The sequence below is a fragment of the Ochrobactrum sp. Q0168 genome (assembly GCF_016427605.1).
Taxonomy (GTDB): Bacteria; Pseudomonadota; Alphaproteobacteria; order Rhizobiales; family Rhizobiaceae; genus Brucella.
Map to the genome: position 1 here is coordinate 1 of NZ_JAELXQ010000005.1, position 115,343 is coordinate 115,343.

Below are 115,343 nucleotides of genomic sequence, written 5' to 3' on the forward strand. Positions count from 1 at the left end.
CGCCTTGCGACAGAACAAACACCGTATCGCGCATGATGAGGGGCGGCTCAGCAGGGTTGAGAATGATCAGCGCCTTGCCGCGTTCAGCACCACCCAGCTCGCGGATCGCCTTCGACGTGGTTTCGGTGAACTCATCGATATTGGCGCGGGTGCCGGGACCAGCGGAACGCGACGAGATCGAAGCGACGATTTCGCCATAGACCACGCGGTCGGTCGCGCGCTTGACGGCATAGACCATCGGGATCGTCGCCTGACCGCCGCATGTCACCATATTGACGTTCGGCTCATCGATATTGGCGTCGCCATTGATGGCGGGAATGGTGAAGGGGCCGATGGCGGCTGGCGTCAGGTCGATGACCTTCTTGCCGTCCTTCTGCAACAGCGCGTCATTATGCAGATGCGCCTTGGCCGAGGTGGCATCGAACACGATATCGATATCGCGATATTCCGGCATGCGCATCAAACCGTCGATGCCTTCATGGGTGACCGGCACGCCAAGCCGTGCGGCGCGCGCCAGACCATCCGAATTCGGGTCGATGCCGACCATTGCGCCCATCTCGATATTCTTCGACGTGCGCATCACCTTGATCATCAAATCCGTGCCAATATTGCCGGAACCAATGATCGCGCATTTCTTCTTGGACATAGCGGGTCCTTTCTGATCTTCCTCAGGTCGCCACACCAGACGCCAAATGGGAGGCTTGACCGGCGCGGATACGCGCACTGCACGCCTTGAAGCGGTGGTGTGGTGAGTCAGCTTGAAAGGACGCTGGATGGCTGGGTCGTGGCTGAACGGATGCCAGAACCTGGCCCATCAGTTCGCACGTATCGCTCCTCCGGCAAATCCTCCCCATTTGCTTGACAGGGGGATAATAGGACGGAGGATGCGGTCTAGATATTGGGGTTAACCCCTACCGATTTTCGACTTGTGTATTAGCCGAATGGCGGTTGCGCCACATATGGGCGGCCTTCTGGTGAAAGGCATCGTAGCTGTCATTGTCGGCGGCGGCTGCCGTCATCATGGCCATGGCTGCTGTGGCAATAACCGTGCTTTCAGCGCGCTTGTCGTTCGCCGTACCGGTCCACACGCCATGCCAATATTCAAACGAACTGAGGCTGGAATGCTTGTCGCTGCTTTCCTTCGAAAGCGTCGGCAACTGCAACGCGCTCGATTGCCCTTGCACGTAACGGTATATTGTGTGCCTGCGGTGCGGAACGAGTTCCGCTACATCGCGGCTGGTCGAGACGACCGAGGCCGACTGCATGTCGAGCAGCACGGCGGCATCGCGGTGAAGCTCACGATAGGCTGGCTGGGATACGCCGAGAAACGACGATTTCAGGCCCAGCGGGTTGATCAAGTGGACAAGACTGTTCATCGGCGAGCGGGATTCAAACAGCGGATAAAGCGCCAGCAGCGCCTGCACTTGTGGTGCAAAACCCGCCAGCGGCATGAAGCATATGCCATGCGCTCGCAATGCGCTTTCTGCCAGTTCATGCGACGCGGCAATCGGCAGATTGAGTGATTCCGCCGCAATCTCCAGCTTGCCCGCCAATTCACCCACACCGCAACTACCATGCATGAGCACCGGATAACCGGCGCGCGCGACAAGCAATGCAGCCAGCATGAACCATGGTGACTGCGCAGAATTCGGAGACAGATAAGCGGGCCAGTCCAGCGCTGGTTTATTGATGCTGGCATCGGCGGCATAGAACCGCCCGGACGCCCGCGCCATGCCCGCAAGCTCCGGCGCGGTCAGGCCGCGATAGTGGATCAGGCGCAACAACGCGCTGATCTGCATCGGGTCGGCTTCGCCTGCAAAGATCGTCGTGAAGGCATCTTCCGCCTCGTGCATTTCCAGCGGGCGGGTATGTCCCGCCTTGCGGCCAATGACGGCAATATATTTGGCCAGCCGCCGCGTTGGATCGTTTTCGCTCTGAATATCGGCGAACTGTGCGGCGGTATATTCCGCCGACGGATAGTTCTCCAAATCCGTCACCTTGCGGATGGTCAATGGCGGCGGGCTCGCGATGGCGCTGCGGTTCCAACCATGGTGGCCAGGATGGCGGGTCTTGCAGGCCGACACATGCGCGGTTTCAGAACCGGGCTTCATCAAGGCATCGGCTTCATGGGCCAGGCGTCGCAAGCGCCCGCGCAACGCTTCGGCCTTTGGCGTCGCGATCATCGCGCGACCGGAGCGAACAAGGATCGGATCATCGAAGTGGTCGCGGATTTGCCCCAGCAGACGGCTCATGGCCGGAATGCTCAAACCCATCTGTTTGGCCGCGCCACCCACACTGCCCTCCACAAGAAGAGCATCGAGGGCAATCAGCAGCCGCAATTGGCCAAGGCGAAGATTTGCACCGTCGCTTTCAGCGCTTTCCGCCGGTTCTGCGCTCTTCGCCCGCTTACTCGCCATATCCGCTGCCTGCCTCGTCAGTTGCGTTTTTTGAAACTTGGAAAGTTTCTAAAACATGATGATTGACGTCATCTTATAGCCATACATAAGGAGAGTAGAAAACTCAACTTTAGACGGTGGTGAAAATGACCAGCTTGTTTTGGGGCTTGTGTGCCATTGGCGCGCAAGGCAGGCACATGACCAATGGAACGCTTACAGCAAAAGCGATTCTCGCAGGGACATGTCTTTCGACCGTCCTTCTGGCAAGCCAAACCAGCGCCTTCGCGCAAGCTGCATCCGACAGCACGATTAAGCTGAACCAGATCGTGGTGACAGCGACTGGCTTTGAGCAGAACATCACCGATGCCCCTGCCAGCATCACCGTCGTACCGGGCGAAGAGCTTGAAAAGGGCGCGTATCGCGACCTGACCGACGCCTTGAAGGACGTGCAGGGCGTGGCTGTGACAGGCCCTGCCGCCGAGCGCGACATTTATATTCGCGGTCTTCCCGGCTCCTATACGCTGCTGCTCGTCGATGGCAAGCGCCAGAGCACCCGTGATGCCCGCACCAACGGCAATTCCGGCTTTGAACAGAGCTTCCTTCCGCCTGCAAACGCCATTGAACGCATCGAAGTCATCCGTGGCCCGATGTCTTCGCTCTATGGTTCGGATGCGATGGGCGGCGTCATCAATATCATCACCAAGAAAGTGTCGGACAAGTGGAGCGGCTCGTTCACGGTGGACGGCATTGCCCAGCAGCACTCCAAATACGGTAATTCCCTTCAGGGTTCCTATTATATTACGGGCCCACTGGTGCCGGACCTTATCGGTGTGCAGCTCTGGGGACGTGGCCTGAAGCGCCAGGAAGACAAGATCGTCAGCGGCACGCCTGAGCAGCAGGATGTCGACATCACAGGGCGTATCACATGGACGCCGAATAAGGATCACGACGTTCAGCTCGAACTGGGCAAGACGCGTCTGCGCCGCGACAGCACAGTCGGTAATACGACGGAGAAGACCGCCTCGGCTGTCGATTCCTACAACTATAATGACCGTGACCATTGGTCGATCAGCCATACCGGCCGCTGGGGTCCGACGACGTCGGAATTCTCCTTCATGCAGGAATGGTCTGAGCGGACCAACTTCAACTGGAGCAACAAGTCCCAGAGCTACGAGGAAAATCTCCGCTCACCCCATGTGAAGAATTCGATTCTGGACGGCAAGTTCACCACGCCGTTCGAACTCTACGGCAATCACACGCTCGTCACTGGCGGCCAGTTCATGGATACGGTCTTGACTGACCAAAATCCGGGACGCCGTACGGGTCTGGATGAAGAATTCAGCGTGCGCCAATGGGCGCTCTTCGCCGAAGACGAATGGTGGCTGACGCCCGACTTCTCGCTGACCGGCGGTCTGCGCATGGATGATCACGAGGTCTATGGCTCGCATCTGAGCCCCCGCGGCTATGCCGTGTGGCACGCGACCGATCAGATCACCTTCAAGGGCGGCATTTCAACGGGCTTCAAGGCGCCCGATATCCGCACCATCGCTCCGGGCTATGCCTATACGACGGGCGGCGGCGGCTGCTCTTATGGCCCGACCGGCACCTGCGGCGTCATCATCGGCGATCCGAATCTGGAGCCGGAAAAGAGCACCAGCTACGAAGCCAGCGTGTTGTGGGACAATCAGGAAGGGCTGCGTCTCGGCGCGACTTATTTCTACACCAACTTCAAGGACAAGATTTCCAACGCGCTTGTTACCGACAGCAATGGCGATCCGGTTCGCTGGAGCGAAGATCCGAACTACCGTCTGTGGTATGCCTTCAACATTGATGAAGCCGTGCTTCAGGGTGTGGAACTGACATTCAACTGGGAAGCGACCGACACGATCACCCTTCGCGGTAACTACACCTATACGGATTCGGAACAGAAGACCGGCACCTATGCAGGTCTGCCGCTCGCCCGCACGCCAAAGCACATGGCAAGCCTGCGCGGCGACTGGATTACCCCGGTCGACGGGCTGAAGGCATGGGCCGCCGCCAACTATCATGGCGAGGAAACCAATGCCGGCGCACGTATCGGTACGGCTGGAACGCCGATCTATGCCGCGGACGGGAAGACGGTTCTGGCGCGCAAGTACAAGCCCTATGCGACGGTCGATCTCGGCGGTTCTTATGACTTCAGCGAGAACGTGACGTTCAACGCAGCCATCTACAACATCTTCGACAAGCAGATCGATGTCGATGAGTTCAACACCGTTGTCGACGGTCGTCGCCTTTGGGTCAGCATGACCTCGCGCTTCTGATCTGACGCCATATGACGCCGGTTTATGCCGGCGTCATTTTTTTCGATTGAATGGATGCTCGATGAGCGCTCTGAAAAACATAAAGAAGGTGTGCCTGATGCTCGGCAGCATTCTTTTTGCCTCCACGGTTCAGGCAGCGGAACCCGTGCGTGCTTTCTTCGACATGGAAGCCAATGGCATTTCCTATCGCATTTTTACCGCAGCGCCTGCCGAGGCCGCTCCCGAAGGCGGCTATCCGGTCGTCTATATGGTTGACGGCAACCGCATGTTGCCGCTCGCCGCCGCTGAAATGGCCAAGAATACAGCGCTGAATGCTGTTCTGGTCGGCATTGGTTATCCGACCGACGATGCGGACGAAATCGTGCGCCTGCGCTATTTTGATCTGACATCGCTAACCACCGATCAGCTGACGCCTGATCCCGCCGACCAGCCAAAGACCGGCGGTCGCGATGCCTTCCTTGCCTTCATCGAAGGACAGGTGAAGCCTGAAATCGAAAAGCGTTTCGCCATCGATAAAAGCAAGCAGGCGCTGTTCGGCCATTCGCTGGGCGGGCTGTTCACACTCTATGCGCTGTTCAACCACACGGGCACCTTCCAGACATACGCCGCCGCCGATCCGTCGATATGGTGGGACGGTCATTCGATCCTGTCGGACAAGGACCGCTTCATCGCGGCCTTCAAATCGGCTCCGCACCCGCTGCGCCTGCTGATGGAAACTTCCGGCAAGCGCGGTTCCCGTCCCGGCCAATCGGCTGACGACATTCAGCGCATGCGAAAGCTGCGCGGCGGACCTTCGGGCGCGGATGTCTACAAGGAACTGGAACAGCTGCCGCAGCTGGAGACAGCGTTCCACCGCTTTGCCGATGAGGGACACGGCTCGATGATCCCGCTGACGGTGAAGGACAGTCTGGATTTTATTCTGCTCGGCAAGAAGCCAGAACACACAGACAATTGAGACTTTTTTGTCCGCCGGGGTTGGACCTGCGGAAAACTGGACTATAAAGCACAGGATTGACGAAAGGATTGTGCATCATGCTGAATTTCGGCCAACATGTCGCCCGCCTCTGTGGCGCAGCCGTCATGGCGCTTTCTCTGGCCTCTGCCGCCAGCGCTGCCGACATCACCGTCAAGCATGCGCAGGGTGAAACGGCCGTGCCTGCTTCGCCTGCCAAGGTGATCGTGCTCGATCTCGCAACGCTCGACAATCTCGACCGCCTCGGCGTCAAGGTTGCGGGCGTGCCGACACTGGTCACCGCCCCAGATTTTCTCAAGAAATATCAGTCCGACGATTATCCGAAAGTCGGCACGCTGTTCGAGCCGGACTATGAAGCCATCAATGCCGCCGAACCGGACCTCATCATTGTGGGCGGTCGTTCGGCAGCCAAATATCCGGAACTCGCAAAGATCGCGCCCACCATCGATCTGACGGTTTCCTCAAAAGACCTCATCGGCGGCACCGAAGCGAATGTTGAAAAGCTTGGCCAGATCTTCGGCAAGGAAGCGGAAGCCAAGGCTGAGATCGAAAAGCTCAACGCCGATGTGGCCGCGCTGAAGCAGAAGACGGCGGGCAAGGGCACAGGTCTTCTGATCCTCACCACTGGCGGCAAGATGAGCGCCTATGGCCCCGGCTCGCGCTTTGGCATGCTGCATGACGCCTATGGTGTGACGCCTGCCGCGACTGACCTCACCACCAAGGGCAATCACGGCCAGCCGATCAGCCAGGAATTTATTCTGAAGACCAATCCTGACTGGCTGTTCGTGATCGACCGCGACGCTGCCATCGGTCGCGAAGGCAATTCCGCCAAGCAGGTTCTCGACAATGATCTCGTTCGCCAGACCACGGCAGCGAAGAAAGACCAGATCGTCTATCTGAAGTCGCAGAACTGGTATCTCGTCGGCGGCGGCCTCAACGGCCTGCACGGCACCATCGACCAATTGTCGGAAGTGTTCGACAAGGCAAAGTAAACGTTAGGCACTTTCTGACCCAGTCACCCGGGCTGTCCGCCATGCCGGACAGCCCGATGCATGACAAGGCAAGAGAACAGGACAAAGCGTGAAGGGACTAGCTGCAGCTATAGTTGTTGTCGCCGTGCTTGCTGTCATCAGCCTGTTTATCGGGGTCGGCGACGTCTCACTACATGCACTGATTTACCCCGGTGAAAGCGCGAGCGACAGTCCCGGCAGCGCGCTTGAACTGCTGCTCGTCAGCCGTATTCCGCGCACTATCGCCATCGTTCTGGCGGGCATGTCGATGGCCGTTGCGGGCATGATCATGCAGATGCTGACCCGCAACCGTTTCGTCGAACCGTCAACAGCAGGAACGGTCGAATCCGCCAGCCTTGGCATCCTTCTGGTTATTCTTTTCGCACCGGAAGCGCCCGTCTTCGTCAAGATGCTGGTCGCCTCCGTCACCGCAGTGGCGGGAACGGCGCTGTTTCTGCGTATCCTGCGCAGCATCCGGTTGCGCTCCGTGCTGGTTGTTCCGCTGGTTGGCATCATGCTCGGCGGGGTTGTCAGCGCCATCACCACTTTCCTCGCCTATCGCTTCGATCTGCTGCAATCGCTGAATTCATGGACGACCGGCGATTTTTCCGGCGTGCTGCGCGGACGTTATGAATTGCTGTGGATCGCCTTTGCGCTTACCGTCGTCGCCTATATCGCCGCCGACCGCTTCACGGTCGCGGGGCTGGGTGAAGATTTCACCACCAATCTCGGCCTCAATTATCGCCGTGTGGTGACGCTCGGCCTCATCATCGTATCGATGGTCAGCGCGTCGGTCGTCGTCACGGTCGGCATGATCCCGTTTCTCGGCCTGATTGTGCCCAATGTCGTCAGCATGTTCATCGGCGACAATATGCGCCGCGCATTGCCTTGGATCGCCGTTCTCGGTGCGGGTCTCGTGCTCGCCTGCGATATTGCCGGTCGCCTGATCCGCTTTCCCTATGAAATCCCCATCGGCACGATGATGGGTGTCGTGGGCAGCGTCATCTTCCTCTATCTCCTGTTGCGGCGGGGTTCGCGCCTTGCTTAGACGCCCCGCGATCCTCATCCCCGTTCTCGGCGTGATTGCCCTTCTTGCCGCCGTCGCCTTTATGACGATTGGCGCCAAGGGCAGTTGGTCATTCATCCTGTCCTTCCGCGGCACAAAACTGGCCGCCATGGTACTGGTGGCCTATGCAATCGCCGTTTCGACCGTGCTGTTTCAAACCGTCACCAATAATCGCATCCTGACACCATCCATCATGGGCTTTGATGCGCTCTATATTCTGATCCAGACCGTCATCGTCTTTTTCTTCGGCGCGGTGCATGTCGACTGGATCGGACCGAACATACGCTTCATCACCGAAACCGTGGTGATGGTGCTGTTTGCGGGTTCGCTCTATTACTGGCTGTTTTCGGGCGCGGCGCGTAGCCTGCATCTGGTGATGCTGGTCGGCATTATATGCGGCGTATTCTTCCGCAGCCTGTCCAATCTCTTGCAGCGCATGCTCGATCCGGACCTGTTCGCGGTTTTGCAGGACCGCTTCTTTGCCAGTTTCAACACGATCAACGCTGATATTCTGACACTCTCGGCGATTATCGTCGCTGCCGTGTCGCTCTATGGCTGGCGGCTGTTGCATGTGTTCGACGTGCTGGCGCTTGGACGCGAGCCTGCCATCAATCTCGGCGTCGATCATCGTCGCGTGGTGCGGCTCATCCTGCTGATGGTCACGGTGCTGGTCGCCGTTTCGACCGCCCTCGTTGGACCGATCACCTTCTTCGGCCTTTTGGTCGCCAATCTCGCTTACATTCTGGCAGGCTCTGGGAAACATCGCGTCGTTCTGCCGATTGCCGTTCTTCTGGCCATCATCTGCATTGTCGGTGGCCAGACCATTCTCGAACGAGCCTTTGCCTTCAATACCGCGCTCAGCGTCATCATCGAATTTCTGGGCGGTCTCGTCTTCATTATCCTTCTTGTCAGGGGAAATGCGCGTTGATCGAAATAAGCCAAGTCAGCAAATCCTATAGCGGCGCCCTTGTCGTCGAAGACGTGACCCTGCGCCTGGCCGCGGGCGGCGTAACGTCGATCATCGGCCCCAACGGCGCGGGCAAATCAACGCTGCTTTCGATGATCAGCCGCCTTTTGCCGATGGACAAAGGCCGCGTGACCGTTGACGGTCTGGATGTCACCACCACATCAGGCGATGTGCTGGCAAAGCGCCTCTCCATTCTCCGGCAGGAAAACGCCATCAATTCACGACTGACCGTGCGCGACCTCGTAACCTTCGGGCGCTATCCCTATTCCAAGGGCCGACCGAACAGCGAAGACCGCAAGCATGTCGAACAGGCGATCCATTACCTTGGCCTTGAAAGTTTAAGCGAGCGCTTTCTCGATGAATTGTCCGGCGGTCAGCGCCAGCGCGCCTTCGTTGCGATGGTGCTCTGTCAGGATACGGACTATGTGCTTCTCGATGAACCGCTGAACAATCTGGATATGAAACACGCGGCGTCGATGATGAAGCTTTTACGCCGCGCTGCCGATGAGCTTGGCAAGACGGTGGTGCTGGTGCTGCACGACATCAACTTCGCGTCGTGCTATTCCAACCACATCGTTGCCATGCGCAATGGCAAAGTCGCGCATCAGGGCACGCCGGACGAACTGATCCATCCGGAAATCCTGAGCGACATTTACGACATGGATATCGCGGTCGAGATCATCGGCGGCAAGCGGATCGGGGTCTATTACCTGTAAATAGACTATCTATTCGCTCGATTTCGTGCAAAAGCATGCGCAACCAACCATTGGCGATTATCGGTGGAGTGTCCATGCTGACGAAGAAGGGCAAATATGGTTTGAAAGCATTGGCACATCTTGCCTTGCTTGAACCCGGCGAAAGCGCGTTCGTCGCCGATATTGCTTCCAAGAACAATATCTCCAAGAAATTTCTCGACGCGATTCTTCTGGAACTGCGCAATGACGGCATCTTGCGTTCCAAGAAAGGTCCCGGCGGCGGCTACAGCCTTTCCAAACCGGCAGCCGATATCACGATTGGCCAGGTGGTTCGCGTTCTCGACGGCCCGTTGGCACCCATCCGCTGCGCAAGCCGCATGGCCTATCAGCCATGCGAAGATTGCGAGGATCACCGCGCCTGTCAGGTGCGCCGTTCGATGCTGCTCGTGCGCGAAGCCATCGCCGGCGTTCTCGATTCCATGACGCTGGAACAATTTGCCCGCAACGGTGGCCTCGAAGACGACAGCGCCGCGCCCGAATGGGCCAAGCTAAGCGCCTGACAACAGGTCCAGCAGCCGATAGCCGCCATTGTGATAGACAAGCGGCTCGCCGCCGCCCGCCACGATTTTCAAAACACGACCGATGATGATGGCATGGGTGTGCCGTTCGATGACGTCTTCCACGGCGCAATCGACAGCGGCCAGTGCGCCCGTCAGCGCCAGCGCGCCGCTTTCCAGCGTATACCATTCGGCGTCTGCGTAACGCGCGACGCCCTTGATACCGTCCTTGCCGGCAAAGCGGTCCGCAATCGGCTGCTGGGCAGCCGACAGCACATTGACGCAGAAATGGTTATGGCGGCTAATGGCGGGCCAGACCGACGAACCGCGATTGATGTTGACGATGATCGTTGGCGGGTCGACCGAAAGTGCCGTCGCCGAGGTGACGGTCGCGCCGGTGCGCCCATCGCCGAAGCCCGCAGTCACAACGCTGACGCCGCCAGCCAATTGCCGCATAGCAGCCTTCAACTCATCTGGTGAAACAGCGATATCCGCCGTATCTTCCACCAGTCTCAACGCTTTTTCGCCCATGCTTGCCACCATCATTTCATTGCCGTCATCGCTTTCTCCGGTCGACCGGATCAAACGCAACGGAATGGTGTCACGCCACGCACCGACGTTCAAAGGTGCTGACTGCCTTCTGATCACCAATAGGGAAAGCATTTTCTATTTTCTACAAAATGAATGGAATTAATCCGCTCGCAGCGCCATCAGCGCTGCGTTCTTTTTATATGGTGTTCGGCCAGATAGACCCGATCGTCCTGCGTTGAAAACAACACGGAAAAGACAATGCCGATAGCAGCGCCGAGCAATGTGTCAAGCACCCGTTCCGACACCATATCGACCCCGTTCAGACCAGGCGCGGCGATATAGGTCATCAGTAGCGCCATCGGCGTTACGAGGATTTGTCCCAGCGCATAATTGGAGCCGATGATGACTTCGGTTGCAAATTGCAGGAACCCCAGTATCGCAACCAACGTCCATATGGACGGAGCATGTGTCAGGATCATCCAGGCAACGACCGCGCCCAGAAGCGTGCCGACCATGCGCTGCAAGGCGCGGTTCATGTTGATATGCAGATGCGCGCCCTGCATTACGGCAACAGCGCCCATTGCCGCCCAGGCGGGGTGCGCGGCCTCCATGGCATAAGCGGCAAACGCCGCCACGCCCGCGCCAAAGGCAACACGCACTGCTGCGATCAGCCGGTGGCTGACCGGTCGCAACGGTTCCGACGGGAAAGGCTTTTCCACACTGGCCTTATGACGGAAATATTCCGTCAGCACACAGATCAGAAAGGCCAGTATTGCGACCAGCGCGGTAGCGGCGGTGCGCTCCAGCGTCTGCTGTAAACTAACCGACTGGCTCATCGATGCGCCGGCAGCGAAGATGAAAATCAACGCGCCGGGAGGACCGAATTTTCCAGTTGCGGTCACAAAGCAGAATACACCGCACAGAACGGCCAGCAGCAGAAGCTGCAAAGCCAGCGGCGCACCCGCTGCGGCGACAAGCGACATGACGAGCACGGCCAGCGTCTGGCAGATGGCGCACAGAAGCACGACGCGGTTGCGGCTTGCCTGCGGTGCAAAACGCCCGAATAAAGCAACCAGAGCGCCAAGCGAAGCAAAGCCGATCAGATGCGACCAGGGCGAAAGATAGATGAGCGGCAAGGCGATGACCGCAGTGGCTGCGGACTGAAGGCCTGCAAGCGACGAGTTGCGAATGGAAGGCTGCTGCGAAAGCGCAACGCTTTCCTGAAACTGCTGCGGTTTCAAAAGCTGGCGCGCGGCGTCGAGCCTGCGGGCCGACGATATCATGGAGGTTTCGGTCCTCATTCTCCAGTTTCCTGTGAGCGTCTCAACTGATTGGCCGCGAGGCGCCGCTCGATAGCGTCGAAATGGTCAAGCATGGCGGCCAGATCCGCATCGGAAATATCCGCCAGCATGTCTTCCTCCCCCTTGGCCAGTTCACGCCGGATTTCTGTCACGCGCTGCTCACCCTTCGGCGTGAGGAAGATCAGCCGCGCGCGGTTGTCGTTTTCATCGACCCGGCGCTCGACCAGCTCCTGACGGGAAAGAATATCCAGAAGCCGCACAAGGCTCGACCCGTCGATACCGACCAGCGCGGCGAGTTCTTTCTGCGTCACGCCGCCGCCGGTGGTCTGAAGATGGATCAGCGGAACCCATGTGGCATCGGACAGCCCCGCTTCGGCAAGGCGCGCATCAAGCGCGCGCCGCCAACGCCGGGCAAGCAACGAAAAGCGAATCCCAAACTGGGAGCGAGGAGAAGACGAATTGGACTGCATGACGGCAATAAAGCACGAATTAATTTGATTTGCAATTCAAATTAATTCAGTTGAAACGAATTTTACATTTGGAATTCGCCTGCCGAGATTTTCCAGATAGCGCTTTCTGAACGAGCCGCTTATCATCAAGCAATACTTCGCCCGAAGGCGCGAAAAATCTGACCGAATAACTGTAATCCCAAAACATCCCGCTCCACGAAGGAAACAAGACAGCAACCATGGCAGCTCTCGTGTCGTCGGAAAATGGAGTCGGCCAGAAGGCAGCACGCTTTCTCGGCCTGATACTGATCGCTATCCTCGGCTATAGTTTCTGGCTCAATGAAAGCTGGCTGACACTCTGCGCCGGACTGGCGATTTTCCTGTTCGGCATGCAGTGCCTTGAAGAAGGCTTGCGCAATCTGGCGGGTAGTGCCCTGGAGCGGATGCTGGCGCGCGGCACCTCCACCTCGTGGAAAAGTCTGCTGGTCGGGCTGGTCGGTGCGACAGTAATGCAATCGAGCACGCTTGTCTCGCTGATGACCATTGCCTTCATCACAACTGGCCTTATATCCCTGGCCGCTGGCATATCCATCATTTTCGGTGCAAATCTGGGCTCGGCAACCGGCATATGGCTGCTGTCGCTGGCCGGACAGAATTTCAGCCTCTCTTCGCTGGCCCTGCCGCTGATGGTGTTTGGCGTATTGGCGAGTTTCTTCGGGCCGAAGATCAAAGCCATCGGGCGCATTCTGCTTGGCATCGCCTTCATCTTCCTTGGCATTGACGGCATCAAGCAGGGCTTTTCCGTCGTCACCGAGAATTTCGATCTCGCCCAATACAGGATCGACGGCTGGCTCGGTCAGGTCATTTTCGCTGGCATCGGCCTCGTGCTGACCCTGCTGCTGCAATCGACCCATGCGACCTTGATGCTGACACTTGCAGCGCTGGGTCTCGGACAGGTCGATCTCTGGCAATCGGCGGCAATCGCCATCGGAGCCAATGTCGGCAGCAGCATCACCACCGGCATTGCCGGTGCGCTCGGCGGCAATCGCAGCGGCCAACGACTGGCGCTGGCGCACGTGATTTTCAATGTCGCCACCGCCTGCATTTCGCTGGTTCTGATGGGAATGCTGGTTCGCCTTGCGGTGTGGCTCTCGCAGGCAATGGACGTTGGTGACAATCAGTTGATCCAGCTCGCGATCTTCAACAGCGAGTTCAACATTTTAGGCGTGCTGATCTTCTGGCCCGCTCTGGTCCCGTTCACACGCTTTCTGGAACGCGTGCTACCGGGCAGGCCAGAGCCTCGCGTCCTCATTCCAGCAGGCACGCCCGACCTGCCGGAAAATGCACTGCGCGCCCGTTATCTTGACAAGTCGGCGCTCAGTTCCCCCGAGACGGCTGCGCAGGCACTGGTGCATGAATTGCAGCATCTGGGACGTCTCAGCGTCGAGGTTATCTGCCACGCGCTTTATCTGCCGGTCAGCGAAATCAACCGCTCCAAGCATGACGAGGCCATCATGCGCGCCGCACCCGACGTCGATTATGTCGATGCCGACCTGCTCTACCGCCTCTATATCAAGGGTGTCTACGGAGACATATTGAGCTTCATCGGCAAGGTCGATCCCGGGAACAACACGGATCAGCAGAATTTCTGGATGACTGGACAGGTGATCGCACTGCAAATGGCGGAAATCGTCAAGGACGCCAAGCATCTCCAGAAAAATCTCGGTTTCTATCTGCGGCAGACCAATTCCCCCGTCCGCGACGCCTATGTTGAACTGCGCGAACATCTGGTCAATGTGCTGCACGAAGTGCGTGTGCTGAGCCGCGCCGATGCCGCCAGCGACAAATGGGACGCCCACCAGCAAGCTTTCATCGAGAAGGTCAAAGATTTCGAACGCGCCTTCGGCGCAAAGCTGTTCGAGGCGAACCGGCAGGAGAAAGTCAGCGGCTTACAGCTCAGCTCGCTTCTCAACGATCTTGGCTATGCCAGACGCATCGCAAACGGGCTCAACACGCTTCTGACCATTCGCAAGCGGTCGCTCAATGACCCGCTGCACAATCTCTCCGGCCTTTTCGAGGAAGGCACGCCGCTGGTTCAGATATAACGAAACGCCGTCTTTTTCAGGCGGCGCGGACCTCCAGACCGCCATTTTCGACGATGAAGTCAATCACCGCCTGTACGCCCTGACCGCGATGGAGGTCGGTGAAGCCGAACGGGCGTTTGCCACGCATGCGCGCTGCATCGCTTTCCATTACCTCAAGGTCCACCCGCACATAGGGCGCAAGATCGCTCTTGTTGATGACCAGAAAGTCCGACCGCGTGATACCCGGCCCGCCCTTGCGCGGAATTTCCTCGCCCTGACAGACGGAGATGACGTAAAGCGTCAAATCGGCCAGATCGGGGGAGAAAGTGGCGGCAAGATTATCGCCACCAGATTCGATGAAAACGATATCCAGATCGGGAAAGCGCCGGTTCATTTCCGCGATGGCCTGCAGGTTGATCGATGCATCCTCGCGGATTGCCGTATGCGGGCAGCCGCCGGTTTCCACGCCCATGATGCGATCCTCGGACAGCGCCTGATGGCGCGCCAGAATATAAGCGTCTTCCTGCGTATAGATATCGTTGGTGATGACGGCGACCGAATATGTGTCGCGCAGCGCCTTGCAGAGCTTTTCGGTCGGCGTCGTCTTGCGGGAGCCGCCCGGCCCGCCAATACCAATCCTGAGCGGTCCATTCTTCTGTGTCATGAGCGAAAAAGCCTCGAATGCTGTGTTTCATGTTTCATGGCCATGATGTCGGCGATGAAAGTCGCCGAACCAAGGTCATCCAGACCGGACTGTCCGGCACGCATGGCGGTTTCTGCCAGTGTGTTTTCCAGCGCGGCCATGGTGGTGGTCACGCCGCTTTGCCCCGTGACCGAGAGGCGGATGGACGCCTGCAACAGGTTGATGCAGAAAGCCTGCAAAAAAGCCGCCAGTGTTGAGACGAGTGGAACGCCATGCGCCCCTGCCACTGCGCCGACGGCCACCGGATAAGCGCAGTTGCCCGGCAGCTGATCGGAGACAGGAGACGGCCAGCTGCGCGCTGCCGACAGGAAAGCGCCGCCTTGCAGCATGGTTTCCATATGCCGCTCGCGAGAGCCTGCCAGCGCCTCCGCCAGCTGGGCAAGCTCGCCCAAATCCTCACCCGCCATCGCCCGCCGCCAGCTTTCAGCGCAAAGAACGGCATCGTTCCAGCCCGAACCGCGTGTAACGAGCCAGTGCAGCCAGTCCTTCAACTCTGCCGCATCGGTGACGAAGCCATCATGCACCGCCCGCTCCAGCCCGTGGCTATAGCTGAAGGAGCCGACCGGAAAGACCGGAGACAGCCACGCCATCAGCCGCAGAAGAGCGGTGTTGGGATCAGTCGTGATGGTGGTGGTGATGGTCATGGTCGTGGCCGTGCCCGTGGTCATGATGCGAATGGCCACCTGAATAAGCGCCACGCAACGGGCTGAAAACCGCCACCACATCGGTCACGGTTGCGCCCAGCCCTTCCAGCATCGCCTTGATGACGTGATCCCGCAGAATGAAGATACGGTCCGCCTCAATCTGCGCCGCCAGATGGCGATTGCCGATATGCCAGGCAAGCTCGGCAATATGCAGCTGGTCGCGCCCGTGGATTTCGTAAAGCTCTTCGCTGGCGGCGCGGATTTCAATCTCGCGCCCATCGTCCAGAACAATCCGGTCGCCATGGTCCAGCACCACCGGATCGGCAAAATCGGCAAGTACCTTCTCGCCGTTGTCGAGCGTGATTGCCTTGCGGCGCAGATGGCGTTCGTCACGCTCCAGCACGGCATGGGCCGCTGGAACCGCGTCGATCACTTCATGCGCGCGGATGATGTCTACTGCACGGAACATTTTCTACCTCAATTCTCAGAACAGGAAATAACGCTGCGCCATCGGCACCACATCCACCGGTTCGCATGTCAAAAGCTCGCCATCAGCGCGCACTTCATAGGTTTCCGGATCGACTTCCATTTGCGGCATGGCATTGTTGAGGATCATCGAGCGCTTGCCGATGCCGCCGCGCGTATTGACGACAGCCGCCATCTGCTTGTCCACGCCGAGCCTCTCACGCAAACCGCCATCGATTGCTGCCTGCGAAACGAAGGTGATCGAGGTGTTGGTGCGCGCCTTGCCGAAGGAGCCGAACATGGGCCGGTAATGCATCGGCTGCGGCGTCGGGATAGACCCGTTCGGATCGCCCATCGGCGCCGTAGCGATCCATCCGCCCAGCAAAACCATATCCGGTTTGACGCCAAAGAAAGCCGGGTTCCATAAGACCAGATCGGCGCGTTTTCCAACCTCAATCGAGCCGATCTCATGCGACATGCCATGGGCGATGGCCGGATTGATGGTATATTTCGCCACATAGCGGCGGGCGCGGTAATTGTCATTGCCCGGTCTGTCGTCCGGCAGGTTGCCGCGCTGGCGCTTCATCTTGTCCGCCGTTTGCCAGCAGCGAATGATCATTTCACCGACCCGGCCCATGGCCTGACTGTCGGACGAAATGATCGAGAAAGCACCCATATCATGCAAAATGTCTTCGGCGGCGATGGTTTCCTTGCGGATACGGCTTTCTGCAAAGGCAATGTCTTCGGGGATGGCCGGTGACAGGTGATGGCAGACCATCAGCATGTCGAGATGCTCTGCGACGGTATTGATCGTATAGGGCCGCGTCGGGTTGGTCGAAGCAGGCAGAACATTCGGGTACTGGCAGACGCGGATAATATCCGGCGCGTGACCGCCGCCCGCACCTTCCGTATGGAAAGAGTGGATCGTACGGCCCTTGAAGGCATTGAGCGTATCCTCCACGAAGCCGCTTTCGTTGAGCGTATCGGTGTGGATCGCCACCTGCACGTCGAAATGGTCAGCGACAGACAGGCAGTTGTCGATAGCCGCAGGCGTCGTGCCCCAATCTTCATGCAGCTTGAGACCGCAAGCCCCTGCCAGAACCATTTCCTCCAGCGCACCCGGCAAGGAGGCATTGCCCTTGCCGAACACGCCGAAATTCATCGCCATGCCGTCAAAGGATTCGATCAGCCGCGCAATATGCCAAGGCCCCGGCGTGCAGGTGGTGGCCAGCGTGCCATGCGCGGGGCCGGTGCCGCCGCCCACCATGCAGGTAATACCCGCATTCAGCGCCTCATCCACCTGTTGCGGCGAGATGAAGTGAATATGCGAGTCGATGCCACCCGCCGTCACGATCTTGCCCTCGCCCGCGATGATTTCCGTGCCCGGGCCGATGATGATCGTAACACCCGGCTGCGTGTCGGGATTACCCGCTTTGCCGATGCCAGCAATGCGCCCGTCGCGTAGCCCGATATCGGCCTTGTAGATGCCGGTATGATCCAGAATGAGCGCATTGGTGATGACGGTATCGACCGCGCCTTGCGCCCGCGAAAGCTGGCTCTGGCCCATGCCATCGCGGATAACCTTGCCGCCCCCGAACTTGACCTCCTCACCATAGGTGGTGAGATCGTGCTCGACCTCGATGACGAGTTCCGTATCGGCAAGGCGCACCTTGTCGCCGGTGGTGGGGCCGAACATCTGCGCATAGGTGGCGCGACTGATCTTGGCTGGCATGAAATTCTCCGTCGACACTGGCGACTTGTTTTTACGCATTATCCTGCGCAAAACGGTTTCGCACTTTTGCTGGAAATGCTTAGAGCTTACCCATGATTTTCTGGCGGAACCCGTAGACCTCGCGCTTGCCGCCGAGCGGAACCAGCGTCACATCGCGTTCCTGCCCCGGCTCGAAGCGCACCGCAGTGCCTGCGGCAATATCAAGCCTGCAACCGCGCGCTTTTTCACGGTCGAATGACAGCGCCGCATTTGCCTCATGGAAATGATAATGGCTACCAACCTGGATCGGGCGGTCGCCGGTATTGGCGACCTTGATCGTGACCGTGGGTTGCCCCTCATTAAGCTCGATTTCGCCCTCAAGCGTGAATATTTCGCCAGGTATCATGCTGCACCTCAACCAGCGATAAGCATCAGACCGCCAAGCGCGGTCGCGCCACCGGCAACGCGCAGGGCGAGGCGACCGCTTGGACCAGCAGCCAGACGACCGACGCCAAGACCGATGGCGATGCCCGCTGCGTGGAGCAGAGCCGTGGCCAGCGCAAAGCCTGCCGCATAATCGAAGAAGGTTGCAGCGCCGATTTCACCGCCATGCGCATGGCCATGAAAGAAGGCGAAGAAACCGGCGATCACCGCACCGACAAGCGGCGAGACCGGCAGCGCCAGCGCGACCAGAAAGCCGAGCACGACCACCGAGGCCAGAATAACCGGCTCGACGAATGGCAGCGGCATCCCGACAAGCGCCGCCACGAAGCCCAACAGCATGACGCCGACAAAGGCCGCAGGCACGATGAAAAGCGCCCGTCCGCCCAGCATCGCCGCCCAGAGACCGACGGCGACCATCGCCAGAATATGATCCGCACCGAAAAACGGATGCGAGAAACCGGCGGCAAAGGAGCCGTGTTCGGCGGGATTGAGATGGGCAAAAGCCGGGCTTGCCATGAGCGCAAACGCTGCTGCCGTCAGGACCGTCATCTTCTTCATCTTGCACCTTTTCAAAAATTGAAATTCAAAATCAGCGGATCGGCTCGTGCACCGTGACAAGCTTGGTGCCATCCGGAAATGTCGCCTCGACCTGAATATCGTGGATCATCTCGGCAACGCCCGCCATCACCTGTTCCCGCGTGATGACATGTGCGCCCGCCTCCATCAGATCGGCCACCGTGCGCCCGTCCCGCGCGCCTTCCACAACGAAATCGCTGATCAGCGCGATGGCCTCCGGATGATTGAGCTTCACACCGCGCTCCAGACGGCGGCGAGCAACCATGGCCGCCATGGCGATCAACAGCTTGTCTTTTTCCCTTGGCGTCAAATTCATGACTTCGTTCCGAACCTTCCCAACCAACGCGGCCCGGTGGCCGCAAATTCAAATTGACCAAACTTTAGGCAGTCCTGCCTTTCCATTAAGCAGCGCCAGCAAAGGAGCGAGGCGCTTGCGCAGGGCATAACTGTCCGGCGCATAGAGGCGTGCGCCAAGTTTCGATGCGTCGCCGACCTGCCAGACGCTGGCGCCGCCCTCCTCGCCGATAATGGCGCGCGCGGCCTCCAGTTGCCTTTCGGCGTGCGTCGAAACCAGCAACACCGTGGCAACGGCAAGCCCGCCATCCGCGACCGCTCTGGCCTGCAATTCAGCGGCAACATCAGGCCCCAGGCGGAACTCTTCCGCATGAACCAGACGCCCGCCGAGCCGCACCCGCCAGCGGTCGCAGAACGATGCCTGTTCCACCGCTTCACCCATGGCGAGACGCCCGAAAACAGTCGCCTCGACCAGCAGCACTTCCGCCCCTTCCTCCATCTCGACATCCAGCGCGCGCGAGAGAGCGGATCGGTTGAACAAAATGGTTTCCTGCGGGAGCCATGCAAGACGCGTGCCTGTTGCCACCTTGATGTGTGTTTCTATGCGCGCCTCACCGCCGCCCGAGCGATAAATCCGCTCGCAGGCCTGTGTGGTGACCACGGCAGAAGCGCTCTCCTGCAGCTCTACGTCCCAGCGCAGCCGGTCGCCGCCGGTCAGCCCGCCGGAGGTGTTGATGAGGATCGCTTCCAGCGGGTCCCGCGCCACTTGCGGCATGCGGATTTTGGCGGCGCCCTCCTGATAAAGCCGGGAAATGCGGGAGCGCCCCTCCTTGAAATGGACGGTCAGCCCGCCCACGCCATTGACGCGCTGCGGGGCAAGTTTTTCCAGATTGCCGGTATCGATGGACATAGAACTGCTTTTCACCCCGCAGATCAAATCAGATTGCAGGCGAAGGGTAAGGCAGGTCCTGATCGGCGGAAAGCGGGATTAGATTATTTAAGCAATTATTCTGCGGCTTGATAATTGCGCAGTCATCCGCCCCAAGGCAGATGACTGCGCTTGGTGTCAGAAGCTGACGCTCAACTTGGCATTGACGCCATTCTGGACAGCGCCGGACCCGAACTGGCCGTTATAGGAGACACCCAGAACTGCGTCCTGGCTGATCTGGAAGTCCAGACCGGCTTCCACGGTCGCAACATCCTTGGCAATAGGAGCACCCGCGACAGTAAAGGCGCTTGATCCGAGGAAGCTTGCCGTCGATACCGGCGTGACATCGCCATAGGCGTGACGCCAACCAATATCCGCACGGGCTTTCGCATTGAGGCTGCCAAGATCGATATCGGTCGATGCCCGGAAGCCGAGCGTGCTGAAGGTCGTATCGGTCGTATCGGAACCCGTGGTCAGGGCAGCGGCGGTCAGCCCCTGCTCATCGAACCCATCCGTCTTCAAACGGACATAAGCAAGATTTGCGTAGGGTTCCAAAGCGGCCTTGCCGAGCTGGGTTTTGTAAGCAAGTTCACCGAAAGCTTGAAATGTACCCGCATCGTAATCGGCATTCAGGTGGTCACTGAAGCCCGGGAAAGCAGCCCGGCGTTCCATCTCAAGATTATGCCATGTGTAGCCGAGGCCCGACCGAAAGGCCAAAGCATCGCCACCGGCTAAGCCCCATTCGGTGCCTGCATAGGCGCCGAGTGTATAATTGTCGCTGCTGCCTGAAGAGGTTCGGTCGTCGACATGGAAACTGGTGTGGCTGTAGCCCGCCAGCAGGCCGAGCCGCCAATTGTCATAGACCACGCCATCCAGACCCGTGATGAACCCGCCGGTGGATGATTTCAGCTCGCCCGTATGACCATTACCGTCCTGCTTGCCCCAGCTTCCGAATGCATAGCCCCAGGCTGCATAAGTGCCCGAAGCATTGCCGATGCTTGCCGGTGCGACGGCATCAAACGCCTCGCTTCCCGATTTCTTCGGCGCGGGGCCAAAGGACAGCGCATGGATCGGAGAAGACGGTGTTCCGCCAAAAGCCTGCTGCAAGCGGCTCGTCACCGCATCGCGCGTGAAATGCGTCTGATCGATCAGAACGCCCTTGGCCGAAGCATAGGCTTCACCGGAAAGCTGATCGAAAGCTGCCCGCGCTTCACCGTCGGTCAGCATCAGGAGGCTGTTATAAAGCGCCAGCGACGGACCGCTTTGCGCCAGCGTGCCGAGTGCTCCTGCTGTCGCCAGCTGGTTCGGGGTGTTGGCTGCAGTGGTGAACAGCTTCGAAGGCTCGCTAACGTCGTCCTTCAGCGAAATGGTGACCGCATTTCCCCCCGCCGGGGATGCCAGATCGAAATTCAAAAAAGCCGAACGCGACGTGATGTCGGCAAATTGACCGTCAATACCGCCCGCCGCCGTGATGAACGAATAGGTCTGCCCCTTCTGATAGCTCGTTTCCGGGTCGATGGCCGTTATGACCGCATGTGCCCCGGCAATGGTGGCAACGCCGCTGACATTGACGAGGTCGGAACCGCCATTGCCAGCAATTTCCACCTCCATCGTCGAACCGGGCTGGAGAACCAGATCGCCATTGATCGTCAGTGTTCCGATGGAGTTGCCCGGAGACAGAAAGCCGCCCGAGAGAATATTCACATTGCCGCCAATAGTGCCGGTGCCGCCCAAGGTCGCGCCAGAGTGGACCTGTACCGATGCGTCGAGTGAACCGGTGCCGTGATTGCCGACAATCAGCGTTCCCGCCTCGACTGTCGCACCGCCGCCAAAGCTGTTGGCGCCAGTCAGGATGATCTTGTTCGTTCCGGCAAACGTCATGCTTCCCGCACCGGAAAGCGCGCCGGTCAATGTGAGATTGCCGTTCGTGCCGTCGATGGTTCCGCCCGCCGCATGGACCGCCATGTCCTGACCGATGATCATCGGTCCCGTTGGACGCAGCGTTCCACCGTCAAACTCGACCGGGCCATGGGTCATGGCGTAATCGGTTTCGATGAAATAGGGACGCGACGTGTCCAGCGTCAAACCGACGAAGTCGTAATTGAGGATCTGCTTGAGATCATCGCGCGACAAATCCGAGAAGAAGGTGAAAGGCAGCGAATCCGCCGCGATTGCCTGCCCGTTGTTGGTAATAAGATTGGCCAGTTGAACGCCAAGCGCAATATCCGAAGCCGGATCAAGCGAACTAAAGTTTATATCGGCAGTCAGAACATTAAACAGCACGATTTTCCGCGTCTCGCCCGGAGCAAGCGAGACGGAATACTGCCATTCCGTAACGTCTGAACCGTCGGAATGCTTCATTGTCGAGTTCAGGGTGTAGGCATTATTGCCGAAAATATGCGTTATGACAGGATCAAGGCTATTTATACGGTCTTCACGTGAAACCAGATACAAATTTCCGGTTTGCGCAGCCACATTGCCCGAGCTTGACGCGACGAATGCAGTGTCAAAGTCCGAGCCTAGATTATTGAGGTAAGTGAGCGATCCGGTGATTGTGTTAGCCGTTGTGTTCGAGATCGTTTCGACCCAGCGCGCCGCATTATAGACCCCGCCTGCGGCAAAAGTCGCCGTTATTGGCGTTGGAATAGAGCCCGGACCATGCGTGGTATCCACCTGTCGCGTAACAGTCAGCCCACCAAAATTCGGCGAAACATTACCTCCTTGGCGAAACCCAAGCCCGCCGTACCCGTCATACGCATCACTAACTCGTTGGTATACCGGCGTTCCAGCCACGCCGACAGAAGCCCCCGCTGCCTCAGAGATTCCGCCTGAAAAAGAGAGATCGGCCGGGCCGTAATAAGTCGCGCAGCACGCCCCGATTGTGCCAGTGTAAGGCCCACCGAAGGCCGGGTTGGTGACGTCATTGCTATAGGCTCCGTACACAGCGAACTCAATGAGCTGCTGTTCAGCGCGCACCGGCGCCATCAACAGCAACAATGTCATGAGAGAAGCGCCAGCCGACAGGCTGCCACGACGGACTTTAATATTCATGATTCCCCCGACCCCATTCTCAAAAGAGAATTATAGATAACTAATATTACTGGAGATCCGGATTCGAAGCGAGAATAAATTCGCAACTCCTAAATAATTTCATGGGGCAATTTATTGGGTAAAAACAATAGTCCCGCTCTATGCTGAAACCATAGTCACCGGCTCGCGAATGGCGATCCGGTCGCACGTCAAAAGGCCCTTGAAGAGGGCTACACGACCCATAATCACACCGAAGAGAACATCTTTCGAGAACTTAATATAGGATCGCTCGAACCGACTTATACACAACAGTGTCAAGAAAACTTCAAGTAACTGAGAAAAGCCTGTTACATTTGAGGCCTATTCCCCGCCTTCAGTTTTAGTCTGGCCAGCGGATTTCCGTGGCCGCTACGGATCGGGGAAAACATGCTTATCAACCGTCGTCACGCTTTGGGTCTCATGGGCGCTGCCGCTGGCACGTTCATCATGCCGGGGATTGTCCGCGCCAACCAGCGCCGCTCGGTCACCGTCGCCGTTCAGAAGATCACCAACAACAACACGCTCGACATCTGGAACGAACAGTCGAATGTCGGCGAGCGCGTTTTCTTCCCGAATCTGTGGGAAGGCCTGATCCTGCGTGACTGGATGGGCAATCAGGGTCCGGTTCCGGGCCTCGCCACCGAGTGGAAGCGTCTCGACGACAAGACCATCGAACTGAAGCTGCGTCAGGGCGTGAAGTTCCACAATGGCGATGAACTGACCGCCGAGGACGTGGTGTTCTCCTTCTCCGACGAGCGCCTTTTCGCAGGCACCGAGCCCGCCGGCGGCAAGACGCTTTATGAAGCGAATTTCAAGCCGCAGACGGAGAAAGAACTCCCTGCCGCCATTCCCGGCGTTTCGCGCCGTCTCTGGCCCGCGCTGCGCGGTGTTGAAGCCGTCGACAAATATACCGTCCGCTTCCACAATGCGACGCCGGATGTCACGCTCGAAGGTCGCCTCTATGCCTTCGGCTCGCAGATCGCCAACAAGCGCGCCTGGGATGAAGCCAAATCCTATGCCGAATGGGCGCGCAAGCCGGTCACGACCGGCCCTTACAAGGTTGCCAGCTATAAGCCGGACGTGGAACTCGTTCTGGAAGCGCATGACGAATATTGGGGCGGCCAGCCGCCGCTGCAGCAGATCCGCTTTGTCGAAGTGCCGGAAGTTGCAAGCCGCGTGAACGGCCTCATCTCCGGCCAGTACGACTTTGCCTGCGATCTGCCGCCGGACCAGATCGGCACCGTTACCGCTAATCCGGGCCTTGAAATCCAGAGCTCGACCATCTGGAACCATCGCCTCACCGTTTTCAACACGCAAAATGAAATCCTGCGCAATCCGCTAGTGCGCCGCGCCATGACGCACTCCATCGACCGCCAGGCGATTGTGGATGCGCTGTGGGCCGGTCAGACGGTCGTACCGGCAGGCATGCAGTTTGAAAGCTTCCGCACCTCCAACATGTTCATCGAAGACTGGCAGCCGCCGAAATTCGATCCTGAACTGGCGCGCGATCTCTTGAAACAGGCCAATTACAAGGGCGACGCCATCCCGTATCGCCTGCTGAACAACTATTACACCAACCAGACGCCGACGGCGCAGGTTCTGGTGGAAATGTGGAAGCAGGTCGGCCTGAATGTCGAGATCGAAATGAAGGAAAACTGGGCGCAGATCCATGATCCGGAAGGCGTCAAGGGCGTTCGCGACTGGTCGGCATCCAACAACATCAACGATCCGATCACGCCGCTGGTGGTTCAGTTCGGCCCGAATGGCGAAGCGCAGCAGAAAAAGGACTGGTCGAACGACGAGGTCAACAAGCTGTCGGTCATCATGGAAACATCCACCGACCACGACCAGCGCAAGAAGGCCATCAAGCGTATGCTCGAAATCTGCGAGCGCGAAGACCCGGCCTATAATATTCTGCATCAGAACGCCGTCTTCACCGGCATGAAGAAGGAACTGAACTGGAAGGCCGCACCGGCATTCGCCATGGATTTCCGCTCCAGCAACTGGAACGTCTGATCCGCTGACCAGGGCTGGCATTTCACAATGCCAGCCTTTTCATTCTCAGTGAAATTGCATCGATAATCGCAAAGACCGCGATTGACCGAAAGAAAGGGACGACCGTGGCATTCGTCTCCATCCGGGACTTGAAGGTCTCTTTCAGCGGCGTACAGGTTCTGCACGGGATCGATCTCGACGTGAGCCGTGGCGAAACGCTGGGCCTCGTCGGAGAATCCGGCTGCGGCAAGTCCGTAACCTGGCTTGCCGCGCTCGGACTTCTCCCCGGCAAGGCTTCCGTATCAGGCTCGGTCAAGGTCGATGGTCAGGAACTGGTCGGCGCGGCCCGTTCCGTCAAGGAAAGCGTTCGCGGCGGGCGGATCGCCATGATCTTTCAAGACCCGAGTTCGTCGCTCAATCCGGTCAAGAAAGTCGGCCACCAGATCGTTGAATCGCTGGCGCTGCATCGCGGCCTGAAGGACAAGGCGGCACGCAGCGAAGCTATCCGCCTTATGGAGCGCGTCGGCATTCCCGATGCGGCCCGCCGTTTCAATCTCTATCCGCATGAATTTTCCGGCGGTCAGTGCCAGCGGCTGATGATCGCCATCGCGCTGGCCGGTCAGCCGGACGTGCTGATCGCCGACGAACCAACCACGGCGCTTGATGTGACCATTCAGGCGCAGATCCTCGATCTTCTGGATCAGATTCGCCGCGAAACCGGCATGGCGGTGGTGTTCATCAGCCACGATCTCGGTGCGGTCAGCCATATCTGCGAACGCGTCTGTGTGATGTATGCCGGGCGTATCGTTGAAAGCGGCCCGACCATCGAACTGTTCGACAGGCCACAGCATCCCTATACGCGGGGGCTGTTCGAAGCGATCCCGCGTCTTGACGGCGGACGTGAGCGACTGCGCGCCATTCCCGGCACCGTGCCCGATCCGCGCCATCTGCCGACAGGCTGCGCATTCGCGCCACGCTGTGCACAAGCCAGTGACACATGCATGAGCGCCATTCCCGATCTTCTGCTGCGAAACGGCCAGAAGGTCGCCTGCTTCCACCCCCATAGCGAAGGCGCGGTATCGCACGTCTATCACAGCCGCACCATCCCGACAGAAGGCGCTCTGGCATGAGTTTCCTGCTCGAAGCAAACAATCTGGTTCGGGTGTACCGGAGCGATGGCCTGTTCAGGAAGGCCGATCCGGTCAAGGCGGTGGACGGCGTCAGCCTGCGCATCCAACCGGGCGAGACCCTTGGCATTGTCGGCGAATCCGGCTGCGGCAAGTCCACGCTGGGGCGCATGCTGCTCGGCATAGACGACGCCACCGAAGGCCAGGTTCTGTTCGACGGCAGGCCATTGCCGCGCCGCAACACGAGCGAGTGGCGCAAGCTGCGGGCGCAAATGCAGCTCGTCTTTCAGGACCCGCTGGCGGCCCTTGATCGCCGCCTGCCGATTGCGGCGCAGATCGGCGAGCCGCTGCAAGTTCATGGGCTAGCTTCCGGCGCGGAACTGAGGGAACATGTCGGCGAACTGATGCAATCTGTCGGACTGCGCCGCGATCAGGGCGAACGCTATCCGCATGAACTGTCCGGCGGCCAGCGCCAGCGCGTCATCATCGCCCGCGCCCTTGCAACCAGCCCAAGGCTGCTTGTCTGCGACGAGCCGGTCTCCGCGCTCGATGCGTCCATTCAGGCGCAGGTGGTCAATCTCCTGCGCGATCTTCAGGAGAAACATGGCATCGCCATGGTGTTTATCAGCCACGACCTGAAAGTCGTGCGCAATATCTGCGACCGCGTCGCCGTGATGTATCTCGGCAAGATCGTCGAAGAGGCCAGCTCCGGCGTGATCTTCGAGACACCCCAGCACCCCTATACCAAGGCGCTGGTGTCTTCCGTTCCCATACCGGGCAAGAAATTCAACCAGCGCATGATCCTCAAGGGTGAACCACCAAACCCCGCAAACCGCCCGAGCGGTTGCGTGTTTCACCCCCGGTGTCCGGTGGCGGGCTTTCAATGCCCGACGACGATGCCCGATCTGGAACCAACCGGCTTGAACCGGCGCACGGCTTGTCATTTCGTTGAGCCCGCGAAAAGTGCTGCGTGAGGCACCCATGCTTAGTTTCATAGCCTCCCGTCTCTTCCGCGCGCTGATCACCGTCTTTCTGGTGATGACCTTTGCCTTCGTGGTGCTGCGCCTGTCCGGCGACCCGGCGCAGATCATGCTCGGTCCCGATGCGCCGCAGGAATCCATCGATGCCTTCCGCAAGGCATGGGGTCTCGATGAACCAATATGGCTGCAATATCTGTCCTATCTCAAAGGCATATTGAGCTTCGATTTCGGCATCTCGATGCGCGACAAGGCGCCGGCTATCGATCTGGTGCTGCAACGTGTACCCGCCACGCTCCAGATCACCATTCCGGCGCTCATCATCAAGCTTTGCCTCGGCATTCCGGCGGGCGTCTATGCCGCGCTGCACCGTCAGGGCATCGCCGACCGTGGCGTCATTACCCTGTCGATCCTCGGCTTCACTGTGCCGTCTTTTGTGCTCGGTCTCGTGCTGGTGCTGATCTTCTCGGTACAGCTCGGCGTGTTGCCGTCCGGCGGCAGCGATAAGTGGGTCCACGGTATTCTGCCGACCCTCACCATCGCCATTGGCGGCACGGCGGTTCTGGCGCGTTTCTCGCGCCCGGCCATGATCGAAGTGCTGGGGCAACCCTATATCCGCACGGCATCAGCCAAGGGGATCAGCTGGAACGATGTGGTGTGGAAACACGCTCTGCCCAACGCATCGGTACCGATCGTCACGATTGTCGGCTTTATGGTCGGCGCATTGATTGCCGGGGCGGTGGTTGTCGAAACCATCTTCTCATGGCCCGGCATCGGCCGGCTTCTGGTGGTGTCGGTCGCCAATCGCGACCTCGCCGTGGTGCAGTGCCTGCTCCTGATTATCGCGAGCTGCATGGTGATCTCCAATCTCGTTGTCGATGTGCTCTACGGCGTTCTCGACCCGCGCCTGCGCACCAAAGCCGCGCATTGAGGTGGACACAATGACCGATACCGCTCTTATCCCCGCCCCTGCCGTCAAGGCGCCAGCACTCATCACGCGCCTGCGCAAGACCATGCCGATGAGCGTCGCCTTTGCCTGTTTCTGGCTGGGGCTGATGTTGTTCGTCGTGATCTTTGCCGACTATCTGCGGCCCTATTCCATCACCAAGATGGACCTGATGGCGCGGCTTGTTCCTGTGGGATCACCCGGACATTGGCTCGGCACCGACGAGTTGGGGCGCGATGTCTATTCGCGCCTGATCCAGTCGATCCGCGTCTCGCTGGTCATCGCCTTTGGCGCGACGATCCTCTCTGCCGTCTTCGGCACATTGCTCGGCTTTCTCGCCGCCCGCTTTCGCGGTTGGGTCGAGCACATCGTGTTGATGCTCGCCGATTTTCAGGCAGCCCTCCCCTTCATGGTGATGGCGCTGGCCGTCCTCGCCTTCTTCGGCAATTCCATGCCGCTGCTGATCGGCCTGATGGGTTTCTACGGCTGGGAGCGCTATGCGCGCATCGCGCGCGGCCTTGCCATTTCCGCCGGAGCGCAGGGCTATGCCAGCGCCGTGGTGCAGCTCGGTGCAACACCGTTCCGCGTATATTTCCGCCACATCCTGCCGAATGTCGCCTCGACGCTGATCGTCTCGATGACGCTGACATTTCCCGAAATCATCCTGATGGAATCCGGCCTTTCCTTTCTCGGTCTCGGCGTCCAGCCGCCGGAATCATCGCTCGGCAATATGGTCGGCTTCGCGCGCGAATATCTGACGCGCGCGCCGTGGATCATGCTCGCTCCGGCGCTGGTGATCGTTCTGACCACTCTTTCGATTTCGCTTCTGGGTGACTGGCTTCGCGACAAGCTCGACCCCACTGTTCAGTAAGGACACAAGACATGAAAAAGATTATGGCCCATCGCGGCGCGCGCAACCTTTGGGCGGAAAACTCGCTCACCGGCTTTCGCAACGTTCTGGATCTCGATATCGACAGCGTAGAGTTCGACCTCCACCTGACCGATGCCGGGCAGATGCTCGTCATTCATGACGCTTCGCTCGACCGCACCACCACCGGTTCCGGTAATGTGCGCACGCTCGACGATGCCGGTCGCCGCTCTGTGCGGCTGAAGGACGAACAGGGCACGGTTACCGCCGATCATATCCCCACTTTTGAGGAAGTGCTCGACGTATTCGCAACACGCCCGGATGTGCATCTCTATGTCGAGCTGAAATCCGATGCCGATGGCAAGCCCTATAAAGGCCTCGTGGAAAAGGCCGTCGAAATCATCCGCGCCCGCAATATTGGCGACCATGTCGTGCTGCATTCCTTCGACCGTAGCGTGGTTGAGCGCTGCGCGGCAATCGCGCCGGAAATCGACCGGCTGATGTCGCTCAATGCACAATGGGTGGAGCGCAATGGCGGGCTGGAAAACTTCTTCCGCAGCGTCGAACCGCTGGTCCGTTATGTCGGCGTGCACCACGAATTGTTTGAAGCCGAATTCGACCGCATCACGTCGCTGTTTCCCAATGACCGCCTCGGCGTCTGGACACTCAACGACCGTGCGCTGATCGACCGCTGGATGGAGCGCGACGTTGCCTACATCACCTCCGACAGCCCCGATCTGGTGATCGCATCGCGTCTGGCGCTGGCTGAAGCTGCGGCCTGAAGCCAGTACAATAACGGTTCTGTCTGCACTTTAGTCCGGAGGCGAGGCAGAACCGCTTTCATCCCATGCCATCCGGTCAATCCAGGAAATTGATTATGTCCGACCTGCCGCTCCTCGGCGCAGCCGTCCCGCTGTCCTATCTCGAAGAAAATCTCGATTTCATCCTGTCGGAAAACCGCGATCTGGAAATCCAGGATTTTGTCCATGTCGCTCTCCTGAAAGCAGACTGGAAGACGCCTGCCAGCCGCATCAAGATCCTGCTGGACGGCTATAAAGGCCGCCTTGGCATTCATGGTCCTTTCTGGGGTCTGAACTTCTCCAATCAGGATGAAGACATTCGCAAGATCGTCACTGAGCGTTATCTTCAGGGACTGGGGGTTTGCGAATTCATCGGCGCCACGCAGATGGTGATCCACAGCCCCTATAATTTCTGGACCTACAACAATCTCGACAATTTCGTCGAGAGCGGCCAGCAGATCATCGACTATGCTCACGAAACGCTGGCGCCGGTCGTCAAGCGCGCTGAAGAAATCGGCTGCACGCTGGTGATCGAAAATATCGAGGATATCGACACCGATGCGCGCTGCCTGCTTGCAGACAGCTTCCAGTCGTCATCGGTCGCCGTTTCGGTCGACACCGGCCACGCCCATTTCACCTATGGCTCGCTTGGCGCGCATCCGGTCGATTACTTCATCCGCCGCGCGGGCAACCGCCTGCAGCATGTCCATTTGCAGGATGCGGACGGCCATGCGGATCGTCATTGGGGCATCGGCGAAGGCACCATCCGCTGGCATGGCGTTTTCGCGGCTCTGGCGCAACTGGACAGCAATCCGCGCCTGATCCTCGAACTGCGCGACAAGGACAAGATCATGCCATCGGTCAAGTTCCTGCAGGATGCAGGTCTGGCGCGATAAGCGCCCTGCTCATGCTTTGAGGGCTTAACCCGTCCTCAAAGCTCTTTCAGCCCAATGCATCGGCCCGCCGCGCCAGCGCGGGAACCCATAACCATGGATCATCACCAGATCGATATCGGCGGAACGCTGGGCAATGCCTTCTTCCAGAATGCGGGAACCTTCCTCGACCATGGCCGTCATCGCGCGGTCCACGATTTCCTCATCGCTGAAGGCGCGGCGCTCGATACCGGCGCGCTGCGATTCCTCGATGACGATTGCATCGATCAATGCCGAAGGCGTCGCCTTGCCGCCTTCGTAATCATACCATCCGGCATTGGTCTTGCGGCCCAACCGGCCCGTTTCATCCACGATGCGGTCAGCAATGGCAATGTAGCGAAATCCTGCTTTCGTCTTCCAACCTAGCCGCTTGCGATTAGCATAGGCAATATCGAGACCGGAAAGGTCCTGCACCTCATAAGGCCCCATGGCCATGCCGAAGCCGCGCATGGCGGCATCGATCTGGGCAGGCAATGCCCCTTCGATCAGCATAATGTCGCAGATCTGGCGATAGTGGGTCAAAATGCGATTGCCGATGAAACCGTCGCAAACGCCCGCCAATACGGGGATCTTCTTCATCCGCCCGGCAAGACGCAAGGCGGTCGCCAGCGTTTCGGGGCTGGTGTCATCAGCACGGATCACTTCCAGAAGCTTCATCACATGGGCGGGGCTGAAGAAATGCAGCCCCAGAAAGCGCGTGGGATTGCGCACCACTTCGGCAATGCGATTGACGTCGAGATAGGAGGTGTTGGTCGCCAGAATGGTCGTTTCGGGCAAGGCGGCATCGAGCGCCGTAAAGACTGCGCGCTTGACGTCGATATCCTCAAACACAGCTTCAATGGCTATATCGGCTGCGGGCAATGCGTCATAACCGACATGAAAACGGAACCGCGCCACCTGATCCGCTTCGGCTTTTTCCGCCGTGGATTTGCCGCGTGCAACCGCCTCGCCATAGAGTTTGGCGATGTTGGCGCGGGCGCGTGCCGCACCTGCCTCATCGGCCTCGACCAGCGCTACATTGATGCCAAGCCCGGCCAGCGCATAGGCTATGGCTGCGCCCATCGTGCCGCCGCCAACCACCACCACTGAACGAATGTCCGCGCCACCGGTCTTGCTCTGCCCCATCGCTGCTCGCTCGGCAAAGAATACATGGCGCAAAGCAGCGGCCTGCTCGCTGGTCTTGAGCTCCAGAAAAACGGCGCGCTCCTGCGCCAGCCCTTCATTCAAAGGCAACGTGCATGACGCCTCGATCAAATCGATGGCCTTTTGCGGCGCGATCTGATTCGGGCTGCGCTTTGCCGCCTGCTTGCGAGCCGCTTCAATCGCCGCCTTGTCGAGCGCAGGACCACGCAAAGCGCCCGTCGCCGGACGTTCCAGCCAGGAATAGCGCCGCGCTGCTTCCACCGGATTGTCGGCCAGAGCATCCACAAGGCCGATCTTTTCCGCCTCGGCGGCACCGATCACTTTGCCTTCGGAAATCAGCGACAACGCATTTTCCAGCCCGACCAGTCGCGGTAGGCGCTGCGTGCCGCCAGCGCCCGGCACCACACCAAGCGTCACTTCCGGCAGCCCGACCGTTGCCTTTGGCGTGGCGATGCGCACAGCGCAGGCGAGCGCCAGCTCCAAACCGCCGCCCAGTGCCGCGCCGTTGATGGCGGCGACGACAGGCACTGGAAAAGTCTCTATCCGACTGACAATATCCGGCAGATGCGGCGGTTGTGGCGGCGCTGAGAATTCCTTCGCATCGGCCCCGGCCACGAAGGTCTTGCCCGCCCCGGTCAACACCACCCGCCCGATGCCTGCTGCCTGCGCGCCGTCCAGCGCTGCCATCAGACCTTCGCGTACGGCACGCGATGTGACATTGACGGGCGGATTATCGATGGTGATCAGCGCAATGCCGTCATCGATGGACAGGTGGACGGGATCGGACATGGATAGGCTCTTTATAAATGAGGATGGAAACCGCCGGAAACGGCCATGATCTCGCCCGTGACGAAACGGGCCGGCTCCGAAGCGAAATAGGCCACCGCCTCGGCAATCTCCTCCGGCTCAGCCATGCGACGATTATAGGCTCTCGAGACGAGCCGCGCCGCGTTTTCGGTCGGCATTGTTTGTGTGACGGATGTGCGCGTCAGCCCCGGCGCAACAGCGTTAACGGTAATGGCGGGCGCAAATTCTTCCGCCAGACTGCGGGTCAGCGAGGCGATGGCCGCCTTGCCCGCCGCATAATCCGCCTGTCCGCCTTCGCCGCCGAACACCACCGATGCAAAGTTGACGATCCTCCCACACCCGCGCTCCAGCATGCCCGGCGCAAAGGCGCGGATCAGATGGAAACTGCCCATCAGGTTGAGGTCGAGCGTGGCGCGAAACCGCGCCTCGTCCATCTCAAGAAACGGCGTGTAAAGCTGCTGCGAGCGGATGCCGCCCACCGTGTTCACCAGCACATCGATACCGCCAAAGGCTTTAAGCGTCTCGGCAGCGAAAGCCTCGGCTTCCGCCGTGACAGTCACATCGCCGCGCAGCGTGACGATATTCAGTTCCGGGAATTCCGCCGACAACAGCGTGGCGGTTTCGCCAAGCCTTGTGCCGGAAATATCGGTCAGCGCCAGTTGCCGCGCGCCGTCCGCGACGAGCCGTCGAATGATGGCGCGGCCCATCGGCCCTCCAGCACCTGTTATAACGACACGCGGTCCGGAGATACGGTTGGCACTCATTATGGTCACTTGCGGTTCCTTTCATATTCCTCGCGCAGCTCGTTGCGCAGCGCAAATTTCTGGATCTTGCCTGATGCCGTTGCGGGCAGACGGTCGCGAATCTCCAGACGTTCGGGGAAATATTGCCGCGCCAGATGCTGCGCGCCAAGAAATGAAACCACAGCTTCGAAATCGATTGCCTGCCCCGCCTTCGGGACGATGAAAGCACAGGCCCGCTCACCAAGACGCTCATCGGGATAGGCGACAATCGCCACCTGCTGCACGGCGGGGTGCTTATAGAGCAGCGCTTCCACTTCGACGACGGGAATGTTTTCCGCGCCGCGAATGATCACATCCTTCGAGCGACCGCAGATGCGGATATAGCCCTGCTCATCCATGCGAGCGATGTCGCCCGTGTCGAACCAGCCATCGGCATCGGTATTGTTCCATTGCGGACGCTTTAGATAGCCGACGAAATTCGAGCAGCCGCGCACAAAAAGTTCGCCCTCATGCCCAGCAGGCACAGGCTTTCCATCGGGTCCGCGTACCTGCAATTCCATACCGGGCAAGGCCGGGCCGTCGGTATGCACCGAACGCTCGTCCGGGTCTTCCGGCGGCACCACGGACACCGCGCCGTTTTCCGTCATGCCCCAGGCGGAAATCACCTTGGCACCCAGAATGCGGCTGCCGCGCTCGACAAGCGGACCCGGAATGGCTGTCCCTGCGCAGAGGAAAATACGCAGGGAAGACGCATCCGTGCCTCCCTCCTCAACTGCCGTAGACAAGTCCATCAGGAAAGGCGTGGAGGCCATGGTGAAGGTCACGCGCTCTTCCGCAATCACCCTTGCGGCCAGCGCCTTGTCCCAGAGATCGAGCAGGACCATGCGCGCCTGCAGCATGAACGGCATCAGGAAGCCGTACATAAAGCCGGTCTGGTGCGCCATCGGCGAAGCCATCAGGACGATATCGTTCGCGCCAAGCCCAAGTCGGTCAGCATAGGCGACCAGATTGGAATACATCGTATTGGCGGTGTGCATCACGCCTTTCGGCTCGCCGGTCGTGCCGGATGTATAGATCAGCTGGCAGACATCATTGGCATCGCCGCGCACCGTCAGGGAGTAGTCACGCAGACCCGGCGCATTATCGAATGCAGGGTCCATCAGCAGCGCATCGAAACTATTGTCGCCCGCGCCGCCCGCCACGATCACATGCTGCAAATCCGGCAAATCGGGCCGCAAACCCTCAGCCATGGCTTCATGGTCGAAATCGCGGAACACCTTCGGCACGACAAAGGCTTTCACCTCGCCGTGCTTCAGCATGAAGCGCAACTCGTGCTCGCGGAAGATCGGCATGACCGGATTGAAGACGATGCCGAGGCGTCGGCAGGCGATATAGAGAACCACAAACTCCCATGAATTGGGCAACTGGCAGGCCAGAACATCGTCCTTGCCCAATCCAAGACGCCGCAGCCCCTCCGCTGCGCGCCAGGACAGACCTTCCATCTGCCTCCAGGTCAGGTCGCGCCGTGCGCCCGAAGACACGGCAATGCTGGTCATCGCCAGCGCATCGGGCTTGGCTTCAAGGCAATCTTCGAAATAGTCCAGCAGCGTCTTGCCCGGCCAGAAGCCTTCGGCCTCCATTTTCGCGCGGCGTGGCTCGATCAGCACAGCGTCGAATTTCATGGTTTCCTCCTCCCAATCATTGTCGGCGCATTGTCAGCCGCTGACAGCGGCCCTTCCCGCACGTTCGCGTGCGATGATGTTTTTCATGATATGCGCCGTGCCGTCGCCGATCTGCAGGCCGAGCACATCGCGCAGGCGCTGCTCGAACGGCAGCTCGTTGGAATAGGCGGCATGGCCGTGGATCAGCAGGCAGGCATGGATCGCCTCATAAGCCAAAAGCGGCGGCCACCACTTGGCCATGGCAGCCTCGGCCACATGCGGCATGCCCTGATCCTTGAGCCATAGCGCATTGAGCGACAAAAGCCGCGCGGCCTCGACCTTGGTATCGAAATCGGCAAGCTGATGCGTGATGCCCTGAAATGCCGCCAGCGGCTTGTCGAAGGCCTTGCGTTCCTTGATGTAATCCCACGCTTCATCCAGCGACTGGCGGGCCGTGCCAAGACATTGCAGGCCGATCAGCGAGCGCGAGAAATCGAAGCCCTGCATGACCTGCACGAAGCCCTTGCCCTCTTCGCCGAGCAGATGATCCACCGGCACCCGCACATTGTCGAAGAAGATCGAGCCGCGCCCGATCGCATGCTGACCGACATCGACGAAACGCGTGGTGGAAATGCCGGGCAGGTCCATCGGCACGAAAATGGCCGAGATGCCGCGCGCCTTGTCTTCCGGCTTGCCGGTGCGGGCAAACACCACTGCGCCCTTGGCCTGATCTGCCGCGGAGATCGACGTCTTTTCACCGTTAATGACGTAGTGGTCGCCGTCGCGCTCCATCTTGAGGCCAAGATTGGCCGCATCCGATCCGCCACGCGGTTCGGTCAGCGCAATGGCGAGCATCAATTCGCCCGCGATCAGTTTCGGCAGCCATTCGCGCTTGATCTCGGGATTGGCGAATTTCGCCAATATCTGACCGTTCAGCGAGGCGAGCACATTGATATAGCCCATGTTGAAATCGCCACGGGCAATTTCCTCAATGATGACGCCGGAATAAAGCGCGCCGGAACCGAGTCCGCCGAATTCTTCCGGCAGTTCAGGGGCGATGAGGCCAAGGCTACCCATTTCGCGCACCAGTTCAGGGCCAAAACTGCCGGACTTTTCCCGCGCCTGATAGCCCGGCGCAAGACGGTCCCTGGCAAACTTGCGGGCGAGGTCGCGCAGGGCGTTGATTTCTTCGGTATCAAAAATGGTCGGATACATGGCTACCTCACTGACCCAAACGTCAACGGGGAAGCCGAAAAGCCCTTGAAGGGCACTGAAATGCACAGCATTGGTCCCTCCTCCCAGATAGACGTCTGCATATGTTTTGTTGTCTGCGCCGGATATGCGGTGCGCCTTGCACCAGGCGCGCCGACCGGTCTCACTTGGGCCGACTTATTTCGCGAATTTGCGGAAATCGGGCTTGCGCTTTTCGCGGAAGGCATTGCCGCCTTCCTTGCTTTCGTCGGTATCGTAATAGAGCGACAAAGCGCGCATACCGAGCGCACCGATGCCCCGGATGTTCTCGCTATCGGCATTGAATGACAGCTTGGCCAGCGCCAGCGCGGTCGGCGAGCGTTCCATCAGCTCGGCCACCCAGCGATCCACTTCCGCATCCAGCTCTTCATGCGGGACAACCGCATTGGCAAGACCCCATTCCAGCGCCTGCTGCGCAGTATAGCGCTTGTTCAGATACCAGATTTCGCGGGCCCGCTTTTCACCGATGACGCGGGCGAGATAGGCCGTGCCGAATCCCGGATCGACAGAACCGACCTTGGGGCCAACCTGTCCGAACTGCGCCTTGTCGGACGCGATGGTCAAATCGCAAACGGTAGCCAAAACATTGCCGCCGCCAATGGCAAAACCGTTGACGCGCGCGATTACCGGCTTCGGCACATCGCGGATAAGGCATTGCAGCTCATCGACCGGCAGGCCGATCACGCCGCGACCATCATATTGCCCGTCATGGGCCGACTGATCGCCGCCGGTGCAAAACGCCTTGTCGCCAGCACCCGTCAGCACGATGGCGCCGATGGACTTGTCCCAGCCTGCTTTCTGGAAAGCGTGGATCAGCTCGTCAATGGTATGGCCACGAAAGGCATTGTACTTGTCGGGACGGTTGATGGTGATCCATGCCGCACCGCCGCGAACCTCATAGAGAATATCGGTATATTCAGTCATGGTTTCCTCCTCCTTATTCAGCCATGCATCGTCAGTCCGCCGGAGACGCTGATCGTCTGGCCAGTGATGAAGGCGGCGTCGTCGCTCGACAGAAACACAATTGCGCCGGGCAGATCGTCGGGACGACCAAGACGACCGAGAGGCACAGCCTTGGCAAAGGCAGTGCGCAGCTTTTCCTTGTCGCCCGCCGCTTCCATGAAGTTTTCCAGCATGGCCGTTTCGGTCACGCCAGGGCAGACCGTGTTGAAGGTAATGTTGTGGCGCGAATGTTCGCGCGCCAGCGTTTTCATGAAGGCGATCACACCGGCCTTGCAGGCCGAATAAACCGACTCGCCCGACGAGCCGCCGCGACCCGCATCTGAGCCAATCGACACGACACGACCGCCATTGCCACGCGTCACCATCGAGGCCAGCACCGGCTTGGTGATGTTCAAAACTGCGCGGAGATTGATGTCGATGATTTTCGCCCAATAATCCGGCTCGGACTTGAGAAAGGGCACGAACAGATCCCAACCGGCATTGTTGACCAGCACATCGACCGGGCCATATTCGGCCTCAAGCTTGGCCACCGCTCTACCCGTCGCGTCGAAATCCGTCAGGTCAACGATCATCGTCGTAGCATCGCCTCCCTTGGCCTTGATCGCATCCACGACCTTTGCGGCGGCATCCGCGCTGATGTCTGCAACGACAACACGCACGCCTTCTTCGGCGAAACGCAGGCAAGTGGCTGAGCCAATCCCGCCGCCGCCACCAGTTACGACAACTACTTTACCTTTTAGGCCACGCATAGCGTCCTCCTTCCCAATGGCCGACTAACGGTTCAATGCCCAGTATCCGCCATTATAAGTGCATTTATTGCCTTAGTCAGCTCCGAACTCCCATTTAAAATGGTTACAGCGGTCAGGAATTTATGTCAATATATTTACGTTATTTTATATGCTGCTCTCTCTTGACCTAAAGTCGAAGGACGTACACTCTGTCGCCGACAACCGAAGCGGAAAACATGACAAAGACCACAAAAGAGCGCGCAAAATTTACCGACCTGTCCCTGGGTCTCAGCAACCGGCTGTTTTTCCGGATGTATCAATGCGCCAACATGCTGCATAAGACAGGCACGCGCGCGCTCGAAGAATATGGGATTACCACCCAGCAATGGGCTGTGCTGGGCGCACTGACCCGCACGAGTTTTGAAAATGGCGTCGCAGTTGGCGATCTCGCCACCTTCCTGCTCGTCAGCCGGCAGAATCTGGCGGGCGTCCTGTCACGACTGGAAAGTCTCGGCTATGTCGAGCGCGCCGTATCGGAAACCGATAATCGCTCCCGCCTCATCCGGCTGACCGAAAAGGGGCTTAGCCTCTGGGACGAAAATATGCGCCCCGTCATCACCGGATATTACGAGGAAGCGCTGAACGGATTCTCGACCGAGGACAAGATCCACATGCTGCATTACCTCGACAAGATGCTGCACAATTTCAAAGCCATTGACCCCGAAGCGACTTCGACCGAAGACGCTGCCGAATAGAAAAAAGGCGGCAGATCGATCCGCCGCCCTCAGCCTCGCGATTACAGACCAGCCCGTTCTTTCGCGCCTGCAACAAGCGCCTTTGCGATCACGATCTGCTGGATTTGCGTCGTGCCTTCATAAATGCGAAACAGACGCGCATCGCGATAAAGCTGCTCGGCGCGATATTCACGAATATAGCCGTTGCCGCCATGCACCTGCACATTGCGGTCGGCAATGCGCCCCACGGCTTCCGAGGCAAACATCTTGGCGCAGGACGCTTCGACGCTGACATTCTGCTTTGCATCGCGCTTGCGCGCCGCATCCAGCACCATGCAGCGCGCCGCATAGGCATCCGCCTTGGAATCGGCGAACATCGCCTGCAGAAGCTGGAAATCCGACAGCGGCTTGCCGAACTGACGGCGGCTCACCGCATAATCCAGCATGTCGTCGATGATCCGGTCCGACAGGCCGACGCAGGCGGCGGCAATATGCAGACGCCCCTTGTCCAGCACCTTCATTGCCGTTTTGAAGCCCTGCCCCTCGACACCGCCGATCAGCGCGGAAGCCGGAACCCGGCAATCCTCAAAGATCACATCGCAGACATGCGCGCCCTGCTGACCCATTTTCTTTTCCGGCTTGCCGGTAGAGAGGCCCGGCGTGCCGCGCTCGACAGCAAAAGCCGACACGCCCGCCGCACCCTTTTGCGTCGGATCGGTCCGCGCCATCACCGTGAACAGGCCCGCATGTGGCGCATTGGTGATGAAGCGCTTGGTGCCGTTCAACACATAGAAATCGCCATCCTTGCGCGCCGTCGTCTTGACCGAAGCCGCGTCCGAGCCAACATCCGGCTCGGTTAACGCGAAGGACCCCGTCAACTCGCCGGACGCCAGAAGCGGCAGATATTTCGCCTTCTGCTCGTCAGTGCCGTCAATGGCGATGCCTTGCATTCCGATGCCCACGTTGGTGGCGAAGATCGAGCGGAAGGCGGGCGCGGCACGCCCCAACTCGAACATGACCAGAACCTCTTCCTCCATGGTGAGGCCCAGACCGCCGAACTCTTCGGGTGCAGTGAGACCGAACAGTCCCATCTCACGCATCTCGCTGAGCACATCCGCCGGGATGGCGTCGGTTTCAGCCACTTCAGCCTCCGCGGGGATCAGCCTGTCATCGACGAAACGGCGCAACGTATCCAGAAACTGCGCCAGCGTATCGGAATCCATAGCCATGATATCCTCCCATATATATCAATATATTGTCATTTATACCTATAATGCACCCTGAGGCAACAGGGTATTTGACGCTATATCCGCCATAAATTCACTTAAAGTCGTACACCACCTTGATGAACTGCGTAAATATATTTACGTTCTTTAACGAAGCGAGGGCGATATGCCGCTCTCACCGCCCGAAATTCCCGAGAGGCTGTCATGTCTTATGAGAACATCCTTGTCGCCGTCGAAGGACAGGTCGGCATCATCACCTTGAACCGCCCGGAAGCGCTGAATGCGCTGAACCGGCAGCTGACCGCCGAGCTTTCCGAAGTGGCAGCGGCCCTCGATGCCAATCCTGCCATCGGCGCCATCGTCATTACCGGCTCGGAGCGGGCTTTTGCCGCCGGCGCCGACATAAAGGAAATCAAGGACAAGACTTTTGCCGAAGTCTATGAGGAGCAGCTGATCACCTCCACCTGGGAAGGGCTGGCGCGGATGCGCAAGCCGACAATTGCAGCGGTTTCCGGTCACGCTATCGGCGGCGGCTGCGAAATCGCCATGATGTGCGACATGATCATCGCTTCCGAAACAGCGCGCTTTGCATTGCCGGAAACTTCCATCGGCATCATTCCCGGCGCAGGCGGCACACAACGCCTGACCCGTATCGTCGGCAAGGCTGTTGCAATGGACATGATCCTGAGCGGTCGCGCGCTTTCCGCAGCAGAAGCGCAAAGCATGGGACTGGTGAGCCGCGTGGTAGCGGCGGGTACACAGGTGCAGGAGGCAGTGACGCTCGCCGCCAAGATCGCCGCCTATTCCCGGCCCGTCGTGCAGCTTGCCAAGGAAGCGGTCAACAAGGCCTACGAGACCCACTTGCAGGAAGGTATTTATGTCGAGCGTCGTCTGCTCTATTCGACCTTCGCGCTGGATGACCGCCGCGAAGGCATGAACGCCTTTGCCGAAAAGCGCCCACCGCAGTTCCGCAATCGCTGATGTGGAATATACGACCACCCGATTTTTAACAAAACTATATTGATAAAATCCATACGCGCCATAGCTCTCCGTTAGCGTGACCTGATTTATTGTTTGCTTAATCGCCACTTATGAATCCGGTCGCAGTGGAGATTGAATGCGTATCGGGGGATCGCATGCGAAAAATGAAGGTCATAGAGGATAAGCTGCGCATAGGCACGCAAGCCCAGCGGCAGTCCGAAAACCAGGCCCAGATACATAAGTCCACGAACTTTGCGTTTCTTTATGAAACACTACAGTTTTTCCAACGCTCCATTCGCTTAGAATCGTCCGAAATCAAACAAATCCCGATGGAAATGGGCGCCTTTGCGGCATCCATGCGATTGACTTTATTTCCTGATGCCTAATTTCAACTCATGCGTTTCGTATAAACGCACTGCCTGAATAGTACCATACGCCTGATAGGGTTGAATGATTTGAGTACAAACTCACATCGTTGCCTGGAAGTTTCGTTTCATGCCCAGATCGCACACGATTGGAGAATTGCATGACCGATACGCAGAATGGACCGGTTGCGGCAGAAAAAGAGCCGCACAAACTGACATTGTTTCCTTTGATTGCGCTTGTGCTGGGATCGATGATCGGCGGCGGCGTCTTCAATCTGCCATCGGACATGTCCCGCGCAGCGTCGCCGGGCGCAGTGATCATTGGCTGGATCATCACTGGCATCGGCATGTTGATGCTGGCGCGGGTCTATCAATCGCTCGCCAATCGCCGTCCTGATCTCGATGCAGGACCCTATGCTTATGCCAAGGCTGGATTTGGATCGTTCATCGGCTTCAATAGTGCGTGGGGATATTGGCTGAGCGCCTTTCTCGGCAATGTCGCCTATGCGGTGGCGATTTTCTCGGCACTCTCATTCTTCTTCCCGGTCTTCGGTGACGGCTCCAATCTGCCGTCGATCATCGGTGCGTCCATCTGCCTTTGGCTGATCCATACGCTTGTGCTTTATGGCATCAAACAGGCGTCATTCGTCAATATCGTCACGACGATTGCAAAACTTGTGCCGCTGATGCTGTTCATACTGATCGCCATCGTCGCTTTCCACTGGGACAAGTTCACCTTCAACTTCTGGGGCCGCGGTGAGGAAGCCACCCTTGGGAGCATCACGCACCAGATCAAAAGCACCATGCTGGTAACGCTGTGGGTTTTCATTGGCATTGAGGGTGCGAGCGTTTATTCGGCGCGCGCGGCCAACCGCAAAGATGTAGGACGCGCAACCGTGATCGGCTTTCTTGGCGCACTCGGCATTTATGTGCTGGTGTCGCTGCTGTCGACCGGACTGATGAGCCAGCCGGAACTGGCCGGACTGAAAGTGCCCTCCATGGCAGGTGTCTTCGAGCCGCTTGTCGGCCATTGGGGCGCGCTGCTCATCAATGTCGGCCTGCTGATTTCGGTCGGCGGCGCTTTCCTGTCCTGGACCCTGCTCTGCGCGGAAATCCCGTTTTCCTGCGGTCGCGACGGCACATTCCCGAAATGGTTTGCCGTCGAGAACAAGAACGGCTCGCCCGCTCACGCATTATGGGCGACAAACCTCGCGATCCAGTTCTTCCTGCTGCTCACCTATTTTTCCGAAAGCGCCTATCAGTTCTTCTACTTCATCGCATCGGTCGCCATTTTGCCGCCCTATGTGTTTTCCGGCGCCTTCGCGCTGAAACTGGCGCTCAGCGGTGAGACATATGGCGCGAACAGCAAGTCGCGGCGGCGCGACCTGTGGGTGAGCCTGATCGCGACGCTCTATGGTGTCTGGCTGGTCTACGCGGCGGGACTAAGTTTCCTGCTGATGTGCACAGTGCTCTTCGCACCCGGCATTCTGGTCTACGCCAAAGCACGCAGAGAACATGGCGAGCCGATCTTCGAAGGCCGTGAAGTGTGGATCGCAGCAGGCATCAGTCTGTTGGCCCTAATCGCCATCTATCTCATGTGGACAGGAGCTATCACCCCATTCTGACGCATTCACGGGAACGATCTTTTGCCGGCTACCGGAAATCTTCCCGCTTAGATCACCCTTTTGAACAGGAGCATCGAGATGAGACAATTCGGAGTGCATTCGGAAGTCGGCAAACTGCGCACTGTGATGGTATGCAGTCCTTCGCTCGCCCATCAACGACTGACGCCAGCCAATTGCCACGACCTTCTGTTCGATGACGTGATCTGGGTGCACGAGGCCCAGAAGGACCATTTCGACTTCGTTCTCAAGATGCGGGAGCGCGGCGTGGAGGTTCTGGAAATGCAGGATCTGCTTGCCGAAACGCTGAACGACAAGGAAGCCCGCCAATTCGTTCTCGACCGGCGTATTCTGCCCAATCAGGTCGGGCGTAATGTCGCCAATTCCATGCGCCCATGGCTGGACGAACTGCCATCGAAAAATCTTGCCGAGTTTCTCATCGGCGGCGTTGCGGTTTCCGACCTTCCCGACATCTGGGGCAAGGAACTGATGCTGGACGTGCTGGGCGGCACAGAATTCATCATTCCGCCAATCCCCAACACGCTGTTTCAGCGCGACTCATCCTGCTGGATTTATGGTGGCGTGACGGTCAATCCGATGTTCTGGCCAGCGCGCCAGCCGGAAACGCTGATCCAGCGGGCCATCTACAAATATCATCCGGAATTCAAGGATGGCGATTTCAAGATCTGGTGGGGCGATTTCGACACCGACCACGGCAATGCCACGATGGAAGGCGGCGACGTAATGCCCATCGGCAATGGCGTTGTGCTGATCGGTATGGGAGAGCGCACCACCTATCAGGCTGTCGGCCAGGTGGCGGAAGCGCTGTTTGCTGCCAATGCCGCCACCCGCGTCATCGCCTGCGTGATGCCGAAGAGCCGGGCGGCCATGCATCTCGATACGGTGTTCAGCTTCTGCGACCGCGACCTCGTGACCATTTTTGGTGAAGTGGTGGACCAGATCCGCTGCTTCAGCATCTACCCCGGCGACGGCGGCCAACTCACCGTTCGCCCGGAAACAAAACATCTTCTGGAAGTGGTCGCCGAAGCGCTTCAACTGAAGAAACTGCGCTCGGTCGCAACCGGCGGCAACGCTTATGAAGCCGAGCGCGAGCAGTGGGACGACGGCAACAACGTCGTGGCGCTGGAACCTGGCGTCGTGGTCTCTTACGACCGCAACACCTACACCAACACGCTGCTTCGCAAAGCCGGCGTTGAAGTTATCACCATTCGCGGCTCCGAGCTGGGCCGCGGTCGCGGCGGCGGCCATTGCATGACCTGCCCCATCTGGCGCGATCCGGTTTGATCACCGGACTTCCATCGCAACGTTATAAGTTTTGGAGACGTATCATGAGCTTTAATCTGCGCAATCGTTCGCTTCTCACGGTGCAGGATTACACGCCGCGTGAATTTCGCTTCTTGCTGGATCTGGCCCGCGATCTGAAGCGTGCCAAATATGCCCGCACCGAACAAAAGCACCTGTCGGGCAAGGAGATCTGCCTCATATTTGAAAAGACTTCCACACGCACCCGCTGCGCCTTCGAGGTCGCCTGCTCCGATCAGGGCGCCAATGTCACCTATCTTGACCCAGCTGGCTCTCAGATCGGCCACAAGGAATCCTTCAAGGACACGGCGCGCGTTCTGGGCCGCATGTATGACGCCATCGAATATCGCGGTTCATCGCAGAGCGGTGTGGAAACACTGGCCAAATATGCCGGTGTGCCGGTCTATAACGGCCTGACCGATGAATATCATCCAACCCAGATGCTGGCCGATGTGCTGACCATGTGGGAACACAGTGACAAGCCGATCCCCCAGATCAAATATGCCTATGTCGGCGATACACGCTCCAATATGGGTCATTCGCTGATGATCGTCGGCAGTCTGATGGGCATGGATGTTCGCATCTGCGGACCGAAGGAACTGTGGCCTTCCGAAGAATATCGGAAGATCGCCGAGGATCTTGCCGCAGCCTCGGGCGCAAAGCTGACCATCACCGATGACATCAAGGCTGCGGTCAAGGATGTGGACTTCATCCATACCGATGTCTGGGTGTCGATGGGTGAGCCGAAGGAGGTCTGGGCCGAGCGCATCAAGCTCTTGAAGCCCTATCAGGTCAATGCAGCGCTGATGAAGGCCGCGGGCAATCCGCAGGTAAAATTCATGCACTGCCTGCCCGCATTCCACGACACGGAAACCGTCGTCGGCAAGCAGATCGCTGACCAGTTCGGCATTACGGACGGTCTTGAAGTGACCGACGAAGTGTTCGAATCCCACGCCAATATCGCATTCGAACAGGCGGAAAACCGTTTGCACACCATCAAGGCCCTGCTTGTGGCAACACTTGGAGATTGAGGATGCGTATCGTCATCGCATTGGGCGGCAACGCCCTTTTGCGGCGCGGCGAGCCGATGACAGCCGAGGTGCAACGCAAGAATATCCGCACTGCTGTCGAGGCCATCGCGCCGGTCACGAAGGACCATCAGGTCATCATCACCCATGGCAACGGTCCGCAGGTCGGGCTGCTTGCCTTGCAGGGCGCCGCCTACAAGCCCGACGAAGCCTATCCGCTGGACGTGCTCGGCGCCCAGACGGAAGGCATGATCGGCTATATGCTCGAACAGGAACTTGGCAATGTTCTGCCGTTCGATATTCCAATTGCCACTATCCTCACCATGGTCGAGGTGGATGGCGACGATCCCGGCTTCCAGAATCCGACCAAGTTCGTCGGGCCGGTCTATTCGAAGGAGGATGCCGATCGCATTCGCGGAGAAAAAGGCTGGACCTTCAAGCAGGACGGCGACAAGTGGCGGCGGGTTGTACCCTCGCCGCTGCCGAAGCGAATCTTCGAGATACGCCCGCTGAAATGGCTGCTTGAAAAGAACACCATTCTCATCTGCGCGGGCGGCGGCGGCATACCCACCATGTATGAGAAGGGCAAGGAACGGACGCTCAGCGGCGTTGAGGCTGTCATCGACAAGGATCTGGCCAGCGAACTTCTGGCGCGTGAACTCAATGCCGACCTCTTCATCATGGCGACCGACGCCGAAGCGGTCTTCACCGACTGGGGCAAGCCGACGCAAAAGGGTATTCACGAAGCAACGCCGGAAGCACTCTCGCAATATCAGTTTCCGGCGGGCTCGATGGGGCCAAAGGTGGATGCCGCGTGCAATTTCGCCAAGGCGACAGGAAACTCCGCCGCCATCGGCGCATTGGCAGACATTCCTGCAATTGTCGAAGGCAAAAAGGGTACGATCGTCAGTAGCGGCTTTTCAACCCTAACTTGGCATTGAATGAAGTATAGAAACTCCGGTCTTCGATAAAGATCGGAGTTTTCTTTAATTGGACTTGCGCCGACTCTCAATTCTCTACCGGGGAGACCATGAAGTGAGCGAAACCGAACAAGGTTCGACAAGCAGCGTTCATCCTCCATCCATGTTGGATGCCCTGGTGCCATGTATCGCGCTCATCGTCTTTCTTGCCCTGTCCTATTATCTGTTCGGCGACGAGGCTTCGTCCGGCCCTAACCAGATCGCCCTTGCAATCTGCGGTATGATAGCGGCAGGCGTCTCTTATAAAAACGGGTCGCCATGGTCCGCCGTCCGCGCAGCCGTCGTTGATGGGATCGCAGCCGGCTTACCGGCCATTCTCATCCTGATGGCAGTTGGCGCCTTGATCGGCACATGGGCGCTCAGCGGCACGATCATATCCATGGTCTATTACGGGCTGAAACTTCTCAACCCCGATTATTTCTACGCAACGACCGCCGTCGTTTGCGCTGCTGTCGCATTCAGTATCGGCAGTTCTTGGACCGTCGCGGGCACTATCGGCATCGGCCTAATGGGGGTCGCCGCCCATATGGAGCTATCACCGGCCATCACGGCAGGAGCAGTCATCTCCGGCGCTTATTTCGGCGACAAGGCGTCACCGCTATCCGATACGGTCAATCTGGCGGCAGCGTCAGCCGGATCTGAAATATTCGACCACATCAGGGAATCGCTCTGGGTGTCGATTCCAGCCTTGCTTCTGGCAGTTGTGCTGTTTGGTTTACTTGGCGAGCAGAACGATTTTGACGCCAGTTCTCTTCTCACAAAGATCGACAGCCAGATTCAAGTTTCGCTCTGGGCTTTTCTGCCGTTGCTTTTGGTCTTCGTGCTGTCGGTCGCACGAATTTCTCCAGTCGTGGCGATATTCAGCGGTGCAATGGCAGGGGCGATCCAAGGCGTCATCATGGACCCGCCGCGCGTAATCGCTTTTGCCAATGACGCGACCCTGCCCAGCGCGCTTGCGCTTTTGAAAGGCGCATGGCTGGCGCTTGCCACCGGTTATACGAGTTCCATCGGCGACCACGATATAGACATGATCCTCAGCCGGGGCGGAATGGCCAGCATGATGACGACTATCTGGCTTATCATTACTGCACTTGCCTTTGGTGCGGTGATCGAACATGCAGGCATTCTCAACCGTCTGATCGGTCCGATGATCCGTCGCACCAAATCCGACGCAGGTTTAGTCACCACCGTTGCAGGCACCGCCGTGTTGACGAATGTGGTCACATCCGATCAGTATATTTCAATTGCGCTGCCCGGGCGCATGTTCAAACAGGCCTTTGCCAATCGCGGTCTGGCGCCAGCCCTCCTGTCTCGCGTGATCGGCGACAGCGCAACCGTTACCTCGCCGCTCATACCATGGAACAGCTGCGGCGCTTACATGGCTGCGGCACTTGGGGTGAGTACTACCGCTTATGCAGCCTTTTGCTTCTTCAACATCATCAACCTGCTGATGTCCATTGGCTTCACTCTGCTCGGCTGGCGCGTGCTCCGGGTTGCCCCAAAGGCAGGCGCCTAGCCGATGCTGCTCTCTCCCATTACAAGCGGCAATTTGTTCTATCAGAGCAGCTGACCTTTGAGGTAGCGTTCCAGCGTCCGGGTCGTGCCATCCTGCCAGATTGCTTTCAGTGCTGAAGAGAATGCGGCGACATAAGCAGGATTGGCGGCAAGCGTGCCGAAAATATCATCCATGGAAAGCCACGCAGCCGGATACAGCGCAACATAATCAGGCAGAACTGCGCATGATCAGATGGCTGTCGAGATAGCGGATATCCTCGCCGGTCGCGCTGCTGCTGTCCTGTTCATTGATGCGTGAGAACAGCATATCCAGCCCAAGCTGCGCAATCTGGCGGTAATCCTGGGCAACCGTCGTCAGCGGCGGGCAGGTGAAGCGGCTGAGCGGATGATCGTCATGACCGGCGACCCGCAGATCGCTGCCTTCTTCCCGCCCGACATGACGCCTGCGTTCAAAAGCTGCCGAAATCACACCGAAGGCCAGACGATCATTGGCGCAAAGAACCGTCCGCGTCGGGAAACCGCCGCGGTCGAGAATACGCCCCGCTTCCTGATAGCCGAGTTCTTCGAAGCTCCAGTTTTTCGACGCCATCGGCAGGACGATGGGCTCGATACCGAGCCGTTCCATCGTCGCGATATAGGCAGCGCGGCGCTCAAGCGCGTTCTGGTTGACGGCGGGCATTTCCAGAAAACAGGGATGCTCGCCGGTCCGGCACAGATATTCCGTGATGTTGCCGATGCTGACCCGGTTGTCGGTGCCGACAAAGGGCTGGTCCTCGCCGATACGGCTGTCGAGAAACACCACCGGCATCGAATCGGAAAGGCTGGACAGAAGCTTGGTGTCGGTTTCGAAACCAAGTGGCGCCATCAGGACACCGGCGATCTTGAGCGACATCAGCGAGCGCATGGCGCGTGCTTCCAGCTTGCGCTCGCCATGCGACGACAGAACGATGGTCCAATAGCCTTCGGCAAGGCATCGCAATTCGATCTGGCGAATGATTTCGGCATAAAACGGATCGGAAATATGCGGAACGATGACGCCGATATTCTTCGGCTTCTTGCGGTTGAGGCTGACGGCAAAAATATTGGGCTGATAGTTATGATCCTTCAGCGCCTTCTCGATGCGAGCCCGCGTCGAAGGCTTTACGCTTTCAGGATTATCGAAATATTTCGAGACCGTAGGACGCGACAAACCGCTCGCCGCAGCAAACTCCTCCATCGTCCTGATCTTGTTTTCAGCCATGCTCCGCTTTCCTCGGGTCATTCCCGATCAGACGCTCACTCCACGCCTCAATGTTTTTCCATGCGTAAATTTTTTTCTTCACAGAAGCAACCTGAATTTCGACAGCTCTCAACCCTATTCCCGCTGTAAATGTTGATTTAAGGCAGCGAGAGCCCTTTTCGCTGTACCATGTGGGTTGAATTAAATCGTTATAATTTTTACACGTGAAAAAATATATATTGACACGTTGAACAAGCTCCATCATGTCTAATGAAGCTCGATAACGGGCTGAAGGCGCCTGCCCTTCCGGGAGGTTTGAAGACCGACGCAAAGTGCTGCGGTCCGATGAACCAGCAGGTACTCATCATTCATGTCCCTGTTAGAAGGACAGCCCGGCAGGCGCCGGTTCATACGGAGGAAATCATGTTTCGCACTTCTCTCGGCCGCATTCTCATTTCCGGCGTCGCTCTGGCCATGATGGCGGGCGTTGCCTCTGCCGAAGGCGTTGGCGCATCGCTTCTCACCCAGCAGCATCCGTTCTACATCTCGCTCGCTGACGCGATGAAGAAGGAAGCGCAGGCAGAAAACGTGCCGCTCGAAATCTCCATCGCCAATCAGGATCTGAGCAAGCAGCTCGCCGATGTGGAAGATTTCATCACCAAGGGCGTCGATGTCATCATCATCTCGCCGGTTGACAGCAAGGGCGTTCGCTCGGCCATCAACAAGGCCGAAAAGGCTGGCATCAAGGTCATCACGGTCGATGTTCCGGCCAACAATGTCGATGTGACGTCCTTTGTCGGCACCGACAACTTTGCGGGCGGCGAAAAAGCTGCCGAACTGATGGCGAAATCCATCGGTGAGAAGGGCAATGTCGCCGTCATCGACTACCCGACGGTTCAGTCGGTTGTTGACCGCGTTGAAGGTTTCAAGAAGGGTATCGCCAAATATCCAGACATCAAGATCGTGGCGATCCAGCCGGGCATAACCCGCCCGGAAGCCCTGGCCACCGCGCAGAATATCCTGCAGGCCAATCCGGATATCGTCGGCATCTTTGGCTTTGGCGATGATGCAGCGCTTGCTGCCGCATCGGCTGTGAAGGCCGCCAAGCTCGAAAGCCAGGTCAAAGTGATCGGCTTCGACGGCATGGAAGAAGCCCGCAACGCCGTGAAAAACGACCCGATCATGGTCGGCGTTATCGCACAGTATCCGGACCAGATGGGCAAGGTTGCGGTTGAAACCGCTGCCAAGGTCATCAAGGGCGAGAGCGTTCCGGCCAAGCAGCCGATCGTTCCGGGCGTCGTCACCAAGGACGGCGAAACCAAGTAAGACCGCGTGAAGCAGCGACACTCCTCCCAGTCGCTGCTTCCTTTCAGCGTGTGGCGGCCAGGAAAGCCCCCTTTCCAAGCCGCCACCGCATCCCTTTAGACAGCGCCACTGTGCGACCCCGTTGACATCGGGTTCGTGACAGACTGCGGCAAACGGAGCGTGGAGGCCTCAAAAGTGACAGATCCTGTGACAGCCACCAAATCCGAACAGAAGACGGCAGGAGATACGGTTCTGGAAATTCGCGATGTCGCGAAGTCTTTCGGCCCGGTTATCGCGCTGAAGCGCATGAACCTCACGGTGCGTCGTGGGCGCGTGCATACGCTGCTCGGTGAAAACGGCGCCGGCAAATCCACACTGATGAAGATTCTGGCCGGCGTGTTCAAGCCGACCTCCGGCACCATCTTGCTCAAAGGCGCAGCCTATGCGCCGAAGAACCCGCGCGACGCCCGCGCCAGCGGCATCGCCATCGTCTTTCAGGAATTGAGCCTGTCGCGCAACCTGACTGTTGCCGAGAATATTTTCGCGAACCACGAACCGAGCCGCTTCGGCTTCATCCGCGAGCGCGAGCTGAATGCGGCAGCAACCAGGCTTGTCGCCGATCTCGGACTTCCAGTCGATCCGCGCGCCAAGGTCGGCGATCTTTCGATAGCCCAGCGCCAGCTGGTCGAAATCGCCAAGGGATTGAGCCAGCCTGCGGACGTCGTCATTCTGGATGAGCCGACCTCGTCGCTGTCCGACAGCGAAGCGGAAATCCTGTTTTCGATCATCGAGCGGCTGAAAGCGAAGGGCACTGCGGTCATCTATATTTCGCACCGCATGGAAGAAATCATGCGGCTTTCCGACGACATTACGGTTGTCCGCGATGGCGAATATGTCACAACCGCGGAAAAGAGCGAGACCAGCATCGACCGCCTGATCGCGCTGATGGTCGGTCGCGAGATGAACGATATCTACCCGCCGCGTGAAGCACCGCGTCCTTCAGACAATGTTCCGCCGATTTTGGCGACGAAGAATCTCTCTGTACCGGGCAAATTTCACGACGTTTCTATCGATGTGAAGCCGGGTGAAGTCCTTGGGCTGTTCGGGCTGGTCGGTTCTGGCCGTTCCGATGTGATGAAGGCGTTGTTCGGCATGCTGCGGCCTACGGGCGAAATCCGGCTCGATGGCGAGGTCATCACGCTTGCCTCACCGACCGACGCCATTCGCAACGGCATTGCCTTTGTGACCGAGAACCGCAAGGAAGAAGGTCTCGTTCTTCCGCATAGCGTTGAGCGCAACATCAACATGGTTGGGCTCGGTCAACTGGCGGGGCCTTTCGGCCTGATGCGGTCCAGAGCCGAGCGCGCCGCCGCCAAGGCGGAAGTGCTGCGCCTTGCCATCAAGACAGCATCCATCGACACTGTTGCAGGATCGCTCAGCGGCGGCAATCAGCAGAAGATCGTGCTGGCAAAGTGGCTGCAGACAAAGCCGCGCATCCTCATTCTCGACGAACCGACGCGCGGCGTCGATGTCGGCGCGAAATTCGAAATCTATCGCATTATCCGTGAACTTGCCGCCAATGGCGCGGCGATCCTGATGGTTTCCTCCGAACTGCCGGAAGTGCTGGGTCTCAGCGACCGTGTGGCCGTCATGCATAACAAGCATGTCGCCGCCATTGTCGATGCCGATGGCCTCACGCCCGAAACCGTCATGAGCTACGCAGCAGGAATGCACACATGAGCAATGCACACGACATTCAGAAGAAAGCCGTGGACGCGGAAGTCCGCCGTTCGCTTTTCTCCTCCCCGCTGGTTCGTCAATATGGCGGCATCATCATCTCGCTGGCCGTGCTCTGCGTGGTCTTCGCAGTGTTGAATCCGCGCTTTCTCGCCTTCAACAATTTCATGAACATCATGCAGCAGGTGGCGGTGATCGCCGTTGCCGCTTATGGCATGACCTATGTGATCCTGCTCGGCGAAATCGACCTTTCGATTGGCTCCATCATCGCGGTTTCCGGCATGGTGGCGGCGCAAGCCTTCTCCATGGGCTTCGGCTTTGTGCCGACCGTGGTTTTCACGCTTGCGGCGGGTGCCATCATGGGCGGGCTGAACGGCGTGCTTTCGGCAAAGCTGATGCTGCCATCCTTCATCGTGACGGTTGCAACAATGGGCATCTATCGCGGCATGGTCAGCCTGCCGACCAATGGCGCGCCTGAAATCATCGAAAACGATACATGGCTCGCCATCGGTTCGGAAAACTGGCTCGGCCTGCCGATCATCATCTGGATTGTCGGCGTCCTGTTCATTTTCAACTATGTCCTGCTGTCGAAGACCGTTTTCGGCCGCCGCATCTATCTGTCGGGCGGCAACAAGGAAGCGGCGATCTATTCGGGCATCCGCGTTGACCGCATCAAAATCATCGTCTTCATGCTTTCCGGCGTCATGGCGGCGATCAGCGGCATTCTGCTCTCGTCGCGCCTGTCCTCGGCGCAGACCAATGCGGGCATGGGCTACGAACTTGACGCCATTGCGGCGGTCGTGCTGGGCGGCACCTCGCTTGCTGGCGGCGTTGGCACAATAGTCGGCACCATTCTCGGCGCGCTGATCATCGGCGTCATCAATAACGGCATGAACATGCTGTCGGTGCCCTACTTCTATCAGCTCATCGTCAAGGGTGTGGTCATTCTGGTCGCGGTCTGGCTCGATGTGCGCTCAAAATCCGTACGGACGTAATCGCGGTGCCGCATATGAAAAAGATCATCACCATCGGCGAGATCGTCGTCGAGATCATGGCCGTGGAAACCGGCAACGGTTTCAAATCCGCCATCCCGTTGATTGGCCCGTTCGCTTCCGGCGCGCCTGCGATCTTCATCGATCAGGCGGCCAAGATGGGCCAGCCCTGCGGCATGGTCAGCGCGGTTGGCAATGACGATTTCGGCGCGCTCAATGTCGAGCGCCTGCAAGAAGACGGCGTGGATGTTTCGGCCATCGGCGTGCATCCGACAGCCGCCACCGGCAGCGCCTTCGTGCGTTATCGCCCGGATGGCAATCGCGATTTCATCTTCAATATCAAGCACAGCGCATGCAGCGCGATCGGCCTGACACGGGAGGCTGAAAAGCTGATCGAGACCGCCGATCATTTGCATATTATGGGTTCGGCGCTGTTCTCCGAAGGTATTGTTTCCGCGATCCACGAGGCCACGATCCGCATCAAGGCGAAGGGCGGCACGGTGTCCTTTGACCCGAATATTCGCAAGGAAATGCTGGAACTGCCGGGCATGCGCCAGGCATTGGCCCATGCACTGGAAAACACCGACCTGTTCATGCCGAGCGGCCCGGAAATTTTCCTCTTCACCAAGGCGACCGAGGAAAAGGCCGCCGTGGAAGAACTGCTCGCGCGCGGCATCAAGGCCGTTGTGGTCAAGCGCGGCGCGGAAGGCGCCAGCTATTTCGACCAGTCCGGCGAAGTTTTCGCGACCGCGTTCAAGGTCGATGAAATCGACCCGACCGGCGCAGGGGACAGTTTTGGCGCAGCCTTCGTCACGTGCTGGCTACGCGACATAGCACCAAAGGAGGCGCTCGTCATCGCCAACGCCACCGGCGCTCGCGCCGTTGGGGTCAAGGGACCGATGGAAGGCACCTCGACCATGGCTGAAATTGAAGCCTTCCTGCAGAAAAACGGAGTTCCAGCATGAGCAGCACGAAAGTTCTGAGCGCACTTCCCGCCCGTTATGCAAGCGGCGTTCGCGGTGGCATTACGTCGATCTGCTCTGCACATCCGCTGGTGATCGAGGCAGCCCTTCTTGAAGGCATCGCGACCAGCACGGATGTGCTGATCGAAGCCACCTGCAATCAGGTCAATCAGGATGGCGGCTACACCGGCATGACGCCTGCCGACTTCCGCCGTTTCGTGGAAGATATTGCCGCCCGCGTCGGCTTCGACACAGAACGGCTCATTCTGGGGGGTGACCATCTCGGCCCGAACCCGTGGAAGCATCTGCCAGCCGAAGAAGCCCTTGCCAAGTCGGATGTGATGATCGATGCCTTCGTGCGCGCGGGCTTCACCAAAATCCATCTGGACACGTCGATGGGCTGCGCTGGCGAGCCGGTCGCGCTTCCCGATGCTGTGACCGCCGAGCGCGCTGCGCGTCTGGCCAAGGTATCGGAAGCTGCGGCCCGCGAAGCCGGATACGACCTGCCGGTCTATATCATCGGCACCGAAGTCCCGATTCCCGGCGGTGCGATGGAAGAAATCGAAGAGCTGGAACTGACCAAGCCGGGCGCGGCGGTCGAGACCGTCGCCATTCATCGCAAGGCTTTCGCGGCATTGGGACTGGAAGACGCCTTTGCCCGCGCTATCGGCGTGGTGGTGCAGCCGGGGGTCGAATTCGGCAACGAAAATGTCGCCTTCTACAACAGCGAAAAAGCGACGGCGTTAAGCGCTGTTCTGAGCGAAATGCCGCAATTCGTTTTCGAAGCCCACTCGACCGACTATCAGCCGGTGGAAGCGCTTTCCGATCTGGTTCATGACGGCTTCGCCATTTTGAAAGTCGGCCCCGGCCTGACTTTTGCACTGCGCGAGGCGCTTTACGGTCTCGACCAGATTGCGGCTTTCCTCGACAAGCTGCCGGAAGAAGAAACCCTGCGCGGCAAGATGGAAGCACTGCTTCTGGCCGAGCCCAAGAACTGGGAAAAATATTACCACGGCGATGCCGAAGAACTGCGTCTGCAACGCCATTTCTCCTACAGCGACCGCATCCGCTATTACTGGCCGCATCCGGTCGCGACCGCTGCCGTCGATGCGCTTTTGAAGCGCCTTGAAGGTCGCAAGATACCGGAAACGTTGATCAGCCAGTATCTGGGCACGCTTTATCCGGCGGTTGCCTCCGGTGTCGTTGAGCCGACACCACACGCCCTGATGGTTGAAGCCGTCCGCAATGTTGTGCGCACTTACGGCAAGGCGGTGGCCTAAAATTCAAGAACGGCTTGCACCTCTTTCGGGTGCAAGCTTTTGCCTATTTTTCCGGCGCGAGCCGTGCCAGAAAATCGTCGCACCATCGTGTGACGTCATGCTCCTTCAGAAAATCCATCATGCCGTTAAAGCGCTCCTGCCGCTCCTCCAGCGGCATGGAGAGCGCCCGCGCGATCGCATAGGCGACCGCTTCCGTGTCATAGGGATTGACCAGCACCGCACCGTTCAGTTCCTGCGCGGCCCCTGCAAAGCGCGAAAGCACAAGCACGCCGGGATCATCCGGATCTTGCGCCGCGACATATTCCTTCGCCACAAGGTTCATCCCATCGCGCAGCGGCGTGACCAGCCCCACTTTCGCCAGACGATAAAGCCCGGCCAGAACATCGCGATTGAGAGACCGGTTGATATAGCGGATAGGCGTCCAGTCGAACGTGGCATTCGCGCCGTTGATACGCCCGGCCATTTCCGCCACTTCGCGCTGCATCTCCTTATATTCCGGCACTTCGGTGCGGGACTTCGGCGTCACCTGCAAAAAGGTAACATGACCGCGATTGACCGGATCGATTTTCAGGAAATGTTCAAACGCCTCAAGCCGGTTGGTGATCCCCTTGGAATAATCCAGCCGGTCGACGCCGATGATCAGATCGCGCCCGCTCATGCTATCACGCATGCGCTTGACGGAACTGCTGTTCTGCGTCTTGCGGGCAATATCGGCGAAGGCTTCAGTTTCGATGCCGATACCAAAACTGTCGACGCTGAAACTACGCCCGAAAGCCTCAAACCGCCGAGGTTCGATCGGCTTACCGATCTTTTCCCGCCGCAAACCGCCGATGAAATTCTCGACATCGTTTTCCGTCTGGAAACCAACAAGATCATAATAGGTCAAACCGCGAATAATCGCCTCATGAACCGGCAGCGTCAAAAGCAGATCGGCCGGGGGCCACGGAATGTGCATGAAAAAGCCGATGCGATTTTCCACACCGCAGCGCCGCAATTCTTCGGCGAGCGGGATCAGGTGATAATCATGCACCCAGATTGTGTCGTCGGGTTCGAGCAGCGGCAGCAATTGCTGTGCAAACAGCCGGTTGACCCGGAAATAGCCCGCCATGTCCTTGCGGGTATAGTCTATGAGGTCCAGCCGGTAATGACAGAGCGGCCACAGCATACGATTGGCAAAGCCGGCGTAATATTCGTCGATATCTTTCTTTTGCAGGCTTAGCAGCGCATAGCTGATCGGTCCGACCTGCTTTGTCTCCAATTGATGCGTCTGCTTGCCGGACAGTGTTTCACCAGACCAGCCGAACCAGACCCCGCCGCGCACATTCAAAGCCGCCTGCAACGCGACAGCCAATCCTCCCGCTGGGGCTTTTCCCTGCTTATCCGGCAGGGGAACGCGGTTGGAAACCACGACAAGGCGTCCCACTCGTTTCTCCTTTCAACGTGTTAGAGCGCGTTTCGATCTGATTGAATCAGATCGGCGCTCTAACATTTTTGTTTTTACGCACATCTTATCCGAAAACCGTTTCACACTTTTCGGGATGTGCTCTATTGCTCACCAGCCATTTTGATTACCCATGCACGCAAGGCTTCCGGCGAGGCAACCGTTTCAGTGGACAGGTCGCTGATCGCTTCGCCCACGGCAATGCCCATTCCGCCCAGACCCATCGCCGCTTGCAGCATTGGTATATCGGTAAGATCATCGCCGAACGCGACTGGAACACGACCGGCAAAGGCCTCGCTCTGCATCAGGCGGCGCAAGGCGGCGCCCTTGTCGCCATGGCGCGAACGCAGTTCGAAAACGAATTTCCCAGCCTGAACCCGCCAGTCGGGACCGGCCAGTTTTTCCGCTGCATCGATCAATTCGCGCGCAATGTCTTCCTTCTCAGGCGCAAGCCTGAAATGAACCGCGATTGCATTGCCCTTGTCCTCCACCAGAAGCCCGGCAATGCCCGCTTGCGTTTCAAGAATGAAATCCTTGGCCCGCGCGAATTGTTCACCCGGCTCCAGTTTCTCTACCTGCCCCGATGGCAGCCGGAACTCGGTGCCGTGCAAACCGGCGATGGCGCCTGAATAGGAGGGGAAACGCTTTGCCACGAAATCCAGTGGACGGCCCGTCATCAGCGCCACCGCGCCGGACAGGCGCTCGCGCAATTTTTCCAGGGCGGTCACCAGCGCGGGATCGACTACAACGCTGTCCGGCGTTGGTGCGATATCCAGCAGGGTTCCGTCAATATCGAAGAAAAGCGCATAACCGGAATGAACCGGCGATAATGCCGCAAGCGAAGAGCTCTCTGAATGGGCCGTGGAGAGGTGCATAGGTTCCAAACCTAATACACCGTCAAAAGTTCCACAATTCCACAATCTTATCCGCTACGTTGTGCTATCGCCGGTCAGGCCATGCGCGGCGTTTTCCGTTTGAACAGCACAGCGGCCAGACCGAGGATCAGCGTGCCCGCGATGAACAGGAAGGCTGCAGCGGCAATCGCCGGGCTGATATTTTCGCGGATGGTGGAAAACATCTGCCGCGCCAGCGTTCGCTGGTTTGGTCCCGCGACGAAAAGCGTCAGCACCACCTCGTCCAGCGACGTGGCGAAAGCCAGCACCGCGCCCGAAACCACGCCCGGCATGGCAAGCGGCAAGGTCACCCGGCGAAACACCGTCAGCGGCGATGCGCCCAGGCTTTCCGCCGCCAGTTCCACTCGCCGGTCAATGCCCGCCAGTGCGCCGGTGACGCTCACCATCACAAAGGGGATCGACACAACCGTATGCGCGACGATGACCCCGAAATAGGAATTGGCGATACCGAGCCGCACGAACAGCAGTTGCATGCCGACACCCATCACCACCGCAGGCACCACCATCGGCAGCAGAAACAGCGTGCGGATGGGCCCCGACAGGAACAGCGCCCGATTGCGCAAGCCAAGGGCCGCCATCGTGCCAAGCACAGTCGCCAGCACCATCGTGCCAGTGCCGATGATCAGACTGTTGACGATGGCACGCCGCCAGGCATCCGCCGTTGCCAGTTCCTCGAACCAGCGCATCGACCAGCTTGGCACCGGATAGGTGAGAAACACGCTTGAGGTGAAGGCCAGCGGCAGAATGGCGAATAACGGCGCGACCAAAAAAATGACGGCGGCCACGCCGAAGATGATCTTGACGGAACGGCCCATGGTCATGCCCTCCCCGGCTTTTCATTGGTCAGGCGACCATAGACCGCATAGAGCAGCAGGCAGACGACCAGCAGCACCATGCCCAACGCGCCAGCCATGCCCCAATTAGCCGAGCCGGTCGCATAATAAGCGATGATCGAGCTGATCATCTGGTCGCTCGGACCGCCGATCAGCGCCGGCGTGATGTAATAACCAATCGCACTCATGAAGACGAGCAACATGCCGGACAGGATGCCGCGCATGCTGAGTGGCAGCAGAACGCGCAAAAAGGCCCGCCATGGCGGCGCGCCCAGCGAAGCGGCGGCGGGCATCAGATTGTTCGGAATGGACACCAGCACGCTATAGATCGGCAGAACCATGAACGGCAAAAGCACATGCGTCATGGCGATGATCACGCCCATCCGGTTGAAGATCAGCGGCAATGGCCCGTTCGTAAGCCCGAGCCAGATCAGCGTGTCGTTGATCAACCCCTTGTCCTGCAACAGGATGAACCACGCCGCCGTGCGCACCAGAAGCGATGTCCAGAGCGGCAGAAGCACGGCTGCAAACAAGGCACTTTTCACCCAGCCTGTGGCAGAAGCCAGCAATACCGCATAGGGATAGCCGATGGCGGCGCAGGCCAGCGTGACCAGTGCGGCGATCCAGAAAGTACGCAGCATGATGGCGCGGTTCGCCGATGCGCCCGGCGCCATGGAGACAATCTCGCCGGAACTGTCGCGTTCCATATCCACCGCCGCCAGCAGGGTGCGATCTGTGGTGGGGGACAGCGCATTGGCAATGGCGCGCCAATATTGCGGCTGGCTCCAGCGTTTATCGACCATTTCCAAATCGAGCGCCGGATCGTTTTTCTCGATGGCTGTCAGCGTCTTGCTCATCAGGGTACGGAAGCCTGACTGGGCGCTGTTCAAGCGCCGTACCATATCGCCGACCGCCTGCTGATCCGTGGATGCCTTGAGATCGGCAACCAGCGCCTGTTTCATCTCCGGCGTCGGGCCGGACTGACCGTCCCAGCCGCCCACTGCCTCCGCCGTTTGCGGCAGAACGCGCAGCACCGCCATGTCGGATATTGCCTGTTTCATCATCACGCCAAGCGGCCACAGAAAGAACAGCGCAATGAAGATCAAAAGCGGCGCGATGAGCAGAACGGAGCGTGTGCTCTTGGCGGAGAGAACTGTCATGCCACAATCGTCCAGCAATCGGCTGCATTGAAATGCGCCACCACATCGACGCCCGGTTGCCATTCGCGCGCCTTGCGGTCGAGGCGCACAATGAAATTATGCGCCTTCTCGTCCAGCTGGATGCGCAGATGGTCGCCCTGGTAGACACTATCGGTCACGCGGGTGCTGAGATTATTGTCAGCGTTCTTCGCCTCGCCGCCCAGTTCGATCCGCTCAGGACGGATGGAAAGCAACACGTTCTGACCCGGCGTCAGCGCGCCGGATGATGAGGCGTTCAACTCGGCACCGTTGTTGAGGCGGATCAGCGTTTTCGTTCCGTCAACGCGCTCCACCTTGCCTTCAGCAAGATTGGTTTCGCCGATGAATTCTGCCACGAAACGGGTCTTGGGTTCGTCATAGATTTCGCGCGGTGAGCCGATCTGTTCAATCTGGCCTTTGTTGAACACGGCGATACGGTCCGACATGGTCAGCGCCTCGCTCTGGTCATGCGTCACGAAAACGATGGTCAAACCGAGGCGGTTGTGGAGCGCGCGGATATCGAGCTGCATCTGTTCGCGCAATTGCTTGTCGAGCGCGCCAAGCGGCTCGTCCATCAGCACCACACCCGGTTCGAAAACCAGCGCGCGGGCCAGAGCCACACGCTGCTGCTGCCCGCCGGAAAGCTGCGACGGCTTGCGCTCGCGCATGGTCGAGAGCTGCACCATATCCAGCACTTTTGCGACCTTGTCGGAAATCTCCGCCTTGCCGAGCCCGCGCATCTGCAAGGGGAATGCAACATTCTCGCCGACGCTCATATGGGGAAACAGCGCATAGTTTTGGAACACGACGCCCATATTGCGCTTGTAGGATGGAACATCGTTGATGGACTTGCCATCGACGATCAGCTTGCCACCGCTTGGGCTTTCAAAGCCAGCGAGCATCATCAAAAGCGTGGTCTTGCCCGAACCGGATGGTCCAAGCAGACTGACGAACTCGCCGCGCGCGATATCCAGGTTGAGCCCGTCTATGACTTTGAAATCGGCGTAGGATTTACTGATATTCTCAAATCGAATTCGATAGTCCGTCAATGAATCACTCCAGTTGCCGGCAATCGGAATATCCCGTCCACCTGCTAGAGCAGTTCCTGTTTTAAAGGAACCGCTCCATCTCTTGTTTTCGTGGCAGACGGGATGGCGATGGGTGTTCTCAGGCTAACCTTTTTACTGCGCCAGCCAGGCGTTGAAGCGCTTCGTCAGCTCTTCCGAATTGTCGATCCAGAAATCGACATTGAGAGGAATGGCATCCGTCATATTGGCTTCCGCCGTTGGCAGATCGCCTGCGAATTCCGCCGGAACCTTGCTCGCCGCTTCCTTGTTCGGCAGACCATAGGCGACATATTTCGGCAGTTTGACCTGATTTTCCGGTTCGCTGGTAAACGCGATGAAATCCATGCCTGCGTCCTTGTTCTCGGCGTCCTTCAGGACGACCCAGCTATCGACGGCATAGATGCTGCCCGGCCATACGACCTTGAAATTCTTGCCTTCGGCGCGATTGATGCCCGTGATGCGGCCATTATAGGCCGAAGCCATCACGACTTCGTCGGATGCCAGCAATTGCAGCGGTTGCGCGCCGGCTTCCCACCAAACGATATTGGGCTTCAGCTCGTCGAGTTTCTTGAACGCGCGGTCGACGCCCTCCGGCGTGCCCAGCACATCATAGACCTCGTCTTTCTTGACGCCATCGGCGAGCAGCGCGAATTCCAGCGTGTATTTCGCGCCCTTGCGCAGGGAGCGCTTGCCGGGGAATTTCTTCACATCCCAGAAATCCGCCCAGGACTTGGGGCCGTCCTTCAGCTTGTCGCCATTATAGGCAATGGCCGTGGACCAGACGATGGCGCCGACGCCGCAATCATTGACTGCGCTGTCGAGAAACTTGTCCTTGCCGCCAAGCTTGGCCCAGTCGATCTTTTCATAGAGGCCATCAGCACAGCCGAGCGCCAGCTCTTCGGCTTCCACCTGCACCACGTCCCAATTGGGCTTGCCAGCCTTCACCTTGGCCTGGACGACGCCATAACCGCCGTCCCATGATTCATCGAGCAGCGGCTTTCCGGATTTCTCCGAGAACGGCTTGAAGTAGATTTCGCGTTGCGCATCCTGATAGTTGCCGCCCCAGGAGACGACGGTCAGATCGCGCGCGGCAGCAGGCGCGGCATGAAAACCGGCCACAGTTGCAAGAAGTGCACCGGCAAAGGCAAAGCGTGCCATGTTCATAATGTTATTTCCCCATTTGTTTCGACAGGTTCATCCTGCCGTAGTTGTAATGGAGACTATGCTAGCCCGATCATTTGTTGCGGGCAATAAGCTATTATTGGTGCAGTGCCGAGTTCGCGTAATCTATAACTTCTGCGCAAGAATCTTATCGATGCGCCGCCCGTCCATATCGACGATTTCAAAGCGCCAGTCGTCATATTCGAAACTGTCGCCAACGGACGGCAAGTCGCCCAGCTGCAACAGCGCAAAACCGGCAATCGTGTGATAGCCGCGATCTTCCGGCACTTCCGTAAAGCCGAGCCGATGAAAGGCCTCATGGGCCGACATCAGACCGTCGATCAAAAGCGAGCCGTCCGTGCGGGTCACGATGTCCGGCTCTTCGTCGTCAAGATCGGGAATGTCGCCCGCAATGACTTCAAGCAGGTCCGACTGCGTGACGATACCTTCGAGAATACCGTACTCGTCAACCACCACGACCAGCCGTACCGGGCTTTTCTTGAAGATTTCCAGCACGCGGAAAATCGGCGTCGCTTCGTGCACCACAACGAGTTCGCGGATTGCCTTCAGCGGGTCGACTGCATGGCCATCGAGTACCTGATCCAGCAGGTCTTTCTTGAGAACCATGCCAATGGGTTCATCAATGCTCTGATGGGCGATCAGCAATTGTTCATGGCGGCAGTCGCGGATAGTCTTGAGCATTTGCTCTTGACTGTCATCGGCATCAATCCAGTCGATCTCGCGCCGTGGCGTCATGATATCGCCGACGCGACGGTCACCGATGGTCAGCGCGCGCGCCACCACTTCGCGCTGCGTCATTTCGATCAGCCCGGCCTGCTGGCTGGCTGCAACGAGCAGCTTGATTTCTTCGGGAGAATGGGTCGAACCCTCTCCGTTGCCGGGCTGCAAACCGCACAACCGCAGCACCAGATTGCCCAGAGCATTGAGCGTGGAAATAGCGGGCCAGAAGATGAAGGTGAACGCGCCCAGCGGGCGGACGACGAAGAGCGCCGTGCCTTCGCTGCGCTGCAGGGCGAGGCTTTTTGGCGCAAGCTCGCCCAGCACGATATGCAGCGCCGTAATGATGATGAAGGAAATCGCAACCGCGATGGCATGGGAGCCGAAGCTTGCCCAGTTGGCCGGCAATGCGCCCAAAGCGGGTTCGATGAGATGCGCAAGCGCCGGTTCACCAATCCAGCCGAGCGCCAGCGATGAAATGGTGATGCCGAGCTGCGTGGCCGCCAGATTGGCATCGAGATGATCCACTGCGCGCATAAGAGCCGAAGCGTTGGTGCGCTTTGCCGCGACCAGTTCAGCCACCCTGCTTTTACGGACCGCGACCAATGAAAATTCAGCGGCAACAAAGAAACCGTTAGCGGCCACCAGAAGAAGAACCGCCACAATACCGATAACATCAGCCCAATACATGCTTAGTCCCTATCGCGGGTTGCGACTCTTATTTTTACAGAAACACTATGCCTGAGGCTGTGTCGCCGCTCAAGGAACGCTCGAATTTTACTGGCAATTCAATCAGGGCTCAGTCAACCACCGTGACGACCGCCGGTGTTTCGCCAACCGAGCCGATGATATTCGCAGCCAGATAACCCGCAGAGCGGATCATTGCGAGAATGCGCGCAGCCGCATCCGGCGCGCAGGAAACAAGCAGCCCGCCCGATGTTTGCGGATCGGTCAGCAATTGCCGCTTCCAGAGAGGCGTGTTGTCTGGAAGCCGCACCTCATCGCCATAACTCGCCCAGTTGCGCGTCGAAGCGCCGGTGATGAAACCTTGTTCGGCAAGGCGCGCGGCTTGGCCCAAGAGCGGAAGATCACCGTATCGAAGCGTGATACCGACCTTGGACCCCCGCGCCATTTCAAGCGCATGGCCGAGAATACCGAAGCCCGTCACATCGGTCACCGCGTGCACCGCTTCATCCTTGCCGAGTTCGGCACCGACCCGGTTCAGCAATGTGACAGAGGCGATCATCTCATCGTAACCGGCACTATCAAGAACCTGTTTCTTGAAAGCGGCGGAATAGATGCCGACACCGAGCCCCTTGGTCAAAATGAGCGCATCGCCCGGTCTCGCCCCGCTGTTCTTGCGCAGATTGGCAAGCTTGCAAGTGCCGATCACCGCCAGCCCGTAGATCGGCTCCGGCGCATCGATCGAATGCCCACCCGCAACCGGAATACCGGCTTCGGCACAGATGCTGGAACCACCTTTCAGAATATCGCGGATCATTTCGGCAGGCATCTGGTTCACCGGCATGCCGAGGATCGCCAGCGCCATGATGGGCGTTCCGCCCATTGCGTAAATATCGGATATGGCATTGGTGGCCGCAATGCGCCCGAAATCGACCGGATCATCCACCATCGGCATGAAAAAGTCCGTGGTGGCGATCACACAGGTTTCATCGTCGAGCTGCCAGACCGCCGCATCGTCGCCGGTCTCGGTGCCGACCAGCAACTGCTTGAAAGGCTGAATGGCAGGCTGATCGGCAAGCAGATTTTGCAACACGGCAGGCGCCAGCTTGCAACCGCAGCCGCCGCCATGTGCGAGAGTGCTGAGACGGATCGGCGATGCGATATCCATAATTCCTCCTGAGCCGAACAAGGTTCCCGTGATGCTATTTCGTATCAGATCGTGATCTCGCGCGCCGTCATTCTATAACGGAAAGCGTCCGCGTCGAGACAATCGAGCCGCATATTGGCGACTTCGGCTTGCGGATACATCAGGAAGCCAAGCTCCCCGCCCTGCGCGGATGGCAAATCGATATCGCTGCCATCATTGAAGGCGATCCAGTTGCCTTCCCATGCGCCGAAGAGCTTTTGACGAACGGCAACCACACGCGGATCGTCCGCCGTCAAACCGTCCTTCTCTTCTTCAAGCATGACCTTTCGCACATCGGCCGGATCAGTCGCCACCCAGCCGACGCCGTCGAGATAGATTTCAGCACGGCAATGCTGTGACTTTGTGATGACCTCGTTCTTCGCGCCAAGGCTCTTGTAACCGAAAGCGGAGGGTGCCACCCGCACCCCGTAAAGATCACGCGCGGGAATGCCCGCCGAGCGCACCAGCGCCACGAACAGCGGATTGAGATCGGCGCATTTGCCGCCAAGATCACCGCTCTTCAACATGGCGACGATATCGCCGTCGCCGCAGCCGCGCGTGGACGCGCGCCGATAGGTGTTGGCGACAACCCAATCATAGATGCGACGGGCCTTGTCCTGATCGCTCGCGGCGTCGCCGATAATCTTGGTCGCGGTTTCCCGAACAATGCCGTCCACTGGTGCAAGCCGTGTTCCGGCCAGATATTTCGCACGTTCGGTCGGTGTCAGTGGCACGACTGCCGCCGACGCCTCAAAGCTGCTGGCGCGGTCGCGAGTCGAGACGAGACTGATGATTTCCGCGGTCGGCGTTTCTTCACCCGGCGCCCATTCGAGATAGAGGAGGCCTACACCGCTGCGCGGATCGCGATTGATCTGCGCGACCTTGGCGTTGGTCGTCCAGCGATTGCCTTCCGGACGGTTCCAGTCATCCGCCTGAAAACCGGCCAAAGGCACCCATGCACGAATGATATCCTGGGATGCGGTCGGATTGACGACGGTCTTTATTTCGAAACTGCGCCAGTTCGACGGCTGCGGCGCAAAGGTATCGTCAGCAGCGAGGGCAGGCGCCAAGGACAAGCCCGGCATGGCGCTTATGGCGGCACAGGCGGCACCGGATTTGAGGAGTTCCCGACGGTTCATGACGATCCCCTTTTGTAGCGATAAGCTTTATTGCTTGCGAAGGTGCGGAGAAAGCGCTGCTGTTGCGCCTGACCGGAACGGTCAGCACAGGCCAGGAATGATCTGTGATCAAGGCCCCGAAACTCGGGAGCAGCGAAAGAAGTCACACCGGCAGTCTGACGCGTTTGTAGGAGTCCGTCAATCAACGAACAAATAAGAGAAAGTCATTGCGAAGATTACACCCACGTATTAATACTTGAGTAATGCAGTCATGTTATAAATAAATCCTCTTTGTTATTATATTTTTCGACCTTCCGTTCGGTTGACAACTGCATCTTATTGCGTTGAACTGGCGCTGTGAAAGTCAAACCTGCCCGACAACGTGCCAGGGAAACCATATACCCTTCACGTCGGTTCTGATCATCAGGGAGGTATCGCACGATGAATGTGGAGCTCTCACGCCGCCAGTTTCTGGGCGGAACGGGAGCGGTGGTAGCGGCTTCGGCGCTCGGTTCTTTCGGTTTTGGCGCGGTGGAAACCGCCTATGCCGAATCCATCCGTCCCTTCAAACTGGCCAATACGACCGAAACCCGAAATACCTGCCCCTATTGCTCTGTGGCCTGCGGCATCATCCTTTATTCCAAGGGCGATCTGCGCAAGGGCGAGAAAGCCGACCTGATCCATATCGAAGGCGATACGGACCACCCGACCAATCGCGGCACGCTGTGCCCCAAGGGCGCGGCGCTCAAGGATTTCGTCAAGGCGGAAACCCGCCTGAAATATCCGATGGTGCGTGAACCGGGTTCGAGCGAATTCAAGCGGATATCATGGGAGGATGCGCTGGATCGGATCGCGCGCCACCTCAAGGATGACCGCGATGCGAATTTCATCGCGAAGAACGAGGCGGGCGTTACCGTCAATCGCTGGACATCGACTGGGTTCCTCGCCGCTTCCGCGACGACCAACGAGACCGCGTTTCTCACCTACAAGGTGGTGCGCAGCACAGGCATAGTCGCATTCGATAATCAGGCACGCGTCTGACACGGCCCGACGGTGGCGAGTCTCGCCCCAACATTTGGCCGTGGCGCAATGACCAACGCCTGGACAGACATCAAAAACACGGACCTCATCGTCGTCATGGGCGGCAATGCGGCGGAAGCGCATCCATGCGGCTTCAAATGGGTGACGGAGGCCAAGGCCAACCGTGGTGCCCGGCTAATCGTCGTCGATCCACGTTTCACGCGCACGGCATCGGTGGCGGATTATTATTCGCCGATCCGTCAGGGGTCGGATATCGCCTTCCTGCTCGGCGTCATCAATTATTGCATCCAGAATGATCACGTGCAGTGGGAATATGTGAAGCATTTCACCAATGCCAGCTACATCGTCAAGGACGGCTTTGAATATAAGGACGGGCTGTTTACAGGCTATGACGAGGAAAAGCGCGATTATGATCGCTCAAGCTGGGAATATGTAATCAGTGACGATGGCTATGCCGTCGTGGACGATACGCTGCAGCATCCGCGTTGCGTGTGGAACCTGCTGAAACAGCATGTGTCCATCTACACGCCGGAGATGGTCGAGCGCATTTGCGGCACACCGAAAGAGAAATTCCTGAAAGTGGCCGAGATGATCGGCGAATGCTCGTCGCCCACCAAGACAATGACATCCATGTATGCGCTTGGCTGGACGCAACATTCCAAGGGCGCGCAGAATATTCGCGGCATGGCGATGCTGCAGCTGATCCTCGGCAATATCGGGGTGCGGGGCGGCGGCATGAATGCTCTGCGCGGTCACTCCAATATTCAGGGCCTGACCGATATCGGCCTGATGTCCAATCTTCTGCCGGGCTATATGAATATCCCGGTGGAGAAGGAAATCGACCTCGACACCTATATGTCGACACGCAGCTTCAAGCCGCTGCGTCCCAACCAGACAAGCTACTGGCAGAACTATAAGAAGTTCTTCGTGAGCTTCCAGAAATCCATGTGGGGCAACGCCGCCACCGTGGACAACGACTTCGCCTATGACTGGCTGCCCAAGCTCGACGTGCCGAATTATGACGTATTGCGCATTTTCGACATGATGAACGAAGGCAAGGTCAATGGCTATGTCTGTCAGGGATTTAATCCGCTGATGGCGGTGCCGAACCGCAACAAGCTGACCGCAGCCCTGTCGAAGCTGAAATTCCTCGTCACGATGGACCCGCTTGAAACGGAAACATCGCGCTTCTGGGAAAATCACGGCGAGTATAATGACGTCGATACGGCGTCGATCCAGACGGAAGTGTTCCAGCTTCCATCCACCTGCTTTGCGGAGGATGAAGGCGCGCTGACCAATTCCGGCCGCTGGTTGCAATGGCACTGGCCGGGAGCAACGCCGCCCGGCGAAGCGAAGACTGACAACTGGATCATGGCGCAGATCTTCATGCGGCTGAAAGCGCTTTACAGCAAGGAAGGGGGCGCTTTCCCCGATCCAATTCTCAATCTGGTCTGGGAGTACAAAGACCCGGAAGAACCAACCGCCGAAGAACTGGCGCAGGAACTGAACGGTCGTGCGCTCACCACGCTGACGGACCCGACAGACCCAAGCAAGGTGGTGCTGGAGGCAGGCAAGCTGCTGCCCGCTTTTGCAGTTCTGCGCGATGACGGCTCAACATCGTCGGGCTGCTGGATTTATACCGGCTGCTTCACCGAAGCGGGCAACAACATGGCCCGTCGCGACAATAACGACCCCGGCGAGACCGGAGCCTATCTGAACTGGTCGTGGGCATGGCCCGCCAACCGTCGCATCCTCTATAACCGCGCTTCTGCCGATTTCAACGGTAAGGCGTGGGACCCGAGCCGCAAGCTCATCGAATGGGATGGGGAGAAGTGGACGGGTTATGACGTGCCGGACATTGCGCCGACCGCCAAGCCGCAGGAAGTCGGGCCGTTCATCATGAACGCGGAAGGCGCGTCCCGCCTGTTCTGCCGCGGCATGATGCGGGATGGTCCGTTCCCGGCCCATTACGAGCCGTTTGAGTCACCGCTGGCCAATGTGGTTGCGCCGAATATCCGGGGCAATCCGGTGGCCCGCGTCTTCAACAACGACTTCAAGCAGTTCGCCGATACCGCATCCGAGGAGTTTCCCTATGCGGCGACCTCCTATCGTCTGACCGAACACTTCCACTACTGGACCAAGCATGTGCATGTGAATGCCGTGCTGCAGCCGGAATTCTTCGTGGAAATTTCGGAAGAACTGGCGAAGGAAAAGGGCATCGCCAAGGGCGACTGGGTGCGCGTCTGGTCGAAGCGCGGCTCGGTCAAGGCCAAGGCAGTGGTGACCAAACGCATCAAGCCGCTGATCTGCGACGGCAAGACGGTGCATGTGGTCGGCATTCCGCTGCATTGGGGCTTCATGGGCGCTGCCCGCAAGGGCTTCGGCCCCAACTCGCTGACCCCGTTCGTCGGTGACGCAAATATCGAGACGCCGGAATTCAAGGCGTTTCTGGTCAATATAGAGCGCAGCAGCGCGCCCGTGGCTTAGGAGGGGCTAGACATGTTTCCACCCGTTCCCAATCCTAGCGTCCAGCCACAGGCTCCGCGCTTTGGTGACAATGACCTGATGCGGCGGTCGGCGTCATCCGTGACGCCGCCCGCCGAGCGTCAGACCGAGGTGGCCAAGCTGATCGACGTTTCGAAATGCATTGGCTGCAAGGCTTGCCAGTCGGCCTGCGCCGAATGGAACGACACGCATGAGGAGGTGGGCGTCAATGTGGGGGTCTATGATAACCCCCATGATCTGACGCCGAATACCTTCACGCTCATGCGCTATACCGAATGGGATAATCCCGATACCGGCAATCTGGAATGGCTCATCCGCAAGGATGGCTGCATGCATTGCGAGGACCCAGGCTGCCTCAAGGCCTGCCCGGCGCCGGGCGCCATCGTGCAATATTCCAACGGCATCGTCGATTTCATCCACGATAACTGCATTGGCTGCGGCTATTGCATCAAGGGCTGTCCGTTCAACATCCCGCGCGTCTCGGAAGTGACCCACAAGGCCTATAAATGCACCCTTTGCTCCGACCGCATTGCGGTTGGACAAGGCCCAGCCTGCGCTAAAGCATGCCCAACCCAGGCCATCGTCTATGGAACCAAGGACGAGATGAAGGAATGGGCCGATGGACGCATTAAGGATCTGAAATCCCGTGGCTTTGAAAATGCAGGGCTTTACGATCCGCCGGGAGTCGGCGGCACACACGTCATGTATGTGCTGCACCACGCCGATAAACCGGAAATTTACGCCAACTTGCCGAACAATCCGCGCATCAGCCCGGTTGTCGAAGTCTGGAAGGGCGTCTCCAAATATGCAGGCATGGCGGTGATGGGGCTGGCCGTCGCCACCGGCTTCCTGCATTATATCTTTAAGGGTCCGAATATCGTGACCGAACATGATGAGGAAGAGGCCGAAAAGCTCACGGGAGAAAAAAGCTCATGAGCAAGACCGACTTTGACGATGTTTCCGCCAGCGATGCCATAGAACCGGGCAAGCCCATGCGGGTGCATCGCTATTCCGGCGGCGCGCGCATCAATCACTGGATCACTGCTGTCAGCCTTGTGTTGCTGGCGCTGTCCGGGCTTGCCATGTTCCACCCCTGGCTGTTTTTCCTGTCCGGTCTTTTCGGCGGCGGGCAATGGACACGCACCATCCATCCGTGGATCGGCGTTGTGCTGTTCTTCAGCTTCCTCGGTCTTTTCGTGCGTTTTTGGAGTGCCAATCTTTGGAAGCGCGAAGACACGCGCTGGCTTGGCCAAGTTAATGACGTGATTGCGGGCGATGAGGAAAAACTGCCAGAAGTCGGCAAATATAATGCCGGGCAGAAGCTGGTTTTCTGGTCGATGTCATTGCTGATCATCATCCTGATCGTCTCTGGTCTCGCGATCTGGAACGAATATTTCGGCTCTATCGTTAGCATCAACCAGCAACGCTGGGCACTGCTGGTCCACTCGATGGCCGCTGTCGTCGCCATCTGCGTCTGGATCGTGCATGTTTACGCGGCAATCTGGATCAGGGGCACATTCAGCGCCATGACACGCGGCACGGTGACCGGCGGCTGGGCATGGCGGCACCATCGCAAATGGCTGCGTGAGCTGAACGCCAAGCGCAAGGCGAAACCGACAAGCGGCAAACCAGCAGCATGATTTTACGCATCGCCGGGTTGAAAAATCTGGCGATCGACCGAGAATGAATATGGTTGCACTGGTCCACGTGGCCCGGCGGGTTCGTGAGGGAGTAGAATGGCAGGCAAGACAGATCTGGCGCCGGACCCGACGGCGATTGGCGAGGTATCGTCTCCACCCTTTGTGCGATTGCCCGATCCTGACGACCTGTTTTCCCGTAGAGCCTCGCGCCTGCGGCTGCTGGGGTCGGTGAGCCCGCTCAAACCCTATCTCGAATTTGTCGCCGATCTGAGCGATGCCCAAGCAGCCGTTCAGAACGAGCTAGGTCCAGCGACACAATCAGACTCCACTCAACTGCTGGAAATGCCCTGCATTGACCGCGATGCGGCGGCATCGGACGGCACCCTAAATTCAATCTTCGACAAGCTGTTTGATCGCGCCCGCGATATCGCCAAACCACAGGATGCCGCCGACGCTTTGGAGCGGGTGGCCGCAGCCAGCCCGGCGGAGCGCCGCCGCATGATCGATGCGGTCTTCACCGGCATACTACCGCCGGATGCGATTGCCGAACATATCTATATCTGGGCCGGTCTCCAGTTGCATTTCACGCGGCTGGCATCCGCGCTTAATCCAAAAGCCGTGAACCCTGTTGCAGACGGGGTCTGCCCCGCTTGCGGCAGCATGCCGTCGAGTTCAGTCGTCGTTGGCTGGAAAGGTGCGCATGGCGCGCGCTTTTGTTCCTGCTCGGTCTGCAACACGCTCTGGCACTATGTCCGCATCAAATGCACCTGCTGTGGCTCTACCAAAGGGGTCGGTTATAAGGAGGTCGAAGACGGCGGCGGCGTCATCAAGGCGGAAACCTGTGACGAATGCCAAAGCTGGACCAAGATCATCTACCAGCAGCAATCCACCGATGCAGACCCGATGACCGACGATGTGGCAAGCCCCGGCCTCGATATGCTGATGCGCGAAACGCCCTATCGGCGCGGCGGTTTTGCAGCCTTGCTTGCAGGATTGTGAGGCGCCATGGATCAGACCCGGTCTCACCTGCGGCAACTGCCCTCCGTCGATGCACTCCTGCAAATGCCGGAACTCGGTTCAGCGCTCGAACGCTTTGGTCGCTCGGCACTCACTGAAGCCATTCGCACGATCCTGACCGACATTCGCGAAACCGTGAAATCCGGCGCTGCACCGTCCAGCAGCGCAGAGATTGCCACACGAGCCATCGATCTGCTTGAAGCCTCTGGTCAATCGAGCCTGCGCCCGTTGTTCAATCTGACGGGAACGGTTCTGCACACCAATCTCGGTCGCGCCATTCTGGCCGAAGCGGCCATCGAGGCTGCGACGGCAGCAATGCGTGAAGCCGTTTCGCTGGAGTTCGATCTTTCAACCGGCGGGCGCGGCGAACGCGATGATCATCTGCGCGCACTTGTCTGCGAACTGACTGGTGCGGAAGACGCAACCGTCGTCAACAACAATGCTGCCGCCGTGCTGCTGGTGCTGAATAGCCTTGCGGCAGGCAAGGAGTCGGTGGTTTCTCGCGGTGAGCTGATTGAAATCGGCGGCGCATTCCGTATGCCCGATATCATGACCCGCGCTGGCACCAGGCTGGTGGAGATTGGCACCACCAACCGCACTCATCCGCGTGACTATGAAAGCGCCATAGGGCCGGATACCGCGCTGATATTGAAGGTCCATACGTCCAATTATCGCATTGAAGGGTTTACCCGCGAGGTATCGGCTACAGAGCTTGGGGCAATCGCCAAGGCGCGCAGCGTGCCGCTGGTCAACGACCTTGGGTCCGGCACACTCGCCGACCTGGCGGCTTTCGGTCTGGCGCATGAACCGACCGTGCGTGAAGCAGTTGCCGAAGGGGCCGATATCATCACCTTCTCCGGCGACAAGCTTTTGGGCGGCCCACAGGCCGGGTTCATCGTCGGGCGGCACGATCTGATCGCCCGCATCAACAAGAACCCGATGAAGCGCGCCCTTCGCGTCGACAAGATCAGGCTTGCCGCGCTGGAGGCAACGCTGAAGCTCTATCGCAACCCCGAAAGACTGGCCGAAAAGCTGCCAACGCTCCGCTATCTGGCGCGATCGAAAAGCGACATCGCCATTCAAGCCACTCGATTGCTGCCGGAACTGCAAAAGATGCTCGGTGCTGCCTTTGATGTGACGGTCACCGAATGCGCCAGCCAGATCGGCTCCGGTGCCTTGCCATTATCGACCGTTCCAAGCGCCGGATTGTCCATCGTCCCGAAAGACGGCAGCGGCTCCGCGCTTACTGCTTTGGCCACCGCGCTGCGACAATTGCCGCTGCCGGTGATCGGCCGCATTGAAAAAGGTGCTTTCATTCTCGATCTGCGCTGCCTCGATGATGAGGCGGGCTTTGTCAGGAATCTGGCTTCCTATGCGGCTCACTGATCTTTTCTCCCGCAAGCCGAAACAGGATAGTGACACGCAGTCACTGGAGCAGGCGCTCGTCGCGGCAAAATCGGGGGACTACGCCACCGCTCTGTCAATATGGGAACCGCTGGCGCGCAAGGGCAATGCCCGCGCCCAGAACAATATCGGCGCTTGTTTTGCAGGCGGCATGGGAGTCGACAGAAATATCAATCTCGCACAGCAATGGCTGGCCTTGTCGGCTAAAGCTGGCGACGCCTCCGGCCAGCGCAATCTCGCCTCACTTCTCTTCAAGGGCGAGGACATTGACCCCGATTATCCGGAAGCGGCGAGGCTTTATCGGCTGGCTGCCCTACAGGGCGACCCGCAAGCGCAGGACATGTTGAGCTGGATGCTGTTGGAAGGCGATGCTGTTTCCGTCGACCCGGTTGAAGCACGCGAATGGGCGCTGAAAGCCGCCGAAAGTGGCGTTGCCGCCGCCATGACGCGGCTTGGTATGATCTATCATAATGCGGTCGGTGTGCCGCGTGACCCAGCGCAAGCCGTGTTCTGGTGGCGCAAGGCGGCGGACTCTGGCGATGCCGATGGGGAGGCGATGCTCGGCGCAGCGTTGCATCTCGGCATGGGTGTGCAGCGCGATGCTTTGGCGGCTTACGAACATTTGTTGCGTGCCCGATTTGAAGGCAGCGCCCTTGCCGATTCCTTCCTGCAAGCAGCTCGCGATCAGCTGGATGATGACGAACGCCGGACAGCTGAGGCAAGAGCTGCCGGGGGACGCCGCCCATGATTATCGGCACGGCGGGACATATCGACCACGGTAAGACGTCCCTCGTGCGCGCGCTGACGCAAATCGACACCGACCGGCTCAAGGAAGAAAAAGCACGCGGCATTTCCATCGATCTTGGCTTTGCCTATCTGCCCCTGACAGGCAACGAACAGGAAATCCTCGGCTTCGTCGATGTGCCGGGACACGAAAAATTCGTGCATACAATGCTGGCGGGCGCGGCCAGCATCGACTTCGTTCTGCTTGTGGTCGCGGCAGATGATGGCATTATGCCGCAAACACGCGAACATCTGGCCATCGTTAATCTGCTTGGGATCAAACGCGGCATCGTTGTGATCACGAAAAGCGATCTTGTCGACGCCGCGCGCGTGAGCGCGGTGGAAGCCGACATCCGCAACGTTCTGGCCACAACACCGCTTGCCGATGCCGCCATACTGCCGGCTTCCACCGTCACCAGCGAAGGACTGGACCGGCTTAGAGCGGCCCTCGAGACCGAGGCGCAAAGCTTCCCCAATCGCCGTGCCGATGGACGCTTTCGCCTCGCCGTGGACCGCTCCTTCACCATTCAGGGCGCGGGTACAGTCGTGACGGGGACCGTCCTTTCCGGCACTGTCAGAATTGGCGATCAACTGACCATCAGCCCTTCGGGCAAACCGGTACGCGTGCGCACAATCCATGCGCAGAACCAGCCAAGCGAAACCGCACAGGCAGGCGATCGCTGCGCGCTCAATCTGGCAGGCGATGGCATTTCCAAGGAAGCTGTCAGTCGCGGTGACATGGTGTTGTCGCCTCACCTGCATATGCCGACAGACCGCATCGACGCTTCGCTTTCCATCCTGCCGTCGGAACGCAAGCCGATGGACCAGTGGTTTCCGGTGCGGCTGCACCACGCGTCTGCTGAAGTGGGTGCGCGCATCGTGCTGTCGCAGGATGATGGCCTCGCGCCGGGCGCGCATGGACGTGTGCAGCTGGTGCTGGACCGCCCGATTGCAGCTGCATCAGGAGATCGATTTGTTGTTCGCGATGTCTCCGCGCAGCGCACGATAGGCGGCGGTCGCTTTCTCGATCTGCGCCCGCCGCAGCGCAAGCGCCGCAGTCCCGAACGGATGGCGCAACTCGCCGCCCACGGCATTGACGACCCGGTAGAAGCAGCACGCGGGCTTTTGTCCGTCGATCCGTTTTATCTGAATGCAGCTGCCTTTCTGCGTGACCGGGCTTTGGCCGATGAGCCGCAATCTCTGGCACAGGCGCTCCATGCGACAGTTCTGCCTCAGGGCCAGTCCCAATTGCTGCTGTTGCCGGAGCGCTGGGATGCGCTGCGCGGCGACATTCTGGAGCGGCTTTGCATTTTCCATGACGAGAACCCGGACCTGATCGGCATGGGTGTGGAAAGACTACGCCTGCTTTTAAAACCGCGCCTGCCCGCGAGCGCCTTCCGGGCTGCGATAGCCGCGCTGACCGATGCGCAACTGGTGCAGCTCGACGGCGCATGGCTTCGTCTCAGCGACCATGAAGTGGCGATGAGTGACGCCGACACCGCGCTATGGGAGCGGATCGCGCCGATGCTTGACGGCGAAGCGCGCTTTCGCCCGCCACGCGTGCGTGACATTGCCGGTTTGCTTGATGAAAAGGAGGAAGAGATCCGCCGCATTCTCAAGCTTGGTGGCCGGATGGGACGTGTGCATGAAGTCGCGCACGATCACTTTTTTCAGCGAGGCACGATTGCCGAGATGATCGGCATACTCGCAGTGATGGATAAAGAATTCGACAGCGGCTGGTTTATCGCCGCGCGCTTTCGCGACCGCGTGGACAGTGGACGTAAGGTAGCCATCCAGATTCTGGAGTTCTTTGATCGCAACAGCGTCACGATCCGACGCGGAGATTTGCGTCGGCTAAACCGTCACAAGCTGGACTTGTTCGGCGATTTCACGCAGAGTGAAAAAACCGCAAGTACGCGCTAAATAGTGGAAGAGACGCGTCCCTGGTGGGGCGTCCGGACTTCAAATCCGGGAGGGGCCGATAGACGGTCTTTGGTGGGTTCGACTCCCATTCTCTTCCGCCAAGAACCTCATTCGGTCGACTAATCCGCAAACATCTCCAGCAAAGCTGTTTCACAATCTCGCTGGAGATGCAGAAGATGGATCAGACGCGCTCAAGCGCAATGGCAATGCCCTGACCGACGCCGATGCACATGGTGGCGAGCGCATATTTGCCGCCGTTCAGCGACAGTTCCAGCGCCGCCGTGCCAGCAATGCGCGCACCCGACATACCGAGCGGATGACCGAGCGCAATCGCGCCGCCATTCGGATTGACGCGGCTGTCGTCATCGGCAATGCCCAGTTCGCGCAGCACGGCAAGGCCCTGCGAGGCGAAAGCCTCATTCAGCTCGATCACGTCGAAAGCATCGGGCGCGATGCCGATGCGGGCGCTGAGCTTCTTGGTCGCCGGTGCCGGGCCGATGCCCATGATGCGCGGCGGCACGCCAGCCGTCGCACCGCCCACAATGCGGGCGATAGGCGTGAGGCCATATTTCTTCACTGCCGCTTCGGATGCAACGATCAGCGCGGCAGCGCCGTCATTGACGCCCGACGCATTGCCCGCCGTGACCGTGCCGCCTTCCCGGAAGGGCGTCGGCAGCTTGGCCAGGGCTTCGATGCTGGTGGCACGCGGATGCTCGTCCTTGTCCACGACGATCGGATCGCCCTTGCGCTGCGGAATAGTAACCGCCACGATTTCTTTGGCCAGACGTCCGTTGGCCTGCGCCTCAGCGGCCTTGTTCTGACTGCGAACGGCAAAGGCATCCTGATCGGCGCGCGAGACCTTATAGTCTTCGGCAACGTTCTCGCCGGTTTCCGGCATGGAATCGACGCCATATTGCTTCTTCATCAGCGGATTGACGAAGCGCCAGCCGATGGTGGTGTCAAAAATTTCCGCCTTGCGCGAAAAGGCGCTGTCGGCTTTCGGCATGACGAAAGGCGCGCGGCTCATGCTTTCCACGCCACCCGCAATCATCAATTCCGCTTCGCCTGCCTTGATGGCGCGGGCAGCGGCGATGACCGCATCCATGCCCGAACCGCACAGACGATTGATCGTCGTGCCGGAGACGCCGACCGGCAGACCGGCCAGCAGCAACGACATGCGCGCGACATTGCGGTTGTCTTCGCCTGCCTGATTGGCCGAACCGAAGATCACGTCATCGACGGCTTCCCAATCGACGGAAGCGTTGCGCGCCATCAGCGCTTTCAGCGGAACAGCGCCAAGATCGTCGGCGCGGACTGCAGAAAGCGCGCCGCCATAACGACCGATGGGGGTACGGATATAATCGCAAATATAGGCTTCGGTCATGACAGGCCTCACAATTCTGGAACAACGAGATCGGCGACAGGGCCATCGATATGCAGCTTTGCGCCGGTCATAGCCTGTAGCTCTTCCAGCGTCATTGCGGCAAGCTTTTCGCGCAGCACAAAACGGCCCTTGTCGATGTCGATCACCGCATGGCTCGTGTAGATGCGCGTGATGCAGCCCACGCCGGTCAGCGGAAAGGCGCATTTTTCGACCAGCTTCGGCTCGCCCTTCTTGGTGACATGCTCAGTGATGACCACCACCTGCTTGGCGCCATGGACGAGGTCCATCGCGCCGCCGACGGCAGGCACACCCTTGGCGCCCACGCGCCAATTGGCCAGATCGCCGTTCTGCGCCACCTGATAGGCGCCGAGGATCGCCACGTCGAGATGACCGCCGCGCACCATGGCGAAGCTGTCGGCATGGTGGAAGAAAGCCGCACCCGGCTTCAGCGTTACCGCCTTTTTGCCGGCATTGATGAGATCCCAGTCTTCCTCACCTTCCGGGGGCGCTTCGCCGAAATCGAGAATACCGTTCTCGGTGTGAAAGATCGCCTCGCGGCCTTCTGGCTGATAGCGGGCGACCATTTCGGGAAAACCGATGCCAAGGTTCACATAAGCGCCGTCGGCAATATCCTGCGCCGCACGCCAGGCGATCTGGGCATTGGAAAGCTTGATGTCCTCACGAGTATCGACGGTCATACGTAGGCCACTCCTGCCCGAATGAGTTCTTCTTCCTGCTGCGGGTTTGCGACTTCGACAATGCTGTCGACGAAGATGCCCGGTGTGATGACATTTTCCGGCTCGATGCCGCCAAGCGGCACGATCTGGGATGCCTGCACGATGGTCTTGGCGGCCGCCATGCACATCAGCGGATTGAAATTACGCGCCGCCATACGGTAGTTGAGATTGCCGTGAATATCAGCCACATGCGCCTTGATCAGCGCAAAGTCGGCCTTCAGCCAGCGTTCCTGCACGTAAGCGCGGCCATCGAATTCAGCGATCACCTTGCCTTCTGCAAGTTCGGTGCCATAAGCGGTCGGCGTATAGAAAGCCGGGATGCCTGCACCACCGGCGCGGATACGTTCGGCGAGCGTTCCTTGCGGAACCAGCTCAAGCTCGATTTCCCCGGCCAGATATTTGTCCGTGAAGGCGCGCGGATCGGACGAACGCGGAAACGAACAGACCATCTTCCTGACCAGTCCCGCGTCGATCATGGCGGCAATGCCGATGCGACCGTTACCGGCATTGTTGTTGATGACCGTCAGGTTCTTCGGCCCCTTGTCGATGAGCGCGTGAATGAGTTCAATCGGCGCGCCCGATCCACCAAACCCGCCGATCATCACGGTCGCGCCATCACCGATCCCAGCAACCGCTTCCGCAAGGCTTCCTATTGTCTTGTCCATATCTTTCTCCTCAGACGACCGCAGCGCCAAAGTCGGGCCGGGCGGTGCGCATGTCGAAATCGAGAACCGTTTTTCAAAAATGCGCACCAGATTGAATAAAACGATGCCCCCTCGACCACAATGGTTTTGTGCGTTATGCTTACTTTGTTCGATAATCGCACAATCAAGGAGGCGGCCCGCGTGCAGATCAAGGATCGCGACATGATGGGCGGACTGGCCAAGGGGCTTAAAGTGATTGAGGCCTTCACCTTCGATCACCCACGGCTCAGCATTTCCGACGCGGCGGAGATTTCCGGCTATGATCGCGCCACCACCCGCCGCTGCCTGCTGACTTTGGCCGAGCTTGGTTACTGCGCCTATGACGGCAAATATTTTACGGTGACGCCGCGTATCCTGCGGCTTGGCACCGGATGTCTGGCGTCCATGCCGCTTCCGCGTATCGTGCAGCCCTTTCTCGACCGCCTGTCGGACGAAATCCGCCAAAGCACCTCCGTCTCTATTCTTGATGAGACGGAGATCGTCTATGTCGCCCGCGCCGCGCAGCAGCGCGTCATGTCGGTGATGCTGATGCCGGGATCGCGATTGCCTGCCTATTGCACCTCAATGGGACGCGTGCTTCTGGCGGCCTTGCCTCATGAAGAGGCGCTTGAAACGCTGAATGCGAGCCATCGCATCGCCCGCACGCCGCGAACGGAAACCGATCTGGCGCGCATCATGGAGGAGCTTACCCGCGTCCGCGAGCAGGGCTATGCAAGCATCGATCAGGAAGTGGAAATCGGTCTGCGTTCCATGGCGGTGCCGCTAACCAATTTTCATGGCAAGGTGGTTGCAGCGCTCAATGTCGGTCTGGCTTTGACCGATGAACCGATGGGCGATGTCATCGCACGCTATCTTCCGGCGCTGAAAGCCACGCAGGCGGAAATATCCCGCACTTTACGATAGAGGGATTGCCACGAGCAAGACGCCGACCCGTTTGCAACAGACCGGCGCTTTGGGGGTCAGCTTGCCGCCACTTCCGGCAAAGGCTTGTCCACGACCATGGCATGATCCAGCACGCGTTGGAGATTGGCGGCGTGGCGGAAACTCGGCTCCAGCCCGACACCGTCAGCCACCGCTCGGGCAAAGCGCTGATAGTTCGTCTCGACAATACCGGCATCGATATCCCGCCAGACCGGCTTTTCGATATCCTCGCCGATAGAGCCGCGCAGGCTCGATCCGGTCGGCGTATGGAGCACTTCCAATGCGCCCTTGTCGCCATGAATGCGCAGGCGCAACTCGTTCAGATGCCCTGTCGCCCAGCGGCTGGCATGAATGACACCCAGCGCGCCATTGGCATATTCCGCCATCATGACGAAGCTGTCATTGGCATCCAGTACATATTCGCCAATATGGTCGTTTTCCGCCTTGGCGAAGGTTTTCAGCCGCGCAGACGCTCGTTCCACATCGCTGCCGATGGCATAGGACGCGAAGTCGAGAATATGAATACCGACATCGCCCAGAACGCCATTCGACCCATGACGGGTCGAAAGCCGCCAGAGCCATTTGCTCTCGGTCTTCCAGTCGCCCCACGTTTTCGACACCAGCCAGCTTTGCAGATAGGACGCCTCGAAATGGCGCACCTGACCGATCTCCCCGGCCAGCACCATTTCCCGCGCCTTCTGCAAGGGCGCAACATTACGATAGGTCAGATTGACCATATTGACGACATTGGCCTGCTCGGCGGCATCGGCCATTTCGGCAGCCTTTTCGTAGCTTTCCGCCAGCGGCTTTTCGCAAAAGACATGCTTGCCCGCGCCAACCAGCGCCAGCGTGGTCGGGTGATGGATGGCGTCCGGCGTCACATTGGCAACCGCATCGAAGCGGCCCCATTCCAGCGCATCCGCAAGCCGCGTGAAGCGGTTGTGAATGTCGTGGTTTTCCGAAAACGCATCGACGCGTTCCGCCGACACATCGCAGGCCGCGACGACCTCGACGCCTTCAATCGCCTTGAAGGCTTCGGCATGGTTTTTCGCCATGCCGCCAGTACCCAGAATAAGAAGACGCATCATGCACCTCAGCGATAACCGGCTTCACCGGCCTTGTGCAGCTTGGGTCCGCGCTCGACAATTGGCTCCAGCGCGTTTTCGACCGGAACATTCGGCGCGGCGTGGATGCTCGTCCATGCCGGTTGCGGATTGTACGCCCATTTGACCGAATTGCGCAGAACGGTCTGCACATTGGCGTCGTGATAGGTCGGATAGGTTTCATGGCCGGGGCGGAAATAGAACACATTGCCCGCACCGCGACGCCAGGTCATGCCGGAGCGAAACACTTCGCCGCCCGCGAACCACGAGATAAAGACCGTTTCCAGCGGCTCCGGCACGGAGAACTGTTCGCCATACATTTCCTCATTTTCGAGCACGAAATTCTCATCCAGCCCCTGCGCGATCGGATGGCCGCGATTGACGACCCAGACGCGCTCGCGCTCGCCCGCCTCGCGCCATTTCAGCGCACAGGGCGTGCCCATGAGCCGCTTGAAGATTTTGGAGAAATGGCCGGAATGAAGCACGATGAGCCCCATGCCCTCGAAGACGCGCCTGGCCACGCGCTCCACCACCTCGTCGCTGACAGCGCCATGATCCTTGTGTCCCCACCAGACCAGCACATCGGTATGGGTCAAACGCGCTTCCGGCAGGCCATGCTCCGGCTCCTGCAAGGTGGCGGTGGTAGCCTGAATGCCGCTGTCGGTATTCAGCGCATCGGCAATCGTGTTGTGCATGCCATTCGGATAGACCGAACGCACCGTTTCGTTGATCTGCTCGTGGATGTTTTCACCCCAGACGATTGTGCGAATAGGCACGGAAATTCTCCTTGCTGCGGGCAGCATGGCCCGGTTGTTTCATCTCATTGAGCTTGGGAGGTCGACGTCAAACGGCGCGGCCCTTTTCATCGAAGCGATGAATATTGTCCCCTGCAGGGGAAACCGAGAGCGTCTCGCCGGATTTGCGCATCGCGACGCCGCTTTCGCGGACCACCAGCGGTTCCTCCAGGCCAAGATCGATATAGACATAGGTGTCGGAACCGAGGATTTCGGTGTGGATCACCTGACCGGTCCAGTGACCGCCTTCGGGCACGATGGCGAGATGTTCCGAACGCAAACCCACCGTATGAGCGCCGAAAGACTCGGCATGTTTGCCGGTCAGGAAATTCATCTTCGGCGATCCGATGAACCCAGCGACGAAAAGCGAGTTCGGCTTTTCGTAAAGCTCAAGCGGCGTCCCCACCTGCTCCACACGACCATCGCGCAGCACGCAGATGCGGTCGGCCAGCGTCATCGCCTCCACCTGATCATGCGTCACATAGATCATGGTGGTGTCTTCCATGCTCTGGTGGAGCTTGGCGATCTCAAGCCTTGTAGCCACACGTAGCGCCGCATCGAGGTTGGACAAGGGTTCGTCGAACAGGAAAACCTTGGGATCGCGCACAATGGCCCGACCAATGGCCACACGCTGGCGCTGGCCACCGGAAAGCTGGCGCGGGAGGCGCTCCAGATAGGGCGTCAGTTGCAGCATCTCCGCAGCCTTGTGAATGCGGCTCTTGCATTCGTCCTTGCTCTTGCCCGCAAGCTGCATGCCGAAGGCCATATTCTCATAGACCGTCATATGCGGATAAAGCGCATAGGACTGGAACACCATGGCAATGCCGCGCTTTGACGGGGTGAAGCTGTTGACCACCGTTCCATCGATGGAAAGACTGCCCGATGAAATCTCCTCCAGCCCCGCGATCAGGCGCAGCAAGGTGGATTTTCCACAGCCGGACGGACCGACAAACACCATGAATTCGCCCGGGCGGATATCCATGTCCACCCCCCTGATGACCTCGAAACTGCCGAAAGACTTGCGCACATCGCGTAATTGAAGTTCTGCCATGTTTAACACTCCTAGCCCTTTACGCCACCCGCCGTCAGACCGGAGACGATCCGCCGCTGGAAGATGAGCACGAGGATGACGAGGGGAACCGTGACGATGACCGAAGCCGCCATGATGTTGCCCCAAGGGATTTCGAACTGGCTGCTGCCGGACAGAAGCGCGATAGCCACCGGCACGGTGCGCTGGCCGCCGGACGAGGTGAAGGTGAGCGCGAACAGGAACTCGTTCCATGCAGAGATGAAGGCAAGCAGACCTGTCGTCACCAAAGCGGGCCACATGAGCGGCATGAAGACCCGCGTTATGATGACCCATGGCGATGCACCGTCGACAATGGCCGCTTCTTCAATCTCCATCGGCAGATCACGCATGAAGGTTGTGAGCACCCACACCGTGAAAGGCAGGGTGAAGATCATGTAGGAAAAGATCAGCGCCAGCGGCGTGTTGAAAATACCGAGGAAGCGGATCAACTCGAACAGACCGGCCAGCACCGCAATCTGCGGGAACATCGACACCGAGAGAATGGTGAGCAGCAACAGCCCCCGGCCCCGGAAACGCACCCGCGCCAGCGCATAGGCCGCTGTTATTGCCAGCAAAAGCGAGATCGCCACCACGACCGTTGCCACCAGCAACGAATTGCCGAGACTGCGTAGGAAGCTGCCCTGTGTTAACACGCTCGTATAGTTTTCAACCGAGAGATTGGTCGGCCAGTAATCGACCTGAAACAGCGCCGTTCCTGATTTCACACTGGTGATGATCGCATAATAGAACGGGAACACCGCCACCAGAATGATGATAGCCACGAGGAGATAAAAGCCAGCTAACTTTATGTATCGCATCGCTAGTCTCCCCTGCTGGTGATGTTCACACGCCCGAAGAACATGTAGAGCAAGGTTATGCCCGCAATGATGAGGAACAGCATTGTCGATGCCGCCGCGCCATAGGCAAACTTGTCGAAATCGAAGAGATTTTCACGCGCAAAGACCGACATGGTTTTTGTCTGCGCATTGTTGGGCGTCAGCACATAGATCAGATCGAAAATACGCAGCGCATCCAGCATTCGGAAGATGACAGCAACCATCAGCGCCGGACGGATCAGCGGCAGCGTCACCCGCCAGAACACTTTCAGCGGATGCACGCCATCGATCTTGGCCGCTTCGTAAATATCCGTCGGCACCATTTGCAGACCAGCCAGAATAAGGAGCGCCATGAAGGGCGTCGTCTTCCAGACATCGACAACCAGAACCGCGATCATCGCCGTGTCGGGGTTGGCGGTCCATGCGATCTTCTGGCTGATAAGCCCCAGATTAAGCAGGATATGGTTCAAAATGCCGAACTGGTCGTTGAGCATCCAGTGCCAGATCTTGGCTGAAACGATGGTGGGGATCGCCCATGGGATCAGGATCGCCGCGCGCACCAGGCCGCGCCCGGGAAAATTGGCGTTGAGCACCAGCGCCACGATCAAGCCGAACACCGTTTCCAGACTGACCGAAAGCAATGTGAACCTTACTGTGTTCCAGACCGCCCCCCACCATGCCGGGTCGGCCAGAAGACCGCGATAAACGGTACGACCGCTCTTGAGCGTCACCCAAGACAGATAATTATTGAAGCCGACGAACTCCGCCGAGCCGAGACTGGTCAGCGACGCATTGGTGAAGCTGAAATAGATGGTTCTGAGCAGCGGCCAACCGGCCACCAGCGCCAGCACAAACAGCGTTGGCACGAGAAACACCCAAGCAGACCGGATACGCTGGCTGCGCAGATCGGAGCGCACGCGCCGCCTTGACGGCGCGGCCTCCGCACGATCGGGAGAAGTCTCGGTCATGATCCAGCTCTTGGTCCTGCCCAGAGGAATAGGAGCGTTCGGGTTGCCCACCTTTAGGGGGCGGGGCTTGGGAGGACACCCCGAACGCGGCTTGATCGGTCCTTACCAGCCGGAACCTTCCAGCTCGGTCAGTTCGACCTCAAGCATTTCGAGATTCTCCGCAGCCGTTCCGTTGCCGGAGAGCGTCTTGTGAACCGCCGTCCAGAACTTTGACGACACTTCATTATATTTCACCTTTGTCGCAGCCGATGGCCGTGGCACGGCGTTCTGGAAAATCGGCTTCCAATTGGCCATGAAAGGCTGCGCCGCGATGACATCCTTGTCATCGTAAAGCGCTTCAATGGTGGGCAAGCGCGAAATCTCGACCGCCTGCACCTTCTGCACTTCCGGCGACGCCAGATACTTGACCAATGCGATGGCTGCATCCTGCTTTGTCGAATATTTGGACACGGCGAGGTTCCAGCCGCCTAGCGTCGAAGATGGCGCCTCTCCCTCGGCGCCAGCGGGTAATGGCGCCACGTCGAACTTGCCCTTCACACCGCTATCCGTGCTATTGCCCAGCGCATAGGCATAGGGCCAATTTCGCATGAAGACCGCATTGCCGGTCTGCCAGACGCCGCGCGATTCCTCTTCCTGATAGGCAAGGGCGCCTTGCGGCGAGATCGAACCGATCCAGCCCTTGGCGCGTTCGATGGCTGCCGCCGCCTTTTCGTTATTGATCGAAATCGTGCCGTCCGCCTCAACGATCTGGCCGCCGCCTGACGACTTGATCCATTCAAGCGCGTTACAGGTCAGCCCTTCATAGGCATTGCCCTGAAAGACAAAGCCCCAGAGATCAGACTTACCGTCGGCCCGCTCCTTATCCATGATTTCCTTGGCGGTCGCCGTCATTTCATCCCATGTCTTGGGGACGGGCTTCTTGTATTTTTCCAGAAGATCCTTGCGGTAGAACAAGGCGGGCGCGTCCGTGTAAAACGGCAGCGCGACAAGCTTGCCATTGACCGTCTGCGACGCGATGATCGATGCAAAATGCGCGCCGGTAACGTCCTTGGTGGCTTCCGTCAGATCGACAAACTGGTCGGACAATTGCGGTGCCCAGACCACATCGGTCTGATAGACGTCAATATCCGCATTGCCAGCGGCCAGCCACAAACGATACTGGCTGAACTGCTCGCTCGAGGACGGCGGCATCGAAACGATATTGACCTTATTGCCGGTGTCCTTCTCGAATTTGACGATCTGGTCCTGCAAGAACTTGATGTTGTTGCCGGTCGAATTGGCGGCGAGCGAAATTTCCACTGCCTGTGCGCTAACTGTCGCAAGGCCGAAAGCCAAGCAGGCCGCGAGCATTCCCTTTATTGATTTCATTGGTCCCTCCTCCCATCCATTCTGTAAGCGCTTTTGTTAAAATCGAAAACGGTTTGGATGGCAAAAAGTTGCAGAGGAGTAGATTTCTGTCAAGCGTCAGATACTTGTAAATCGAACAGCTTCCTTGTCTTATATTATACATCCATATATTTCAGTGATTTAGAAGATAGGCCATCGCTCCACGATCAACCTTTATCTTCGCAGTCGACGCGGTTCATTGCTTCATTTTGAAACGAACTTGAAAGCGGTTTGAATATATTGCAGAATGGTCGTCAGCCACCGGCTCATTGCGGCTGGCACGCCGATTGTTAATCGCAAGGAAGCGTCTATAATCCCGCCGCCTTGCCTGCCTTCCAACCTGACATACCAAATGAAACTTCGTGAATTTGCCAAACAACTGGGGCTTTCAGCCACGACCGTCAGTCGTGCATTAAGCGGCTATCCTGAAGTGGCCGAGAGCACGCGCAAGCGTGTGATGGATGAAGCCGTCCGCCTTGGTTACCGTCCCAATGAAAATGCGGTCAGACTCGCAACAGGGCGTGCCGGAGCCATCGGCGTCGTGATGGGGCGCAACAGCGAATTTCATTTCGCCGAATTCATGCGCGGCATGGCCGAACGGCTCAGTCAGGACGAGGTGGATATTCTCGTAAGCCCGATTTCCCACAATGGCACGGATGACGAAGTTCAAATTTGTCGCCGCCTCGCCACAAGTCGCCGGGTCGATGCAATCATCGTGACCTCCCCAAAGCCCAATGACGAGCGCATTCGGCTGCTGCATGAACTCGGCATGCCATTTCTGGTGCATGGGCGTTCGGAAATCGATATTCCGCATGCCTGGCTCGATATCGACAATGAAGGCGCGGTCTGTCGCTCGACGGCGCATCTGCTCGATCTCGGCCATCGCCGTGTCGCGATGATCAACGGACGCTACGGCTTCACGTTTTCGCTTCACCGCGACGCAGGCTATCGCAAGGCGCTGGAAAGCAGGGGCATCCCCTTCGATCCGGAACTGGTGGAGCATGGCGATTTTACCGACGAAATCGGCTACCGTCTTGCCATCAAGCTCTTGGAACGTAACCCGCGCCCAACCGCCTTTGTTGCCGGATCGATGATGACGGCGCTTGGCATATATCGCGCGGCGCGCTCGTTCGGGCTGACCATCGGCAAGGATATCTCTGTCATCGCCCATGACGATGTCATCTCCTTCCTCAGTGCCGAGAATATGGTGCCGTCGCTCACCGCGACGCGCTCATCCATGCGGGCGGCGGGAAAACGCTGCGCCGACCTTCTGATGGACATTCTCGACGGTCGCGCCGCGACCGACATCCACGAGCTCTGGCCAGTAGAACTGATCTTAAGAGATTCCGCCACGCGGGTTCCTGAAAAGAGCTGATAAAGCCAATACACAGAACACCATAGTCGAGGTTCAAGTGAATCTGGCATAATCTTCGTCATGAGACTGACAGAAGTTTCTATTATTTAGTCGGGATAGGCATTGTCGGGGCTGGCAATAAGGAGTTCGCCATTGGCCGAAATCGAACTGAAGCTCGAAATTTCCCCTGCCGATCTCGAAAAGATCGCCCTCTCCAGCTTTCTGGGGCAGCCTGCCGCCACGCTGGAATTGCAGTCGGTTTATTTCGATACGGGCGATTGCCGACTTTTCGATCATGGTTTCACCTTGCGCATCCGACGCTCTGGTGAAAAGAGCATCCAGACCGTGAAGGCGACTGGCTCCAACGCCTCGCTTTTCGCCCGTTCCGAATGGGAAACCCCGGCGCGAACGAACACGCCGGTCTTCGACTATAACAGCCCGCTTCTCAACCGTTTCGGCCCGATCGAACGCGAGCTTGTCGTGCAGTTTGAAGTTGTCACCAACCGCCGCATCTGGAACCTGACCGAAGGCACCTCCAGCATCGAAATAGCCGCTGATTCCGGGATTGTGACAGCAGGCGACAGGCAGGCGCCCTTTCACGAGATCGAGTTGGAACTGAAGGGCGGTGATCCCCGTCAGCTTTTCACGCTTGCCCGCAAGATCAATGCAATCGTTCCGGTGAAGATCGGCGTTCAATCCAAATCAGAACGCGGCTACCGTTTATTGTCGGCCATGCGCAACGCGGCCAAGGCCGAAGCAATCGGTCTGGAACCGCGCCTGACTGCGGACGAAGGGTTTCGCATGATCGCGCTTTCCTGTTTTCGCCAGTTCCGGCTGAACGAAACCTTGCTGCTGCAAAAGGGACATGCGGGCAGCCTGCATCAGGCGCGAGTCGCCATTCGGCGGCTGCGTTCGGCGCTGTCGCTCTTCAAACCTCTGTTGGACGAAAATGCCAAACGATTTTCGGACGAATTCCGCTGGCTGGCCAACACACTCAGCGAGGCCCGCAATCTGGATGTGCTTTTGTCGAAGGCCGCCGACGGAGAGCTGTGGGAAAAGCTGGAAAACGCTCGCAAGGGCAGTTATGACGACATCGTCGAAGCGCTTGCGTCGGATCGCAGCCGGGCGCTGATGCTCGACTTCAACGAATGGCTGCTCTGCGGCGACTATGCCAAACATCCCGATGGGGAAAAGCCCATTGAAGATTTTGCCGCAAAAGCGCTCGACCGGATGCGCAAGAAGCTTAAGAAGCACGGTCGCGACCTTGCCGAAATCGATGACGAGCATCGGCATGAGGCGCGAAAAGACGCGAAGAAACTGCGCTATGCGGCGGAGTTCTTCGCACCGCTCTTTGCCGACAAGTGCGGCCTGCGCCGGTACAAGAATTTCAACAAAGCCATGGAAGCGCTGCAAGACCGTCTGGGTGCGCTCAACGATCTGGCCATCGGCCACGAACTGCTTAAAAAATACGGGATTGAAGAAACGCCTGAGGCTCAGAAGCTGATCTTCCGTGCCGATAAAAAACAGCTGATCGAAAAAGCGCAGGTCGCGCTTGATGACGTTCTCGACGCCAAGAAATTCTGGCGCTGAAGCACTAGCAGTTCTGACACAAAACCGTTTTCCATTTCTGCTCGCCATGTTCTAACATTCTCGCCGGTGGAATGGAGGACAAATGATCATGAACAAAACGACGACAACCGATGAAGACATCTCCGCTTCACGCCTGATCGATGCGCGCATCGCGGAACTTGCCGACTGGAGAGGCGAAATGCTGGCCAGAGTTCGCGCCATCATCGTCAAAGCCGATCCCGCAATCATTGAAACATGGAAATGGCGTGGCGTGCCCGTATGGGAGCGCAATGGCATTATCTGCACGGGCGAGACCTACAAGCAGGTCGTCAAACTGACTTTCGCCAAAGGCGCATCGCTCGACGACCCAAGCGGTCTGTTCAATTCCAGTCTGGAGGGTAATGTGCGTCGGGCCATCGATATTCGTGAAGGCGAAGAGATCGATGCCGATGCACTGACCACGCTCGTTCGCGCCGCCATCGCGCTCAACAGCGCAAAGCCACCGCGAAAGAAATAGGCGGCGGAGCTTTCACTCCGCCGCCCATTCTTCTGCAAGCTCTGCGACAGATCAGTGCGCTGCTGCTTCGCTCTTGCGAACCGCAGCCACATCACCAGCCGAAACCGCGCCCGCCTTGTTGCCCCATGCGGAACGAACGAAGGAGGCAAGGTCCGCCACTTCCTGATCCGTCAGGCGATCGGCATAGCCCTGCATCACAAGACGCATCGGACGCTTTGCCGTCGACGGCACTTCCGCGCCATGCAGGATGATCGAGACCAGCGGCTTCACTTCCGATCCGGTCACCAGCGCGTTGTCGGCCAGTTCCGGGAAAATTCCAGGAGCACCCTTGCCGGTTACGAAGTGGCAGGCAGCACAATTGTCCAGATAAAGACGCGCACCCACCGGCATGTCCGGGGAGGCTTCCGTCAGCATCTTCGCGGTTGCTTCGCCAGCGGCATCGGCGGGGGCTGCCGGATGTGCCGTCGAAGCCTTGACCGCAAAGCTCTCAGGAACTTCGACCGTCGCGCCGTCGATACCCTTGAGGAAAGCGGCAATCGCAAGATTGTCGGCATCCGTCAGATGTTGAAGGGAATGCTCGACCGCCAGCCCCATTTCGCCATTTGCGGTCGAATGTGCGTTGCGCCCCGTTGCGAGATAGGCGGCCAATTCCTCGACCGACCATTTCTGGGGAGCCGATTGCGGGCCACGCAGTGAAGGCGCATTCCAGCCGTCAATGACACCGCCGGACAGGAAGTTCTTGTCGCCAGCGCTGACGCCGTCCTGCGCCATGAAGCTGTTGCGCGGGCTGTGGCAGGCGGCACAATGCGCCGGTCCCTCGACGAGATACTGGCCACGGTCCTGCATCTCATTCTTGCCTGCGGGCATAAAGCCAGCCTTATCGCTCAGCGCGAGCCAGTTCCAGGCGCGGATACCAAAGCGCAGATTGAACGGGAAGCCCAGTTCGGTCTGCTTTACCTCGTTCTTGACCGGCTGCACATCGTGCATGAAGTATTCGTAGAGCGCACGCACATCTTCTTCGGTCAGCTTGCGATAGTTTTCGTAAGGCATGGCCGGATAAAGATGCACGCCATCGGCACGGATACCGTCATAAAGCGCGGCGCGGAACTGGTCGAGCGTCCAGTTTCCGATGCCGGTTTCCTTGTCCGGCGTAATATTGGTCGTCCAGATCTGACCCATCGGGCTTGCAATGGCGCGACCACCGGCGAACGGCTTGCCGCCGTCCGCTGTATGACAGGCCATGCAGTCGGACGCATACATGACATATTCGCCCTGCCCCTTGGCTGGTTTCCAGTCAGCGGCCAGTTCCTTCGTCGGCTTGGTAAGCTGCACCGGAACGAACAGGAAAGCCAGCAAGGCGACGATGCCCAGAACGATGAGAACACCGATGATGCGAAGAAAAGTTTTCATCACTATTCTCCTCAAACCAGCGGACGCGGATTGGAAAGATACTGCGTGCGGATCGCATGTGCGGTCCAGTAAGCAAGACCGCCGAGCAAGCCGGTCGGGTTGTACTGGGTATTCTGCACGAAGTTGCCCGCGCCCAGCATGAACACATTGTGCTTGTCCCATGCCTGCGAGAAGCGATTGACCACGCCTTCACGTGCATTTTCCGACATGATGTGGCCGCCAGTGGTGTGGGTCGTCTGGTAAGGACGGACATCAAACTGCGCACCTTCCTTCTTGAAAGACGACTGGATCAGGTCCGGGTTCATCGTCTTCGCCAGCGCTTCCGCCTTGCCCTTCATGAACTGCGTCATCCGGATATCGTTCGGATTCCAGTTGAAGGTCATGCGCATCAGGGCGCGGCCATGACGATCCTTGTACGTCGGGTCAAGATCAAGATGATTGGTCTTGTAGGACATAACGGAACCGTGGGTTCCGATGTTCATCGAATGCCCATACCATTCGGCAATCGCCTTCTTCCATCCCGGGCCCCAGCTCGGCGTACCGGAGGGGAGCGTCATGCTGCGGATCGGCTGACCATTGGTTTGGCCCGTGCGCCAGTAGGCGCCACCGATGAAGCCTTCACGACCGAAATCGATCTGGTTGACGCCGAAATCGTCAATGCACATGCCGTTGGCGCCCGTGCCGATAAACGGATTGAACACTTCATCCTTGAAGAAGAGCGTCACGCCGCCGGTCAGCTGATAGGCATAGTTTCGGCCCGTTACGCCTTCGCCTGTTGCCGGGTCGTAAGGCTGCCCGATGCCCGAAAGCAATGCCAGATGTACATTGTTCAGCTGGAACGACGACAGAATGACGAGATCTGCAGGTTGGAAGACTTCTTCCTGCGTATTGTCGTCGAAATAGGTCACGCCGGTCGCGGTCTTGCCATCCGGAGCCATTTCAACACGCAGCACTTCGGATTCCGTCCGATAGGAGAAATTCGGCATCCGCTTCAGCGCGTCGAGGATGGTCGTCTGCGGTGACGACTTCGAATATTGATAACAGCCAAAGCGCTCGCAGAAACCACAATGATTGCACGGTCCCATCTGCATGCCATATTCGTTGACATAGGCCGTCGAGGCGATGCCGCCCGGCGAGGGGAACGGGTGGTAACCCATGGCCTTCGCGGCGTCGGCGAATTTGCGACCGTCCCAGGTCGTCTTCATCGGCGGCATCGGATATTCATTTGAACGCCAACCCTCAAACGGGTTGCCGCCTTCGACGATCTTACCCTTGATATTGCCCGCCTTGCCGGAAATGCCGGCGACGCGCTCGAAGCGGTCGAAGAAAGGCTCCATCTCGTCATAGGTGACGGGATAATCGCCAAGAAGCATATCTTCCGGGATGATCTGCTCGCCCCAATGCTCACGCACATGGGAACGCAGGCGCAGTTCTTCGGCCTGCGGACGCCAGTTGAGGCCGTTCCAATGGGTGCCCGCGCCGCCCACGCCGTTACCCGGCAAAAAAGAACCGAAGCTGCGGTAAGGAAGTGCGTTCTCATCCGCGCTGCGGCGCACCGTGACCGTCTGCTGGCTGGCGCGCTGCATCATCTTGAGACGCACACCATATTTCAGCTCGTCGATCATGTTCGGATATTTGAAATCCGGCACGGTGTTCTGATCCTGGCCGCGCTCAAGCGCAACGATGTCGAGGCCTTCCTGCGCCAGTTCCATTGCCAGAATGGAGCCGGTCCAGCCAAGGCCGACAATGACCACGTCTTTCTTCTTTTCCTGACGTGCCATGGTTATGCCCTTTCGCCCTTGATCGAAACCGGACCCAGAGGATAGGGCACATTGTGCCGCTCAACCCATTCCTTGTAGCTGCCGCGTGCGCCGGGGAAACCGATATAGGTCCAGGCCTGCATGCCGTGATTGCCGCCATACATCGGGTCGGCGAAATAGCCTTCCTTGGTGTTCTGGAGAAGCAGCGCGAAGAACTCGCGCAGTTCCGGCTGCAAGCCGACTTCGCCCTTCTGAAGAGCTGTCAGTGCTTCGTCCTGCTGTTCGGGGGTCAAAGCGGCAAAAGCGGCGCTGTATTTCTGCTCGCACCAGGCGTTGAAGGCCGGAATGCCCTGACGGTAGATCTGCGCCGGGTTGAGCGGGGTTTGCCAGCCGCGTGTTGGATCGGCGGACGGATCGTGCGGGCCAACCATGTACCAATCATCGGCACGGCCAAAATCACCGGCAAGCTGAAGATCGATAAAGACGGGAACACGCGTTTCAATCGCGCCGGGGCCATCGCCATCCGATGGGATCAACCGCGCCGTCGCAGCGAGGATAAATGTCCATTCGAGATCGTTAAAATATTGCCGTTCATAGTCTTCAAGCGGAACCGGGGGCGTCTTCGGTTCAGCCTGGGCTGAGACAGCCAGTCCTGAAAGCATGACGCTTGCTGCGGAGGCTTTCAGAAAACTGCGACGACTCGGATATCCGGGGAGGTCAGTCATTGTCGTTTCCTGCCAGTTAGGTGGGTAAGACGGAGGATGCTTTTCTGAAATAAAACCGCGTGGCGCGATTGAGAAAAACATAGCGCTCGATACACACCCGACTAGAACAGTTCAAACAACTTGTACCCTATCTGTGCAAAACATGAGGAAATACAACGCTGCAAAGCCGACGTTCTGATATAGAAAACGCCGGAAAAAGGTCAAACCATAGCCGCTGACGTCGGAACGATCACATTTATGTGATCACATGCTAATGTACTTAGATAATCGCGCGAAACTACAAATTTGATCGGTTGGACAAATTTCAAAAAGCTGAGAGAGAGACTCACTTCGGCCAGCGCATCCGGCACTGGCCGAAGTCGGGTTTAGCCCGTCACTTCGCCCACCAGAGCGAGGTCGAAAACGTGGTGGTGGATATGGCCATCGAACATCGCCAGCAAGCCCTTTGTGGCCTCCCGGCTTTCGTAGCGGATGGGTGAGGCCAGCGCTTCCGCCAGTGCTTCCTGGCTGTCATAGACCGTCCATAACACCATCGGATAGGATGGTGCGCCTTCGTCCCGTTCCACGGCATAAAGCACGCGCACATCCCGGATGCCCGGAAACTGAAGCCACATCGGCATCAGGGTTTCCGCGACATAAGCCTTGAACGCATCCTCGCGTCCGGCGTGAATTTCACCTTCGAAGAAAGCCTGCCTGACAATCATCGCAAAACTCAATTCACCTTGGTGGGCGGAACATCGCCTGCGAAATAGGCCTGTAGATTGGCAAGCACCAGTTCGCCCATGCCGATGCGCGTTTCGACCGTTGCACTGCCCTGATGCGGCATCAAAACCGTGTTCGGCGCGGTGAAGAAGTCTTCGCGGATTGTCGGCTCGTTGACGAAGACATCAAGACCGGCACCGGCGATGACGCCACCGTTCAGCGCGGCCAGAAGCGCGTCCTCATCGACCACAGTACCGCGCGCGACATTGATGAGATAACCCTTGTTGCCAAGCGCCGTCAGCACATCTGCATTGACGATATTCGCCGTGGAAGCATTGGCTGCCACGCAAACCGCCAGAACATCGCAGTTCTCAGCCAATTCCACCGGCGATGCATGAGCCACCCAGTTCGTGCCCGCCACCGGCGAGCGATTCCAGTAATGCACTTCCATGCCGAAAGCCTCGGCGCGCTTGGCCAGCGACTTGCCGATCTGGCCAAGGCCGAGAACGCCGATACGCTTGCCCTTGGGGCTGACGCCCAGCGGGAAAGCTTGACGCGCCGCCCATTTGCCCTCGCGGACAAAGCTGTCGCCAAGCGCCACATGGCGCAGGAGCGCGAGCATCAGGGCAATACCGGTATCGGCAACGTCGTCGGTCAGAACGCCCGGCGTCGTGCTCACATGCACATTGCGGCTACGCGCAAAGGCGAGATCGACCTTGTCGGTCCCGACACCATTGATGGCAATCAGGCCAAGCGACGGCAGACGCTCGATCCATTCATTCGACAGTCCCGAGCCGCCGCCGGTCACGACCGCGCGGATCGAACCCAAAGCCGCATCGATCGCCGCTTTTTCTTCCGTCTTGTAAAGCCGATGAACCTTGTAAGCCGCATCGAGACGCTCCTCGATTGCAGGCATCATCGGCTCCACGAGCAGGATTTCGTTCGTCACGTCAAACTCCAGTTCCAGATTGGGGGAAACACAGCGCAAAGATGGGATTTAGCTTTCCGCCATGCATCAGATCAAACGATGCGAGGGGTCAGGAAATCTGGCCGATAAAGGCCCTTGTCCGCTCATGCTTCGGATTGCCGAAGAATTCTTCCGGCTCCGCCATTTCGAGGATTTGCCCCTGATCCATGAAGATCACGCGGTCGGCGACCTGTCGCGCAAAGCCCATTTCATGGGTGACGCAGAGCATGGTCATGCCTTCCCTGGCGAGATCGATCATGGTGTCCAGAACTTCCTTGACCATTTCCGGATCGAGCGCCGAAGTCGGCTCATCGAAAAGCATGATCTTGGGGTTCATGCACAAGGCCCGCGCAATCGCCACGCGCTGCTGCTGGCCGCCGGAAAGCTGCGCCGGATACTTGTCCGCCTGTTCAGGAATGCGCACGCGCTCCAGAAATTTGCGCGCCGTCTTTTCGGCTTCCGCCCTGGCGACGCCGCGCACCTTCATCGGCGCCAGCGTGCAGTTTTCCAGAACCGTCATATGCGGGAAAAGATTGAACTGCTGGAACACCATGCCGGTTTCCTGCCGGATGATATCGACATTCTTTCCGCCAGCCGTAAGCTCGTGACCATCGACAACGATGCGCCCTTCCTGAATGGTTTCAAGCTGGTTTATGCAGCGGATCAGCGTCGACTTGCCCGAACCGGATGGGCCGCAAATGACGATGCGCTCGCCGCGCGCCACGGTCAGATTGATATTCCGCAGTGCATGATAGGTGCCATACCATTTGTTGACGCCTTCCATCAGCACCGCAGTACCGGAGTCCTGCGATGCCCCGAAAGCCGTGTTCTGAGCCGTCTTATTCATGTCGAGAACTCGCTTTGCTGAACGTGATCGCCTGATGCGGCGTTTGCGGCCATGCCCGGCCAATACCGGGCATGGCGCCGGTCAAAAATTACTTCGCCTTGGAAACGAAATCCGGCAGCGGGGAACCAAGCCACTTTTCGTGGATCTTGTTCAGTTCGCCGTCGCCCTTCACCTTTTCGATGAATTTGTTGACGAATTCGAGCATTTCGGTCGAACCCTTGCGCACCGCGATACCCTGAACCTGCTGGCTGAGCTGGATTTTCTGCTCGTAACGGCCGGGTGCTGCCTTTTCGATTTCAGCGGCAACGACATTGGAGAGACCGATCAGATCGACCTGACCCGACAGCAGAGCCTGCACCGCGCTGGCATCGTCATCGAAGCGGCGGATATTGGCATCCTTCGGCGCAACCTTGGTCACCGCCGTATCCTGCGTCGAGGCGCGCGCCACGCCGATGGTCTTGCCCGACAGATCTTCCGGCTTGGCGACAGCCGCGTCCTTCGGTCCGAAAACCCCGATGGAAATACCGGCATAAGGCTGCGAGAAATCGACGCTCTTGGCGCGTTCTTCGGTGATGCCCAGCGAAGCCACCAGCAGGTCGACCTGTCCGCTCTGCAGATAGGGAATGCGGTTCGGGCCGGTCACCGGCACGATCTGCGCCTTCACACCCAGCTCGGCGGCAAGCAGCTTTGCCACGTCGGCATCGTAGCCGTCCGGCTCGTTGCTGGTGTTCATGATGCCGAATGGCGGAAAGTCGACCAGCATGCCGATCTTGATGGTTCCCGCCGACTTGATGCCTTCGACGGTCTGCGCGAATGCAGCTGGCGCAAAAGCCGCAGCGAGAGCGCCCGCACCGATCAGCGTCATCGCTATGCGTCTGGTGATAGTCATGTTCTTCCCTTCCCTGTTGTTAAGCCGGACTCCTCGCCGGCTATTGATCCCTAAGCAAGCCCCCCGATTAGCGGGCGGTTGCGCGAGAAAATTTGGTTTCCATATTGCGGGCCAGGATCGATAGCGGCCAGCACAGAATGAAATAGACAGCCGCCACCGTGCCAAACACCATGAACGGACTGAAGGTCGCATTGTTGATAATCTGGCCCTGCCGGGTCAGCTCGGTAAATCCGATGATGGCCGCAAGCGATGTGCCCTTGATCAGCTGCACGAGGAAACCGACCGTCGGCGCAACCGAAATGCGCGCAGCCTGCGGCAGAATGATATAGCGCATGCGGTTATAGTAGCGCAGGCCGAGCGCCGTTGCCGCTTCACGCTGGCCCGGCGGCACGGCGTCGATACAGCCGCGCCAGATTTCGCCGAGGAAAGCGCTGGCATGCAGGGTCAGGGCGATGGCCGCTGCAATCCATGGATTGATGCCAAAACCGAAAATATTGAGCCCGAAGAACACTAGAAAGAGCTGCATCAGCAGCGGCGTGCCCTGAAACAGACGGATGAAGCCAAGCGCGATATAGCGCAGCACACGATTATCCGAGACCCGCATCAGCGCCACGATCATGCCGCCAAAGCCGCCGCCCACAAAGGCGATGGCCGAAAGCGCGATGGTCCACTGGGCCGCATAGACGATAATGAGAAATTCGTTCCAGCCGAAAGGTCTGATCATGGCCTTGCTCCTATCGGCTCAGCGGATATTTGAACGCCAGTTTTTCGATCAGCGAGAACACCGCCGAAAAACCAATGGACATGACGAGATACATCAGCGTGATGACGATATAGACCTCGAAGCTCGCGAAGGTCGCAGACTGGAGATCGTTACCGGCGGCGGCCAGTTCGTTGGCGGAAATCACCGACACGACGCTTGATGTCAGCATCAGATAGATGAACTGGCTGGTCAGCGACGGATAGACCGTGCGCAATGCCGGTTTCATGATGATGTAGCGGAAGACTTGCAGGCGCGAGAGGCCAAGCGCGGTGCCCGCTTCCACCTGCCCTTTATGGATGGACTCGATGCCCGCGCGGATGATTTCCGTGCCATAGGCACCGAAATTCACCACCAGCGCCAGAAGTGCCGCACTATTGGGCGACAGGCGCAGACCTGCCGAGGGCAGGCCGAAGAAGATGAAGAATATCTGCACCAGAAACGGCGTATTGCGGATGATCTCGATATAGGCGTCGATGATAAAGCGCACCGGTTTCGAGCCGGATGTCTTGCCCCAGGCGCACACGATGGAAACGACCAACCCGAGCACCATCGCGCCGACAGAAAGCTCAATCGTCTGCCACGCGCCGAGAAGCAGCTTGTCCATCGACGCGAATACGGGCGCGAAATTGAAATTGTACAATGCTGGAACCTCCCGGTCGGCGAATTGGCTGTCTTCCTCCAGATCAGACAAATTTAGATCGATCTAAATTTGTTTAGCCCGTCTCGTCAATCATTAATTTGGATGAGACGATCAAATCTCCCGTCAGCCTGCAAGGCGTCCACAGGACTGGCGAACCTGCAAATAGGTCTCGCTGACAATACGCTGGGCCGGTCTTTCCGGCTCGGCGAGGCGCGAAAGCAGCAATCGGGCCGCGTTTTCGCCGACTGTCACCGGGCGTGTCGCGACCGAACTCAAGCGCGGACGGGTTGCTTCGGCATCGCTGACATCATCAAAGCCGATCAGCGAAAAATCCTCCCCGATTTTTCTGCCGCAGTCATAAAGCCCAGCTGACAAACCAAGCGCTATCACATCGTTAAAGCAGATCGCCGCCGTTGGTTCCGGCCCGTGCAGAAACAGAAGCGGTGCGGCCTTGGCAATTTCCGGCATGGTACTGGGCAAATGCACGATCAGTTCCGGGTCCAGCCGCTTTTCCAGCATGGCCTCCCGAAAACCCTCGACGCGTTCGCGATAGGCCGAATGCACCGGCCCATGTACCGCAAAGGCGATGGTCTTGTGCCCCAGCCCGGACAGGTGATTGACGGCCTGCCGCATACCGCCCGCATAATCGACCCCGGCATAGTCGATCCTGTCCGTCACGTGGCGAAGAACCTGCACGACAGGAAGTCCCCAATCAGCAATCTGTTCGATGAAACCGGGTTCGGTTCCAGCCGTCAGCGACACGATCACGCCATCGACACCATGCTCGCGCATGCGCTGCATCAATGTGTTCTGATTGGCAAAATTCTCGTGGCTGTTGGCCAGCAGAACGACCATGCCCGCCTCACCGACAATACGATCAATGCCCGCCAGCAGCTCGCCATAAAAGGGGTTGCCCAGTGTCGGGACAATCACGCCGACCGTGTTCGAGCGATCGGCCCGCAGGCTCGCCGCGCCCATATTATAAACGTAGCCGAGCTCTCGCAGCGCCTTCTCGACCTTCTCCCGCGTCGCAGCGCCGACCAGTGGGCTCTTGCGAATGACAAGCGACGCGGTAGCCCGCGAAACATTCGCATGGCGCGCCACATCAAGAAGCGTAACCCGGCTTTTCTTACGGTCGTCGGTCAGCATGGTTCACCTGTCTCTTCTCAACCGTTCCCGGACCAGATTCGGAGCCGGTATATTCAATACAGACAGCTGAAATGGTCAATCCTTAGACGTTCAGTTGACCTGCGCCGCGTGGAGTTGCTGATAGCGTCCCCCCGCACGGGCCACCAGCTCGTCGTGAACGCCCTGCTCGATGATGCGCCCTTCTTCCACCACAACAATCCGGTCTGCATTGACTATGGTTGCTAGCCGGTGTGCGATGACCAGCGTGGTGCGACCTTCAGAAAGATCGGCAAGGGATTGCTGGATCGCCCGTTCAGTTTCGGTATCCAGCGCCGATGTCGCTTCATCGAGGATCAGGATCGGCGGGTTTTTCAGAAAGATGCGCGCAATAGCCAGACGCTGCTTCTGGCCGCCCGAAAGCTTGACGCCGCGTTCGCCCACAACCGTATCCAAACCGGCAGGCAATGCGGCAATCACATCATCAAGACGGGCGCGGCGCGCCGCTTCGAGGATTTCTTCCTCCGAGGCCTCCAGCCTGCCATAAGCGATGTTGTCGCGGATCGTTCCGGCAAACAGGAAGACATCCTGACTGACAATGCCAATATTGGACCGCAGCGATTTCAGCGTCATGTCGCGAATATCGATGCCATCGATGCTGATCGCGCCTTCGGTTACTTCGTAAAAACGCGGCAGCAGAGAGCAGATCGTCGTCTTGCCCGCCCCCGACGAGCCGACAAAGGCAACCGTCTCGCCCGGCCGGATCGACAGCGTCAAATGGGCAAGCAGCGGCTTTTCCAACCGATAACCGAAGCTGACGCCGTTATATTCGATATCGCCATGCAGACGCCGCACGGAAATGGCGTCAGGCCTGTCGGCAATATCCGGCTCCGTGTCGAGAAAAGCAGAATAGCGCTGGAAACCGGCAATGCCCTTCGGATAGGTTTCGATGATCGAATTGATCTTTTCGATGGGTCGGAAGAAAACGCCGATAAGCAGCAGAAAACCGACGAAACCGCCTTCCGACAGCTGGCCGCGCACGACGAACCAGGCGCCTGCGAGCATGACGATGATCTGGACAAAGCGCATCGAAAGATAAGACAGCGACATCGAAGCCGCCATGATCTTGTAGGCGCGCAATTTGGTCGTCAGATAGTTGCGATTGCTTTCCGCAAACAGCCTGCGTTCATGGTCCTCATTGGTGAAAGCCTGCACGACGCGAATGCCGCCGACATTTTCTTCGATCCGCGCATTGAACTCGCCGACGCGGCCATAAAGGGCATGCCAGTTCGAGGTCATCCGGCTGCCATAGCGGATGCTCACAATCGCCGTCAGCGGAACGACCAGCGCGGTAATCAGCGCCAGCGGCACATGAATCCAGAGCATCAAGGCGAAAGCACCGATCAGGGTCATGACGGCGATGAACAGGTCTTCGGGGCCGTGATGAGCCACTTCGCCGATCTCTTCCAGATCCTTGGTCAGTTTGGCGACCAGATGCCCTGTCTTCTGATCGTCGAAGAAACGAAACGACAGTTTTTGCAGATGGTCGAAGGCCTTGCGCCGCATCTCGGTCTCGATCTTGATGCCAAGCATATGACCCCAATAGGTCACAATGACCTGCAAACCGGCGTTGAGAATATAGATCGCAAGCAGCCCAGCCACCGCAATGGCAATCAGCCCAAGCTGGTTGGTTGGCAACAGGCGGTCGATGAACAGCGTCACAGCAATGGGAAAGGCCAGCTCCAGCAGGCCCGCAAGGACGGCGCTGGAGAAATCAAGCGCAAACAAGCCCTTGTGCGGTTGATAATAGGCAGCAAAGCGCTTCAGCAAACTGGTCATCGAAATCTCGGCTTACACTTTAGAGCGGCTCCGGTTAAAACGGAATCGTGGAACCGCTCTATCTATTTGTTTTTACGCATTATCCTACGTATCGAAGCGGGATCAGAAATCAGTCCAGTGAACTGATTTCCCCGCGTAGACGCTACGCACTTTTGCTGGAAATGCTCTAGGGCGGTGTTCAAAGAGCTCTGAACACGCGCCCTTCCCTAATGCCTGTTAGCAAGTATTTTGTACAGCGCGGCATTTAGTTTCTCATTCCCCTCAACTTAATAGCCCAGGGCGGTCACAGATTGGGCAAAAGGCTCATGAGATTGTCGATCAATGGGGAGTGGTTGCTCTTCATGGAAGCGAGCGCCAGACGTGCGGAAAGCGGTTCGCCTTCAATCGGTCGGTAGGTCACGCCCGCAAGCCGGATCTGCGCAATCGCGGTCGGCACGATGGAAACGCCAAGGTCGGCAGCGACCAGATTGACCACCGACGGCATTTGCGGCGCTTCCTGCGCGACGATCATTTCAAAGCCGGCATTCCGGCAGGCAGCAACCACGTCGTCATAAAGGCTGAGACCCACCATACGTGGAAACAGCACGAAAGCCTCGTTTGCCAGTGCTGAAATCGGCAATGTTTCATGCACCGCCAGCCGGTGATGGCTCGGCAGAGCGATCAGCAGCGGCTCATCGGCTAGGCGCTTCATCCGCACATCCTTCGGGTTTTCCAGACCGGGCCGAATAAAAGCTGCATCGACCTCGCCGCGCACAAGCTTTTCCATCAGGAGGCTGGTGTTCATTTCGGTGAGCGTCAGCCGCACCTCCGGCCAGCGGGCGCGAAACTGTCGGATCGTTCCGCTCACCACCGGGTTGAAGGCCGATGATGCGGTAAATCCGAGTGCCAGACGCCCCGTCTCGCCCCGCGCCGCGCTCTGCGCGGCAAGCTTGGCTTTTTCGGCAGCGGCGACAGCCGCCTTCGCTTCCTCACGAAAGGCCGTACCCGCCGCCGTCAATTCCGCGCCATGGGGGACCCGGTGGAAAAGAGCGACGCCGATTTCGTTCTCCAGATCGCGGATCTGCTGGCTCAAGGGCGGCTGGCCGATCCCGAGATTGGCCGCCGCGCGCGTGAAATTGCCCTCGTCAGCGACAGCGAGAAAATATCGAAGGTGGCGCAATTCCATCGGTATATCCAAAACATATCACAATTGTCTGTTCCATATATTAGACAAATGGGGCGCTTTTGACTAGATCAAGGTTCGGGAGGATTTGAAAAGGCAAAGTCATGTCCCGCGTCCAAGAACGCAGTCTCGATAGCGTTAGAACAGCAGACAGCACCCTCAAGCTGGTCACGGCTCCGACATCATCTGCAGCAGCACCGGAAAAAAAGCACTATCTGGTCAAGGGCACGCCCGCATTTCGCAATGCCAGTGTCGCGCTCTTTCTGTCAGGCTTTGCAACGTTCTCGCTGCTCTATTGCGTGCAGCCTCTGATGCCGCTCTTCGCGCATGATTTCAACATCACGCCTGCGGCAAGCTCGCTGTCGCTTTCTGTGGCCACGGGCTTTCTGGCCTTTGCCGTTTTCTTCGCGGCTATCGTTTCCGAACGCTTTGGCCGCCGCTCGCTGATGTTTGCCTCCCTGCTCGGTTCAGCACTTTGCACCATCGCCGCCGCCCTCGTGCCGGACTGGCACATGCTTTTGGCATTGCGTGCCTTGCAGGGCCTTTTGCTCGGCGGCGTTCCGGCGGTTGCCATGACCTACCTTGCCGAGGAAATCGACCCGCGCGGCCTGGGCGCGTCCATGGGTCTCTATATCGCGGGCAACGCCTTTGGCGGCATGGCGGGCCGCGTCATCACCGGAACGCTGGCTGAATTTTTCTCCTGGCGCGTCGGCCTTGCAGGCATGGGGCTGCTCGGCCTTGCCTCGGCCATCGGCTTTCTGATGCTCCTGCCCGCCTCGCAGAATTTTACCCCCCGTCCAGGACTGAATGCGCGGTTTCACCTCAGCGCCTGGATCGGCCATATTCGCAATCCGGCCCTGCCGCTGCTCTTCGCCATTGGCTTTCTGGTCATGGGTTCGTTTGTGACGGTCTATAACTATATCGGCTTCCGTCTTGTCGCCGCGCCTTACAGTCTGAGCCAGACGGCGCTTGGCGCCATTTTCTCGGTCTATCTGTTTGGCATCGCCGCATCGTGGATCGCGGGCCGGATGGGCGACAGGCTTGGCCACTTCATTGTCCTTCCCATCGGTCTCGGCCTTGAAGCGACCGGCGTGCTGCTGACACTGTTTGCGCCCTTGCCGCTGATCATCGTCGGCATTGTGTTTTTGACCGCGGGCTTCTTCGTCAGCCACTCTGTCGCCAGCGCTCTGGTCGGACGGCTGGCGCTCCATACCAAGGGTCATGCGTCGTCGCTCTACCTCCTGGCCTACTATCTCGGTTCCAGCATTGCGGGATCTGCTGGAGGTATATTCTGGCTTGCCGGTGGCTGGAACGCGGTGACGGAATTCACCTTCGCCATGCTAGCCATTGCTTTTGTCGCATCGCTCGCCGCGGCTCGTTTTGCCCGCCGGGATTGATAATACTCCCACAATTGCTTAGCAGCTTGTTGGATAGTTGACAGCTACATGGCAATGAACGGAGGCTGTCGGCTCGGTGCTGCTGCCCAATACGGCTTATTCTGCCGAGAGAACCGTTCGTCACCTTCTTCAGCAAGATCGTCCGTATTCTGCATTCGATGGCTGTTTCCGGTTCCGCGCCTTCGGCTCTCGCCAAGATGAACAGGAACGGTGTTCCCTTTATCGGCATTGCGGTCACTGCCGTCGTGACGGTGATCGGCGTGATCCTCAATGCGCTCGTGCCTTCGGATGCCTTCGAAATAGCGCTCAATCTCTCCGCACTTGGCATCATCACCGCATGGGGCGTCATCGTGCTCTGCCAGCTGAAGCTCTGGTATCTTGCGCGCCGGGGCGAAATCGAACGGCCTGATTTCAAGATGTTCGGCGCGCCCTATACAGGCATCCTGACGCTTGCTTTCCTGCTCGGCGTGTTGGTTCTGATGGCATTCGATTATCCGGTCGGCACCATGACCATCGCCTCGCTGCTGATCATCATCCCGGTCCTCATCATCGGATGGTATATGATGCGCGACCGTATCCATAGACTTGCTGCAGAACGTGCTATACATGCTGGCACCTAGTTTCAGGGACTGTTAATTCGATGGGAGTGGTGAGAAGCTATCCGTTTTAAGGATAGAGGCGAACGAAATGTTATTCATTTTCGAAATTTTTCGACGCAGACGCGTGGTGAATGGGCCAAATCCATCAGGCGCTGAAATGCCGGGACGAGTGATTGGCAATCTACTGCGTCGAGCCGCTCATCAAAAAAGAGAGAACGGGCGAACCACCCCCTTCTTCGCATCTTTCCTGACAGCTCTGGTCATTTCGGGTGCCAGTTTATTAATAGGTCCTGAGCCTGCAGCAAGTGAGGGAAATGTGAATACAGCGCCGATCAAGCCCGTGGTGGCGGTCATCGCCACCGGGGGCACCATTGCAAGCAAACGCGGTGATGACGGCGCAAGCACGCCGACATTGTCCGGCGAAAACCTGCTCGCGCTCTTGCCTAATCTCAATGTCGACCTGCGCCCCATCGACCTGATGGCGAAGGATTCCTCGTCGCTTACTCTGGTGGACATGCAGCATATCAGCGATGCGGTCGGCAAAGCGCTCGAGAATGCCGACATCAACGGCGTTGTCGTCCTGCATGGCACCGACTCCATGGAGGAAACGGCGCTTCTTGTGCAGCTCCAGCACCGGCTTGCAAAGCCGGTCATCTTTACCGGCGCGCAATTTACAGCCGATAGCCCCCGCGCCGATGGCCCTGCCAATCTGGCCAATGCGGTAAGGCTTGCCATGGATCCGGGCAACGCCGCACGCGGCGTGCTGATCGCTTTTGGCGAACGGGTTCTCCCTGCATGGGGGACTTACAAGGCCAGCAGCGACAACGCCGATGCGTTTCGTTCAGCGCGTATGCTGGATGCGCTGCCGGAAATGAAGCTACCGTCAGCGATTGGTGGTAGCCGTATCGATACGGTTGCCATTTATCCCGGCTGTGATGCCACTCACGTCGCGGCAAGTGTCGCTGCGGGCGCGCGCGGCATCGTTCTGGCAGCCCTTGGCTCCGGCAATGCGACACCGGATATTGTCAAAGCCGTCAAGCTTTGCACCGAACAGGGCATCCCAGTCGTGGTATCGAGCCGCGTCCCGGAAGGTCTGCTGACGCCCGGCTATGGCGGCGGTGGCGGCGGGCACGATCTCGCTGCGGCAGGGGCGATCCACGCCCGCACACTTCGTCCCGGTCAGGCGCGCATTCTGCTGGCAGCACTGATCGCCAATGGCAGCTCGAAAGATGCAATCATTCGCGCCTTCAGTGACAGCCAGTAACCATAAGAAAAGGGCCGGATTGCTCCGGCCCTTTGTTTTGCTGCAAGCTGCGGTCACTCGCCCGGCACAAGATGCGGCGCTTCGATCTTCGCGCCCGAATGTTTGAGCGGGCGCTCGCCGCTCAGTTTGCGGATCAGCACATAGAACACCGGCGTCATGAAGATGCCGAAGGCCGTCACGCCGATCATGCCCGCGAAGACCGCGATGCCCATTGCCGAGCGCATTTCCGCACCCGCGCCGGTGGAGGTAACCAGCGGCACCACGCCCATGATGAAGGCCATGGAGGTCATCAGGATCGGGCGCAGACGCAACCGGCTGGCCTCAACGGCGGCCTGCACCACACTTCGACCGGAAAGTTCCAGCTCACGGGCAAACTCCACGATCAGGATTGCGTTCTTCGCCGAGAGGCCGACAAGGACTATCAGGCCAATCTGGGTGAAGACATTGTTGTCACCCCCCGTCAGCCAGACGCCGGTGAGTGCAGCCATGATGCCCATCGGAACAATCATGATGATCGACAAAGGCAGGGCAAGGCTTTCATATTGCGCGGCCAGCACCAGATAGACGAGCAGCAACGCCAGCGGGAAGACGAGGAAGCCCGAATTGCCAGCCAGAATCTGCTGGTAGGTCAGATCGGTCCATTCGAAGGCGATGCCCGCAGGCAAGGTTTCCTGCGCGATCCGCTCGATGGCCGCCTGCGCCTGACCAGACGAGAAGCCTGGGGCCGGGTTGCCATTGATATCGGCAGACAGGAAGCCGTTATACCGGATGGCCCGTTCCGCGCCCACAGTCTGCTCCACCTTCAAGAGCGCCGACAGCGGGATCATCTCGCCCGATTGCGAACGAACCTTCAGCTTGCCGATATCTTCGGCATGGCCACGATAATTCGCATCGGCCTGAATGCGCACGCTGTAGGTGCGTCCGAATGCATTGAAGTCGTTGACATAGAGCGAACCCAGATAAATCTGCAAGGTTTCGAACACGTCGGTCACAGCCACACCCAGCTGGCGCGCCTTCACACGATCCAGATCGGCATAAAGCTGCGGCACATTGATCTGGTAGCTCGAATAGAGACCGGCCAGTTCCGGCGTCTGATAGGCCTTGGCGAGAAACGCCTTGGCGGCATCGTCAAGCGCGCGGAAGCCAAGCCCGTTGCGGTCTTCAAGCTGCAACTTGAAGCCGCCCGTTGTACCCAGCCCCTGCACCGGCGGCGGCGGGAACATGGCAATGAACGCATCCTGAATGGAGCCGAACTTCTGGTTCAGCTGCATGGTGATGGCGCCCGCCGATAGGTCGGGCGTCTTTCGCTCCTCAAACGGCTTCAGCGTGACGAAGACAATGCCGGAATTCGACGAGTTGGTGAAACCGTTAATCGAAAGGCCGGGGAAGGCGATGGCATTGGCAACGCCCGGCTGGTCAAGCGCAATATCCGTCATGCGGCGAATGACATCTTCCGAGCGGTCGAGCGTGGCCGCATCCGGCAACTGCGCAAAGCCAATCAGATATTGCTTGTCCTGCGCCGGAACGAAGCCGCCGGGCACCGCGCGGAACAGGACGAAGGTGACGCCGAGCAGCACGACATAGAGGCCCATCACCAGCGACTTGCGCGAGAGAATTGCGCCGACGCCGCGACCATAGGCATTCGAGCTTGCACCGAAGAAGCGGTTGAAGCCACGGAAGAACCAGCCGAACGCCTTGTCCATGAAGCGGGTCAGACGATCCTTCGGCGCATCATGACCACGCAGCAACAGGGCTGCGAGAGCAGGCGACAGGGTGAGCGAATTGAAGGCCGAAATCACCGTCGAGATGGCGATGGTCAGCGCGAACTGACGGTAGAACTGGCCAGTAAGGCCGGTAATGAAGGCCAGCGGCACAAAGACCGCAACCAGCACCAGCGCAATCGCGATGATCGGGCCGGACACTTCCTGCATGGCGCGATAGGTCGCCTCAACCGGCGACAGTCCCTGTTCGATGTTGCGCTCGACATTTTCCACCACCACGATGGCGTCGTCGACGACGATACCGATCGCCAGCACCAGACCGAACAGGCTGAGCGCATTGATGGAGAAGCCGAACATATACATGACCGCAAACGTACCCACGATGGAAACGGGGACCGCGACCAGCGGAATGATCGATGCGCGCCATGTCTGCAAGAACAGGATGACCACGATCACCACCAGAACGATGGCTTCGAGCAATGTGTGAATGACGGATTCGATCGAGGCCTTCACGAACTGGGTCGTGTCATAGACGATATCGAAATCCACGCCTTCCGGCATGGTCTTCTTCAGATCAGCCATGGCCGCATGGACATTTTCCGAAATCTGCAAAGCGTTTGAACCCGGCGCCTGAAACACGCCCATGCCCACCGCCTGCTTGTTGTCGAGCAACGAGCGCAGCGAGTAATCCGCAGCCCCCATCTCGACGCGGGCGACATCGCCAAGACGGGTGATCTCGCCTTCGCTGCCCGACTTCACCACGATATTGGCAAAATCTTCCGGTGTCTGAAGACGCCCTTGCGCATTGACGGACAGCTGGAGGTCGAGACCGGAAACGGATGGTGAAGCACCAATCACGCCGGCGGCGGCCTGCACATTCTGCTGCCGGATCGCGTTTGCGATATCGCTCGCGGAAAGTCCGCGCTCGGCGGCCTTTTGCGGGTCGATCCAGACGCGCATGGAATAATCGCCGCCGCCGAATATCTGCACCTGACCGACGCCCGGAATACGCGCGATGCGATCCTTGACGTTCAAAACGGCATAGTTGCGCAGATAGTTCACGTCATATCGGCCATCAGGCGAGATGAGGTGAACGACCAGCGTCAGGTCAGGCGAGCTTTTGGCGGTGGTGACGCCAAGCGTGCGCACTTCTTCCGGCAGGCGCGGTTCGGCCTGCGAAATGCGGTTCTGCACAAGCTGCTGCGCCTGATCGGGATCGGTGCCAAGAGCGAAAGTGACAGTCAATGTCATGACGCCGTCGGCTGTCGCCTGGCTCTGCATATAGAGCATGCCTTCGACACCGTTGATCTGTTCTTCAAGCGGTGTGGCGACAGTTTCGGAAATCACGGCAGGGTTGGCGCCCGGATATTGTGCGCGCACCACGATCTGTGGTGGCACGACTTCCGGATATTCCGAAATCGGCAGACCTGTCATGCCGATCAGACCGGCCACGAAGATCAAAACCGAAAGAACGCCGGCGAAGACCGGACGGTCTACGAAGAAGCGTGAGAAGTTCATCTTTTATCCCCCTTAAGCGGGAAGGCAAAGACTCTCCCGGCCCGCGGGAACAAGCGTTCTCGCGGACTGAATAGGCTGAGCTTTTGCATTTGCGCGCGTCGTCAGACGCGCAGTTCTAAGTCAGTTTTTAGCGAGTGTTTCGGTTACGGGCTGCGGTGCGACCACCACGCCCGGACGAATGCGTTGCAGGCCGTTGACGACGATGTTCTCGCCAGCCTTCAGGCCGCTTTCGACAATGCGCAAGCCGTCATAATTGCGACCGAGCACCACCTGCCGGTATTCAACCTTGTTGTCCGCTCCCACGACGAAGACGAATTTCTTGTCTTGATCGGAGGCAATGGCGCGGTCGCTCACCACCAGCTTTTCATCCGGTTCCGGCTCGCCGAAACGAATGCGCACAAACTGGCCCGGAATAAGCTTGCCATCCGGATTGTCGATGGCGGCGCGCACGCGGATCGTGCCCGTGGTGGCATCCACTTCATTGTTGATCAGCTGGATATGCCCGGAAATCGGCGTACCGTCATCGGCGGCTGTGCCGATCTGAACCGGAATGCGTTCAATGGCGCTGCCGCCCGGAGATACGGCGAGCTTGGCAAGCGCCTTGGTGACAACTTCTTCATTGGCGCTGAAGCTTGCATAGATCGGGTCGACCGAAACAAGCGTGGTGAGCACCGGAGAAGCGGAGCTTGCGGCAACCAGATTACCCGCGGTGACTTCCAGACGCCCAACGCGACCGGAGATCGGCGCACGCACTTCGGTATATTGAAGGTCGAGTTCGGCGGAGCGGAGTGCCGCCTTGGCAGAACGCAGGCTTGCCTGCGCCTCGTCAAAGGCGCTCGACCGCTGGTCCAGCCCGCTCTGGGCAAGCGTCCGGGTGGTGACGAGCTGACGGCCGCGATCCAGTTCCGTCTTGGCCAGAGCCACGCGCGCTTCTTCGGCGGAAACCTGCGCCTTGGCTTTTTCGACCGCCGCCGCATAGGGTTCGGGATCGATGGAGACAAGCAGATCGCCCTGCTTCACCAGCGCGCCCTCACGGAAATGCGCTTTCAGAATCGCGCCGCCGACACGCGGGCGAATTTCCACCCGCTCGATGGCCTCAAGGCGACCCGAAAATTCTTCCCAGGTCGAAATACGGCGGGACTCCGCCTTGGCAACCGAAACCGGCACGGCAGGCGGCGGCGCGGACATATCCGTCGCTGCGTCCGCCTTCAGATGGGGAGCGCCGAAAAGAATGGCGCCACCGCCAGCTGCAGACAATAGGATACTCAGGCCGGCGCCCCACAGGGCCCGGCGTCCAATGATCGACGTCATGTGTATCTCCTTGCCGGTCAGTGCCGGCTACATTCTGATCGTCAAGCGAAAGCTTGGGAGGACTTTCGAACTGACGTTATGCTGCTATTGCTTTTGCGCCGGCCCGCCGGAAGAAATCCGAGAACAGGCCGACAAGAGCTTCTTTCTGTGGCGACCACTCATGGTCGGCCACGGTGCTTTCCGGTATCCAGCCAGCTTGACCCGGCAGGACATGGGACTGAACCTTCACGCCTGCCTGACGCAGCCGCTCGGCATAGGCCTGGGTCTCGTCGCGCATCGGACATTCGGCACTGGTGACGAGCAGTGTCGGCACCAGACCGGCAAGACGCGTACATAGTGCAGGCGCGGCATAGGGATGGGTGAACCCACCGCACTGTCCGAGATAATGCTGCCAGCCGTCCGACATTGTCTGCACCGCGCCTTCCGGGCAGTATTTGCGGAAAGACGCCGTTGCGAGGCAAGGGTCGAGCATGGGCGAAAGCAATATCTGACCCTTGAGATCCGTCAGATTCTGATCTCGCGCCATAAGCGCCAAACCGGCCGCAATATTGCCGCCCGCCTCTTCTCCGGCGACGAACAGCATCGACTTCTTGTGTGCAAATTCCGGGCAACGCGCACGCATCGAAGTCAAAATGGCATAGGCCACCTCAAGCGCCGCCGGGAACGGGTTGAGACAGACCGACGAGTATTCCGGCGAGACGACCACCGCTCCCGCATCGGCAAGAGCTTCGGCGACACCCTCGCAGGTATCTGGACAATCTGACGAGAAGGCCCCACCATGGAGATGCAGCACCACAGGCGGCGGTGAAAGCAATTTGGCGCCGCGATAAACGCGTGCCGTGCAGGCGCAATTGCCAGCCTGCATTGTTCCAACCGTAAACTTCTCGCACATCTTTCTTGCTTTCGTGTATAGCGGCAAACCGCCATGGTCAGATATTAGCATTGTCTATTATCTGGAATAGTCCCTATGAATTGGTTACACTATCCAAAATTTCGAACAATGACGGTTATTGATCAATGGACCAACTCTCGGCCATGCGCGCCTTTCTCCGGGTTGTTGAAACCGGCAACTTCACACGCGCTTCCGCTTCGCTCAACATGCCCAAGGCAACCATCAGCAATCTCATTCAGGGATTGGAAAGCCATCTTGGCGCAAAACTCCTCAATCGCACGACCCGTCGTGTTCTCGTAACACCGGACGGCGCGCTTTACTACGAGCGCGCGGCACGCCTGCTGGCCGATCTGCAGGAGCTCGACGGCAGCCTCTCCAGCGCGCAGACCTTGCCCAAAGGTCGCCTGCGTGTGGAAATGGCAAGCGCCGTCGCCAATCTGATTGTCATCCCCGCCTTGATTGAGTTTCACCAGCGCTATCCCGACATCCAGATCGATCTGGGCGTATCGGACCGTCCGGTCGATTACGTAGCCGAGAATGTGGATTGCGCCATTCGCATCGGTGAATTGACCGACCAGTCGCTGATCGCCCGGCGCATCGGCGATATGCATTTCATCGCCTGCGCCTCCGCCGAATATCTGGACCGCTGCTCCACACCGCAACACCCATCAGACCTCGCCAATGGCACCTATGCGGTCGGCTATTTCCGCCCCTCGACCGGCCAGCAAATGCCATTTTACTTCAAGCGGGGCACGGAAGAAGTGGAGATCAACGGGCGCTATGTCGTGGCCGCCAACGAATCGACCACCTATCTGGCGGCGGTCCGCGCCGGTCTGGGCGTCGCACAGGCACCTTTGTTCATGGTCCGGGAAGATCTGGAGAAAGGTACTTTACGGACCGTCCTTGAAGACTGGGAGATCGACCCGATGCCGATCTATCTGGTCTATCCGCCCAACCGACATCTCAGCAATCGCCTGCGCGTTTTTGCAGACTGGGTCGTCAAGGTCGTCGCCAAATCGCAGATGGTCGAGCACCGCTGAGCGCGCCCATAGCAATTTCAGAGATCAGTTCTGGAAAATTTATTTCCGGATGCTGGCCTTGACGAACACCCTTTCGCGCCTATTCACATATAAATCCAATTGTATCGGATTGAAACATATGTCTTATTAGCATCTGCTATCAACATCATATCCGTTTACTTATTATCTGACATGCAGTAGCTTCATTATAACTAATATACAGGGAACTCCTTAGCTAACTCCCGTCCATCTCAGACTGCTCGATAATCTGCCCAGAACTGCTTTCGTATCTATTCTTATTCGTTTTGTAATGAGAGGGGACTATGGCGTCAGGCGACAATCAGAAACTTCCGCTTCTCGCGCTCACCGCCATGGTTGTGGGATCGATGGTCGGAGCAGGAATCTTCAACCTGCCCGGTCGTTTTGGCGCGGCTACCGGTCCGTTCGGAGCCATTATTGCCTGGCTGATCGCTGGCACCGGCATGTATATGCTGGCGCGCGTCTTTCAGGTGCTGGCGGAGAAAAAACCCGCCATCGACTCCGGTGTCTTTGCCTATGCCAAAGCCGGTTTCGGCAACTATATGGGTTTTCTGTCCGCTTTCGGCTACTGGCTCGGCAGTTGTCTCGGCAACGTGTTCTACTGGGTACTGATCGGCTCCACGCTCGGACGCTTCTTTCCCGATATCTTCGGCGATGGCAGCAGCATTCCGGCCATCGTCGTTTCGCTTATTGGCATTTGGGCGTTTCACTTGATGATCCTGCGCGGTGTTGAACAGGCAACATTCATCAACACCATCGTCACCGTGGCCAAGATCGTGCCGATCATCGTGTTCATTCTCGTGCTGATCTTTGCATTCAACTATGATCAGTTTGCCGAGAATTTCTTCGGCGGCCCGGACATGCCTGCCAAGCCGCTGATCGCACAGGTGCGCGACACGATGCTGATCACGGTCTTCGTGTTTATCGGTATTGAAGGCGCCAGCGTTTATTCCCGCTTCGCCAAGAAACGTTCCGATGTGGGCACGGCCACTATTCTCGGCTTTGTCGGCGTGCTGGGCCTGATGGTTGCAGTCACGCTGCTGCCCTATGCCGTCATGCCGCAATCGGCAATTGCCGCCGTGCAGCAACCTTCGCTCGCAAGCGTTCTTGAAACGGTGGTTGGCCATTGGGGCGCGGTGTTCATTTCCATCGGCGTGCTGGTTTCCGTTCTCGGTGCCTATCTTGCATGGTCGCTGATCTGCGCCGAAGTTCTGTTTGCCGCCGCAAAATCGGACGACATGCCGAAACTTTTCGCCGCGCAGAACAACAACAGGGTTCCGGCCAATGCGCTGTGGCTGACCAATATCGTCGTCTCATTGTTCGTCATCTCGACCTACTGGTCGCGGGATGCGTTCAACTTCATGCTCGACATGACGAGCGTGACCTCGCTTTTGCCCTATCTGCTTGTGGCAGGCTACGGCATTCTCGTGACCCGTCGCGGCGAAGGTTATGAGGCCGATGCGCGCGGACGCGGGCGCGATCAGGTTTTCGCTTGGATTGCCGCGATCTATACCATCTTCATGTTCATCGCTGCGGGGCTCAAATATGTGCTGCTGGTGGCCGTACTCTTCGTGCCCGGCACGATCCTCTATTTCTGGGCAAGGCGTGAACAGAAGGTGCAGCTTTTCACCACGGTGGAACTGGGCATCTTTGCGATCACCGTGATTGCCGGTGTGATCGGCTTCTACGGTCTGATGATCGGCCTCATCACCCATTGAATGTTCGGGGAATAATCAAGCACAGGGAGGTTGAAGCATCATGACAAACGACACTCCGTTTGGTGTACATTCTGAAGTGGGCCAATTGCGCAAGGTACTTGTCTGCGCGCCGGGGCGCGCTCATCAGCGCCTGACGCCCAGCAATTGCGACGACCTGTTGTTCGATGATGTCATGTGGGTCGATAATGCCAAGCGCGACCATTTCGACTTCATGACCAAGATGCGCGACCGCGGCATCGAAGTTCTAGAAATGCACAATCTCCTCGCCGAAACGCTGGCTGTGCCGGAAGCCAAGGCGTGGATTCTCGATCATCAGATCGTGCCCAACCAGATCGGGCTCGGACTGATCGATGAAGTGCGCTCCTATCTGGAAGGCCTGTCCAACCGCGAGCTTGCCGAAACGCTGATCGGCGGTCTGTCCACGACCGAATTTCCGGAGGAAATTGGCGGCGAACAACTAGCGCTGATCCGCGATGCCGCCGGGGCCAATGAATATCTGCTGCCGCCACTACCCAACACGCTCTATACCCGTGACACCACCTGCTGGATCTATGGCGGCGTCACGCTCAATTCGCTCTATTGGCCAGCCCGCCATGAAGAAACGATCCTCACATCGTCGATCTACAAGTTCCATCCCGACTTTGCTGGCAAGGTCAATGTCTGGTGGGGCGACCCGACAAAGGATTGGGGCCTTGCAACGCTGGAAGGCGGCGATGTGATGCCCATCGGCAGGGGCAATGTACTCATCGGCATGAGCGAGCGCACCTCAAGGCAGGCGATCAGTCAAGTCGCGCAGGCTCTGTTCGCCAAGGGCGCGGCGGAACGTGTCATCGTCGCGGCCATGCCGAAGCTGCGCGCCGCCATGCATCTCGACACGGTGTTCACCTTCGCTGATCGGGATTGCGTGCTGATTTATCCAGATATCGTCGACGGAATCGCTGCCTTCTCCTATCGCCCGGACGGCAAGGGCGGCGTCGAACTGCACAAGGACAAGGGCAGCTTTGTCGATACGGTTCGCGATGCGCTGGGCCTGAAGAAGATGCGCATCGTCGAAACCGGCGGCAATGATTACATGCGCGAGCGCACCCAATGGGATAGCGGCGCAAATCTTGTCTGCGCCTCGCCCGGCGTGGTCTTTGCCTATGACCGCAACACCTATGCAAACACACTGCTGCGCAAACAGGGCATCGAGGTCATCACTATCACCGGCGCGGAACTTGGGCGCGGTCGCGGCGGCGGCCATTGCATGACCTGCCCGATCATTCGCGACGCCGTGGACTACTAGGCAAGGTCCGTGCGAATGACGGGAGGCACGCGGACGTTCAGTGCCATCGTACCGGCCATACTGGTCCTTGCCCTGATGTATGTGGCGCAATCCGTTTTCGCGCCGCTGGTCTTTTCGCTGTTCATCATCGCCATGGTTTGGCCCTGCCAGGCCATCCTGCAGCGTTATATGCCGCGCGGCCTTGCTTTGCTGATAACGCTGGTGGTCTCCATGGCCGTGATGATCGTCGTGGGCTCATCACTGGTCTGGGGCGTCAGCAAACTCGGACAATGGTTTTTCATCAATGCCGACCGTTTGCAGGCCATTTATCTCAACTGGACCGGCTGGCTTGAGGAGCATGGCATTGCGCTTGTCGGGCCATTGGCCGACAGTTTCGATGTTCTGTGGGCAGTTCGTTTCA

At 58.5% G+C, this 115,343-nt stretch carries 101 protein-coding genes, 1 tRNA gene and 1 pseudogene (1 of these 103 running past the window's edge); 47 read left to right on the plus strand and 56 right to left on the minus strand.

The window, feature by feature from the left end; translation table 11 throughout:
- On the minus strand, positions 1–646 hold a 646-nt coding region (locus JAU75_RS11085), incomplete at its 3' end, for an acetaldehyde dehydrogenase (acetylating) (protein WP_199056298.1).
- 265 nt (positions 647–911) lie between these two features.
- Positions 912–2,417, minus strand: a complete 1,506-nt coding sequence (locus JAU75_RS11090) for a glycosyl transferase family protein (RefSeq protein ID WP_199056586.1) — start codon at positions 2,415–2,417, stop codon at positions 912–914.
- 176 nt (positions 2,418–2,593) lie between these two features.
- Here JAU75_RS11090 and JAU75_RS11095 point away from each other — a divergent pair, with 176 nt between their 5' ends.
- The 7 genes from JAU75_RS11095 (at position 2,594) to JAU75_RS11125 (ending at position 9,970) form a co-directional block, all read left to right on the plus strand.
- Complete coding sequence (locus tag JAU75_RS11095; protein WP_199056816.1) at positions 2,594–4,699, plus strand: TonB-dependent receptor domain-containing protein; 2,106 nt, start codon at positions 2,594–2,596, stop codon at positions 4,697–4,699.
- Between the two features lie 61 nt (positions 4,700–4,760).
- On the plus strand, positions 4,761–5,654 hold the full coding sequence (locus JAU75_RS11100) for an alpha/beta hydrolase-fold protein (RefSeq protein ID WP_199056587.1): 894 nt from the start codon (positions 4,761–4,763) through the stop codon (positions 5,652–5,654).
- Positions 5,655–5,731: 77 nt separating this feature from the next.
- Entirely contained in the window at positions 5,732–6,664 is a 933-nt protein-coding gene (locus tag JAU75_RS11105) for a siderophore ABC transporter substrate-binding protein (protein WP_199056588.1), read from the plus strand.
- Between the two features lie 88 nt (positions 6,665–6,752).
- Complete coding sequence (locus JAU75_RS11110) at positions 6,753–7,730, plus strand: ABC transporter permease (RefSeq protein ID WP_199056589.1); 978 nt, start codon at positions 6,753–6,755, stop codon at positions 7,728–7,730.
- A complete protein-coding gene (locus tag JAU75_RS11115) occupies positions 7,723–8,676 on the plus strand; it encodes an iron chelate uptake ABC transporter family permease subunit (protein ID WP_199056590.1) in 954 nt (317 codons plus the stop codon). Before JAU75_RS11110 ends, JAU75_RS11115 begins: the two co-directional genes overlap by 8 nt.
- Positions 8,673–9,431 carry an ABC transporter ATP-binding protein gene (locus tag JAU75_RS11120; protein WP_199056591.1) on the plus strand — a complete coding sequence of 253 codons (759 nt, stop codon included), beginning with the start codon at positions 8,673–8,675 and terminating at the stop codon, positions 9,429–9,431. The genes JAU75_RS11115 and JAU75_RS11120 overlap by 4 nt, the downstream gene beginning before the upstream one ends.
- 74 nt (positions 9,432–9,505) lie before the next feature.
- Positions 9,506–9,970, plus strand: a complete 465-nt coding sequence (locus JAU75_RS11125) for an Rrf2 family transcriptional regulator (RefSeq protein ID WP_199056592.1) — start codon at positions 9,506–9,508, stop codon at positions 9,968–9,970.
- Here JAU75_RS11125 and JAU75_RS11130 read toward each other — a convergent pair.
- From JAU75_RS11130 to JAU75_RS11140, 3 genes are all read right to left on the minus strand, one after another.
- The gene (locus tag JAU75_RS11130; protein WP_235889900.1) at positions 9,959–10,498 is read right to left on the minus strand and encodes a flavin reductase family protein; all 540 of its coding nucleotides are present in this window, start codon (positions 10,496–10,498) and stop codon (positions 9,959–9,961) included. The genes JAU75_RS11125 and JAU75_RS11130 overlap by 12 nt on opposite strands.
- Positions 10,499–10,677: 179 nt before the next feature.
- Positions 10,678–11,799, minus strand: coding sequence for an FUSC family protein (locus JAU75_RS11135; protein WP_199056593.1), 1,122 nt, complete (start codon positions 11,797–11,799; stop codon positions 10,678–10,680).
- Positions 11,796–12,218 carry a MarR family transcriptional regulator gene (locus JAU75_RS11140; RefSeq protein ID WP_247880455.1) on the minus strand — a complete coding sequence of 141 codons (423 nt, stop codon included), beginning with the start codon at positions 12,216–12,218 and terminating at the stop codon, positions 11,796–11,798. Before JAU75_RS11140 ends, JAU75_RS11135 begins: the two co-directional genes overlap by 4 nt.
- Before the next feature lie 269 nt (positions 12,219–12,487).
- Here JAU75_RS11140 and JAU75_RS11145 point away from each other — a divergent pair, with 269 nt between their 5' ends.
- Positions 12,488–14,353, plus strand: a complete 1,866-nt coding sequence (locus tag JAU75_RS11145; protein ID WP_199056595.1) for a Na/Pi symporter — start codon at positions 12,488–12,490, stop codon at positions 14,351–14,353.
- A 16-nt stretch (positions 14,354–14,369) separates the two neighbouring features.
- On the opposite strand, the gene ureG is transcribed toward JAU75_RS11145, so the two are convergent.
- The 9 genes from ureG to JAU75_RS11190 form a co-directional block, all read right to left on the minus strand.
- Entirely contained in the window at positions 14,370–14,996 is a 627-nt protein-coding gene (gene ureG, locus JAU75_RS11150) for an urease accessory protein UreG (RefSeq protein WP_199056596.1), read from the minus strand.
- A complete protein-coding gene (locus tag JAU75_RS11155) occupies positions 14,993–15,679 on the minus strand; it encodes an urease accessory protein UreF (protein WP_199056817.1) in 687 nt (228 codons plus the stop codon). Before JAU75_RS11155 ends, ureG begins: the two co-directional genes overlap by 4 nt.
- The gene (ureE, locus tag JAU75_RS11160) at positions 15,651–16,148 is read right to left on the minus strand and encodes an urease accessory protein UreE (protein ID WP_199056597.1); all 498 of its coding nucleotides are present in this window, start codon (positions 16,146–16,148) and stop codon (positions 15,651–15,653) included. The genes JAU75_RS11155 and ureE overlap by 29 nt, the downstream gene beginning before the upstream one ends.
- Before the next feature lie 15 nt (positions 16,149–16,163).
- Complete coding sequence (ureC, locus tag JAU75_RS11165; RefSeq protein ID WP_199056598.1) at positions 16,164–17,876, minus strand: urease subunit alpha; 1,713 nt, start codon at positions 17,874–17,876, stop codon at positions 16,164–16,166.
- Between the two features lie 79 nt (positions 17,877–17,955).
- Positions 17,956–18,261, minus strand: a complete 306-nt coding sequence (locus JAU75_RS11170; RefSeq protein ID WP_199056599.1) for an urease subunit beta — start codon at positions 18,259–18,261, stop codon at positions 17,956–17,958.
- Between the two features lie 8 nt (positions 18,262–18,269).
- Entirely contained in the window at positions 18,270–18,857 is a 588-nt protein-coding gene (locus tag JAU75_RS11175) for a HupE/UreJ family protein (RefSeq protein ID WP_199056600.1), read from the minus strand.
- Between the two features lie 31 nt (positions 18,858–18,888).
- Entirely contained in the window at positions 18,889–19,191 is a 303-nt protein-coding gene (locus tag JAU75_RS11180) for an urease subunit gamma (RefSeq protein ID WP_078338387.1), read from the minus strand.
- A gap of 48 nt (positions 19,192–19,239) precedes the next feature.
- Complete coding sequence (locus JAU75_RS11185) at positions 19,240–20,079, minus strand: urease accessory protein UreD (protein ID WP_199056601.1); 840 nt, start codon at positions 20,077–20,079, stop codon at positions 19,240–19,242.
- A 156-nt stretch (positions 20,080–20,235) separates the two neighbouring features.
- Positions 20,236–23,148, minus strand: a complete 2,913-nt coding sequence (locus tag JAU75_RS11190) for an autotransporter domain-containing protein (protein WP_199056602.1) — start codon at positions 23,146–23,148, stop codon at positions 20,236–20,238.
- A gap of 405 nt (positions 23,149–23,553) precedes the next feature.
- Between JAU75_RS11190 and JAU75_RS11195 the strand changes: the two genes are divergently transcribed.
- The 7 genes from JAU75_RS11195 (at position 23,554) to JAU75_RS11225 (ending at position 30,775) form a co-directional block, all read left to right on the plus strand.
- Complete coding sequence (locus tag JAU75_RS11195) at positions 23,554–25,182, plus strand: ABC transporter substrate-binding protein (protein ID WP_199056603.1); 1,629 nt, start codon at positions 23,554–23,556, stop codon at positions 25,180–25,182.
- Between the two features lie 104 nt (positions 25,183–25,286).
- Positions 25,287–26,291 (plus strand): ABC transporter ATP-binding protein, encoded by a 1,005-nt coding sequence (locus tag JAU75_RS11200; protein WP_199056604.1) that lies wholly within the window; start codon positions 25,287–25,289, stop codon positions 26,289–26,291.
- Positions 26,288–27,262: an ABC transporter ATP-binding protein gene (locus JAU75_RS11205; protein ID WP_199056605.1), complete on the plus strand. Its 975-nt coding sequence runs from the start codon at positions 26,288–26,290 to the stop codon at positions 27,260–27,262. The genes JAU75_RS11200 and JAU75_RS11205 overlap by 4 nt, the downstream gene beginning before the upstream one ends.
- A 7-nt stretch (positions 27,263–27,269) precedes the next feature.
- On the plus strand, positions 27,270–28,196 hold the full coding sequence (locus JAU75_RS11210) for an ABC transporter permease (protein ID WP_199056606.1): 927 nt from the start codon (positions 27,270–27,272) through the stop codon (positions 28,194–28,196).
- Between the two features lie 10 nt (positions 28,197–28,206).
- Positions 28,207–29,082, plus strand: a complete 876-nt coding sequence (locus JAU75_RS11215) for an ABC transporter permease (protein ID WP_199056607.1) — start codon at positions 28,207–28,209, stop codon at positions 29,080–29,082.
- Between the two features lie 11 nt (positions 29,083–29,093).
- The gene (locus JAU75_RS11220; protein ID WP_199056608.1) at positions 29,094–29,861 is read left to right on the plus strand and encodes a glycerophosphodiester phosphodiesterase family protein; all 768 of its coding nucleotides are present in this window, start codon (positions 29,094–29,096) and stop codon (positions 29,859–29,861) included.
- 95 nt (positions 29,862–29,956) lie between these two features.
- Positions 29,957–30,775 carry a TIM barrel protein gene (locus JAU75_RS11225; protein WP_199056609.1) on the plus strand — a complete coding sequence of 273 codons (819 nt, stop codon included), beginning with the start codon at positions 29,957–29,959 and terminating at the stop codon, positions 30,773–30,775.
- 24 nt (positions 30,776–30,799) lie between these two features.
- Here the strand turns inward: JAU75_RS11225 and JAU75_RS11230 are convergent, their stop codons facing one another.
- From JAU75_RS11230 to JAU75_RS11255, 6 genes are all read right to left on the minus strand, one after another.
- Positions 30,800–32,743, minus strand: coding sequence for an FAD-dependent oxidoreductase (locus JAU75_RS11230; RefSeq protein ID WP_199056610.1), 1,944 nt, complete (start codon positions 32,741–32,743; stop codon positions 30,800–30,802).
- Positions 32,744–32,754: 11 nt separating this feature from the next.
- On the minus strand, positions 32,755–33,525 hold the full coding sequence (locus tag JAU75_RS11235) for an SDR family oxidoreductase (protein WP_247880464.1): 771 nt from the start codon (positions 33,523–33,525) through the stop codon (positions 32,755–32,757).
- Between the two features lie 5 nt (positions 33,526–33,530).
- Complete coding sequence (gene aliA / locus JAU75_RS11240; protein ID WP_199056612.1) at positions 33,531–35,186, minus strand: cyclohexanecarboxylate-CoA ligase; 1,656 nt, start codon at positions 35,184–35,186, stop codon at positions 33,531–33,533.
- A gap of 33 nt (positions 35,187–35,219) precedes the next feature.
- Positions 35,220–36,380: a cyclohexanecarboxyl-CoA dehydrogenase gene (gene aliB, locus JAU75_RS11245; RefSeq protein ID WP_199056613.1), complete on the minus strand. Its 1,161-nt coding sequence runs from the start codon at positions 36,378–36,380 to the stop codon at positions 35,220–35,222.
- A 174-nt stretch (positions 36,381–36,554) separates the two neighbouring features.
- Complete coding sequence (badI, locus tag JAU75_RS11250) at positions 36,555–37,340, minus strand: 2-ketocyclohexanecarboxyl-CoA hydrolase (protein WP_210339272.1); 786 nt, start codon at positions 37,338–37,340, stop codon at positions 36,555–36,557.
- Between the two features lie 17 nt (positions 37,341–37,357).
- Entirely contained in the window at positions 37,358–38,128 is a 771-nt protein-coding gene (locus tag JAU75_RS11255) for a glucose 1-dehydrogenase (protein WP_199056614.1), read from the minus strand.
- Positions 38,129–38,343: 215 nt separating this feature from the next.
- Between JAU75_RS11255 and JAU75_RS11260 the strand changes: the two genes are divergently transcribed.
- Positions 38,344–38,862: a MarR family transcriptional regulator gene (locus JAU75_RS11260; RefSeq protein WP_199056615.1), complete on the plus strand. Its 519-nt coding sequence runs from the start codon at positions 38,344–38,346 to the stop codon at positions 38,860–38,862.
- A gap of 41 nt (positions 38,863–38,903) precedes the next feature.
- On the opposite strand, the gene JAU75_RS11265 is transcribed toward JAU75_RS11260, so the two are convergent.
- On the minus strand, positions 38,904–40,070 hold the full coding sequence (locus tag JAU75_RS11265; protein ID WP_199056616.1) for an acyl-CoA dehydrogenase family protein: 1,167 nt from the start codon (positions 40,068–40,070) through the stop codon (positions 38,904–38,906).
- A 201-nt stretch (positions 40,071–40,271) separates the two neighbouring features.
- On the opposite strand from JAU75_RS11265, the gene JAU75_RS11270 reads away from it, so the two are divergent.
- From JAU75_RS11270 to JAU75_RS11300, 7 genes are all read left to right on the plus strand, one after another.
- The gene (locus JAU75_RS11270; protein ID WP_199056617.1) at positions 40,272–41,048 is read left to right on the plus strand and encodes an enoyl-CoA hydratase-related protein; all 777 of its coding nucleotides are present in this window, start codon (positions 40,272–40,274) and stop codon (positions 41,046–41,048) included.
- A gap of 155 nt (positions 41,049–41,203) precedes the next feature.
- Positions 41,204–41,434 carry a hypothetical protein gene (locus JAU75_RS11275; protein ID WP_199056618.1) on the plus strand — a complete coding sequence of 77 codons (231 nt, stop codon included), beginning with the start codon at positions 41,204–41,206 and terminating at the stop codon, positions 41,432–41,434.
- 140 nt (positions 41,435–41,574) lie between these two features.
- On the plus strand, positions 41,575–43,038 hold the full coding sequence (gene arcD / locus JAU75_RS11280; protein ID WP_199056619.1) for an arginine-ornithine antiporter: 1,464 nt from the start codon (positions 41,575–41,577) through the stop codon (positions 43,036–43,038).
- Positions 43,039–43,116: 78 nt separating this feature from the next.
- Positions 43,117–44,340 carry an arginine deiminase gene (arcA, locus tag JAU75_RS11285; protein WP_199056620.1) on the plus strand — a complete coding sequence of 408 codons (1,224 nt, stop codon included), beginning with the start codon at positions 43,117–43,119 and terminating at the stop codon, positions 44,338–44,340.
- Between the two features lie 44 nt (positions 44,341–44,384).
- On the plus strand, positions 44,385–45,389 hold the full coding sequence (locus tag JAU75_RS11290) for an ornithine carbamoyltransferase (RefSeq protein WP_199056621.1): 1,005 nt from the start codon (positions 44,385–44,387) through the stop codon (positions 45,387–45,389).
- 2 nt (positions 45,390–45,391) lie between these two features.
- Complete coding sequence (gene arcC / locus JAU75_RS11295) at positions 45,392–46,327, plus strand: carbamate kinase (RefSeq protein WP_199056622.1); 936 nt, start codon at positions 45,392–45,394, stop codon at positions 46,325–46,327.
- A 94-nt stretch (positions 46,328–46,421) separates the two neighbouring features.
- Positions 46,422–47,882 (plus strand): Na+/H+ antiporter NhaC family protein, encoded by a 1,461-nt coding sequence (locus JAU75_RS11300; protein ID WP_199056623.1) that lies wholly within the window; start codon positions 46,422–46,424, stop codon positions 47,880–47,882.
- A gap of 41 nt (positions 47,883–47,923) precedes the next feature.
- On the opposite strand, the gene JAU75_RS24250 is transcribed toward JAU75_RS11300, so the two are convergent.
- Both JAU75_RS24250 and JAU75_RS11305 read right to left on the minus strand, forming a co-directional pair.
- Positions 47,924–48,055: a hypothetical protein gene (locus JAU75_RS24250; protein WP_371836157.1), complete on the minus strand. Its 132-nt coding sequence runs from the start codon at positions 48,053–48,055 to the stop codon at positions 47,924–47,926.
- 34 nt (positions 48,056–48,089) lie between these two features.
- Complete coding sequence (locus JAU75_RS11305) at positions 48,090–49,121, minus strand: LacI family DNA-binding transcriptional regulator (protein WP_199056624.1); 1,032 nt, start codon at positions 49,119–49,121, stop codon at positions 48,090–48,092.
- Between the two features lie 402 nt (positions 49,122–49,523).
- On the opposite strand from JAU75_RS11305, the gene JAU75_RS11310 reads away from it, so the two are divergent.
- From JAU75_RS11310 to JAU75_RS11330, 5 genes are all read left to right on the plus strand, one after another.
- Positions 49,524–50,426 (plus strand): substrate-binding domain-containing protein, encoded by a 903-nt coding sequence (locus JAU75_RS11310; protein WP_199056625.1) that lies wholly within the window; start codon positions 49,524–49,526, stop codon positions 50,424–50,426.
- Positions 50,427–50,600: 174 nt separating this feature from the next.
- Positions 50,601–52,145 carry a sugar ABC transporter ATP-binding protein gene (locus JAU75_RS11315; RefSeq protein ID WP_199056626.1) on the plus strand — a complete coding sequence of 515 codons (1,545 nt, stop codon included), beginning with the start codon at positions 50,601–50,603 and terminating at the stop codon, positions 52,143–52,145.
- Positions 52,142–53,137, plus strand: a complete 996-nt coding sequence (locus tag JAU75_RS11320) for a ribose ABC transporter permease (RefSeq protein WP_247880456.1) — start codon at positions 52,142–52,144, stop codon at positions 53,135–53,137. Before JAU75_RS11315 ends, JAU75_RS11320 begins: the two co-directional genes overlap by 4 nt.
- A 14-nt stretch (positions 53,138–53,151) precedes the next feature.
- On the plus strand, positions 53,152–54,099 hold the full coding sequence (locus JAU75_RS11325; RefSeq protein WP_199056627.1) for a sugar kinase: 948 nt from the start codon (positions 53,152–53,154) through the stop codon (positions 54,097–54,099).
- Positions 54,096–55,376: a D-tagatose-bisphosphate aldolase, class II, non-catalytic subunit gene (locus JAU75_RS11330; RefSeq protein ID WP_199056628.1), complete on the plus strand. Its 1,281-nt coding sequence runs from the start codon at positions 54,096–54,098 to the stop codon at positions 55,374–55,376. The genes JAU75_RS11325 and JAU75_RS11330 overlap by 4 nt, the downstream gene beginning before the upstream one ends.
- Before the next feature lie 43 nt (positions 55,377–55,419).
- On the opposite strand, the gene otsA is transcribed toward JAU75_RS11330, so the two are convergent.
- The 9 genes from otsA to JAU75_RS11375 form a co-directional block, all read right to left on the minus strand.
- Positions 55,420–56,799 carry an alpha,alpha-trehalose-phosphate synthase (UDP-forming) gene (gene otsA, locus JAU75_RS11335; RefSeq protein ID WP_199056629.1) on the minus strand — a complete coding sequence of 460 codons (1,380 nt, stop codon included), beginning with the start codon at positions 56,797–56,799 and terminating at the stop codon, positions 55,420–55,422.
- A gap of 122 nt (positions 56,800–56,921) precedes the next feature.
- Positions 56,922–57,692, minus strand: a complete 771-nt coding sequence (otsB, locus tag JAU75_RS11340) for a trehalose-phosphatase (RefSeq protein ID WP_199056630.1) — start codon at positions 57,690–57,692, stop codon at positions 56,922–56,924.
- Between the two features lie 74 nt (positions 57,693–57,766).
- Positions 57,767–58,546: an ABC transporter permease gene (locus tag JAU75_RS11345; protein ID WP_199056820.1), complete on the minus strand. Its 780-nt coding sequence runs from the start codon at positions 58,544–58,546 to the stop codon at positions 57,767–57,769.
- Positions 58,547–58,548: 2 nt separating this feature from the next.
- Positions 58,549–59,724 (minus strand): ABC transporter permease, encoded by a 1,176-nt coding sequence (locus JAU75_RS11350; RefSeq protein ID WP_199056631.1) that lies wholly within the window; start codon positions 59,722–59,724, stop codon positions 58,549–58,551.
- A complete protein-coding gene (locus JAU75_RS11355; RefSeq protein ID WP_199056632.1) occupies positions 59,721–60,791 on the minus strand; it encodes an ABC transporter ATP-binding protein in 1,071 nt (356 codons plus the stop codon). Before JAU75_RS11355 ends, JAU75_RS11350 begins: the two co-directional genes overlap by 4 nt.
- A gap of 132 nt (positions 60,792–60,923) precedes the next feature.
- Positions 60,924–61,973 carry an ABC transporter substrate-binding protein gene (locus JAU75_RS11360; protein ID WP_199056633.1) on the minus strand — a complete coding sequence of 350 codons (1,050 nt, stop codon included), beginning with the start codon at positions 61,971–61,973 and terminating at the stop codon, positions 60,924–60,926.
- Between the two features lie 123 nt (positions 61,974–62,096).
- The gene (locus tag JAU75_RS11365) at positions 62,097–63,398 is read right to left on the minus strand and encodes a hemolysin family protein (protein WP_199056634.1); all 1,302 of its coding nucleotides are present in this window, start codon (positions 63,396–63,398) and stop codon (positions 62,097–62,099) included.
- Positions 63,399–63,507: 109 nt separating this feature from the next.
- A complete protein-coding gene (selD, locus tag JAU75_RS11370) occupies positions 63,508–64,560 on the minus strand; it encodes a selenide, water dikinase SelD (RefSeq protein WP_199056635.1) in 1,053 nt (350 codons plus the stop codon).
- A gap of 44 nt (positions 64,561–64,604) precedes the next feature.
- The gene (locus JAU75_RS11375) at positions 64,605–65,717 is read right to left on the minus strand and encodes a transglutaminase-like domain-containing protein (protein ID WP_199056636.1); all 1,113 of its coding nucleotides are present in this window, start codon (positions 65,715–65,717) and stop codon (positions 64,605–64,607) included.
- A gap of 420 nt (positions 65,718–66,137) precedes the next feature.
- Here JAU75_RS11375 and fdnG point away from each other — a divergent pair, with 420 nt between their 5' ends.
- From fdnG to JAU75_RS11415, 8 genes are all read left to right on the plus strand, one after another.
- On the plus strand, positions 66,138–69,224 hold the full coding sequence (gene fdnG, locus JAU75_RS11380) for a formate dehydrogenase-N subunit alpha (protein ID WP_199056637.1): 3,087 nt from the start codon (positions 66,138–66,140) through the stop codon (positions 69,222–69,224).
- Positions 69,225–69,236: 12 nt separating this feature from the next.
- Entirely contained in the window at positions 69,237–70,178 is a 942-nt protein-coding gene (gene fdxH, locus JAU75_RS11385; RefSeq protein WP_199056638.1) for a formate dehydrogenase subunit beta, read from the plus strand.
- Entirely contained in the window at positions 70,175–70,882 is a 708-nt protein-coding gene (locus JAU75_RS11390) for a formate dehydrogenase subunit gamma (protein ID WP_199056639.1), read from the plus strand. The genes fdxH and JAU75_RS11390 overlap by 4 nt, the downstream gene beginning before the upstream one ends.
- Before the next feature lie 96 nt (positions 70,883–70,978).
- Positions 70,979–71,881, plus strand: a complete 903-nt coding sequence (gene fdhE / locus JAU75_RS11395; RefSeq protein ID WP_199056640.1) for a formate dehydrogenase accessory protein FdhE — start codon at positions 70,979–70,981, stop codon at positions 71,879–71,881.
- 6 nt (positions 71,882–71,887) lie between these two features.
- Positions 71,888–73,285, plus strand: coding sequence for an L-seryl-tRNA(Sec) selenium transferase (gene selA / locus JAU75_RS11400; RefSeq protein ID WP_199056641.1), 1,398 nt, complete (start codon positions 71,888–71,890; stop codon positions 73,283–73,285).
- Positions 73,272–74,051 carry a tetratricopeptide repeat protein gene (locus JAU75_RS11405; protein WP_199056642.1) on the plus strand — a complete coding sequence of 260 codons (780 nt, stop codon included), beginning with the start codon at positions 73,272–73,274 and terminating at the stop codon, positions 74,049–74,051. The genes selA and JAU75_RS11405 overlap by 14 nt, the downstream gene beginning before the upstream one ends.
- Positions 74,048–76,009 (plus strand): selenocysteine-specific translation elongation factor, encoded by a 1,962-nt coding sequence (gene selB, locus JAU75_RS11410; protein ID WP_199056643.1) that lies wholly within the window; start codon positions 74,048–74,050, stop codon positions 76,007–76,009. The genes JAU75_RS11405 and selB overlap by 4 nt, the downstream gene beginning before the upstream one ends.
- 5 nt (positions 76,010–76,014) lie before the next feature.
- A tRNA-Sec gene (locus JAU75_RS11415) sits at positions 76,015–76,110 on the plus strand.
- 80 nt (positions 76,111–76,190) lie between these two features.
- Here JAU75_RS11415 and pcaF read toward each other — a convergent pair.
- The 3 genes from pcaF to JAU75_RS11430 are packed head-to-tail and all read right to left on the minus strand — an operon-like array spanning position 76,191 to position 78,795.
- Positions 76,191–77,393: a 3-oxoadipyl-CoA thiolase gene (gene pcaF, locus JAU75_RS11420; protein ID WP_199056644.1), complete on the minus strand. Its 1,203-nt coding sequence runs from the start codon at positions 77,391–77,393 to the stop codon at positions 76,191–76,193.
- Positions 77,394–77,401: 8 nt separating this feature from the next.
- Positions 77,402–78,091, minus strand: coding sequence for a CoA transferase subunit B (locus JAU75_RS11425; protein WP_119039155.1), 690 nt, complete (start codon positions 78,089–78,091; stop codon positions 77,402–77,404).
- On the minus strand, positions 78,088–78,795 hold the full coding sequence (locus JAU75_RS11430; protein WP_199056645.1) for a 3-oxoacid CoA-transferase subunit A: 708 nt from the start codon (positions 78,793–78,795) through the stop codon (positions 78,088–78,090). The genes JAU75_RS11425 and JAU75_RS11430 overlap by 4 nt, the downstream gene beginning before the upstream one ends.
- A 135-nt stretch (positions 78,796–78,930) precedes the next feature.
- Here JAU75_RS11430 and JAU75_RS11435 point away from each other — a divergent pair, with 135 nt between their 5' ends.
- Entirely contained in the window at positions 78,931–79,737 is an 807-nt protein-coding gene (locus JAU75_RS11435; protein WP_247880457.1) for an IclR family transcriptional regulator C-terminal domain-containing protein, read from the plus strand.
- Between the two features lie 56 nt (positions 79,738–79,793).
- On the opposite strand, the gene JAU75_RS11440 is transcribed toward JAU75_RS11435, so the two are convergent.
- From JAU75_RS11440 to JAU75_RS11465, 6 genes are all read right to left on the minus strand, one after another.
- Positions 79,794–80,840 carry a Gfo/Idh/MocA family protein gene (locus tag JAU75_RS11440; RefSeq protein ID WP_199056822.1) on the minus strand — a complete coding sequence of 349 codons (1,047 nt, stop codon included), beginning with the start codon at positions 80,838–80,840 and terminating at the stop codon, positions 79,794–79,796.
- An 8-nt stretch (positions 80,841–80,848) separates the two neighbouring features.
- Complete coding sequence (locus JAU75_RS11445) at positions 80,849–81,634, minus strand: ThuA domain-containing protein (protein WP_199056646.1); 786 nt, start codon at positions 81,632–81,634, stop codon at positions 80,849–80,851.
- A 67-nt stretch (positions 81,635–81,701) separates the two neighbouring features.
- Positions 81,702–82,703, minus strand: coding sequence for an ABC transporter ATP-binding protein (locus JAU75_RS11450; protein ID WP_199056647.1), 1,002 nt, complete (start codon positions 82,701–82,703; stop codon positions 81,702–81,704).
- A gap of 11 nt (positions 82,704–82,714) precedes the next feature.
- Entirely contained in the window at positions 82,715–83,539 is an 825-nt protein-coding gene (locus JAU75_RS11455; RefSeq protein ID WP_199056648.1) for a carbohydrate ABC transporter permease, read from the minus strand.
- 2 nt (positions 83,540–83,541) lie between these two features.
- Complete coding sequence (locus JAU75_RS11460) at positions 83,542–84,525, minus strand: carbohydrate ABC transporter permease (protein ID WP_199056649.1); 984 nt, start codon at positions 84,523–84,525, stop codon at positions 83,542–83,544.
- Positions 84,526–84,627: 102 nt separating this feature from the next.
- Complete coding sequence (locus JAU75_RS11465; RefSeq protein ID WP_199056650.1) at positions 84,628–85,893, minus strand: ABC transporter substrate-binding protein; 1,266 nt, start codon at positions 85,891–85,893, stop codon at positions 84,628–84,630.
- 370 nt (positions 85,894–86,263) lie between these two features.
- On the opposite strand from JAU75_RS11465, the gene JAU75_RS11470 reads away from it, so the two are divergent.
- The 3 genes from JAU75_RS11470 (at position 86,264) to JAU75_RS11480 (ending at position 89,351) form a co-directional block, all read left to right on the plus strand.
- Positions 86,264–87,286, plus strand: a complete 1,023-nt coding sequence (locus JAU75_RS11470) for a substrate-binding domain-containing protein (protein ID WP_199056651.1) — start codon at positions 86,264–86,266, stop codon at positions 87,284–87,286.
- A gap of 132 nt (positions 87,287–87,418) precedes the next feature.
- The gene (locus JAU75_RS11475) at positions 87,419–88,855 is read left to right on the plus strand and encodes a CYTH and CHAD domain-containing protein (protein WP_210339274.1); all 1,437 of its coding nucleotides are present in this window, start codon (positions 87,419–87,421) and stop codon (positions 88,853–88,855) included.
- A gap of 82 nt (positions 88,856–88,937) precedes the next feature.
- Positions 88,938–89,351 (plus strand): DUF1801 domain-containing protein, encoded by a 414-nt coding sequence (locus JAU75_RS11480; RefSeq protein WP_199056652.1) that lies wholly within the window; start codon positions 88,938–88,940, stop codon positions 89,349–89,351.
- Positions 89,352–89,402: 51 nt separating this feature from the next.
- Here JAU75_RS11480 and JAU75_RS11485 read toward each other — a convergent pair whose 3' ends face one another.
- The 12 genes from JAU75_RS11485 to JAU75_RS11540 form a co-directional block, all read right to left on the minus strand.
- A complete protein-coding gene (locus JAU75_RS11485) occupies positions 89,403–90,761 on the minus strand; it encodes a cytochrome c (protein WP_199056653.1) in 1,359 nt (452 codons plus the stop codon).
- A gap of 11 nt (positions 90,762–90,772) precedes the next feature.
- The gene (locus JAU75_RS11490; protein WP_199056654.1) at positions 90,773–92,542 is read right to left on the minus strand and encodes a GMC family oxidoreductase; all 1,770 of its coding nucleotides are present in this window, start codon (positions 92,540–92,542) and stop codon (positions 90,773–90,775) included.
- 2 nt (positions 92,543–92,544) lie between these two features.
- Positions 92,545–93,246 (minus strand): gluconate 2-dehydrogenase subunit 3 family protein, encoded by a 702-nt coding sequence (locus tag JAU75_RS11495; RefSeq protein ID WP_199056655.1) that lies wholly within the window; start codon positions 93,244–93,246, stop codon positions 92,545–92,547.
- 365 nt (positions 93,247–93,611) lie between these two features.
- A complete protein-coding gene (locus tag JAU75_RS11500; RefSeq protein WP_199056656.1) occupies positions 93,612–93,950 on the minus strand; it encodes a hypothetical protein in 339 nt (112 codons plus the stop codon).
- Positions 93,951–93,958: 8 nt separating this feature from the next.
- The gene (locus JAU75_RS11505) at positions 93,959–94,909 is read right to left on the minus strand and encodes a 2-hydroxyacid dehydrogenase (RefSeq protein WP_199056824.1); all 951 of its coding nucleotides are present in this window, start codon (positions 94,907–94,909) and stop codon (positions 93,959–93,961) included.
- A gap of 76 nt (positions 94,910–94,985) precedes the next feature.
- Positions 94,986–95,762, minus strand: coding sequence for an amino acid ABC transporter ATP-binding protein (locus JAU75_RS11510; protein ID WP_199056657.1), 777 nt, complete (start codon positions 95,760–95,762; stop codon positions 94,986–94,988).
- Positions 95,763–95,850: 88 nt separating this feature from the next.
- Positions 95,851–96,651: a transporter substrate-binding domain-containing protein gene (locus JAU75_RS11515; RefSeq protein WP_199056658.1), complete on the minus strand. Its 801-nt coding sequence runs from the start codon at positions 96,649–96,651 to the stop codon at positions 95,851–95,853.
- A gap of 67 nt (positions 96,652–96,718) precedes the next feature.
- Entirely contained in the window at positions 96,719–97,375 is a 657-nt protein-coding gene (locus JAU75_RS11520; RefSeq protein ID WP_199056659.1) for an amino acid ABC transporter permease, read from the minus strand.
- Positions 97,376–97,385: 10 nt separating this feature from the next.
- The gene (locus tag JAU75_RS11525) at positions 97,386–98,054 is read right to left on the minus strand and encodes an amino acid ABC transporter permease (RefSeq protein WP_199056660.1); all 669 of its coding nucleotides are present in this window, start codon (positions 98,052–98,054) and stop codon (positions 97,386–97,388) included.
- Positions 98,055–98,177: 123 nt separating this feature from the next.
- Positions 98,178–99,203: a LacI family DNA-binding transcriptional regulator gene (locus JAU75_RS11530; protein ID WP_199056661.1), complete on the minus strand. Its 1,026-nt coding sequence runs from the start codon at positions 99,201–99,203 to the stop codon at positions 98,178–98,180.
- A gap of 90 nt (positions 99,204–99,293) precedes the next feature.
- Entirely contained in the window at positions 99,294–101,018 is a 1,725-nt protein-coding gene (locus tag JAU75_RS11535; RefSeq protein ID WP_199056662.1) for an ABC transporter ATP-binding protein, read from the minus strand.
- Between the two features lie 283 nt (positions 101,019–101,301).
- Entirely contained in the window at positions 101,302–102,183 is an 882-nt protein-coding gene (locus JAU75_RS11540) for a LysR family transcriptional regulator (protein WP_199056663.1), read from the minus strand.
- Between the two features lie 101 nt (positions 102,184–102,284).
- On the opposite strand from JAU75_RS11540, the gene JAU75_RS11545 reads away from it, so the two are divergent.
- From JAU75_RS11545 to JAU75_RS11555, 3 genes and pseudogenes are all read left to right on the plus strand, one after another.
- Positions 102,285–103,577: an MFS transporter gene (locus JAU75_RS11545; protein WP_199056664.1), complete on the plus strand. Its 1,293-nt coding sequence runs from the start codon at positions 102,285–102,287 to the stop codon at positions 103,575–103,577.
- Between the two features lie 140 nt (positions 103,578–103,717).
- Positions 103,718–104,197, plus strand: a pseudogene (locus JAU75_RS11550) (amino acid permease); the annotation flags it as partial.
- 295 nt (positions 104,198–104,492) lie between these two features.
- Positions 104,493–105,440 (plus strand): asparaginase, encoded by a 948-nt coding sequence (locus JAU75_RS11555; protein ID WP_371836158.1) that lies wholly within the window; start codon positions 104,493–104,495, stop codon positions 105,438–105,440.
- Positions 105,441–105,493: 53 nt separating this feature from the next.
- On the opposite strand, the gene JAU75_RS11560 is transcribed toward JAU75_RS11555, so the two are convergent.
- The 3 genes from JAU75_RS11560 to JAU75_RS11570 all read right to left on the minus strand — a co-directional run bounded on the left by JAU75_RS11560 (position 105,494) and on the right by JAU75_RS11570 (position 110,882).
- Positions 105,494–108,679, minus strand: a complete 3,186-nt coding sequence (locus tag JAU75_RS11560) for a multidrug efflux RND transporter permease subunit (protein ID WP_199056666.1) — start codon at positions 108,677–108,679, stop codon at positions 105,494–105,496.
- Between the two features lie 120 nt (positions 108,680–108,799).
- The gene (locus JAU75_RS11565; RefSeq protein ID WP_199056667.1) at positions 108,800–109,990 is read right to left on the minus strand and encodes an efflux RND transporter periplasmic adaptor subunit; all 1,191 of its coding nucleotides are present in this window, start codon (positions 109,988–109,990) and stop codon (positions 108,800–108,802) included.
- Positions 109,991–110,066: 76 nt separating this feature from the next.
- Positions 110,067–110,882, minus strand: coding sequence for an alpha/beta hydrolase (locus JAU75_RS11570; RefSeq protein ID WP_199056668.1), 816 nt, complete (start codon positions 110,880–110,882; stop codon positions 110,067–110,069).
- Positions 110,883–111,007: 125 nt separating this feature from the next.
- On the opposite strand from JAU75_RS11570, the gene JAU75_RS11575 reads away from it, so the two are divergent.
- The 4 genes from JAU75_RS11575 to JAU75_RS11590 form a co-directional block, all read left to right on the plus strand.
- Complete coding sequence (locus JAU75_RS11575) at positions 111,008–111,922, plus strand: LysR family transcriptional regulator (protein ID WP_199056669.1); 915 nt, start codon at positions 111,008–111,010, stop codon at positions 111,920–111,922.
- A 302-nt stretch (positions 111,923–112,224) separates the two neighbouring features.
- Complete coding sequence (locus JAU75_RS11580) at positions 112,225–113,658, plus strand: basic amino acid/polyamine antiporter (protein WP_199056670.1); 1,434 nt, start codon at positions 112,225–112,227, stop codon at positions 113,656–113,658.
- Positions 113,659–113,698: 40 nt separating this feature from the next.
- Complete coding sequence (gene arcA, locus JAU75_RS11585; RefSeq protein WP_199056671.1) at positions 113,699–114,943, plus strand: arginine deiminase; 1,245 nt, start codon at positions 113,699–113,701, stop codon at positions 114,941–114,943.
- A 15-nt stretch (positions 114,944–114,958) separates the two neighbouring features.
- Positions 114,959–115,343: the beginning of an AI-2E family transporter gene (locus JAU75_RS11590; RefSeq protein ID WP_199056825.1), read on the plus strand. The gene runs 701 nt beyond the window's last position; only the first 385 of its 1,086 coding nucleotides appear in the window; the start codon lies at positions 114,959–114,961; its stop codon lies beyond the right edge, outside the window.

What these genes read in the sequence shown, in the direction of transcription:
- JAU75_RS11090 (WP_199056586.1), bottom strand. Translation starts at nt 2,417, where the DNA reads ATGGCGAGTAAGCGGGCGAAGAGCGCAGAACCGGCGGAAAGCGCTGAA.
- JAU75_RS11095 (WP_199056816.1), top strand. Translation starts at nt 2,594, where the DNA reads ATGACCAATGGAACGCTTACAGCAAAAGCGATTCTCGCAGGGACATGT.
- JAU75_RS11100 (WP_199056587.1), top strand. Translation starts at nt 4,761, where the DNA reads ATGAGCGCTCTGAAAAACATAAAGAAGGTGTGCCTGATGCTCGGCAGC.
- JAU75_RS11105 (WP_199056588.1), top strand. Translation starts at nt 5,732, where the DNA reads ATGCTGAATTTCGGCCAACATGTCGCCCGCCTCTGTGGCGCAGCCGTC.
- JAU75_RS11125 (WP_199056592.1), top strand. Translation starts at nt 9,506, where the DNA reads ATGCTGACGAAGAAGGGCAAATATGGTTTGAAAGCATTGGCACATCTT.
- JAU75_RS11130 (WP_235889900.1), bottom strand. Translation starts at nt 10,498, where the DNA reads ATGGGCGAAAAAGCGTTGAGACTGGTGGAAGATACGGCGGATATCGCT.
- JAU75_RS11135 (WP_199056593.1), bottom strand. Translation starts at nt 11,799, where the DNA reads ATGAGGACCGAAACCTCCATGATATCGTCGGCCCGCAGGCTCGACGCC.
- JAU75_RS11145 (WP_199056595.1), top strand. Translation starts at nt 12,488, where the DNA reads ATGGCAGCTCTCGTGTCGTCGGAAAATGGAGTCGGCCAGAAGGCAGCA.
- ureG (WP_199056596.1), bottom strand. Translation starts at nt 14,996, where the DNA reads ATGACACAGAAGAATGGACCGCTCAGGATTGGTATTGGCGGGCCGGGC.
- JAU75_RS11155 (WP_199056817.1), bottom strand. Translation starts at nt 15,679, where the DNA reads ATGACCATCACCACCACCATCACGACTGATCCCAACACCGCTCTTCTG.
- ureE (WP_199056597.1), bottom strand. Translation starts at nt 16,148, where the DNA reads ATGTTCCGTGCAGTAGACATCATCCGCGCGCATGAAGTGATCGACGCG.
- ureC (WP_199056598.1), bottom strand. Translation starts at nt 17,876, where the DNA reads ATGCCAGCCAAGATCAGTCGCGCCACCTATGCGCAGATGTTCGGCCCC.
- JAU75_RS11170 (WP_199056599.1), bottom strand. Translation starts at nt 18,261, where the DNA reads ATGATACCTGGCGAAATATTCACGCTTGAGGGCGAAATCGAGCTTAAT.
- JAU75_RS11175 (WP_199056600.1), bottom strand. Translation starts at nt 18,857, where the DNA reads ATGAAGAAGATGACGGTCCTGACGGCAGCAGCGTTTGCGCTCATGGCA.
- JAU75_RS11180 (WP_078338387.1), bottom strand. Translation starts at nt 19,191, where the DNA reads ATGAATTTGACGCCAAGGGAAAAAGACAAGCTGTTGATCGCCATGGCG.
- JAU75_RS11185 (WP_199056601.1), bottom strand. Translation starts at nt 20,079, where the DNA reads ATGTCCATCGATACCGGCAATCTGGAAAAACTTGCCCCGCAGCGCGTC.
- JAU75_RS11190 (WP_199056602.1), bottom strand. Translation starts at nt 23,148, where the DNA reads ATGAATATTAAAGTCCGTCGTGGCAGCCTGTCGGCTGGCGCTTCTCTC.
- JAU75_RS11195 (WP_199056603.1), top strand. Translation starts at nt 23,554, where the DNA reads ATGCTTATCAACCGTCGTCACGCTTTGGGTCTCATGGGCGCTGCCGCT.
- JAU75_RS11205 (WP_199056605.1), top strand. Translation starts at nt 26,288, where the DNA reads ATGAGTTTCCTGCTCGAAGCAAACAATCTGGTTCGGGTGTACCGGAGC.
- JAU75_RS11210 (WP_199056606.1), top strand. Translation starts at nt 27,270, where the DNA reads ATGCTTAGTTTCATAGCCTCCCGTCTCTTCCGCGCGCTGATCACCGTC.
- JAU75_RS11215 (WP_199056607.1), top strand. Translation starts at nt 28,207, where the DNA reads ATGACCGATACCGCTCTTATCCCCGCCCCTGCCGTCAAGGCGCCAGCA.
- JAU75_RS11220 (WP_199056608.1), top strand. Translation starts at nt 29,094, where the DNA reads ATGAAAAAGATTATGGCCCATCGCGGCGCGCGCAACCTTTGGGCGGAA.
- JAU75_RS11225 (WP_199056609.1), top strand. Translation starts at nt 29,957, where the DNA reads ATGTCCGACCTGCCGCTCCTCGGCGCAGCCGTCCCGCTGTCCTATCTC.
- JAU75_RS11230 (WP_199056610.1), bottom strand. Translation starts at nt 32,743, where the DNA reads ATGTCCGATCCCGTCCACCTGTCCATCGATGACGGCATTGCGCTGATC.
- JAU75_RS11235 (WP_247880464.1), bottom strand. Translation starts at nt 33,525, where the DNA reads ATGAGTGCCAACCGTATCTCCGGACCGCGTGTCGTTATAACAGGTGCT.
- aliA (WP_199056612.1), bottom strand. Translation starts at nt 35,186, where the DNA reads ATGAAATTCGACGCTGTGCTGATCGAGCCACGCCGCGCGAAAATGGAG.
- aliB (WP_199056613.1), bottom strand. Translation starts at nt 36,380, where the DNA reads ATGTATCCGACCATTTTTGATACCGAAGAAATCAACGCCCTGCGCGAC.
- badI (WP_210339272.1), bottom strand. Translation starts at nt 37,340, where the DNA reads ATGACTGAATATACCGATATTCTCTATGAGGTTCGCGGCGGTGCGGCA.
- JAU75_RS11255 (WP_199056614.1), bottom strand. Translation starts at nt 38,128, where the DNA reads ATGCGTGGCCTAAAAGGTAAAGTAGTTGTCGTAACTGGTGGCGGCGGC.
- JAU75_RS11260 (WP_199056615.1), top strand. Translation starts at nt 38,344, where the DNA reads ATGACAAAGACCACAAAAGAGCGCGCAAAATTTACCGACCTGTCCCTG.
- JAU75_RS11265 (WP_199056616.1), bottom strand. Translation starts at nt 40,070, where the DNA reads ATGGCTATGGATTCCGATACGCTGGCGCAGTTTCTGGATACGTTGCGC.
- JAU75_RS11270 (WP_199056617.1), top strand. Translation starts at nt 40,272, where the DNA reads ATGTCTTATGAGAACATCCTTGTCGCCGTCGAAGGACAGGTCGGCATC.
- JAU75_RS11275 (WP_199056618.1), top strand. Translation starts at nt 41,204, where the DNA reads ATGCGAAAAATGAAGGTCATAGAGGATAAGCTGCGCATAGGCACGCAA.
- arcD (WP_199056619.1), top strand. Translation starts at nt 41,575, where the DNA reads ATGACCGATACGCAGAATGGACCGGTTGCGGCAGAAAAAGAGCCGCAC.
- arcA (WP_199056620.1), top strand. Translation starts at nt 43,117, where the DNA reads ATGAGACAATTCGGAGTGCATTCGGAAGTCGGCAAACTGCGCACTGTG.
- JAU75_RS11290 (WP_199056621.1), top strand. Translation starts at nt 44,385, where the DNA reads ATGAGCTTTAATCTGCGCAATCGTTCGCTTCTCACGGTGCAGGATTAC.
- arcC (WP_199056622.1), top strand. Translation starts at nt 45,392, where the DNA reads ATGCGTATCGTCATCGCATTGGGCGGCAACGCCCTTTTGCGGCGCGGC.
- JAU75_RS24250 (WP_371836157.1), bottom strand. Translation starts at nt 48,055, where the DNA reads ATGGATGATATTTTCGGCACGCTTGCCGCCAATCCTGCTTATGTCGCC.
- JAU75_RS11305 (WP_199056624.1), bottom strand. Translation starts at nt 49,121, where the DNA reads ATGGCTGAAAACAAGATCAGGACGATGGAGGAGTTTGCTGCGGCGAGC.
- JAU75_RS11310 (WP_199056625.1), top strand. Translation starts at nt 49,524, where the DNA reads ATGTTTCGCACTTCTCTCGGCCGCATTCTCATTTCCGGCGTCGCTCTG.
- JAU75_RS11320 (WP_247880456.1), top strand. Translation starts at nt 52,142, where the DNA reads ATGAGCAATGCACACGACATTCAGAAGAAAGCCGTGGACGCGGAAGTC.
- JAU75_RS11325 (WP_199056627.1), top strand. Translation starts at nt 53,152, where the DNA reads ATGAAAAAGATCATCACCATCGGCGAGATCGTCGTCGAGATCATGGCC.
- JAU75_RS11330 (WP_199056628.1), top strand. Translation starts at nt 54,096, where the DNA reads ATGAGCAGCACGAAAGTTCTGAGCGCACTTCCCGCCCGTTATGCAAGC.
- otsB (WP_199056630.1), bottom strand. Translation starts at nt 57,692, where the DNA reads ATGCACCTCTCCACGGCCCATTCAGAGAGCTCTTCGCTTGCGGCATTA.
- JAU75_RS11345 (WP_199056820.1), bottom strand. Translation starts at nt 58,546, where the DNA reads ATGGGCCGTTCCGTCAAGATCATCTTCGGCGTGGCCGCCGTCATTTTT.
- JAU75_RS11350 (WP_199056631.1), bottom strand. Translation starts at nt 59,724, where the DNA reads ATGACAGTTCTCTCCGCCAAGAGCACACGCTCCGTTCTGCTCATCGCG.
- JAU75_RS11360 (WP_199056633.1), bottom strand. Translation starts at nt 61,973, where the DNA reads ATGAACATGGCACGCTTTGCCTTTGCCGGTGCACTTCTTGCAACTGTG.
- JAU75_RS11365 (WP_199056634.1), bottom strand. Translation starts at nt 63,398, where the DNA reads ATGTATTGGGCTGATGTTATCGGTATTGTGGCGGTTCTTCTTCTGGTG.
- selD (WP_199056635.1), bottom strand. Translation starts at nt 64,560, where the DNA reads ATGGATATCGCATCGCCGATCCGTCTCAGCACTCTCGCACATGGCGGC.
- JAU75_RS11375 (WP_199056636.1), bottom strand. Translation starts at nt 65,717, where the DNA reads ATGAACCGTCGGGAACTCCTCAAATCCGGTGCCGCCTGTGCCGCCATA.
- fdxH (WP_199056638.1), top strand. Translation starts at nt 69,237, where the DNA reads ATGTTTCCACCCGTTCCCAATCCTAGCGTCCAGCCACAGGCTCCGCGC.
- JAU75_RS11390 (WP_199056639.1), top strand. Translation starts at nt 70,175, where the DNA reads ATGAGCAAGACCGACTTTGACGATGTTTCCGCCAGCGATGCCATAGAA.
- fdhE (WP_199056640.1), top strand. Translation starts at nt 70,979, where the DNA reads ATGGCAGGCAAGACAGATCTGGCGCCGGACCCGACGGCGATTGGCGAG.
- selA (WP_199056641.1), top strand. Translation starts at nt 71,888, where the DNA reads ATGGATCAGACCCGGTCTCACCTGCGGCAACTGCCCTCCGTCGATGCA.
- JAU75_RS11405 (WP_199056642.1), top strand. Translation starts at nt 73,272, where the DNA reads ATGCGGCTCACTGATCTTTTCTCCCGCAAGCCGAAACAGGATAGTGAC.
- selB (WP_199056643.1), top strand. Translation starts at nt 74,048, where the DNA reads ATGATTATCGGCACGGCGGGACATATCGACCACGGTAAGACGTCCCTC.
- pcaF (WP_199056644.1), bottom strand. Translation starts at nt 77,393, where the DNA reads ATGACCGAAGCCTATATTTGCGATTATATCCGTACCCCCATCGGTCGT.
- JAU75_RS11425 (WP_119039155.1), bottom strand. Translation starts at nt 78,091, where the DNA reads ATGACCGTCGATACTCGTGAGGACATCAAGCTTTCCAATGCCCAGATC.
- JAU75_RS11430 (WP_199056645.1), bottom strand. Translation starts at nt 78,795, where the DNA reads ATGGACAAGACAATAGGAAGCCTTGCGGAAGCGGTTGCTGGGATCGGT.
- JAU75_RS11435 (WP_247880457.1), top strand. Translation starts at nt 78,931, where the DNA reads ATGCTTACTTTGTTCGATAATCGCACAATCAAGGAGGCGGCCCGCGTG.
- JAU75_RS11440 (WP_199056822.1), bottom strand. Translation starts at nt 80,840, where the DNA reads ATGCGTCTTCTTATTCTGGGTACTGGCGGCATGGCGAAAAACCATGCC.
- JAU75_RS11450 (WP_199056647.1), bottom strand. Translation starts at nt 82,703, where the DNA reads ATGGCAGAACTTCAATTACGCGATGTGCGCAAGTCTTTCGGCAGTTTC.
- JAU75_RS11455 (WP_199056648.1), bottom strand. Translation starts at nt 83,539, where the DNA reads ATGCGATACATAAAGTTAGCTGGCTTTTATCTCCTCGTGGCTATCATC.
- JAU75_RS11460 (WP_199056649.1), bottom strand. Translation starts at nt 84,525, where the DNA reads ATGACCGAGACTTCTCCCGATCGTGCGGAGGCCGCGCCGTCAAGGCGG.
- JAU75_RS11465 (WP_199056650.1), bottom strand. Translation starts at nt 85,893, where the DNA reads ATGAAATCAATAAAGGGAATGCTCGCGGCCTGCTTGGCTTTCGGCCTT.
- JAU75_RS11470 (WP_199056651.1), top strand. Translation starts at nt 86,264, where the DNA reads ATGAAACTTCGTGAATTTGCCAAACAACTGGGGCTTTCAGCCACGACC.
- JAU75_RS11480 (WP_199056652.1), top strand. Translation starts at nt 88,938, where the DNA reads ATGATCATGAACAAAACGACGACAACCGATGAAGACATCTCCGCTTCA.
- JAU75_RS11485 (WP_199056653.1), bottom strand. Translation starts at nt 90,761, where the DNA reads ATGAAAACTTTTCTTCGCATCATCGGTGTTCTCATCGTTCTGGGCATC.
- JAU75_RS11490 (WP_199056654.1), bottom strand. Translation starts at nt 92,542, where the DNA reads ATGGCACGTCAGGAAAAGAAGAAAGACGTGGTCATTGTCGGCCTTGGC.
- JAU75_RS11495 (WP_199056655.1), bottom strand. Translation starts at nt 93,246, where the DNA reads ATGACTGACCTCCCCGGATATCCGAGTCGTCGCAGTTTTCTGAAAGCC.
- JAU75_RS11500 (WP_199056656.1), bottom strand. Translation starts at nt 93,950, where the DNA reads ATGATTGTCAGGCAGGCTTTCTTCGAAGGTGAAATTCACGCCGGACGC.
- JAU75_RS11510 (WP_199056657.1), bottom strand. Translation starts at nt 95,762, where the DNA reads ATGAATAAGACGGCTCAGAACACGGCTTTCGGGGCATCGCAGGACTCC.
- JAU75_RS11515 (WP_199056658.1), bottom strand. Translation starts at nt 96,651, where the DNA reads ATGACTATCACCAGACGCATAGCGATGACGCTGATCGGTGCGGGCGCT.
- JAU75_RS11520 (WP_199056659.1), bottom strand. Translation starts at nt 97,375, where the DNA reads ATGATCAGACCTTTCGGCTGGAACGAATTTCTCATTATCGTCTATGCG.
- JAU75_RS11530 (WP_199056661.1), bottom strand. Translation starts at nt 99,203, where the DNA reads ATGCTGACCGACGACCGTAAGAAAAGCCGGGTTACGCTTCTTGATGTG.
- JAU75_RS11535 (WP_199056662.1), bottom strand. Translation starts at nt 101,018, where the DNA reads ATGACCAGTTTGCTGAAGCGCTTTGCTGCCTATTATCAACCGCACAAG.
- JAU75_RS11540 (WP_199056663.1), bottom strand. Translation starts at nt 102,183, where the DNA reads ATGGAATTGCGCCACCTTCGATATTTTCTCGCTGTCGCTGACGAGGGC.
- JAU75_RS11545 (WP_199056664.1), top strand. Translation starts at nt 102,285, where the DNA reads ATGTCCCGCGTCCAAGAACGCAGTCTCGATAGCGTTAGAACAGCAGAC.
- JAU75_RS11560 (WP_199056666.1), bottom strand. Translation starts at nt 108,679, where the DNA reads ATGAACTTCTCACGCTTCTTCGTAGACCGTCCGGTCTTCGCCGGCGTT.
- JAU75_RS11565 (WP_199056667.1), bottom strand. Translation starts at nt 109,990, where the DNA reads ATGACGTCGATCATTGGACGCCGGGCCCTGTGGGGCGCCGGCCTGAGT.
- JAU75_RS11570 (WP_199056668.1), bottom strand. Translation starts at nt 110,882, where the DNA reads ATGTGCGAGAAGTTTACGGTTGGAACAATGCAGGCTGGCAATTGCGCC.
- JAU75_RS11575 (WP_199056669.1), top strand. Translation starts at nt 111,008, where the DNA reads ATGGACCAACTCTCGGCCATGCGCGCCTTTCTCCGGGTTGTTGAAACC.
- JAU75_RS11580 (WP_199056670.1), top strand. Translation starts at nt 112,225, where the DNA reads ATGGCGTCAGGCGACAATCAGAAACTTCCGCTTCTCGCGCTCACCGCC.
- arcA (WP_199056671.1), top strand. Translation starts at nt 113,699, where the DNA reads ATGACAAACGACACTCCGTTTGGTGTACATTCTGAAGTGGGCCAATTG.